105 protein-coding genes and 1 pseudogene (2 of these 106 only partly in view) are annotated in these 112,889 nt (G+C 72.8%); 60 read left to right on the forward strand and 46 right to left on the reverse strand.

From position 1 onward, the window contains the following. The 7 genes in view from ACGF0J_RS15610 to ACGF0J_RS15640 are tightly spaced (at most 42 nt apart) and all read right to left on the reverse strand, a layout consistent with a single transcriptional unit that may run on beyond the window. A protein-coding gene (locus ACGF0J_RS15610) for an SDR family oxidoreductase (protein ID WP_393146126.1) crosses the window boundary here: on the reverse strand, positions 1 to 51 show its beginning. 624 nt of this gene lie to the left of the window's left edge; the window shows 51 of its 675 coding nt (coding positions 1-51); the start codon lies at positions 49 to 51; its stop codon lies beyond the left edge, outside the window. Between the two features lie 42 nt (positions 52 to 93). After that, complete coding sequence (locus ACGF0J_RS15615) at positions 94 to 1,428, reverse strand: PfkB family carbohydrate kinase (protein WP_393146128.1); 1,335 nt, start codon at positions 1,426 to 1,428, stop codon at positions 94 to 96. Beyond that, positions 1,425 to 1,973 (reverse strand): SIS domain-containing protein, encoded by a 549-nt coding sequence (locus ACGF0J_RS15620; protein ID WP_393146130.1) that lies wholly within the window; start codon positions 1,971 to 1,973, stop codon positions 1,425 to 1,427. The genes ACGF0J_RS15615 and ACGF0J_RS15620 overlap by 4 nt, the downstream gene beginning before the upstream one ends. Before the next feature lie 2 nt (positions 1,974 to 1,975). Next, positions 1,976 to 3,235 carry a glycosyltransferase gene (locus ACGF0J_RS15625; RefSeq protein ID WP_393146132.1) on the reverse strand — a complete coding sequence of 420 codons (1,260 nt, stop codon included), beginning with the start codon at positions 3,233 to 3,235 and terminating at the stop codon, positions 1,976 to 1,978. Continuing rightward, a complete protein-coding gene (locus ACGF0J_RS15630) occupies positions 3,232 to 4,242 on the reverse strand; it encodes a glycosyltransferase family 9 protein (RefSeq protein WP_393146134.1) in 1,011 nt (336 codons plus the stop codon). The genes ACGF0J_RS15625 and ACGF0J_RS15630 overlap by 4 nt, the downstream gene beginning before the upstream one ends. After that, the gene (locus ACGF0J_RS15635) at positions 4,239 to 5,354 is read right to left on the reverse strand and encodes a glycosyltransferase (RefSeq protein WP_393146135.1); all 1,116 of its coding nucleotides are present in this window, start codon (positions 5,352 to 5,354) and stop codon (positions 4,239 to 4,241) included. Before ACGF0J_RS15635 ends, ACGF0J_RS15630 begins: the two co-directional genes overlap by 4 nt. Then, the gene (locus tag ACGF0J_RS15640; RefSeq protein ID WP_393146137.1) at positions 5,339 to 6,982 is read right to left on the reverse strand and encodes a carbamoyltransferase; all 1,644 of its coding nucleotides are present in this window, start codon (positions 6,980 to 6,982) and stop codon (positions 5,339 to 5,341) included. Before ACGF0J_RS15640 ends, ACGF0J_RS15635 begins: the two co-directional genes overlap by 16 nt. A gap of 195 nt (positions 6,983 to 7,177) precedes the next feature. Between ACGF0J_RS15640 and ACGF0J_RS15645 the strand changes: the two genes are divergently transcribed. From ACGF0J_RS15645 to ACGF0J_RS15655, 3 genes are read left to right on the forward strand one after another with little or no spacing between them, the layout of a single operon-like run. After that, the gene (locus ACGF0J_RS15645; RefSeq protein WP_393146139.1) at positions 7,178 to 7,771 is read left to right on the forward strand and encodes a D-glycero-alpha-D-manno-heptose-1,7-bisphosphate 7-phosphatase; all 594 of its coding nucleotides are present in this window, start codon (positions 7,178 to 7,180) and stop codon (positions 7,769 to 7,771) included. Continuing rightward, a complete protein-coding gene (locus ACGF0J_RS15650; protein WP_393146141.1) occupies positions 7,768 to 8,700 on the forward strand; it encodes a glycosyltransferase in 933 nt (310 codons plus the stop codon). The genes ACGF0J_RS15645 and ACGF0J_RS15650 overlap by 4 nt, the downstream gene beginning before the upstream one ends. Before the next feature lie 54 nt (positions 8,701 to 8,754). Continuing rightward, positions 8,755 to 9,039, forward strand: a complete 285-nt coding sequence (locus ACGF0J_RS15655; RefSeq protein WP_393146143.1) for a WhiB family transcriptional regulator — start codon at positions 8,755 to 8,757, stop codon at positions 9,037 to 9,039. On the opposite strand, the gene ACGF0J_RS15660 is transcribed toward ACGF0J_RS15655, so the two are convergent. Continuing rightward, positions 8,975 to 9,490 carry a peptide deformylase gene (locus tag ACGF0J_RS15660; RefSeq protein WP_393146145.1) on the reverse strand — a complete coding sequence of 172 codons (516 nt, stop codon included), beginning with the start codon at positions 9,488 to 9,490 and terminating at the stop codon, positions 8,975 to 8,977. The genes ACGF0J_RS15655 and ACGF0J_RS15660 overlap by 65 nt on opposite strands. Before the next feature lie 229 nt (positions 9,491 to 9,719). On the opposite strand from ACGF0J_RS15660, the gene ACGF0J_RS15665 reads away from it, so the two are divergent. Then, positions 9,720 to 10,889, forward strand: a complete 1,170-nt coding sequence (locus tag ACGF0J_RS15665; protein WP_393146147.1) for a uroporphyrinogen-III synthase — start codon at positions 9,720 to 9,722, stop codon at positions 10,887 to 10,889. After that, the gene (locus tag ACGF0J_RS15670) at positions 10,886 to 11,581 is read left to right on the forward strand and encodes a sirohydrochlorin chelatase (RefSeq protein ID WP_393146149.1); all 696 of its coding nucleotides are present in this window, start codon (positions 10,886 to 10,888) and stop codon (positions 11,579 to 11,581) included. Before ACGF0J_RS15665 ends, ACGF0J_RS15670 begins: the two co-directional genes overlap by 4 nt. Before the next feature lie 72 nt (positions 11,582 to 11,653). Here ACGF0J_RS15670 and ACGF0J_RS15675 read toward each other — a convergent pair whose 3' ends face one another. Together ACGF0J_RS15675 and ACGF0J_RS15680 are read right to left on the reverse strand one after the other, a co-directional pair. Next, positions 11,654 to 12,163, reverse strand: a complete 510-nt coding sequence (locus ACGF0J_RS15675) for a hypothetical protein (protein WP_393146151.1) — start codon at positions 12,161 to 12,163, stop codon at positions 11,654 to 11,656. Positions 12,164 to 12,373: 210 nt separating this feature from the next. Further along, entirely contained in the window at positions 12,374 to 13,228 is an 855-nt protein-coding gene (locus tag ACGF0J_RS15680; protein WP_393146153.1) for a PAC2 family protein, read from the reverse strand. A gap of 311 nt (positions 13,229 to 13,539) precedes the next feature. Here ACGF0J_RS15680 and metH point away from each other — a divergent pair, with 311 nt between their 5' ends. From metH to ACGF0J_RS15720, 8 genes are all read left to right on the forward strand, one after another. Next, on the forward strand, positions 13,540 to 17,004 hold the full coding sequence (gene metH, locus ACGF0J_RS15685; protein ID WP_393146155.1) for a methionine synthase: 3,465 nt from the start codon (positions 13,540 to 13,542) through the stop codon (positions 17,002 to 17,004). Positions 17,005 to 17,045: 41 nt separating this feature from the next. Beyond that, the gene (locus ACGF0J_RS15690; RefSeq protein WP_393146157.1) at positions 17,046 to 17,690 is read left to right on the forward strand and encodes an HAD family hydrolase; all 645 of its coding nucleotides are present in this window, start codon (positions 17,046 to 17,048) and stop codon (positions 17,688 to 17,690) included. A 143-nt stretch (positions 17,691 to 17,833) separates the two neighbouring features. After that, the gene (locus tag ACGF0J_RS15695) at positions 17,834 to 18,340 is read left to right on the forward strand and encodes a cellulose synthase (protein ID WP_393146159.1); all 507 of its coding nucleotides are present in this window, start codon (positions 17,834 to 17,836) and stop codon (positions 18,338 to 18,340) included. Between the two features lie 312 nt (positions 18,341 to 18,652). Continuing rightward, positions 18,653 to 19,651: an ABC transporter permease gene (locus ACGF0J_RS15700; RefSeq protein ID WP_393146160.1), complete on the forward strand. Its 999-nt coding sequence runs from the start codon at positions 18,653 to 18,655 to the stop codon at positions 19,649 to 19,651. A 52-nt stretch (positions 19,652 to 19,703) separates the two neighbouring features. After that, entirely contained in the window at positions 19,704 to 21,467 is a 1,764-nt protein-coding gene (locus ACGF0J_RS15705; protein ID WP_393146162.1) for an ABC transporter substrate-binding protein, read from the forward strand. Positions 21,468 to 21,581: 114 nt separating this feature from the next. After that, positions 21,582 to 22,601, forward strand: a complete 1,020-nt coding sequence (locus tag ACGF0J_RS15710; protein WP_393146164.1) for an ABC transporter permease — start codon at positions 21,582 to 21,584, stop codon at positions 22,599 to 22,601. Next, positions 22,598 to 23,632: an ABC transporter ATP-binding protein gene (locus ACGF0J_RS15715; protein WP_393146166.1), complete on the forward strand. Its 1,035-nt coding sequence runs from the start codon at positions 22,598 to 22,600 to the stop codon at positions 23,630 to 23,632. Before ACGF0J_RS15710 ends, ACGF0J_RS15715 begins: the two co-directional genes overlap by 4 nt. Further along, a complete protein-coding gene (locus ACGF0J_RS15720; protein ID WP_393146168.1) occupies positions 23,593 to 24,657 on the forward strand; it encodes an ABC transporter ATP-binding protein in 1,065 nt (354 codons plus the stop codon). The genes ACGF0J_RS15715 and ACGF0J_RS15720 overlap by 40 nt, the downstream gene beginning before the upstream one ends. Before the next feature lie 63 nt (positions 24,658 to 24,720). Here the strand turns inward: ACGF0J_RS15720 and ACGF0J_RS15725 are convergent, their stop codons facing one another. The 3 genes from ACGF0J_RS15725 to ACGF0J_RS15735 all read right to left on the reverse strand — a co-directional run bounded on the left by ACGF0J_RS15725 (position 24,721) and on the right by ACGF0J_RS15735 (position 27,545). Beyond that, positions 24,721 to 25,404, reverse strand: coding sequence for a response regulator (locus ACGF0J_RS15725; protein ID WP_393146170.1), 684 nt, complete (start codon positions 25,402 to 25,404; stop codon positions 24,721 to 24,723). After that, entirely contained in the window at positions 25,401 to 26,558 is a 1,158-nt protein-coding gene (locus ACGF0J_RS15730) for a sensor histidine kinase (RefSeq protein ID WP_393146172.1), read from the reverse strand. Before ACGF0J_RS15730 ends, ACGF0J_RS15725 begins: the two co-directional genes overlap by 4 nt. Before the next feature lie 126 nt (positions 26,559 to 26,684). Further along, positions 26,685 to 27,545, reverse strand: a complete 861-nt coding sequence (locus ACGF0J_RS15735) for a RecB family exonuclease (RefSeq protein WP_393146174.1) — start codon at positions 27,543 to 27,545, stop codon at positions 26,685 to 26,687. A gap of 157 nt (positions 27,546 to 27,702) precedes the next feature. Between ACGF0J_RS15735 and ACGF0J_RS15740 the strand changes: the two genes are divergently transcribed. Next, the gene (locus ACGF0J_RS15740) at positions 27,703 to 28,797 is read left to right on the forward strand and encodes a site-2 protease family protein (protein ID WP_393146176.1); all 1,095 of its coding nucleotides are present in this window, start codon (positions 27,703 to 27,705) and stop codon (positions 28,795 to 28,797) included. 331 nt (positions 28,798 to 29,128) lie between these two features. Continuing rightward, positions 29,129 to 30,730, forward strand: coding sequence for an FHA domain-containing protein (locus tag ACGF0J_RS15745; RefSeq protein ID WP_393146178.1), 1,602 nt, complete (start codon positions 29,129 to 29,131; stop codon positions 30,728 to 30,730). 58 nt (positions 30,731 to 30,788) lie between these two features. Here ACGF0J_RS15745 and ACGF0J_RS15750 read toward each other — a convergent pair whose 3' ends face one another. Further along, on the reverse strand, positions 30,789 to 31,331 hold the full coding sequence (locus ACGF0J_RS15750; protein WP_393146180.1) for a hypothetical protein: 543 nt from the start codon (positions 31,329 to 31,331) through the stop codon (positions 30,789 to 30,791). A 185-nt stretch (positions 31,332 to 31,516) separates the two neighbouring features. Continuing rightward, entirely contained in the window at positions 31,517 to 32,605 is a 1,089-nt protein-coding gene (locus ACGF0J_RS15755) for a GNAT family N-acetyltransferase (RefSeq protein WP_393146182.1), read from the reverse strand. Between the two features lie 55 nt (positions 32,606 to 32,660). On the opposite strand from ACGF0J_RS15755, the gene ACGF0J_RS15760 reads away from it, so the two are divergent. From ACGF0J_RS15760 to dop, 4 genes are all read left to right on the forward strand, one after another. After that, positions 32,661 to 33,521 (forward strand): tRNA (adenine-N1)-methyltransferase, encoded by an 861-nt coding sequence (locus ACGF0J_RS15760; protein ID WP_101786804.1) that lies wholly within the window; start codon positions 32,661 to 32,663, stop codon positions 33,519 to 33,521. Between the two features lie 204 nt (positions 33,522 to 33,725). Continuing rightward, positions 33,726 to 35,489: a proteasome ATPase gene (arc, locus tag ACGF0J_RS15765; protein WP_393146184.1), complete on the forward strand. Its 1,764-nt coding sequence runs from the start codon at positions 33,726 to 33,728 to the stop codon at positions 35,487 to 35,489. Positions 35,490 to 35,676: 187 nt separating this feature from the next. Beyond that, entirely contained in the window at positions 35,677 to 36,807 is a 1,131-nt protein-coding gene (locus tag ACGF0J_RS15770; protein WP_393146186.1) for an acyltransferase family protein, read from the forward strand. An 86-nt stretch (positions 36,808 to 36,893) separates the two neighbouring features. Then, positions 36,894 to 38,408: a depupylase/deamidase Dop gene (gene dop / locus ACGF0J_RS15775; RefSeq protein WP_393146188.1), complete on the forward strand. Its 1,515-nt coding sequence runs from the start codon at positions 36,894 to 36,896 to the stop codon at positions 38,406 to 38,408. 14 nt (positions 38,409 to 38,422) lie between these two features. Here the strand turns inward: dop and ACGF0J_RS15780 are convergent, their stop codons facing one another. Continuing rightward, positions 38,423 to 38,845, reverse strand: a complete 423-nt coding sequence (locus ACGF0J_RS15780; protein WP_393146190.1) for a hypothetical protein — start codon at positions 38,843 to 38,845, stop codon at positions 38,423 to 38,425. Between the two features lie 148 nt (positions 38,846 to 38,993). Here ACGF0J_RS15780 and ACGF0J_RS15785 point away from each other — a divergent pair, with 148 nt between their 5' ends. Next, positions 38,994 to 39,203 carry a ubiquitin-like protein Pup gene (locus ACGF0J_RS15785; RefSeq protein ID WP_101786800.1) on the forward strand — a complete coding sequence of 70 codons (210 nt, stop codon included), beginning with the start codon at positions 38,994 to 38,996 and terminating at the stop codon, positions 39,201 to 39,203. A 115-nt stretch (positions 39,204 to 39,318) separates the two neighbouring features. Continuing rightward, on the forward strand, positions 39,319 to 40,245 hold the full coding sequence (locus tag ACGF0J_RS15790) for an endonuclease VII domain-containing protein (RefSeq protein ID WP_393146192.1): 927 nt from the start codon (positions 39,319 to 39,321) through the stop codon (positions 40,243 to 40,245). Here the strand turns inward: ACGF0J_RS15790 and ACGF0J_RS15795 are convergent. Continuing rightward, positions 40,221 to 41,306: a DNA polymerase IV gene (locus tag ACGF0J_RS15795; protein ID WP_393146194.1), complete on the reverse strand. Its 1,086-nt coding sequence runs from the start codon at positions 41,304 to 41,306 to the stop codon at positions 40,221 to 40,223. The two genes, ACGF0J_RS15790 and ACGF0J_RS15795, sit on opposite strands and share 25 nt — an antisense overlap. Before the next feature lie 454 nt (positions 41,307 to 41,760). Here ACGF0J_RS15795 and prcB point away from each other — a divergent pair, with 454 nt between their 5' ends. The 8 genes from prcB to ACGF0J_RS15835 all read left to right on the forward strand — a co-directional run bounded on the left by prcB (position 41,761) and on the right by ACGF0J_RS15835 (position 48,916). Then, positions 41,761 to 42,609, forward strand: coding sequence for a proteasome subunit beta (prcB, locus tag ACGF0J_RS15800; protein WP_393146196.1), 849 nt, complete (start codon positions 41,761 to 41,763; stop codon positions 42,607 to 42,609). A gap of 20 nt (positions 42,610 to 42,629) precedes the next feature. Then, the gene (prcA, locus tag ACGF0J_RS15805; protein WP_393146198.1) at positions 42,630 to 43,451 is read left to right on the forward strand and encodes a proteasome subunit alpha; all 822 of its coding nucleotides are present in this window, start codon (positions 42,630 to 42,632) and stop codon (positions 43,449 to 43,451) included. Between the two features lie 301 nt (positions 43,452 to 43,752). Beyond that, positions 43,753 to 44,466, forward strand: coding sequence for an SIMPL domain-containing protein (locus tag ACGF0J_RS15810; protein WP_393146200.1), 714 nt, complete (start codon positions 43,753 to 43,755; stop codon positions 44,464 to 44,466). A 100-nt stretch (positions 44,467 to 44,566) separates the two neighbouring features. Continuing rightward, positions 44,567 to 45,115, forward strand: a complete 549-nt coding sequence (locus ACGF0J_RS15815; RefSeq protein ID WP_393146202.1) for a hypothetical protein — start codon at positions 44,567 to 44,569, stop codon at positions 45,113 to 45,115. Between the two features lie 165 nt (positions 45,116 to 45,280). After that, entirely contained in the window at positions 45,281 to 46,639 is a 1,359-nt protein-coding gene (gene pafA, locus ACGF0J_RS15820; protein WP_393146204.1) for a Pup--protein ligase, read from the forward strand. A gap of 76 nt (positions 46,640 to 46,715) precedes the next feature. Then, the gene (locus tag ACGF0J_RS15825) at positions 46,716 to 47,651 is read left to right on the forward strand and encodes an FKBP-type peptidyl-prolyl cis-trans isomerase (RefSeq protein WP_393146206.1); all 936 of its coding nucleotides are present in this window, start codon (positions 46,716 to 46,718) and stop codon (positions 47,649 to 47,651) included. A gap of 104 nt (positions 47,652 to 47,755) precedes the next feature. After that, positions 47,756 to 48,403, forward strand: a complete 648-nt coding sequence (locus ACGF0J_RS15830; RefSeq protein WP_393146208.1) for a helix-turn-helix transcriptional regulator — start codon at positions 47,756 to 47,758, stop codon at positions 48,401 to 48,403. A gap of 27 nt (positions 48,404 to 48,430) precedes the next feature. After that, entirely contained in the window at positions 48,431 to 48,916 is a 486-nt protein-coding gene (locus ACGF0J_RS15835) for a DUF3291 domain-containing protein (RefSeq protein WP_393146210.1), read from the forward strand. Here the strand turns inward: ACGF0J_RS15835 and ACGF0J_RS15840 are convergent. Further along, positions 48,862 to 49,938, reverse strand: a complete 1,077-nt coding sequence (locus ACGF0J_RS15840) for a DUF3866 family protein (RefSeq protein WP_393146211.1) — start codon at positions 49,936 to 49,938, stop codon at positions 48,862 to 48,864. The genes ACGF0J_RS15835 and ACGF0J_RS15840 overlap by 55 nt on opposite strands. Positions 49,939 to 49,976: 38 nt before the next feature. Between ACGF0J_RS15840 and ACGF0J_RS15845 the strand changes: the two genes are divergently transcribed. The 7 genes from ACGF0J_RS15845 (at position 49,977) to ACGF0J_RS15875 (ending at position 57,043) form a co-directional block, all read left to right on the forward strand. Beyond that, the gene (locus tag ACGF0J_RS15845; protein ID WP_393146213.1) at positions 49,977 to 50,939 is read left to right on the forward strand and encodes a helix-turn-helix transcriptional regulator; all 963 of its coding nucleotides are present in this window, start codon (positions 49,977 to 49,979) and stop codon (positions 50,937 to 50,939) included. After that, positions 50,936 to 51,901, forward strand: coding sequence for a helix-turn-helix transcriptional regulator (locus ACGF0J_RS15850; RefSeq protein ID WP_393146215.1), 966 nt, complete (start codon positions 50,936 to 50,938; stop codon positions 51,899 to 51,901). Before ACGF0J_RS15845 ends, ACGF0J_RS15850 begins: the two co-directional genes overlap by 4 nt. Beyond that, complete coding sequence (locus ACGF0J_RS15855; protein ID WP_393146217.1) at positions 51,898 to 52,065, forward strand: hypothetical protein; 168 nt, start codon at positions 51,898 to 51,900, stop codon at positions 52,063 to 52,065. Before ACGF0J_RS15850 ends, ACGF0J_RS15855 begins: the two co-directional genes overlap by 4 nt. Positions 52,066 to 52,127: 62 nt before the next feature. Further along, on the forward strand, positions 52,128 to 52,460 hold the full coding sequence (tatA, locus tag ACGF0J_RS15860) for a Sec-independent protein translocase subunit TatA (RefSeq protein ID WP_393146219.1): 333 nt from the start codon (positions 52,128 to 52,130) through the stop codon (positions 52,458 to 52,460). 30 nt (positions 52,461 to 52,490) lie between these two features. Beyond that, the gene (tatC, locus tag ACGF0J_RS15865; RefSeq protein ID WP_393146221.1) at positions 52,491 to 53,345 is read left to right on the forward strand and encodes a twin-arginine translocase subunit TatC; all 855 of its coding nucleotides are present in this window, start codon (positions 52,491 to 52,493) and stop codon (positions 53,343 to 53,345) included. A 16-nt stretch (positions 53,346 to 53,361) separates the two neighbouring features. Continuing rightward, positions 53,362 to 54,246: a diacylglycerol/lipid kinase family protein gene (locus ACGF0J_RS15870; protein ID WP_393146223.1), complete on the forward strand. Its 885-nt coding sequence runs from the start codon at positions 53,362 to 53,364 to the stop codon at positions 54,244 to 54,246. A 73-nt stretch (positions 54,247 to 54,319) separates the two neighbouring features. Continuing rightward, complete coding sequence (locus tag ACGF0J_RS15875; RefSeq protein WP_393146225.1) at positions 54,320 to 57,043, forward strand: DEAD/DEAH box helicase; 2,724 nt, start codon at positions 54,320 to 54,322, stop codon at positions 57,041 to 57,043. A 44-nt stretch (positions 57,044 to 57,087) separates the two neighbouring features. Here ACGF0J_RS15875 and ACGF0J_RS15880 read toward each other — a convergent pair whose 3' ends face one another. Together ACGF0J_RS15880 and ACGF0J_RS15885 are read right to left on the reverse strand one after the other, a co-directional pair. Further along, positions 57,088 to 57,657 carry a nuclear transport factor 2 family protein gene (locus ACGF0J_RS15880; protein ID WP_393146227.1) on the reverse strand — a complete coding sequence of 190 codons (570 nt, stop codon included), beginning with the start codon at positions 57,655 to 57,657 and terminating at the stop codon, positions 57,088 to 57,090. A gap of 47 nt (positions 57,658 to 57,704) precedes the next feature. Next, positions 57,705 to 59,012, reverse strand: a complete 1,308-nt coding sequence (locus ACGF0J_RS15885) for an FAD-binding oxidoreductase (protein WP_393146229.1) — start codon at positions 59,010 to 59,012, stop codon at positions 57,705 to 57,707. A gap of 145 nt (positions 59,013 to 59,157) precedes the next feature. On the opposite strand from ACGF0J_RS15885, the gene ACGF0J_RS15890 reads away from it, so the two are divergent. Both ACGF0J_RS15890 and ACGF0J_RS15895 read left to right on the forward strand, forming a co-directional pair. After that, a complete protein-coding gene (locus ACGF0J_RS15890; protein ID WP_393146231.1) occupies positions 59,158 to 62,421 on the forward strand; it encodes a BTAD domain-containing putative transcriptional regulator in 3,264 nt (1,087 codons plus the stop codon). A gap of 110 nt (positions 62,422 to 62,531) precedes the next feature. Further along, the gene (locus ACGF0J_RS15895) at positions 62,532 to 63,737 is read left to right on the forward strand and encodes an amidohydrolase family protein (protein WP_393146233.1); all 1,206 of its coding nucleotides are present in this window, start codon (positions 62,532 to 62,534) and stop codon (positions 63,735 to 63,737) included. A 78-nt stretch (positions 63,738 to 63,815) separates the two neighbouring features. Here the strand turns inward: ACGF0J_RS15895 and ACGF0J_RS15900 are convergent, their stop codons facing one another. The 3 genes from ACGF0J_RS15900 to ACGF0J_RS15910 are packed head-to-tail and all read right to left on the reverse strand — an operon-like array spanning position 63,816 to position 66,737. Continuing rightward, positions 63,816 to 64,793 carry an amidohydrolase family protein gene (locus ACGF0J_RS15900; protein ID WP_393146235.1) on the reverse strand — a complete coding sequence of 326 codons (978 nt, stop codon included), beginning with the start codon at positions 64,791 to 64,793 and terminating at the stop codon, positions 63,816 to 63,818. 41 nt (positions 64,794 to 64,834) lie between these two features. Then, a complete protein-coding gene (locus ACGF0J_RS15905; RefSeq protein WP_393146236.1) occupies positions 64,835 to 65,875 on the reverse strand; it encodes a leucyl aminopeptidase in 1,041 nt (346 codons plus the stop codon). Next, positions 65,868 to 66,737, reverse strand: a complete 870-nt coding sequence (locus tag ACGF0J_RS15910; protein ID WP_393146238.1) for an alpha/beta fold hydrolase — start codon at positions 66,735 to 66,737, stop codon at positions 65,868 to 65,870. Before ACGF0J_RS15910 ends, ACGF0J_RS15905 begins: the two co-directional genes overlap by 8 nt. Before the next feature lie 232 nt (positions 66,738 to 66,969). Between ACGF0J_RS15910 and ACGF0J_RS15915 the strand changes: the two genes are divergently transcribed. From ACGF0J_RS15915 to ACGF0J_RS15970, 12 genes are all read left to right on the forward strand, one after another. Beyond that, positions 66,970 to 67,701: a GntR family transcriptional regulator gene (locus ACGF0J_RS15915; protein WP_393146240.1), complete on the forward strand. Its 732-nt coding sequence runs from the start codon at positions 66,970 to 66,972 to the stop codon at positions 67,699 to 67,701. A gap of 148 nt (positions 67,702 to 67,849) precedes the next feature. After that, entirely contained in the window at positions 67,850 to 68,479 is a 630-nt protein-coding gene (locus ACGF0J_RS15920) for an isochorismatase family protein (RefSeq protein ID WP_393146242.1), read from the forward strand. A gap of 10 nt (positions 68,480 to 68,489) precedes the next feature. Further along, positions 68,490 to 69,500: an ABC transporter substrate-binding protein gene (locus tag ACGF0J_RS15925; RefSeq protein ID WP_393146244.1), complete on the forward strand. Its 1,011-nt coding sequence runs from the start codon at positions 68,490 to 68,492 to the stop codon at positions 69,498 to 69,500. Next, the gene (locus ACGF0J_RS15930) at positions 69,497 to 70,369 is read left to right on the forward strand and encodes an ABC transporter permease (RefSeq protein WP_393146246.1); all 873 of its coding nucleotides are present in this window, start codon (positions 69,497 to 69,499) and stop codon (positions 70,367 to 70,369) included. The genes ACGF0J_RS15925 and ACGF0J_RS15930 overlap by 4 nt, the downstream gene beginning before the upstream one ends. After that, positions 70,366 to 71,115 carry an ABC transporter ATP-binding protein gene (locus ACGF0J_RS15935; protein WP_393146248.1) on the forward strand — a complete coding sequence of 250 codons (750 nt, stop codon included), beginning with the start codon at positions 70,366 to 70,368 and terminating at the stop codon, positions 71,113 to 71,115. Before ACGF0J_RS15930 ends, ACGF0J_RS15935 begins: the two co-directional genes overlap by 4 nt. 61 nt (positions 71,116 to 71,176) lie before the next feature. After that, complete coding sequence (locus tag ACGF0J_RS15940; RefSeq protein ID WP_393146250.1) at positions 71,177 to 72,160, forward strand: fumarylacetoacetate hydrolase family protein; 984 nt, start codon at positions 71,177 to 71,179, stop codon at positions 72,158 to 72,160. Beyond that, positions 72,157 to 73,215, forward strand: a complete 1,059-nt coding sequence (locus ACGF0J_RS15945) for a zinc-binding dehydrogenase (protein WP_393146252.1) — start codon at positions 72,157 to 72,159, stop codon at positions 73,213 to 73,215. The genes ACGF0J_RS15940 and ACGF0J_RS15945 overlap by 4 nt, the downstream gene beginning before the upstream one ends. Before the next feature lie 57 nt (positions 73,216 to 73,272). Beyond that, complete coding sequence (locus tag ACGF0J_RS15950) at positions 73,273 to 74,226, forward strand: VOC family protein (protein WP_393146254.1); 954 nt, start codon at positions 73,273 to 73,275, stop codon at positions 74,224 to 74,226. A 34-nt stretch (positions 74,227 to 74,260) separates the two neighbouring features. After that, positions 74,261 to 75,511 (forward strand): CaiB/BaiF CoA transferase family protein, encoded by a 1,251-nt coding sequence (locus ACGF0J_RS15955; protein ID WP_393146256.1) that lies wholly within the window; start codon positions 74,261 to 74,263, stop codon positions 75,509 to 75,511. After that, positions 75,495 to 76,526 carry a hydroxymethylglutaryl-CoA lyase gene (locus ACGF0J_RS15960; protein WP_393146258.1) on the forward strand — a complete coding sequence of 344 codons (1,032 nt, stop codon included), beginning with the start codon at positions 75,495 to 75,497 and terminating at the stop codon, positions 76,524 to 76,526. Before ACGF0J_RS15955 ends, ACGF0J_RS15960 begins: the two co-directional genes overlap by 17 nt. Then, positions 76,508 to 78,847: a pyruvate dehydrogenase gene (locus ACGF0J_RS15965; RefSeq protein WP_393146260.1), complete on the forward strand. Its 2,340-nt coding sequence runs from the start codon at positions 76,508 to 76,510 to the stop codon at positions 78,845 to 78,847. The genes ACGF0J_RS15960 and ACGF0J_RS15965 overlap by 19 nt, the downstream gene beginning before the upstream one ends. Positions 78,848 to 79,161: 314 nt before the next feature. Beyond that, on the forward strand, positions 79,162 to 79,332 hold the full coding sequence (locus ACGF0J_RS15970; protein ID WP_393146262.1) for a hypothetical protein: 171 nt from the start codon (positions 79,162 to 79,164) through the stop codon (positions 79,330 to 79,332). A gap of 126 nt (positions 79,333 to 79,458) precedes the next feature. On the opposite strand, the gene ACGF0J_RS15975 is transcribed toward ACGF0J_RS15970, so the two are convergent. From ACGF0J_RS15975 to ACGF0J_RS15985, 3 genes are read right to left on the reverse strand one after another with little or no spacing between them, the layout of a single operon-like run. Beyond that, the gene (locus tag ACGF0J_RS15975; RefSeq protein ID WP_393146264.1) at positions 79,459 to 80,880 is read right to left on the reverse strand and encodes an RNB domain-containing ribonuclease; all 1,422 of its coding nucleotides are present in this window, start codon (positions 80,878 to 80,880) and stop codon (positions 79,459 to 79,461) included. Positions 80,881 to 80,911: 31 nt separating this feature from the next. Beyond that, on the reverse strand, positions 80,912 to 81,805 hold the full coding sequence (locus ACGF0J_RS15980; RefSeq protein WP_393146607.1) for a 5'-3' exonuclease H3TH domain-containing protein: 894 nt from the start codon (positions 81,803 to 81,805) through the stop codon (positions 80,912 to 80,914). Positions 81,806 to 81,845: 40 nt separating this feature from the next. Next, positions 81,846 to 83,138, reverse strand: coding sequence for a PP2C family protein-serine/threonine phosphatase (locus ACGF0J_RS15985; RefSeq protein ID WP_393146266.1), 1,293 nt, complete (start codon positions 83,136 to 83,138; stop codon positions 81,846 to 81,848). Positions 83,139 to 83,245: 107 nt separating this feature from the next. Here ACGF0J_RS15985 and ACGF0J_RS15990 point away from each other — a divergent pair, with 107 nt between their 5' ends. The 3 genes from ACGF0J_RS15990 to ACGF0J_RS16000 are packed head-to-tail and all read left to right on the forward strand — an operon-like array spanning position 83,246 to position 86,099. Next, positions 83,246 to 84,358 (forward strand): M24 family metallopeptidase, encoded by a 1,113-nt coding sequence (locus ACGF0J_RS15990; RefSeq protein ID WP_393146268.1) that lies wholly within the window; start codon positions 83,246 to 83,248, stop codon positions 84,356 to 84,358. Between the two features lie 41 nt (positions 84,359 to 84,399). Next, positions 84,400 to 85,545: an acyl-CoA dehydrogenase family protein gene (locus ACGF0J_RS15995; RefSeq protein ID WP_393146270.1), complete on the forward strand. Its 1,146-nt coding sequence runs from the start codon at positions 84,400 to 84,402 to the stop codon at positions 85,543 to 85,545. After that, on the forward strand, positions 85,542 to 86,099 hold the full coding sequence (locus ACGF0J_RS16000) for a hypothetical protein (RefSeq protein WP_393146271.1): 558 nt from the start codon (positions 85,542 to 85,544) through the stop codon (positions 86,097 to 86,099). The genes ACGF0J_RS15995 and ACGF0J_RS16000 overlap by 4 nt, the downstream gene beginning before the upstream one ends. A 33-nt stretch (positions 86,100 to 86,132) precedes the next feature. On the opposite strand, the gene ACGF0J_RS16005 is transcribed toward ACGF0J_RS16000, so the two are convergent. After that, positions 86,133 to 86,600, reverse strand: a complete 468-nt coding sequence (locus ACGF0J_RS16005; RefSeq protein ID WP_393146609.1) for a DUF6508 domain-containing protein — start codon at positions 86,598 to 86,600, stop codon at positions 86,133 to 86,135. Continuing rightward, positions 86,595 to 87,098, reverse strand: a pseudogene (locus ACGF0J_RS16010) (O-acetyl-ADP-ribose deacetylase); the annotation flags it as partial. The gene ACGF0J_RS16005 and the pseudogene ACGF0J_RS16010, both read right to left, overlap by 6 nt. 280 nt (positions 87,099 to 87,378) lie before the next feature. Here ACGF0J_RS16010 and ACGF0J_RS16015 point away from each other — a divergent pair. Beyond that, positions 87,379 to 87,972 (forward strand): ATP/GTP-binding protein, encoded by a 594-nt coding sequence (locus tag ACGF0J_RS16015; protein WP_393146273.1) that lies wholly within the window; start codon positions 87,379 to 87,381, stop codon positions 87,970 to 87,972. Between the two features lie 23 nt (positions 87,973 to 87,995). Beyond that, positions 87,996 to 88,484 (forward strand): Lrp/AsnC family transcriptional regulator, encoded by a 489-nt coding sequence (locus ACGF0J_RS16020; protein WP_393146275.1) that lies wholly within the window; start codon positions 87,996 to 87,998, stop codon positions 88,482 to 88,484. A gap of 107 nt (positions 88,485 to 88,591) precedes the next feature. Here the strand turns inward: ACGF0J_RS16020 and ACGF0J_RS16025 are convergent, their stop codons facing one another. From ACGF0J_RS16025 to ACGF0J_RS16060, 8 genes are all read right to left on the reverse strand, one after another. Continuing rightward, positions 88,592 to 89,413 carry a hypothetical protein gene (locus tag ACGF0J_RS16025; RefSeq protein ID WP_393146277.1) on the reverse strand — a complete coding sequence of 274 codons (822 nt, stop codon included), beginning with the start codon at positions 89,411 to 89,413 and terminating at the stop codon, positions 88,592 to 88,594. Between the two features lie 101 nt (positions 89,414 to 89,514). Further along, a complete protein-coding gene (locus ACGF0J_RS16030; RefSeq protein WP_393146279.1) occupies positions 89,515 to 90,918 on the reverse strand; it encodes a serine hydrolase domain-containing protein in 1,404 nt (467 codons plus the stop codon). Between the two features lie 100 nt (positions 90,919 to 91,018). Then, positions 91,019 to 92,029 (reverse strand): N-acetylglucosamine kinase, encoded by a 1,011-nt coding sequence (locus ACGF0J_RS16035; RefSeq protein ID WP_393146280.1) that lies wholly within the window; start codon positions 92,027 to 92,029, stop codon positions 91,019 to 91,021. Next, complete coding sequence (locus ACGF0J_RS16040; RefSeq protein WP_393146282.1) at positions 92,026 to 93,288, reverse strand: 6-phospho-beta-glucosidase; 1,263 nt, start codon at positions 93,286 to 93,288, stop codon at positions 92,026 to 92,028. Before ACGF0J_RS16040 ends, ACGF0J_RS16035 begins: the two co-directional genes overlap by 4 nt. Then, positions 93,285 to 94,178 carry a carbohydrate ABC transporter permease gene (locus ACGF0J_RS16045; RefSeq protein WP_393146284.1) on the reverse strand — a complete coding sequence of 298 codons (894 nt, stop codon included), beginning with the start codon at positions 94,176 to 94,178 and terminating at the stop codon, positions 93,285 to 93,287. The genes ACGF0J_RS16040 and ACGF0J_RS16045 overlap by 4 nt, the downstream gene beginning before the upstream one ends. Further along, complete coding sequence (locus tag ACGF0J_RS16050; RefSeq protein ID WP_393146286.1) at positions 94,175 to 95,131, reverse strand: carbohydrate ABC transporter permease; 957 nt, start codon at positions 95,129 to 95,131, stop codon at positions 94,175 to 94,177. The genes ACGF0J_RS16045 and ACGF0J_RS16050 overlap by 4 nt, the downstream gene beginning before the upstream one ends. A gap of 6 nt (positions 95,132 to 95,137) precedes the next feature. Then, positions 95,138 to 96,481, reverse strand: a complete 1,344-nt coding sequence (locus ACGF0J_RS16055; protein WP_393146288.1) for an extracellular solute-binding protein — start codon at positions 96,479 to 96,481, stop codon at positions 95,138 to 95,140. A gap of 27 nt (positions 96,482 to 96,508) precedes the next feature. Continuing rightward, positions 96,509 to 97,696, reverse strand: coding sequence for an ROK family protein (locus ACGF0J_RS16060; protein WP_393146290.1), 1,188 nt, complete (start codon positions 97,694 to 97,696; stop codon positions 96,509 to 96,511). 363 nt (positions 97,697 to 98,059) lie between these two features. On the opposite strand from ACGF0J_RS16060, the gene ACGF0J_RS16065 reads away from it, so the two are divergent. The 4 genes from ACGF0J_RS16065 to ACGF0J_RS16080 all read left to right on the forward strand — a co-directional run bounded on the left by ACGF0J_RS16065 (position 98,060) and on the right by ACGF0J_RS16080 (position 104,049). Continuing rightward, positions 98,060 to 100,246, forward strand: a complete 2,187-nt coding sequence (locus ACGF0J_RS16065; RefSeq protein WP_393146292.1) for a HelD family protein — start codon at positions 98,060 to 98,062, stop codon at positions 100,244 to 100,246. A gap of 944 nt (positions 100,247 to 101,190) precedes the next feature. Then, entirely contained in the window at positions 101,191 to 102,729 is a 1,539-nt protein-coding gene (gene lnt, locus ACGF0J_RS16070; RefSeq protein ID WP_393146294.1) for an apolipoprotein N-acyltransferase, read from the forward strand. 2 nt (positions 102,730 to 102,731) lie between these two features. Then, positions 102,732 to 103,475: a polyprenol monophosphomannose synthase gene (locus tag ACGF0J_RS16075; protein ID WP_393146296.1), complete on the forward strand. Its 744-nt coding sequence runs from the start codon at positions 102,732 to 102,734 to the stop codon at positions 103,473 to 103,475. Positions 103,476 to 103,542: 67 nt separating this feature from the next. Beyond that, positions 103,543 to 104,049, forward strand: coding sequence for an FxsA family protein (locus ACGF0J_RS16080; RefSeq protein WP_393146298.1), 507 nt, complete (start codon positions 103,543 to 103,545; stop codon positions 104,047 to 104,049). Between the two features lie 105 nt (positions 104,050 to 104,154). Here the strand turns inward: ACGF0J_RS16080 and ACGF0J_RS16085 are convergent, their stop codons facing one another. The 8 genes from ACGF0J_RS16085 to ACGF0J_RS16120 form a co-directional block, all read right to left on the reverse strand. After that, the gene (locus ACGF0J_RS16085; RefSeq protein ID WP_101786769.1) at positions 104,155 to 104,499 is read right to left on the reverse strand and encodes an RNA polymerase-binding protein RbpA; all 345 of its coding nucleotides are present in this window, start codon (positions 104,497 to 104,499) and stop codon (positions 104,155 to 104,157) included. A 212-nt stretch (positions 104,500 to 104,711) separates the two neighbouring features. After that, positions 104,712 to 106,154, reverse strand: coding sequence for an MFS transporter (locus ACGF0J_RS16090; RefSeq protein ID WP_393146300.1), 1,443 nt, complete (start codon positions 106,152 to 106,154; stop codon positions 104,712 to 104,714). A gap of 56 nt (positions 106,155 to 106,210) precedes the next feature. Next, positions 106,211 to 107,011 (reverse strand): glycerophosphodiester phosphodiesterase family protein, encoded by an 801-nt coding sequence (locus ACGF0J_RS16095; RefSeq protein WP_393146302.1) that lies wholly within the window; start codon positions 107,009 to 107,011, stop codon positions 106,211 to 106,213. 58 nt (positions 107,012 to 107,069) lie between these two features. Then, positions 107,070 to 107,609 carry a TrmH family RNA methyltransferase gene (locus tag ACGF0J_RS16100; protein ID WP_393146304.1) on the reverse strand — a complete coding sequence of 180 codons (540 nt, stop codon included), beginning with the start codon at positions 107,607 to 107,609 and terminating at the stop codon, positions 107,070 to 107,072. Then, the gene (locus ACGF0J_RS16105) at positions 107,606 to 108,196 is read right to left on the reverse strand and encodes a class I SAM-dependent methyltransferase (RefSeq protein WP_393146306.1); all 591 of its coding nucleotides are present in this window, start codon (positions 108,194 to 108,196) and stop codon (positions 107,606 to 107,608) included. Before ACGF0J_RS16105 ends, ACGF0J_RS16100 begins: the two co-directional genes overlap by 4 nt. An 11-nt stretch (positions 108,197 to 108,207) precedes the next feature. Next, positions 108,208 to 109,155 carry a VWA domain-containing protein gene (locus ACGF0J_RS16110; RefSeq protein WP_393146308.1) on the reverse strand — a complete coding sequence of 316 codons (948 nt, stop codon included), beginning with the start codon at positions 109,153 to 109,155 and terminating at the stop codon, positions 108,208 to 108,210. Next, positions 109,152 to 110,138, reverse strand: a complete 987-nt coding sequence (locus tag ACGF0J_RS16115) for a DUF58 domain-containing protein (protein WP_393146310.1) — start codon at positions 110,136 to 110,138, stop codon at positions 109,152 to 109,154. Before ACGF0J_RS16115 ends, ACGF0J_RS16110 begins: the two co-directional genes overlap by 4 nt. Beyond that, positions 110,135 to 111,136: an AAA family ATPase gene (locus tag ACGF0J_RS16120; protein WP_393146312.1), complete on the reverse strand. Its 1,002-nt coding sequence runs from the start codon at positions 111,134 to 111,136 to the stop codon at positions 110,135 to 110,137. The genes ACGF0J_RS16115 and ACGF0J_RS16120 overlap by 4 nt, the downstream gene beginning before the upstream one ends. Positions 111,137 to 111,192: 56 nt before the next feature. Here ACGF0J_RS16120 and ACGF0J_RS16125 point away from each other — a divergent pair, with 56 nt between their 5' ends. Then, on the forward strand, positions 111,193 to 111,957 hold the full coding sequence (locus ACGF0J_RS16125) for a hypothetical protein (protein ID WP_393146314.1): 765 nt from the start codon (positions 111,193 to 111,195) through the stop codon (positions 111,955 to 111,957). A gap of 16 nt (positions 111,958 to 111,973) precedes the next feature. On the opposite strand, the gene ACGF0J_RS16130 is transcribed toward ACGF0J_RS16125, so the two are convergent. Further along, complete coding sequence (locus ACGF0J_RS16130; RefSeq protein ID WP_393146316.1) at positions 111,974 to 112,612, reverse strand: response regulator; 639 nt, start codon at positions 112,610 to 112,612, stop codon at positions 111,974 to 111,976. After that, positions 112,609 to 112,889: the end of a sensor histidine kinase gene (locus ACGF0J_RS16135; RefSeq protein WP_393146318.1), read on the reverse strand. It continues 1,000 nt past the right edge of the window; the window shows 281 of its 1,281 coding nt (coding positions 1,001-1,281); its start codon lies off the right edge, out of view — the gene reads right to left on this strand; its stop codon occupies positions 112,609 to 112,611. The genes ACGF0J_RS16130 and ACGF0J_RS16135 overlap by 4 nt, the downstream gene beginning before the upstream one ends.

Below are 112,889 nucleotides of genomic sequence, written 5' to 3' on the forward strand. Positions count from 1 at the left end.
GACCGTGGCCAGGCCGAGCCCGGACGCGCCGCCGGTGATCAACACGTTCATTGGATACCTCCGAGGAAACCCCCTCTTACGAGGGGGAGGACGTCAACGGATCTCCCTGATGAGATTGGTCGTCGATCGGCCCGGCAGGCTGCTCAGCACCACGGTCTCGGCGCCGAGCCTGTCGAGCACCTCCGATTCGGGCAGCAGGCCGCCCTCGTAGTCGCCGCCCTTCACCCACACGTCGGGCCGCAGCAGCTCGATCGCCGCGGCCGGGGTGTCCTCGTCGAACACGAGCACGGCGTCCACGCAGAACAGCGCCCTGAGCACCTCGACCCGGTCGCGGACGTCCACGATCGGCCGGGTGGGCCCCTTGAGGCGGCGTACGGAGTCGTCGGAGTTGACGCACACCACGAGCGCGTCGCCGAGGGCTCGCGCCCGGCGCAGGAGACTCACGTGCCCGGCGTGCAGCAGGTCGAAACAGCCGCCGGTGGCGATGAGCCGCCCGCCCCGCGCGCGGGTCAGCTCGGCCACCTCCAGCGCGGTGCGCGGCCGGTCGCCCAGCTTCTGCTCCGCGATCCGGACGGCGGCGGCCCCGCCGCGCTCCACGAACCGCGACGCCTCGCCCACGCCGACCGTGACCGCCTCCTCCACGTCCGCGCCGTCGCGCAGGGCGAGCGCCGCCGCGCCGGCGAAGCGGTCCCCGGCGCCGCACACGTCATGCCCGGACGCCGACACCGGCGCCGGCACGTGCGTCAGCGCCCCGCCCTCGCGGGCCAGGGTCGCGCCGCGCCCGCCGAGCGTGACGGCCACCGCGCGGGCGCGCAGCGACCGCAGCAGCCGGCGGGCCGCCTGGTCGGCGCTCTCGTACGGGCCGTCGCACAGCCGCCGCGCCTCGGCCTCGCTCGGCGTCAGCAGCGCGCAGCCGGGCAGCGGCTCCGCGCCCCGCGGGTGCGGGTCCCACACGACGGGCACCGTCACGCCGCGCAGCAGCTCGCGCGCCACCCGCGCCACGCCCCGGCCGTAGTCCGACACCAGCACCGCGCCGGCCCGCCGGATCGCGTCGGCCGCCGCCGCGCCGGCGGCGTAGCCGGCCCGGCCGTCCCCGGCGTCGATCCTGACCAGCGTCTGCCCCCTGGCGCGGACCCGCGTCTTGCGCACGGTCCCGCCGCGCAGCGGCAGCCGCGCAAGGTCCACCTCGCCGGCCAGCAGCCCGCACAGCCGGTGGCCCGCCGGGTCGTCGCCGAGGGCGGTCACCAGCACCACCTCGGCACCGTCGCGGGCGGCCAGCAGCGCCGCCAGCCCCGCCCCGCCGGGGCGGGCATGCTCCGCCTCGACGTCCACCACCGGGACGGGGGCGTCCGGGCACAGCCGTTCGCTGCCGCCCTCGATGTCCACGTCCAGCAGCGTGTCGCCGACCACCACCAAGGGCCCCGTCACAGCGCCTCCTCGACCGCGTCGCACAGCAGGTGGACCAGCGCCAGGTGCACCTCCTGCACCGTGGCGGCCTCCCCGGCCGGGACGGCGACCACCTCGTCGCACAGGCCGGCCAGCGGGTTCGGCGCCGGGCCGGTCAACGCCCAGGCCAGCAGCCCGCACGCGCGGGCGGCCCGCGCCGCGGCGAGCACGTTGCCGCTGCGGCCGCTGGTCGACAGGCACATCAGCACGTCGCCCTCCCTGCCGTGCGCGCGCACCTGCCGGGCGTACACCTCCTCGGCGCCGTAGTCGTTGCAGATCGCCGTCAGCGAGGAGGTGTCGGCGTGCAGCGCGATCGCCGCGTACGGCCGGCGGTCGGCCCGGAACCTGCCGACCAGCTCGGCCGTCAGATGCTGCGCCTCCGCGGCCGAACCCCCGTTGCCGCAGGCCAGCAGCCGGCCGCCGGCGCCCAGGATGCCGGCCAGTTTGCCGCCCCAGGCGCGCACCACGGCCGCGTGGTCGTCGACCCTGGTCAGGGCCGTGCGCAGCTTGTCCAGATGAGCGTCCATGGCTACCCTCCCAGCGCGGCGAGGCGGCACAGCTTGCCGTCGATCACCTGCGTGTACACGGCCTCGGTCTGCTCGGCCACGCGCGGCCAGCCGTACCTCTCGCGGGCCCGGCGCGCCCCCGCGGCGCCCAGTTCCCGGCGCCTGGCCGGGTCGTCCAGCAGCTCGCGCAACGCCCGCGCCAGCGCGCGGGGCCTGCGCGGCGGCACCAGCACGCCGCAGCCGGCCACCGTGTCCAGGTGCCCGCCGACGGCGGAGGCGACGACCGGCACGCCGCAGGCCATCGCCTCGACCGGCACCATGCCGAACGGCTCGTACCAGGGCACGGTCACCACCACGTCGGCGGCCCGCATGAGCGCCGGCACCCGCTCGCGCGGCACGCTGCCCACGACGCGGACCCGGCCGGCCACGCCGCACCGGGCGGCCAGCTCGCGCAGCCGGACCGCCTCGTCGTCGTCCGGGCTGCCGCCGGCGATCACCAGCTCGACGCCGGGCAGCGCCCGCAGCGCCTGGACGACCGTGTCCACGCCCTTGCGCGGCACCAGCCGGCCGATGCTCAGCACCAGCGGCGACCGCGTGCCCGCCGGGCGCGGCGCACCCGGCCCGTACGCCCCGTCCGGCGCGTCTGGCCCGTCCGGTGCGTCTGGGCCGTCCGGCGCGTCTGGGCCGTCCGGCCGGAACAGCTCCAGATCCACCCCGCACGGCACGACCGCGATGCGCTCCTCGGGCACGCCCATCGCGCGCAGCTCGCCGACCTCGTCGCCGCAGGTCGCCAGCACCGCGTCGGCGCGCCGGCCGATCCGCCGCTCGGTCTCGACGCGGTGCGGCGGGCTGGTGTCGGCACGCCCCTGCCAGCGCCGCTTGACGGTGCCCAGCGCGTGAAACGTCTGCACCATGGGCACGCCGCCGCGGGCCAGCAGGGCCGCCTGCCCGCTCATCCAGAAGTGCGCGTGCACGACGTCGGGCCGGTCCGCCGCCCACCGCGCGGCCAGCCGCTCGGTGAACTCCGGCATGTACGGCGGCAGCTCGTCCTTCGGCACCGGCGCGGCCGGCCCGGCCGGCACGTACTCGACGGTCACGCCGGGAGCCAGGACGGCCGTGCGGGGCCGGCCCGGATCCCAGCGCCGGGTGTGCACCACGACGGTGTGCCCGCGGGCCCCGAGCCAGGTGGCCAGCGCCGCGACGTGGACGTTCTGCCCGCCCGCGTCGACGCCGCCGATCGCGGCCAGCGGATCGGCGTGTTCGGAGATCAGCGCGATCTTCACTGCATCAGCTCCCTCACTGCCTTGACCACCTGCTCGCTGGTCACCTGCGCCAGGCACGGGTGGCCCGGCACCGGGCACAGGCGGGCCCGCGACCCGCGGCACGGCGCGTCCTGATCGCCGAGCAGCACGGCCGGCACCCGGTACGGGGCCCATCGCGCGGCCGGCACGACCGGGGCGAACAGGCTCACCACCGGCGTGCCGACCGCGGCGGCGAGGTGCGCCGGGCCGGTGTTGCCGGACACGAGCACCCCGGCGCCCGCCACGACCGCCGCCAGCTCGCCGAGCGTGGTCCGCCCGCCGAGGTCCAGGCCCGCCTCGCCGGCGACGAACGCGGTCAGCTCCCGCTCGGTGCCGGTCACGACCACCCGGTGCCCGTCCTCGGCCAGCTCGCGGACGGCCTGCCGGTGGCGCTCGGCCGGCCACGTCCGCGCCGGCGCCGACGCCCCCGGGTGGACGACCACGTACGGGCGGCCCGCCAGGCCGAACCGGGCGACGTCCGGCAGCGGCCGGCGTACGGCCAGCGCGCCGTCGTCGCCCGGCGGCGGCTCGAATCCGGCGGCCACGGCCAGGGCCAGCATCCGCTCGGGCTCCGGCACGTCCACGTCCTCGTCCACGACGTGCCGCACGTCCAGCAGCGAGCCGGGGTAGTCGTTGCTGATCGCGGCGATCCGGCCCACCCCGGCCAGCCGCAGCAGCAGCGCCAGCGGCAGCGCCGACTGGTGGAACGAGGTGAGGATCACCGCCTCGTCGATCCCGGCCAGCTCGGCGACCAGGTCGGCGACGGCGGCGGCGGACACGGGCGGCGCCGGGTGGGCGATCCACGGGGCCCGCCACACGACCACCCGGTCCACGCCGGGCAGCAGCTCCGCCGCGGCCCTGCCGTTGGGGCCGGCCAGCATCGTCACCTCCCGCGCGTGGGCGGCGACGGCCCGCACGGCCGGTCCGGCCAGCAGCACGTCCCCGGCGTCGTCCAGCCGCGCGACCAGCACCCGCCCCCGCACGCTCATCGCCGTACCTCCCATTCGCCGCGCAGCCGGTGCGCGCAGGCGACCGGCGGGATCAGCACGCTGGTGACGACCATCCGCAGCACCTCGCGCGGCGTGCGCGGGCCGGGCGCGATGCGCGCCCAGGCGAACTCGGCGGCCATCGCCGCCCACCCGGCGCCGGCGAGCGCCACCGCCCACCGCAGGGCCGCCCCCGGCGCCCCCCGCACGTCCCGCACTCCGGGCACCCCGCGCTCTCCGGGCACCCCGCGCTCTCCGGGCACCCCGCGCTCTCCGGGCACCCCGCGCTCTCCGGGCACCCCGCGTACTCCGGGCGCCCCCCGCACCTCCGGCGTCCGGCGCGAGCCGAGCAGGGACGCCAGGCCGAGGGCCGTGGCGGCCAGCGCGAGGCCCGTCGTGACGGTGTGCCGCCGCAGCCGGCCCCGGCCGCCGCCGATCGCCTCCCGCCACGCCGCCCCGTGCAGCCGCCGCATCAGCGCGTCGTCGGCGTTGCCCCGCTGGAAGCGCACGCTCGCCCAGAACCCGTCGTCGCGCACCGGGTGCACGCTCACCCGTTCCCCCCGCACCAGCCGGTGCCCCGCCGCCCTGACCCGCAGCGCCAGGTCGGCGTCCTCCCGGTAGGCGCGGGGGAACCGCTCGTCGAACCCGCCCGCCTCCTCCAGCGCGGCCCGCCGGTAGGCGATGTCCGCGGTGATCCACTCCGCCTGCGCCAGGCCCGCCGTGTTCCGCTCGGCGTCGGTCGGCCTGCGTCCGGCCGGCAGCGGCACCTCGATCCGGCCCTGACTGCCCGCCACCTCCTCCGGCAGCCCAGCGAGGTCCGTCAGCAGCGCCGCGTACCAGCCGGGCGCGGGCACCACGTCGTCGTCGAGGAACGCCACCCAGGGGGTGCCGGCCGCCCGCCAGCCCGCGTTGCGCGCGGCCGCAGGCCCCCGGCCGCCCGACCGGACCACGCGTACGTGCCCCGGCACCCGCAGGCCGGGCCGCCCGGGCGGCCGGTCGTCGGCGACGACGACCGGCACGTCGCCGCCCAGCGCCGCGAGCGTCGCCCGCAGCGACGGCCGGCCGACCGTGGGGATCACCACGGTGACCGGCCCGCCCGTCAGCCCGCCGGACACGAGCCGAACACCTCCCCCCGCCGCACCAGGTACGGCCCGAGGGCCAGCACGTCCACCGGCGAGGAGCCGAAGCACTCCAGGGCGTCGCGCGGGTCGTCCACCATGGGCCGCCCCGCCGTGTTGAGGCTCGTGTTGACCAGCACCGGCAGTCCCGTCCGCGCCTCGAACGCGGTCAGCACGCGGGCCAGCAGCGGCTCCGACTCCGGCGTCACCGTCTGCACGCGCGCGGTGCCGTCCACGTGCACCACCGCCGGGATGCGCGCCCGCCAGTCCGGGCGCACGTCGTGCACGAACAGCATGTACGGCGACGGCAGCGGCCCCCGGCCGAAGATCTCCGCGGCCCGGTTGGCGAGCACCATCGGCGCGATCGGCCGGAACTGCTCCCGCCCCTTGACGTCGTTGAGTCGCTCGGTGTTGCGGGCGTGCCCCGGATGGGCGAGCAGCGACCGGCGGCCGAGCGCCCGCGGCCCGTACTCCGACCGGCCCTGGAACCAGGCCACGATCCGGTCGGCGGCCAGTTCCGCGGCGACCGCGCCGGCCAGGTCGGCCGGCCGGGTGTGCGGCACCCGCGCCACGTCCAGCCAGACGCCCAGCTCCTCATCGGTGAAGCCGCGCCCCAGATCGGCGCCCGGCATCGGCGCGGGCCGGTCGCCGCAGGCCTGCGCCAGGTGCAGCGCGCCGCCCAGCGCGGTGCCCGAGTCGCCCGCCGCGGGCTGCACCCAGATCTCGTCGAACGGCCCCTCGGCCAGCAGGCGCGTGTTGGCGACGCAGTTGAGCGCCACCCCGCCCGCCAGCGCCAGCCGCCGCTCGCCGGTCCGCTCGTGCAGCCACCGGACCAGCTCCAGCAGCACCTCCTCCAGCCGCGCCTGCACGCTGGCCGCCAGGTCGGCGTGGTCGTCCGTCCACGGCCGGCCCCTGTCCAGGGCCTTGGCGTAGGAGTTCCAGTCGATCGGCTCGACGCGGAACCCGCCGTCCGGCGTGGTGCGGATCAGTTCCCGCAGCGCCTCCAGGTGCCGGGGCCGGCCGTAGGAGGCCAGCGCCATCACCTTGTACTCGTCGCTGGAGCGCAGGAACCCCAGGTGCTCGGTCACGTCCTCGTACATCAGGCCGAGCGAGTGAGGCAGCTCCTGCGCGGCCAGCACCTCCAGCTCGCCGTCACGGTAGCGCCCCGCCAGGTGGGAGACGTTCTCGCCGCGCCCGTCGCACACCAGCACCGCGCAGTCCCGGTACGGCGAGGCCAGCCCGGCCGAGGCGGCGTGCGCCACGTGGTGCGGCACGAACCGCACCCGGGCCGGGTCGAGCCCGGGCAGCGCCGTGGCCAGGAACAGGGGAGCGCGCTCGGCGTACGTCGTGCGCAGATCCTCCCAGTCGCCGTCGGGCCGCCGCCGCACCAGCGACGGGTCGTAGGAGTAGGCGACCGCGTCGATGTCCTCCGGGTCGAGGCCCGCCTCGCGCAGGCACCAGGCCGCCGCCTGCTCGGGCAGCTCCCAGGCGGAGAAGGCCAGCGGCCGCTTGCCGTGCTTGCGGCGGCTGAACCGTTCCTCCTCCGCCGCGGCGACGACGTGCCCGTCGGCCACCAGAGCGGCGGCGGGGTCGTGGAAGATCGCGTTGATGCCGAGAAATCTCATCCGGTCCCTCCCCCTGCGGGTAGGAGAAGCGCTACCGAGAGAAGCGGCTCTCAAACCTGCCCCATGCCGCCCACATGCGGAAACGCGTTGCCGGCTCGGCACTTGCTCACGTTGAGTAGTTGTTTGCAGGGGGGTCGGACGGGTAGCTGGCGGACGGCTCGACGGAGCCGCGCAAGGCGCTCGCGGAGGTGGAAGGTGTACGAACGACGACGTCCCGGTGCCGTGCTGTTCGACCGTGACGGGACCCTCATCAGGGACGTCCCGTACAACGGTGACCCGGACCGGGTGGAGCTCATGCCCGGAGCCGCCGAGGCGCTGGCGCGGCTACGCCGGGCCGACGTGCCGGTGGCCGTCGTCACCAACCAGTCGGGCGTGGCCAAGGGCCTCATCTCGCCCGACGACATGGACCAGGTCAACGCCCGCGTGGAGGAGCTGCTCGGCCCGTTCGACGCGTGGGCGATCTGCGTCCACGACGACGTCGACGGCTGCACCTGCCGCAAGCCGGCGCCCGGCCTGGTGATCAGGGCGGCGGCGGTGCTGGACGTCAGCCCGCGCGACTGTGTCGTGGTGGGCGACATCGGCCGCGACATGGAGGCCGCCCGGGCGGCCGGCGCGCGCGGCATCCTGGTGCCCACCGAGGTGACCCGCCCGGAGGAGGTCGAGCAGGCGCCCGAGGTGGCGGCCGACCTGACCGACGTGGCCGACCGCGTGCTGAACGACCTGGAGGCCGCCACCCCGGTCGGCGCGGGCGCCCGCTGGTCGCGGGCGATGGGCTGGAGTCGCTGGTGAGGGTCCTGCTGTGGCACGTGCACGGCTCGTACACCGGCGCCTTCGTGCGCGGCGCCCACGACTACGTGCTGCCGCTCGTCCCCGGCCGGGGCCCGGACGGGCGGGGCAGGGCGCGGACGTTCGACTGGCCCGCGGCCGCCCGCGAGGTGCCGTTCGACCGGCTGCGCGGCGAGCCGGTCGACGTGGTCGTCTACCAGCGCCCGCACGAGATCGAGCTGGCGCGTGAGTGGCTCGGCCGCGACGTGCCCGGCGTCTACGTCGAGCACAACACCCCGGCCGGCGACGTGCCGCGCACCCGTCACCCGCTGGCCGGCCGCGACGACGTCACGCTCGTGCACGTCACCCACTTCAACGAGCTGTTCTGGGACAACGGCCGGGCGCCCACCCGGGTGATCGAGCACGGCGTCCCCGACCCCGGCCACCTCTACACCGGTGAGCTGCCCCGGGCCGGCGTGGTGGTCAACGAGCCGGTGCGGCGCACCCGGGTGGCCGGCACCGACCTGCTGCCGCGCTTCGCCGCGCGGGTGCCGCTCGACGTGTTCGGGATGCGGGTGACCGGCCTGCCGTACGGCACGCACGAGGACCTGCCGCAGCACGTCATGCACGCCGAGCTGGCGCGCAGGCGCGTCTACCTGCACCCCTACCGGTGGACGTCGCTCGGGCTCGCGCTCGTCGAGGCCATGACGCTCGGCATGCCGGTCGTCGCCCTGGCCACCACGGAGGCGGTCGAGGCGGTGCCGCCGGAGGCCGGGGTCATCTCGACCGACGTGGACAGGCTCGTGCGGGCGCTGGCGGACTTCGCCGCCGACCCCGAGCGCGCCGCGCAGGCCGGGAAGGCGGCGCGGGCGGCGGCGCTGGCCCGCTACGGGCTGGACCGCTTCCTCACCGATTGGGATCGGCTACTTTCGGATGTATCCGCAGGTAGCTAGGGTATGTCCGTAATGGCGGTATGACTCGCGGAGACGCGGGTAGGGCAGGTGGCCATGATGATGCTCGACTGGTCGCGCAGGGCGGCCTGCCAGACCATGGACCCGGAGCTGTTCTTCCCGATCACCCTCGAAGGACCGGGGCGTGACCAGGTCGAACGCGCCAAGGCGGTCTGCCGGGGATGCCCCGTGCGGCAGCCCTGCCTCGACTACGCCATCGACACCCGGCAGATGAACGGCGTCTGGGGCGGCACCGACCCCGCACAACGCCGATCCCTCACCCCGATGGTGCGGCAGCGGCCAGAAACCGTGCCCGCTCCTCCTCGTCCAGGTGGTCGCTGAACAGCACGCCGTCCAGATGGTCGCACTCGTGCTGCAGCACCCTCGCCAGCACGCCCAGCCCCCGCACCACGACGGGCTTGCCGAACATGTCCCGGCCGCGCGCCGTCACCATGTAGGCCCGCTCCAGCGGCCACCACACGCCCGGCGCCGACAGGCACGCCTCGTCGGCCGTCACCCGCCGCTCCGACAGCTCCAGCCGCGGGTTGACCAGATGCCCCGCCCTGCCCTCGTAGGCGTAGACGACCACGCGCAGCGGCACCCCGAGCTGCGGCGCCGCCAGGCCCGCGCGTCCCGCGCCCGCCCGCAACGTCGCCGTCAATGACTTGACCAGGCCGCGCAGCTCGCGGTCGAAGTCCCGCACGGGCTCCGCCACGGCACGCAGCGCCGGATCGCCGAACATCCGAATCGGCCGGACCGTCACCGCACCTCCCCGATAGGCCGTCTCGATCATCCCGCACCTTCCCGCGCCTCCGGCCGGCCAACCGCGGGGACCGACGGTTGTAGCACAGCGGTAACAGCAGGGACCCAGCGGCGAAACGGCCCGAAAGCAGGATCGATCCCGTGATCTCACTTCCGGTTCCCGTGCCTGTGATGCCCGGCCTGGCGCTCGGGGCCAGCCCGGGCCACGCACGCCAGTCAGGTCAGCCGGGTGGCGGCCCGACCCGTCAGGAGGTGTCCGCGTGAGCGCGATCCCCGCCGAAGGGCCGCCCCGGCCGCCCGAGACGGCGCCCAACGCCCTGTCCGGCTTCACCGTCGGCGTCACCGCGACCCGCCGCCGCGAGGAGTTCGGCGCGCTGCTCGAACGGCGCGGCGCCCGCGTCGTCAGCGCCCCGGCGATCCGGCTCGTGCCGCTCGCCGAGGACAGCGACCTGCTGGCCGCCACCCGGCGCAGCCTCGCCGCGCCCCTGGACGACGTGGTCGTCACCACAGGCGTCGGCTTCCGCGGCTGGATGGCGGCAGCCGAGGGCTGGGGCCTGTCCGCCGACCTGGTCGCCCGCCTGTCCACCGCCCGGCTGCTCACCCGCGGCCCCAAGGCCAGGGGAGCGGTGCGCGCCGCCGGCCTCGACGACCACTGGACACCCGACGGCGACTCCTGCCGCGAGGTCAAGGAGCACCTGCTCCGCCAGGACCTGCGCGGCCGCCGCATCGCCGTGCAGCTGCACGGCGAGCCGCTGGCCGACTTCGTCGACGCCCTGCGCGGCGCGGGCGCCGAGGTCATCGAGATCCCCGTCTACCGGTGGCTGCCCTACCGCGACCCCTCGCCGCTGCGCCGCCTGATCAGCCAGACCGTCTCCGGCGCCGTCGACGCCGTCGCCTTCACCAGCGCGCCCGCCGTGCACGCCATGGTCGCCGCCGCCCGCGCCGAGGGGCTGGAGGAGCCGCTGCTGACCGCGTTCGGCAGCCGCGTCGTGGCCGCCTGCGTCGGCCCCGTCACCGCCGAGCCGCTCGTCTCCCGCGGCATCCCGACGCTGCAACCCGACCGCGCCCGGCTCGGCTCCCTCGCCCGCGCCCTGGCCAGGCACCTGCCCGAGCACGGCGTCACCCGGCTCGTCGCCGGCGGCCACCCGCTGGAGATCCGCGGCCACGCCGTCGTGGTCGGCGGTGAGCTGCGCCCGCTGCCGCCCGCCCCGATGGCGGTGCTCAAACGGCTCGCCGACAAGCCCGGCCACGTCGTCTCCCGCACCGAGCTGCGCACCGTCCTGCCCGGCAGCGTCGCCAGGGAGTCCGCCGAGCACGCCGTCGAGATGGCCATCACCCGCCTGCGCCGCGCCCTCGGCCCGGCCGGCATCGTGGAGACCGTCGTCAAGCGCGGCTACCGGCTCGCCTGCGCCCACGAGGCCGACCGGTGAGGCCCACCCTCGTCCTCGCCGCGCACGGCACCCGCAGCGCCGCGGGGGAGCGCGCCCTCGACGGCCTGGCCGCCGCCGTCCGCCGGCAGCGCCCCGGCCACCGCGTCGAACTGGCCTACCTGGAGATCAGCCGCCCCCTGCTCGCCGACGCGCTGCGCGCCGTCGACGGCCCCGTCGTCGTGGCCCCGCTGCTGCTGGCCGGCGGCTACCACGTGCGCGTCGACCTGCCCGCCGTCCTCGCCGAGCACCGGCCCGACGCGCTCGTCACCCCGCCGCTCGGGCCGCACGGGCTGCTCACCTCCGCGCTCGCCCGCAAGCTCGCCCGCGCGGGGCTGCGCCCCGGCGACGCCGTCATCCTCGGCGCCGCCGGCTCCTCCGACCCCGCCGCGCTCGCCGACGTCCGCGCCCAGGCGCACCGGCTCGCGCTGCGGCTCGCCCGGCCGGTCACCGCCGCCTTCGCCTCCGCCGGCACCCCCACCCTGGGCGAGGCGCTGGACCGGCTCCGCACCGGCCCGGCCGCACGGCTGGCCATCGCCTCGTACGTGCTCGCACCCGGCTTCTTCCACGGCCGTCTCGCCGCCGCGGGCGCCGACCTGGTCAGTGAGCCGCTCGGCGCGGACCCGGACGTGGCGGCCCTGGTGTGGAGCCGCTTCGACCAGGCGGCCCTGCCCGCCCAGGCCGCCACCGCCTGAGGCGCGTGTGGCCCGCCACGCCCGCCCTCGCCTGAGGCCCGCGTGGCCGGCCGCGCCCGCCCTCGCTCCGGGTCAGCCGGGTGGCGGCCCGGCGGGCTCCAGGCGCAGCTCGCGGACGATCTCCTCGGCGCTGGCCTCCAGCGACGGCGCGGCGTCGGCGCCCACGAACATCTCCAGGCAGGCCCGGTGGAAGCAGCCCGCGAGCAACAGCCGCGCGCTCGCCTCCGGGTCCACGCCCGCGGCCACCCGGCCGAGCCGCCGCTCGCCCTCCAGGTAGGCCGCCAGCGGCACCACCTCGGCCGCCGGCCCGAGCCCCGCCTCACGCAACGCCTCACGGAACCGCACGGTCTCGTTCGGCGAGGTGAACGCGGGCAGCGCCGCCGACTGCACCTCCAGGTTGTAGGCGATGCCCGCCCGGGCGATCGGCACGAGGTTGTCGGCCACCCGCCCGAGCCCCACCCGCTCGGACAGGCCGTGCAGGACGCTGAGCCAGAAGGGCAGCCGGTACTGCAGCAGCGCCAGGAAGTGGTCGACCGAGCCGCCGGGACGCCCGTCCCTGAGCGCGAGGGCCATCTCCAGCACGCGTCGTCTCGTGTCCTGACTTCGCTGGTGCGGGTCTACGGGGGAAGTCACCATGAGCGGCCTAACGTGCGCGGTCACGTGGGGGTCGGTGCGGCGTCGCGGCGTGACGGGGATGTCTCTCCCCTTGAATCGGACCGTGTCCTAACAGCGTTTCACGGCCCCGATTATGACCCGGAACAGCCGAAAAGGCAGGCGCAGCGTCCCTGAGAGTTAGCTGTCAGTGTCGGTGTCGCGATGCCGCAGGTAGCGCTCGAACTCCGCCGCGATCGCGTCGCCGCTCGCCTCCGGCAGCTCGGCCGCGTCCTTGCGGTCCTCCAGCTCCTTGACGTACTCGGCCACCTCGCTGTCCTGCGAGGCCAGCTCGTCCACCCCCCGCTCCCACGCCCGGGCCTCCTCGTCCAGGTCGCCCAGCGGCATCGGGATCTCCAGCAGGTCCTCCAGGCGGCGCAGCAGCGCCAGCGTCGCCTTCGGGTTGGGCGGCTGCGCCACGTAGTGCGGCACCGACGCCCACAGCGACACGGCGTCCAGGCCCGCCTCGCCGAAGGCGTGCTGCAGCACCCCGACGATGCCGGTCGGCCCCTCGTAGCGGCTGAGCTCCAGGTTGGTCGAGCGGGCCAGCGCCTCGTCGGTGGCGCCGCCCAGGATCGGCACCGGCCGGGTGTGCGGCGAGTCGTTGAGCAGCGCGCCCAGCATCACGGCCAGCTCCACGCCCAGCTCGCGGCAGGCCTCGACGATGTCGGCGCAGAACGAACGCCAGCGCATGTTGGGCTCGATGCCGCGCAGCAGCACCACGTCGCGCTCGACGCCCGGCGGGCGGGCGCGCAGCAGCCGCGTGGTCGGCCACACGATCGACCGGGTCAGCCCGTCGCCCATCTGCACGACCGGGCGGGTCACCTGGAAGTCGTAGTAGTCGTCGGGGTCGAGCGCCACCAGCGGCTCGGCCTTCCAGGCGGTCTCGAGGTGGGCGATCACGCCGCTGGAAGCCTCGCCCGCGTCGTTCCACCCCTCGAACGCGGCAATGAGCACCGGGTCGACGAGCTCGGGGAGCCCTTCGAGCTCGATCACGTGGCGCCTCCTCTTTCCTCCATCGGGCCTAGCCTATGCGGTGAGGTGGTGCTCATGTCACCGTGTGCGGCGATCTAGCTCGCCACCCCCCGCGCGCCCGGGGCGCAGGAGCGCGGCAGGCCCGCGACAGCGTCCCGACAGGCGCGCGTGACCAGCCAGGACACCCGAAGGCGCCCCGGCGCGGGCGCGCCCCGGCGCCGGCCGGGGGAGCAGCCGCCCAGGTGGGGCGGTCGCCGCCGGCCGAGGGCGGCCTGTCCAAGGGGCGGAACACCCAAGCCTGCGCCCCTGGCGCAGCCGATAAGCTGCTCCCCATGAGCAGCTCTCCGTCCTTCCGCGAGGTGTTGTCCCAGCGAGTCGTCGTCGCCGACGGGGCCATGGGGACGATGTTGCAGGCTCAGGACCCCACCCTCGACGACTTCGAGGGCCACGAGGGCTGCAACGAGGTGCTCAACGTCACCAGGCCCGACATCGTGCAGGGCGTCCACGACGCCTACTTCGCCGTCGGCGTCGACTGCGTCGAGACCAACACCTTCGGCGCCAACCTCGCCGCCCTCGCCGAGTACGACATCTCCGAGCGCGTCCACGAATACTCCGAGGCCGGCGCCCGCATCGCCAGGGAGCGGGCCGACCACTGGTCCACCCCCGACCACCCGCGGTTCGTCCTCGGCTCGATGGGCCCCGGCACCAAGCTGCCCACCCTCGGCCACCTGCCGTACGCGAGCCTGCGCGACGCCTACCGCGACAACGCCGCCGGCCTCATCGCGGGCGGCGCCGACGCCCTCATCATCGAGACCTGCCAGGACCTGCTCCAGGTCAAGGCCGCCGTCATCGGAGCCAGGAACGCCGTCGAGGCGGCCGGCCGCGACGTGCCGATCATCGCCCAGGTGACGATCGAGACCAACGGCGCGATGCTGCTCGGCTCCGAGATCGGCGCCGCGCTGACGGCCATCGAGCCGCTCGGCGTCGACGTGATCGGCCTCAACTGCGCCACCGGCCCCGCCGAGATGAGCGAGCACCTGCGCTACCTCGCCCGCCACTCGCGGGCCCGCCTGTCGTGCATGCCCAACGCGGGCCTGCCGGTGCTCACCTCCGACGGCGCCTACTACCCGCTGAGCGCGCAGGAGCTGGCCGACGCCCACGACGCCTTCACCCGCGACTACGGCCTGTCCCTGGTCGGCGGCTGCTGCGGCACCACCCCCGAGCACCTGCGCCAGGTCGTCGAGCGGGTCCGCGGCAAGCAGCCCGCCGCCCGCCGGCCGCACCCCGAGCCGGGCGCCTCCTCCCTCTACCAGAGCGTGCCGTTCCGGCAGGACACCTCCTACCTCGCCATCGGCGAGCGTTGCAACACCAACGGCTCCAAGGTCTTCCGCGAGGCCATGCTGGCGGGCCGCTGGGACGACTGCGTGGAGATGGCCCGCGACCAGGCCCGCGGCGGCGCCCACATGCTCGACCTGTGCGTCGACTACGTCGGCCGCGACGGCGTGGCCGACATGAAAGAGCTGGCGTTCCGCTTCGCCACCGCCTCGACGCTGCCCATCATGCTCGACTCCACCGAGCCGGCCGTCCTGCAGGCCGGCCTGGAGATGCTCGGCGGGCGCGCCGCCGTCAACTCCGTCAACTACGAGGACGGCGCCGGCCCCGACTCCCGCTTCCAGAAGATCATGCGGCTGGTCAAGGAGCACGGGGCGGCCGTGGTGGCGCTCACCATCGACGAGGAGGGCCAGGCGCGCACCGCCGAGTGGAAGGTCCGCGTCGCCGTACGCCTCATCGAGGACCTGATCGGCAACTGGGGGATGCGGGTCGAGGACATCATCGTCGACTGCCTCACCTTCCCCATCGCGACCGGCCAGGAGGAGACCAGGCGCGACGGCCTGGAGACCATCGAGGCCATCCGCGAGCTCAAGCGCCGCTACCCCGGCGTGCAGACCACGCTGGGCCTGTCCAACATCTCCTTCGGCCTCAACCCGGCCGCCCGGATGGTGCTCAACTCCGTCTTCCTCAACGAGTGCGTCAACGCCGGCCTCGACTCCGCGATCGTGCACGCCTCCAAGATCCTGCCGATGGCGCGCATCCCCGACGAGCAGCGCCAGGTCGCCCTCGACATGGTCTACGACCGCCGCCGCGAGGGCTACGACCCGCTGCAGCGGTTCATGGACCTGTTCGAGGGCGTCGACGCCGCCGCCATGCGCGCGGGCAAGGCAGAGGAGCTGGCCGCGCTGCCGCTGTGGGAGCGGCTCAAGCGGCGCATCATCGACGGCGAGCGCAAGGGGCTGGAGGCCGACCTCGAGGCCGGGCTGGCGCAGCGACCCGCCCTGGAGATCATCAACGAGGTGCTGCTCGACGGCATGAAGACGGTCGGCGAGCTGTTCGGCTCCGGCCAGATGCAGTTGCCGTTCGTGCTGCAGTCGGCCGAGGTGATGAAGGCGGCCGTCGCCTACCTCGAACCCCACATGGACCGCGTCGAGGGCGAGACCAAGGGCCGCATCGTGCTGGCCACGGTCAAGGGCGACGTGCACGACATCGGCAAGAACCTCGTCGACATCATCCTGTCCAACAACGGCTACGAGGTCGTCAACCTCGGCATCAAGCAGCCCGTCTCGGCCATCCTGGAGGCGGCCGACGACCAGCGCGCCGACGTCATCGGCATGTCCGGCCTGCTGGTCAAGTCGACGGTCGTGATGAAGGAGAACCTGGAGGAGATGAACTCCAGGGGCCTGTCCGAGCGCTATCCGGTGCTGCTCGGCGGGGCCGCGCTCACCCGCGCCTACGTGGAGCAGGACCTCGCCGGGCTGTTCGAGGGCGAGGTCCGCTACGCCCGTGACGCCTTCGAGGGGCTGCGGCTGATGGACGCGTTCATGGCCGTCAAGCGCGGCGTCGCGGGCGCCACGCTGCCGCCGCTGCGCGAGCGCCGGGTCAAGACCGGCGCCGTGCTGGAGCGCACCCCCGTCGAGGAACTGCCGGCCCGCTCCGACGTCGCCCTCGACAACCCGGTGCCCAAGGCGCCGTTCGTCGGCGACCGCATCGTCAAGGGCATCTCGCTGGCCGACTACGCGGCCTTCCTCGACGAGCGGGCCCTGTTCCTCGGCCAGTGGGGGCTCAAGCCCACCCGCGGCGGCGACGGGCCCGGCTACGAGGAGCTGGTCGAGACCGAGGGCCGGCCGCGGCTGCGCATGTGGCTGGAGCGCATCCAGACCGAGGGGCTGCTGGAGGCCGCCGTCGTCTACGGCTACTTCCCGTGCGTCAGCGACGGCGACTCGCTGATCATCCTCGACGAGGCGGGCGGCGAGCGCACCCGCTTCACCTTCCCGCGCCAGCGCCGCGACCGGCACCTGTGCCTGTCCGACTTCTTCCGGCCGCGCGAGTCGGGCGAGACGGACGTGGTCGCCTTCCAGGTGGCCACCATGGGCGGCAAGATCTCCGAGGCGACGGCCGAGCTGTTCGCCAAGGACGCCTACCGCGACTACCTCGAACTGCACGGCCTGTCCGTGCAGCTCACCGAGGCCCTCGCCGAATACTGGCACGCCCGGGTCCGCGCGGAGTGGGGCATCGGCGGGGACGAGTCGCTCGACGACATGCTCAAGGTCAACATCCAGGGCTGCCGCTACTCCTTCGGCTACCCGGCCTGCCCCAACCTGGAGGACCAGGTGCAGCTGTTCGAGCTGCTCGACCCGGAGCGGATCGGGGTCACGCTGTCGGAGGAGTTCCAGCTCCACCCCGAGCAGGCCACCTCGGCCCTCGTCGCCCACCACCCCGAGGCCAAATACTTCAACGTCTGACCCGGCCCCGCCGGCAGCGCACGAGAACGATCGGGGAGTGCATGGAAGCCGTCTTCTTCGACATGGACGGGTTGCTGGTCGACACCGAAAGAGTGTGGCTGGAGATCGAGACCGAGGTGATGGCCCGGCTCGGCGCCGAGTGGGCGCCCGAGCACCAGGCCCACCTCCTGGGCGGCTCCATGGAGCGCACGGTCGACTACATGCTCGCCGTCTCCGGCTCGTCCACCGCCCCGGAGACGGTGTGGGAGTGGATGGCGGGCGGCATGGTCGCCCGGCTGGCCGGCGGCGTGCGCGTCATGCCCGGCGCCGCCGAGCTGCTCGACGCCCTGCGCGCCGAGGGCGTCCCGGTCGCCCTCGTCACCTCGTCCCTGAAGGAGATCGCCGACGCCGTCCTCGCGCACGTCGGCCACCACCGCTTCGACACCGTCGTCACGGCCGACGACGTGGAGCGGACCAAGCCCGACCCCGAGCCGTACCTGACCGCCGCCGACCTGCTGGGCGTCCAGCCGGTCCGGTGCGTGGTGCTGGAGGACTCGCCCAACGGCGTCGCCGCGGCCGCGGCCGCCGGCTGCGCGGTGGTGGCCGTTCCCGGGGTGCTGCCCGTGGAGCCCGCGCCCGGCCGCCTCGTCGTCCCGTCGCTCGCCACCGTCACCGTGGGGCACCTGCGCGACCTCGTCCGCGCCTGACCGCCTCCCGTCGAGATCCCGGCCGCACCACCACCCTCGTCGTGACGGGAACCACCCCTAGGGGTCCAGTCGTTCTCGGGGAGGAGGGCCGGAGCGGCACGCGTGCCAGGATGGAAGGCACAGTCGACAAGAGGGGCGACCGGATGACTTTCACTCAGATCGCGTGGTTGCCGCTGTGCGCCGGTGTCACCATCGCGGGGTTGGTGCTCAGCTTCCTGGCGTTCCGCCGGCGCGGGGCCGCCGCGGGCACGCGGGTGGCGGCGTGGGCGCTGCTGCCCCTGGCCGCCTATCTCACCGGCGCGCTGCAGGCGCTGTGGACCATCGGCACGACCGTCGTCGGGTTCTTCACGAGCCTGGTGTTCAACCCCGTCGTCTGGGCGGGCGTGGCGGTGGCCGGGCTGTCGGTGGTGCTGTTCGTGGTGTCGGGCGTGCTGCGCGGGCGCAAGCTCGCGAAGGCGTCCAAGACGTCCAAGGCGTCCACCGCCGGCCCGGCTCAGCCGAAGGCCCAGGGCGAGACCCGGGGCGGGGAGAAGCCGCGGGAGGTGCCCGCCCAGGCGGGCAAGCCTGCGGTGGCGGCCCCCGCGGAGCGCAAGAGCGACGACGACTTCTCCGACATCGAGGACATTCTTCGGCGCCGCGGCATCGGCTGACCGGTCACTGTCACAGATCCGCGACACAACCAGGATGCGCCGTGGACAATCAGGTCAAGATCGATACGAATGAGTTTCGCATGAATCACAGTTGAGCCACATAGCAGCGCTGAGGGCTGGTCAGCGCAGCTCAAGGCATAGATTCTGCACCCTGGGGCCGTGACGTGCGGTTCCGAGACGACACGGTTGTCACCCTGACCGGATGGCGGCCGTCGTGGACGTGGTCTGACACCCAGGGGGCCTGAAGCGCATGCGCAGTACCTTGGTCACGCGACCCTCGAAGCGCCGCGCGGCGCGAGGGGAGGGCGGCGCGTGACGGCACCACTCGACGTCCCCGAGTCCGCCTCCCACGCGGCACCCGAAGCGGTCGCGGCCGGCGCGGGCCGCGCGGCGATCCAGGGACGCTCACTCGGCCAGATCGCCTGGATGCGCCTCAAGCGCGACAAGATCGCCATGACCGGCGCGGGCGTCATCATCTTCCTCATCCTGGTGGCGATCTGCGCGCCGATCATCGTCAAGCTGTTCGGCCATCCGCCGCTGGAGTTCCACCGCGAGATGATCGACCAGGAGACGCAGATCCCCAAGGACAGGTTCGGCGGGATCGGCTGGGACTTCCTGTTCGGCGTCGAGCCGGTCTGGGGCCGCGACATCTTCAGCCGCATCGTCTACGGCGCGCGCATCTCCCTGGTCATCGCCTTCCTCGCCACCCTGCTGTCGGTCGGCATCGGCACCATCCTCGGCGTCACGGCCGGCTACTTCGGCGGCTGGGTCGACACCCTCATCAGCCGCGCCATGGACGTCTTCCTGGCCTTCCCGCTGCTGGTGTTCGCCATCGCGCTCGCCGGCGTGGTGCCCGACCAGGCGTTCGGGCTGTCCGGCGACACCCTGCGCGTCTCCCTGCTGATCTTCATCATCGGGTTCTTCAACTGGCCGTACATCGGGCGCATCATCCGCGGCCAGACCCTGTCGCTGCGCGAACGCGAGTTCGTCGACGCGGCCAGGAGCCTCGGCGCCCGCGGGCCGTACATCATCGTCCGCGAGCTGCTGCCCAACCTCATGGCGCCCGTCCTCATCTACGCGACGCTGCTGATCCCGACGAACATCCTGTTCGAGGCCGCGCTGTCGTTCCTCGGGGTCGGCGTCCGCCCGCCCACCCCCACCTGGGGCGGGATGCTGGCCGACGCGGCCCGCATCTACACCGTTCCGCACTTCGCCATCTTCCCCGGACTGGCGATCTTCATCACCGTGCTGGCCTTCAACCTCTTCGGTGACGGCCTGCGCGACGCCCTCGACCCACGAGGCAACCGATGATCTTCGATCTCCCCGATTCCCTGCCTCCCAACAACAAGGGGTGTAGCAACAGATGAGAAGAAAGCCCGCGCTGGCGGTGTCCGCGGTCACCGTGGCACTCGCCCTGGGCCTGTCGGCCTGCGGAGGCACCAGCACCACGCCTCAGTCGTCCGGCGAGCCCGGTCAGCCTGCCGCCCAGGACAAGGCCGACGCCGCGCTCACGGGGGTGTTCAACCCTTCCACCAAGAAGGGCGGCACCATCAAGCTGGCCAACTCCGGCGACTGGGACTCGCTGGACCCCGCCGACACCTACTACGGCTACTCGTGGAACTTCATCCGCCTGTACGGCCGCGCCCTGACGATGTTCCCCGGCAAGCCGGGCGCCGAGGGCGCCAAGCCGGTGCCCGACCTGGCCACGGACCTGGGCAAGCCGAGCGAGGACTTCAAGACCTGGACCTACACCCTGCGTGACGGTCTGAAGTACGAGGACGGCACCCCGATCACCGCCAAGGACGTGGCCTACGGCGTGGCCCGCTCCTTCGACCGGGAGACCTTCCCCAACGGCCCGACGTACCTCAACGAGCTGCTCAACTGGCCGAAGGACTACAAGGGCCCGTACAAGTCGAAGGGCGCCGACTTCAGCTCGGCCATCGAGACGCCCGACGACAAGACGGTGATCTTCCACCTGAAGCAGCCCTTCAGCGGCTTCGACTACCTGACCCAGATGTCGGTCACCATGCCGGTGCCCGAGGCCAAGGACACGGGCACCAAGTACCAGGAGCACGTGATCTCCTCGGGCCCGTACAAGTTCGAGAAGAACGAGATCGGCAAGGGCTTCACCCTGGTCCGCAACGACCAGTGGGACCCGGCGACCGACCCCAACCGGCCGGCGCTGCCCGACCGCTACGAGGTGTCGACCAACGTCAACGCCGACGACATCGACAACCGCCTCATCTCCGGCGACCTGCACGTCGCCATCGAGGGCACCGGTGTCCAGCCCGCCGCGCTCAGCAAGGTCCTGCCGGACCCGGCGCTGAAGGCCCGCACCGACAACCCCACGCTGCAGCGGCTCTGGTACACCTCGATCAGCCCGACGGTGAAGCCGCTGGACAACAAGGACTGCCGGATCGCGATCCAGTACGCCGCCGACAAGACCGGCTACGTCGCGGCCTACGGCGGCACCACCGGCGGCGAGATCGCGACCAGCCTGCTGCCCCCGGGCATCCCCGGCTACCAGAAGATCGACCTCTACCCGAGCCCCGAGGGCAAGGGCGACCTCGCCAAGGCCAAGGAGCACCTGGCCAAGTGCGGCCAGCCCAACGGCTTCGAGACGAACATCTCCTACCGCGCCGAGCGCGACAAGGAGAAGAAGACGGCCGAGGCGCTCAAGGAGTCGCTGGCCCGCGTCGGCATCAACGTGACGCTCAAGCCGTACCCGCTGAAGGACTACTTCTCCCTCTACGCCGGCAAGCCGTCGTTCGTGGTGAAGGAGAAGCTGGGCCTGGCCATCAACGGCTGGGGCTCCGACTGGCCTGACGGCTACGGCTTCCTGCAGCAGATGACCGACAGCCGCGTCATCCGCGAGAGCGGCGGCTCGTCCAACATCTCCGTCCGGATCCCCGAGGTCGACAAGATGTTCGACCAGGCGCTCCAGGAGGCCGACACGGCCAAGCGCGAGCAGATCTACGCCGCCATCGACAAGCGCGTCATGGAGGAGTCGGTCATCCTGCCGGGCATCGTGGCCAAGTCGCTGCTCATCCGCGGCAAGGGCCTGACCAACGTCATGGTCAACGACGGCCAGCAGATGTACGACTACGTGGCGATGGGCGTTCAGTAGCCCTCTCCGCAGTCGCAGGTGCAGCTGTAGGCCAACCGACCGAGCAGTAAGGCAGGTGAAGGCCGCAGGCGGCCGTCCCGGGCGAACCCCGGGGCGGCCGCCGGGCCGGGCACTGTGTTCACATACATCATCAGACGCCTGATCAGCGCAGTGATCATGCTCGCCATTGTGAGCATGGCCACCTTCGCGATCTTCTTCCTCGTGCCGCGGCTCGCGGGAGCCACCGCCGAGGGCATGGCCAGCCGCTACGTCGGCCGGACGGCCACGGAGGAGACGGCCAAGCTGGCCGCCGAACGCCTCGGGTTCAACGACCCCCTGATCGTGCAGTACGGCAGGTACGTCAAGGGCATCGTCGCCGGAGCCGAGTACGACTACGGAGCGGGCGTCGAGCAGTGCCCGGCCCCGTGCCTCGGCTACTCCTTCATCACCCGCCAGCCCGTCTTCCCCGACCTGATGAACCGGCTGCCCGTCACCCTGTCGCTGGCCATCGGCGCCGCGCTCATCTGGGTGCTGCTCGGCGTCGGCATCGGCGTGCTGTCGGCCCTGCGAAGAGGCACCGTCTTCGACCGGTTCGCGATGATCGTCGCGCTCGCCGGCGTCTCGCTGCCCATCTTCTTCACCGGCCTCATCTCGCTGCAGATCTTCGCCTACGGCAACCCGTTCAACTGGGCCGCCCAGGGCGGCTACTACGTCACCATCGAGGAATCGCCGGCCCGCTGGGCCTACGGCCTGCTGCTGCCGTGGATCACGCTGGCCTTCCTGTTCGCCGCCACCTACGCGCGCCTGACCCGGGCGGGCATGCTGGAGACGATGAACGAGGACTACATCCGCACGGCCAGGGCCAAGGGCCTCGTCGAACGCAAGGTGATCGTCAAGCACGGCCTGCGCGGCGCCCTGACGCCCATCATCACGATCTTCGGCCTCGACTTCGGCCTGCTCATCGGCGGTGCGGTGCTCACCGAGACCGCCTACTCGCTCAACGGCCTCGGCAAGTACGCCATCGACGCCATCACCAACCAGGACCTGCCCAAGGTCATGGGGGTCACCCTCCTGGCCGCCCTGTTCGTCATCCTGGCCAACCTGATCGTCGACCTGCTCTACGCCGTCGTCGACCCGAGAGTGAGGCTGACGTGAGCCAGCAGAGCTTCCTCGACGTCAAGGACCTGCGCATCCACTTCCCGACCGACGACGGCCTGGTCAAGTCCGTCGACGGCCTCACCTTCGGGCTGGAGCGGGGCAAGACCCTCGGCATCGTCGGCGAGTCCGGCTCCGGCAAGAGCGTCACCAGCCTCGGCATCCTCGGCCTGCACAAGGGCGGCCGGGCGAAGATCTCCGGTGAGATCTGGCTCGACGGCGAGGAGCTCGTCTCCGCCTCCCAGGAGCACGTGCGCGGGCTGCGCGGCAAGAAGATGGCGATGATCTTCCAGGATCCGCTGTCGGCCATGCACCCCTACTACACCGTCGGCGACCAGATCATCGAGGCGTACCGGATCCACCACGACGTCTCCAAGTCCGTCGCCAAGAAGCACGCCGTCGACATGCTCGGCCGCGTCGGCATCCCCGAGCCGGGCCGCCGCGTCGACTCCTACCCGCACGAGTTCTCCGGCGGCATGCGCCAGCGCGCCATGATCGCGATGGCGCTGTCGTGCGACCCCGAGCTGCTCATCGCCGACGAGCCGACCACCGCGCTCGACGTGACCGTGCAGGCCCAGATCCTCGACCTCATGCGCGACCTGCAACGCGAGTTCAACTCCGCGCTCATCATCATCACCCACGACCTGGGCGTGGTCGCCGAGCTGTCCGACGACATCCTCGTCATGTACGCGGGCAGGTGCATCGAGTACGGCGCCACCGAGGACATCTTCTACCGGCCCGAACACCCCTACACCTGGGGGCTGCTGGGCTCCATGCCCAGACTCGACCGGGAGCGGACCGAACGGCTGCTGCCGATCAAGGGCAGCCCGCCGTCCCTCATCAACGTCCCGCCGGGCTGCGCCTTCCACCCCCGATGCCCGTACGCCGAGCTGACCGGCGGCAAGGCCGACACCGAGGTGCCGCCGCTCGCCGAGACCGAGGGCGGCCACCTCGTGCGCTGCCACCTCGGCAAGGCCGAGCGGCGCAGGCTGTGGGAGAACGAGATCAAGCCAGTGCTGGAGACCCAGTGAGCCAGAACGAGCCGCTTCTGTCCGTGCAGAACCTGCAGAAGCACTTCCCCGTCCACAAGGGCCTGCTCAAGCGGCAGGTCGGCGCCGTCAAGGCGGTGGACGACATCAGCTTCGAGGTGTTCAAGGGCGAGACGCTCGGCCTGGTGGGCGAGTCCGGCTGCGGCAAGTCCACCACCGGCCGGCTGGTCACCAGGCTCCTCGAACCCACCGGCGGGAAGATCGTCTTCGAGGGCCGGGACATCACCCACGCGAGCCAGGGCAGCCTGCGCCCCCTCCGCCGCGACATGCAGATGATCTTCCAGGACCCCTACTCGTCGCTCAACCCGCGGCACACGGTCGGCGCCATCGTCGGCGCCCCGTTCCGCATCCAGGGCGTCCGGCCCGAGCAGGGCGTCAAGCGGGCCGTCCAGGAGATCCTCGAACTCGTCGGCCTCAACCCCGAGCACTACAACCGCTACCCGCACGAGTTCTCCGGCGGCCAGCGCCAGCGCATCGGCATCGCCCGCACGCTCGCGCTCAAACCCAAGCTGATCATCGCGGACGAGCCGGTGTCGGCGCTCGACGTGTCCATCCAGGCCCAGGTCGTCAACCTCCTGGAGGACCTCCAGGGCGAGCTGGACCTCACCTACGTGGTCATCGCGCACGACCTGTCGGTGGTCCGCCACATCAGCGACCGGGTCGCCGTCATGTACCTCGGCAAGATCGTCGAGATCGCCGACCGCAAGCGCCTCTACAGCGCGCCCATGCATCCCTACACCAACGCGCTGCTGTCGGCGGTGCCGGTGCCCGACCCGAGGGCGCGCGCCGGCCGCGAGCGGATCCGCCTCACCGGCGACGTCCCCAGCCCGCTCAACCCGCCGCCCGCGTGCCGCTTCCACACGCGGTGCTGGAAGGCCCAGGAGATCTGCAAGACGGTCGAGCCGCCGCTGGAGGAGTTGGCGGGCGGTCACCGGGTGGCCTGCCACTTCCCGGAGAACGCCCCGGACGTGCCGGCGGACCCCGCCGGCACCCCGGCCACCGCCTGACCCGCCGGCTCGACACCCCCCGCCCCGGCCCCTCCACCGCCGGGGCGGGGCCCCTCCCGCCCGTCAGGACAGGGCGCCCGGAGTGATCAGCCCGGTCTCGTACGCCAGCACCACGGCCTGCACCCGGTCACGCAGCCCCAGCTTCGTCAGCACGTTGCCGACGTGCGTCTTCACCGTCGTCTCGCTGACCACCAGCTTCGCGGCGATCTCCGCGTTGGACATGCCCTTGGCGATCAGCCGCAGCACCTCCAGCTCCCGCTCCGTCAGCCGGTCCAGCCGCGCCGGCGTCGTCTGCTCGTACGCCGACGGCAACCGCGCCGCGAACCGGTCGAGCAGCCGCCGCGTCACACTCGGCGCCACGATCGCGTCGCCCGCCGCCACCACCCGGATCGCCTGCACCAGGTCGTCCGGCGGGACGTCCTTCAGCAGGAACCCCGACGCGCCCGACCGCAACGCCTCCACGATGTACTCGTCCAGGTCGAACGTCGTCAGCACCAGCACCTTCGGCACGTGCGCCGCGGGCGCCGCCTCCCGCACGATCCGGCGGGTCGCCTCGATCCCGTCGACGCCCGGCATCCGGATGTCCATGAGCACCACGTCGGGCAGCAACGCCCTGGTCTGCTCCTGGGCGTCCTTGCCGTCGCCCGCCTGCCCCACCACGGTGATGTCCGGCTCGGCCTCGAGGATCAGGCGGAACCCCGTGCGCAGCAGCGGCTGGTCGTCCACCAGCAGCACTCTGATCGTCATCGTCCGTCCTTCAGCGGGAACCTCGCCCGCACCTCGAAACCGCCCCCCGGCCTCGGGCCGACGCTGAGGATTCCACCATAAAGGGCCACGCGCTCGCGAATGCCCACCAAGCCGTGACCCGGCTGACCGGCGGGCCGCGCCTCGCCGCCGCCGTCGTCCGCCACGCTGACGTCCAGCTCGCCCGGCAGGTGCCGCACGGTCACCAGGGCCCGCGCGCCCGCCCCGGCGTGCCGCAGCGTGTTGGTGAGCCCCTCCTGGACCAGCCGGTAGGCGGCCAGGTCCACCCCGGCCGGGACCGCCCCCGCGCTGCCCTCCACCGTCAGCCGCGTGACCAGCCCCGCCTCCCGCATCTGCGCCACCAGCGCCGGCAGGTCGCCCGTTCCCGGCTGCGGCCCCAGCTCGGCCCGCGCGTCCGCGCGCAACACCCCGACGATGTTGCGCATCTCCGCCATCGCCATCCGGCCCGTGTGCTCGATCGCCGCCAGCGCCTCGCGCGCCAGCTCCGGATCGGACGCCAGCACCTTGCCCGCCGCCGACGCCTGCACGGTCATCACGCTGACATGGTGCGCCACCACGTCGTGCAGCTCGCGGGCGATCCGCGACCGCTCCTCCGCCCGCGCCGCGCGCGTGTCGGCCGCGTGCGCCCGCTCCAGCCGGGCCGCGCGGTCCTTCAGCTCCTCCAGGTACGCCCGGCGCAGCCGCAGACTCCTGCCCGCCCCCCACACCGCGACCAGCACCACCACGACCATGAGGTGGTCGCTCACGCCCAGCCCCGCCGTGGACCCGGCCAGCGCGCCCGCCAGGTACAGCGTGCCGGCCAGCAGCAGCGCCCCCAGCGCCACCGCCAGCCCCCGGTAGGACGCCACCGAGTAGAGCATCACCAGCCCCGCCAGCCCGGCCACACCGGTGCCGTAGCCGAGCGCGGACAGCACGGTCTCGGGCGCCAGAGCCGCCCACAGCCCCGCCACCGGGCATCGCCTGCGCACCGCCACCGGGACGCAGGCGAGCAGCACCAGCGTCACCCCGGACGCGTCGGGCGGCCGCAGCCCCGGGGCGGGCGGCTCGGGCCCGTACAGGACGAACAGCGCCACCGAGGCCGCCGCCACCGCCACAGCCAGCACCGTGTCGGGAAGCAGAGTCCGGTCGATGCGCACCGCTTCAATGTAGGGCCGGGCGAAAGCCGCCAACCTCCTCCCAGGGGAGGAGACGACCTCCTGCGAAAGAGCCGGACCCGGCCCGGCACCGGGCGCGTCCCGCAGGGCGCCCGCGCGAACGGACCCCTACAACTCGTCGGTGGCGGCGCGGCGGCTGCTGCGGACGGTGTCGCCCGGCTGCCGGTCGGGGACCGGCGGCGGGGTGCCGCCGAACTCCGGGCACAGCGCCTGGTGGTCGCACCAGTCGCACAGCCGGCTGCGCCGCGCCCGCCACTCGCCCGACCGCAGCGACCGCTCGATCGCCTCCCACAACGCCCGCACCTTGCGCTCGGTCGCCAGCAGGTCGGCCTCGTCGGGCGCGTACCGCAGCACCTCGCCCGACCCGCCCAGGTAAACGAGCTGAAGTAACCGCGGCACCTCACCGCGCAGCCGCCACAGCACCAGCGCGTAGAACTTCATCTGGAACAGCGCCTTGGCCTCGAAGTCACGCGTCGGCGCGCTGCCGGTCTTGTAGTCGACGACGCGCACCTCGCCGGTCGGCGCCACGTCGAGCCGGTCGACGTAGCCCCGCAGCATCAGCCCCCCGTCGAGCACCGCCTCCACGTAGAGCTCCCGCTCGGCGGGCTCCAGCCGCGTCGGGTCCTCCAGCGTGAAGTAGCGCTCCAGCATGCCGCGCGCCTGGGCCAGCCACTCGGCCTGCTCCGCCTCGTCGGCGAACATCTGCGCGTAGGCCGGCTCGTCGGCCAGCAGCCGCTGCCACTGCGGCTCCAGCAGCTCCAGCGCCGCCCGCACCGAACGCCTCGGCGCCGGCAGGTCGTAGAGCCGCTCCAGCACCGCGTGCACCACCGTGCCGCGGACCGCCGCCTGGGACGGCCGCTCCGGCAACTGGTCGATCACGCGGAACCGGTAGAGCAGCGGACACGTCATGTAGTCGCCCGCCCGGGACGGGGAGAGAGCTCCGATGATCACCGGCTCGGTCGACGTCATGCACCGCACTCTAGGTCAAGAAGCCGACAGAATAGACCTCGCCGGGATCGGGATCACGTGACCGGGCGCGTAGCATCGAGGCAGCGCCGGCATGGGACACACGACGAGGAGTGCGGTGAGCGAGCAGAGCCCGCGACAGGAGTTCTCCGGTCTTCGGATGGGGAGACCGTTCGGCATTCCGGTCTACGTCTCGTGGACCTGGTTCATCGTGGCCGCGCTCATCACCTGGGTCATCGGCGGCCGCGTCCAGGACATGCTGCCCCACCTCGACCAGGCGGTCGCCTACGCGGTGGCGTTCGTGTTCGCCGTGCTGCTCTACGTCTCCGTGCTGCTGCACGAGCTGGCCCACAGCGTGCTCGCCAAGGCCTACGGCCTGCCGGTCCGCCGGATCACCCTCTACCTGCTCGGCGGCGTGTCGGAGATCGAGAAGGAGCCGCCCACGCCGGGCAAGGAGTTCATGGTCGCCGCCGCCGGGCCGGCGCTGTCCCTGGGGCTCGCCGGGATCGGGCTGGCCGCCGACGTCTACCTCTTCAACGGCGGCGGCATCCCCGAGGTGCTCGTCTGGCAGCTGTGGGTGGCCAACCTGATCGTCGGCGTGTTCAACCTGCTGCCCGGGCTGCCGCTCGACGGCGGCCGGATGCTGCGCGCCGGCGTGTGGAAGCTCACCCGCCGGCCCGTCACCGGCACCGTCGCGGCCGCCTGGGGCGGCCGGGTCCTCGCCGTGCTGCTGATCGTCTCGCCGTTCGCCATGGCCATGATGAGCGGCCAGGAGGTCGACTACGCCAGCCTGCTGTGGCCCCTCGTGCTCGCCTCGTTCATCTGGATGGGGGCCAGCCAGTCGCTCAGCGTGGCCCGCATCCGCGCCCGCATCCCGCAGGTCAACGCCCGCGGGCTGGCCCGCAGGGCCATCCCCGTCACCGCCGAGACGCCGCTGTCGGAGGCGCTGCGGCAGGCGGCGGAGCAGCGGGCCGGCGCCCTCGTCGTCGTCGACCACGAAGGCCGCCCGGTCGCCATCGTCAACGAGACGGCCGTGCAGGCCACCCCGGAGCACCGCCGCCCCTGGGTGAACGTCGGCTCCATGGCCAAGTCGCTGGAGCCGTCGCTGGTGCTCGCCGCCGATCTGGAGGGCGAGCCGCTCATCGACGCCATGCGCGAGACCCCGGCCGGCGAGTACCTCCTCGTCGAGCGGGGCGGCGAGATCTACGGCGTGCTGGCCACGGTGGACGTCAACCGCGTCTTCACCGGCGTCTGACCTGTCCCGCTCGAAGAGCCGGCACGAGCGGCTAGGGTCGTAGCCGGCTGATCGGCCCGGAGCGCGCCCCCGGAGGTTCGAGGAAGCGACGGCTGGCCGATAGGGTTCCGTTCGACCAGACTTACAGGGTCAAGGGTTCTGCCGCGGCCGCGTCCGTCCCGGTCCCGAGACGGGACGGCCGCCGCGGCGTCCCGTCGTCCGGGTACGCGTTGGGCCGGCCGGCACGGCAGTGCGGTTCCGTGCCACCGCCGGCTTCCGGGGAGGAGAGTTGAGTGACCGAGCGCAGCGAGGCCACCGATGACCGCGGCACCGTCGGCATGAAGGAGGACTCATGACCGGCCAGGGCTTCGGGCTGGTGCGCCCGCTTCCCGGCGACGGGCTGGTCGCCTACCTGGGCGGGCTGCTGCTGGCCTGCGACGCGGGCGAGGCCGCCGCCGATGACCTGATCGAGGCGCTGCGCTCCACGGCCGCCGCGGGCGGCGACGGCAGGGCGCTCGCCCGCCGCGCCGCGCAGGTGCTCGCCGCCAACATGACCGGCGACCCCGCCACCTGCGCCGTGGCCGGCCCCGTCGGCGACGGCGGTGTCGCGGTCCTCGTCAGCGGCGCGGCCGCCGCCACGATCAGCACCGCCGACGGCGAGACGCGCCTGTCCGGCAGCGACTCCCTCACCTGGGCCGACCGGCTCATCGGCGGGCCCGTCACCCGGGTCGAGCTCACCCTGCCCGGCGCCGGGCGGGCCCACCCCGCCGTCCGGTTCGACGGCGGCGTCGTCCACGGCGCCGGCCTCGCGGGCGAGTTCGGCGAGCAGACCGCCGCGCCGGCCCGCCAGCTCACCAGCGAGCTGCCCAACACGGCCCTGCACTTCGAGCCCGACCTGGCCCAGGCGGCACCCGCGCCCGTCCAGCCCGCCTCCGCCCAGCTTGCGCCGGAGCCCGTCCAGCACGAGCCCATCCAGCACGAGCCCATCCAGCACGAGCCCGTCCAGCACGAGCCCGTCCAGGCCGCCCCGGACCCCGTCCATGCCGTGCCCGCCCCCGAGCGGCCCGTGGTCAACAACCCGCCCTACCCGATGTCCGGCGACCACCCGCCCGCGGCCCCGAGCCTCCCCCCGGCGCAGCACTCAGCGCCCCAGCACGGCTTCCAGCCCGGCCCGCCGTCGGGCCCCCAGGCCGCCGAGCCGTCCCCCTACCGCCCGGAGCACTACGACTCCTTCTCCAGCCTCGACGAGCCCGCCCCCGCAGGGAACGGTCCCGCCTCCGGCGACTACGACCAGCCGGGCCGGGCCGGCCCCTTCGGCCAGCCCGGCCAGCACCTGTCCGCCGTGCCCGACTACTTCGACGCGGGCCCCCAGCAGGCGCCCGAGCACGCCGACCAGCCCGGGCCCCAGCCGGTGGGCGCCCCGGAGCCCTACGAGCAGCCGGCGCAGCAGGACCAGCCCGACCGGCCCGACCACGGCGACCGGCCGCTCGTCTACGGGGTCGACTGCAAGAACGACCACTTCAACGACCCGCGCGCCTCCTACTGCGCGGTCTGCGGCATCGCCCTGGTGCAGCGCACCCTCGTCCCGTACAAGGGGCCGCGCCCGTCGCTCGGCGTCCTCGTCCTCGACGACGGCACCGCGCTGCCGCTGGAGTCCGACTACCTTCTCGGCCGTGACCCCGAACGCGCCCCCGAGGTGGCGGGCGGCTCCGCCAGGCCGGCCAAGGTCACCAGCCCCGACGGCTCCGTCTCGCGCCGCCACCTGCGCGTCGCGCTCGACGGCTGGGACGTCAACCTGGTGGACCTCGGCTCGGTCAACGGCACCCAGATCCAGCCGCCGGGCGATCCCAACTTCTACGACATCCCGCCCAACGAGCCCGTCACCATCGCCCCCGGCACCACCGTCCGCGTCGGCGTGTCCCGCACGCTGCGCTTCGAGCCCCACCGCGGCTGACCTCCCTGCCCGCCGCCTCCCTGCCCGGGGCGTCAGGCGGCCGGGGCCCGACCCCGCCTCACCTGGGGGCGGGCCAGGAGACCGGCACGGGGGCCGCCGGCAGGCGACGCGCGCGGGGCACGGCGGCGCCGGTGAAGGCCTGCACGCCGCGCAGGATCCGGACGGCCGCCTCCAGCCCGTTGGCCGCCTCCAGGGCGCGTCCGGCGGCCGTCGCGAAGCGGCCGAGCAGGTGCTCGTCGCACTCGCCGAAGTCGCGGCCGGCCACCCAGACGAGCACCTCCTCGCACCGGACCGGCGGCACCGGCGGCACCGGCACGGCCAGGAACCCGGGCTCGCCCACGGAGGCGTCGCGGGGGAGCAGGGCCCGGCCTGGCGACACGGCGAGGGCCTTGAGCACCCCCGACCCGGCCAGCCATTCCCGCACCCCCAGCGGATCGCCCGGTGGCGCGTGGACGTGGACGACGGTGGCCCGCTCGCCGAGCGGGTCCACCCGCGCGAACCCGGCGCAGGGGGCGCCGGTGACCGCGGCCGCGGTCCGGGCGAGCCGGTCGTGGAGCTCAGCGGGGTCGAGTCCGGACAGCGAGGTCATCAGCTGGCGCATGGCGGCATCGACACGGTTGCAAGGCATCCTGGTGTCCCTCGGCAGGAGGGGGCGAGGTGGCGCGGCCCCGGTCACGGAAGTATCAGTGGCGGTGACCCGGAGTATCACCCTCCGCGCGGCACTTGACCAGACCCCAACGGGAAAGGGAAATTTCTGCCGTTTCCGGGCGCGAAGCGGAAGAAGACCTACCGCGGCCGCAACCGTACCCACTGCACGTCGTCCGACCGCGTGCCGTCCGCGCCGGGGAACAGCTCCCGGTGCACGCACTCCCGCTCGAACCCGGCCCGCGTCAGCACCGCGTGCGACGCGGTGTTGCGCGCGTTCGTGCCCGCCACGATCCGGTGCAGCGGCGTGTGACCGAACGCCCAGTCCACCAGCAGCCGCACGGCCCGCGTCATGAACCCCCTGCCCCGGAACTCCGATCGCAGGCAGTAGCCCACCGCGGCCTGACCCAGCGTCGGCGCCACCTGCACCAGCTGCAACTGCCCGGCGAAGCCGCCGGACGCCGCGTCGCGGACCGCGAGCTCCACCCGCTGGCCCGAGACCCACCAGTAGCCCGTGTTGCGGCAGCGCCGCTCGTCGTCCTCCGGCGTCGTCGCCGGCCCGAAGCGGTAGGCGGCCACGCTCGGCTCGGCCATCATCGCGTGGAAGTCGGCGGCGTCCGCCACGTCGAGCGGGGTCAGCCGCACCACGCCGTCGGTCAGCTCACCGCCCTTGAACGGCGGCAGGTAGGGCGGCTCACCCTCGCCCGGATCGCCGGCCAGCCTGGACAGCTCGATGACGTCGACGCGGCGCCCGTCACGCGCCACCCTGACCTCGCGCCGCCGCCCCTCCTCGCGGAACCCCGCCCGGTAGGCCACCCCGAGGCCGGCGACGTTCTCCACCGCCACCTGGAGCTCCACCCGGTGCACGCCCTGGTCGAACAGCCACCGCGTCACCGCCCGGACCGCCCCGGTCGCCACCCCCCGGCCACGCGCCGCCGGCGCCACCAGGTAGCCCATCTCCACCGCGCCCCACCGGTCGGGCGGCCGGACGCCGACGGACCCCACCCGCGCGCCGCCCTCCGTGATCGCGAACTCCGCGCCGCCGTCACGCCACCGGTCCGCGGCCGAGGCGAGGTAGGCGCGGGCGTCGTCCGGCGTGTACGGCGAGGGCAGCGACAGCCAGCCGGCCGCCTCCGGGTCGTCGCATGCGGCCACGATCGCCTCGGCGTCCGCCTCGACCGGTGGGCGCAGCACCAGCGGGCCTGCGGAGATCACGTCACGGGGGAGCATCCCCCATAGATACCGCACGTCAGAGACCCCTCGAAAGCCCGATAACCTTGCCGCCATGGGTTTCCGCAGGCATGGGCCGTTCCAGGTGGGGGACCAGGTGCAACTCACCGACCCCAAGAACAAGCGCCACACGATCACGCTCAAGCAGGACGGCGTCTTCCACACGCACAAGGGCGCCATCCCGCACAGCGACCTGATCGGGCAGCCGGAGGGCTCCGTGGTGCGCTCCTCCGGCGGCACCCAGTACCTCGCCTTCCGCCACCTGCTCCAGGACTACGTGCTGGCCATGCCGCGCGGCGCGGCCGTCATCTACCCCAAGGACGCCTCGCAGATCGTCGGCATGGCCGACGTCTTCCCCGGCGCCCGCGTCATCGAGGCCGGCGTCGGCTCCGGCGCGCTGACCTGCTTCCTGCTGCGTGCCGTCGGCCCCGAGGGGCACGTCACCTCCTACGAACGGCGCCAGGACTTCGCCGACATCGCGCGGGGCAACGTGGAGAAGTTCTTCGGCGCCGAGGAGGACGGCCCGGCGGGCAACTGGCGGCTGGTCGTCGGCGATCTGGTGTCCGCCATCGACGAGATCGACGTCGACCGGGTGATCCTCGACATGCTGGCCCCCTGGGAGTGCGTCGACGCCGCCGCCAAGGCCCTCACGCCGGGCGGCGTGATCTGCTGCTACGTGGCCACCACGACCCAAATGTCGAAAACGGTCGAGGCGATTCGCGATCACGGGAGTTTCACCGAGCCCCACGCGTGGGAGACCCTGGTTCGCGACTGGCATGTCGAAGGGCTCGCCGTACGTCCCGACCATCGGATGATCGGGCACACGGGTTTCCTCGTCACGGCCCGTCGCATGGCGGACGGCGTCACACCCCCGCCGCGCCGCAGACGACCGAAGGGAACCACCGAGGAACTATGACGATTTGGCCACGAGGGTGCGTTGTCGCCTGACACGGGAACATGCGCCCGTGTTCAGATGCTGGCAGTATCAAACGCACCATTAGGGATAATTCACCGAACACTGTATGTCACTCTACGAACACTGCCCGGCCAGGTTACGGAGGGGCCCGAGATAGGTAAGGTCCTAAGTAGTCGCCCTCGACTGGGAAGGAGGTGACGGGGCGTGGCAGCTCGCGATGATGCTGAGGCTCGAGCCGCGCAGCGCGAACGGGAGGTCGCTGATCTTTCAACACAGGTCTCCTTCCTGCAGGAGGAGATCACCGCGCTGAGGCGGAAGCTGGCCGAGTCACCCCGTCAGGCCAGGGTCCTCGAAGAGCGCCTTCACGAGGCACAGGCGAATCTCGCGGCCGTCACCGGCCAGAACGAGCGCCTGGTCGCCACACTGAAGGAGGCCCGGGACCAGATCGTCGCCCTCAAGGAGGAGGTCGACCGGCTGGCGCAGCCGCCATCCGGTTTCGGCACCTTCCTAGAGGCCCGAGAAGACGGCACGATCGAGGTGTTCACCGGCGGCCGCAAACTGCGGGTGAACGTCAGCCCGGCCGTCGACGTCGACTCGCTCAGGCGCGGCCAGGAGGTCATGCTCAACGAGGCGCTCAACGTGGTCGAGGCACTCGGCTACGAAGAGGTCGGCGAGATCGTGATGCTCAAGGAGATCCTCGACGGGGGATCGCGCGCCCTGGTCATCTCACACGCCGACGAGGAGCGCGTCGTCCGGCTCGCGGAGTCGCTGGTCGGCCAGCCCATCAGGGCCGGCGACTCGCTGCTGCTCGAGCCCCGCTCGGGCTACGTCTACGAGCGCATCCCCAAGTCCGAGGTCGAGGAGCTCGTGCTCGAAGAGGTCCCCGACATCTCCTACGAGGAGATCGGCGGACTCTCACGCCAGATCGAGCAGATCAGGGACGCCGTCGAGCTGCCCTACCTGCACGCCGACCTGTTCCGCGAGCACAAGCTGCGCCCTCCCAAGGGAGTGCTGCTCTACGGCCCGCCCGGCTGCGGCAAGACGCTCATCGCCAAGGCCGTCGCCAACTCCCTGGCCAAGCAGGTCGCGGAGAAGACCGGCCAGTCCGGCAAGAGCTTCTTCCTCAACATCAAGGGCCCCGAACTGCTCAACAAGTACGTCGGCGAGACCGAGCGGCACATCCGCCTGGTCTTCCAGCGCGCACGGGAGAAGGCCTCCGAGGGCACCCCGGTGATCGTGTTCTTCGACGAGATGGACTCGATCTTCCGCACCCGAGGCTCCGGCGTGTCGTCCGACGTCGAGAACACCATCGTCCCGCAGCTCCTGTCGGAGATCGACGGTGTCGAAGGCCTGGAGAACGTCATCGTCATCGGCGCCTCCAACCGCGAGGACATGATCGACCCGGCGATCCTGCGGCCCGGCCGCCTGGACGTCAAGATCAAGATCGAGCGGCCGGACGCCGAGGCGGCCAAGGACATCTTCTCCAAGTACCTCGTCGAGGACCTCCCGCTCCACCCGGACGACCTGTCCGAGCACAGCGGATCCCGCGAGGCCACCATCCACGGCATGATCCAGAGCGTCGTCGAGCGGATGTACACCGAGAGCGAGGACAACCGCTTCCTCGAGGTGACCTACGCCAACGGCGACAAGGAAGTCCTCTACTTCAAGGACTTCAACTCCGGCGCGATGATCCAGAACATCGTCGACCGGGGCAAGAAGATGGCCATCAAGCAGTTCCTCGAAACCGGCCAGAAGGGCCTGCGGGTGCAGCACCTGCTCACGGCCTGCGTGGACGAGTTCTCCGAGAACGAGGACCTGCCCAACACCACCAACCCCGACGACTGGGCCCGCATCTCCGGCAAGAAGGGCGAGCGGATCGTCTACATCCGCACCCTCGTCTCCGGCAAGCAGGGCGCCGAGGCCGGCCGCTCCATCGACACCGTCGCCAACACCGGCCAGTACCTGTAACACCACGATCACCGACCGAAAGGGCCGCGCGGGAAACTCCCGCGCGGCCCTTTCCGTTCGGCCCCCGCCCGGCGGCCACCTCTGCCACCCTGGAGACGCCCCCGCGCGGCCGGCGCGAGGGCGCCCATCGGGGGGAAGCAGTGCCGGATGTGACTCCTGGAACCGATGTGACGGATGTGACGTCCAAGTGATCGTGCACACCCGCAACCGGCCGCGGCGCGCCCAGGGAGACGGCAGGCTCGCCGAACTCGACCTGCTGCGGTTCGTCGCCGCACTCGCCGTGCTCGCCTTCCACTACCTCGTCGCCTACGCCTCCGTATGGGGCGACAGGCCCGCCGAGCTCTTCCCCGCCGTGGCACCCCTGGCCGGCCTCGGCATCCTCGGTGTCGAGCTGTTCTTCGTGATCAGCGGATTCGTCATCCTCATGAGCGCCTGGGGGCGCGGCCTCGGCGCCTTCGCCTGGTCCCGGCTCGTCCGCTTATACCCCGCCTACTGGCTGAGCCTGGCCGCCGTCGCCGCCCTGTACGGGCTCACCGCCGCCAAGGCCCTCGACCCCAAACTCTCCACCGGCGACTACCTGCTCAACGCCACCATGTTCCAGCGGCTGTTCGGCAGGACCGACGCCACCGGCGTCTACTGGTCGCTCTGGGCCGAACTGCGCTTCTACTTCCTCATCGCCATCCTCGTGATCATCGGCATCACGTACGCCCGCGTACTGATCTTCTGCGGCCTGTGGCTCGCCGCCGCCCTCGCCGCCGAACTCCTCGGCCACGAACTCCTGACCGAGATCTTCATGCCCCGCTACGCCCCCTACTTCGTCGCCGGCATGGCGCTCTACCTCATCCACAGACACGGCAACGCCTGGCTGCCCTGGCTCTACGTCATCGCCGCCTGGGCCATGTCCATCCCCTCGGCCCTCGGCCGCGTCCACAGCCGCATCGACGCCGCCGGCTTCGCGAACATGCCCGTCACCGACGCCGGCGTCATCCTCACCGTCACCGCCATCTTCACCGTCGTGGCCGTCGTCGCGCTCGGCATCGTCCGGCTCCGGCCGTCCAGAACCCTCACCGCCCTCGGCGGCACCACCTACCCGCTCTACCTGTTCCACTCCGTGCTCGCCGTCGCGCTCGTCCCGCTCCTGCACGACCGGATGCCGCCCTGGCTCACCGCCACGCTCACCACGCTGGCTGCCGTGCTCCTGTCCTATCTCGTCTACTCCTTTGCCGAACGGCCCATCCAGCGCCTTCTCCGGCCACGCCGACGACCCCCGGCCCACCCGGCTCCCGCCGTACAGGTCGAAAAGGCGTCGGTGCCATAACTCTGTGACCCTGGGGCACTGTGAAGGGCATAGGCTCGGGCATATAAACGGCGGATAGGCAGATCCGGACGAACAGAGGGTGTTGCATGACGGTGCGTCGGGTGATGGGCATCGAGACCGAGTACGGCATCTCCGTACCAGGTCAGCCGGGCGCCAACGCCATGGTGACCTCCTCCCAGGTGGTGAACGCCTATCTGGCCGCCTCGGCGGCCCGCGCCCGCCGGGCGCGATGGGACTTCGAGGAGGAGAACCCCCTGCGCGACGCGCGCGGCTTCGACCTGGCCCGGGAGGTCGCCGACCCGAGCCAGCTCACCGACGAGGACCTCGGCCTCGCCAACGTCATCCTCACCAACGGGGCGCGCCTCTACGTCGACCACGCTCACCCCGAATACTCCACGCCCGAGTGCACCAACCCGCGCGCCGCCGTCATCTGGGACAAGGCCGGCGAGCGGGTCATGTACGACGCGGCGCAGCGCGCCTCGGCCATCCCGACCAACGCGCCCATCCAGCTCTACAAGAACAACACCGACGCCAAGGGCGCCTCCTACGGCTGCCACGAGAACTACCTCATGCGGCGCGCCACCCCGTTCGCCGACATCGTCCGCCACCTGACGCCGTTCTTCGTCTCCCGGCAGGTCGTCGTCGGCGCCGGCAAGGTCGGCATCGGGCAGGACTCGCGCGGCGAGGGCTTCCAGATCAGCCAGCGGGCCGACTTCTTCGAGGTCGAGGTAGGGCTGGAAACCACCCTCAAGCGGCCGATCATCAACACGCGCGACGAGCCGCACGCCGACCCGGAGAAGTACCGGCGGCTGCACGTGATCATCGGCGACGCCAACATGTCGGAAATCTCCACATATCTGAAGCTGGGGACGACCGCACTCGTCCTCGCGATGATCGAGGACGGCTTCCTCAGCCGCGACCTCACGGTCGACAACCCGGTCCAGGCCCTGCGCGCCGTCTCCCACGACCCCACCTGCCGCTACGAGATCCCCATGCGCGACGGCCGCAGGCTCACCGCCGTCCAGCTGCAGATGGAATACCTCGAACAGGCGCGCAAGTACGTCGAGGAGCGCGGCACCGCCCAGGAGGAGATGAACAAGGACGTCCTCGACCGCTGGGAGTCCGTCCTCACCCGCCTGGCCGAGGACCCCATGCAGCTCGCCCGCGAACTCGACTGGGTCGCCAAGCTGGAGCTCCTGGAGGGCTACCGCACCCGCGACAAGCTGCCCTGGTCCCACTCCAGACTGCAGCTCGTCGACCTCCAGTACTCCGACATCCGGCCCGACCGCGGCCTGTACAACCGCCTGGTGGCCCGCGGCCGCATCCAGCGGCTCGTCACCGAGGACGAGGTCCAGCGGGCCGTCGAGCACCCGCCCACCGACACCCGGGCCTACTTCCGCGGCCGCTGCCTGAGCCAGTACAGCGAGTCGGTCGCCGCCGCCTCTTGGGACTCGGTGATCTTCGACATCCCCGGGCGGGAATCCCTGCAGCGCGTCCCCACCCTCGAACCGCTCCGCGGCACCAAGGCCCATGTCGGCGAGCTGTTCGACCGCTGCCGCACCGCCGCCGACCTCGTCGCCGCCCTCACCGGCGGCGACTGACCCCCGCGCGGCGCCTACGCCAGGAGTCCGGCCCGGAGCAGCCCGACACCCAGCAGCAGCGTGCCCGCCGCCAGGCAGCCGCCGCCGAGCAGGGTCAACCTGATCAGCCCGTTCGGTTTGGTGTCGCCCGGCCGGATCACCGACAGGAAGAAGCCGAGCGGCATCAGCACGGGCGCCGCCACGATGAGCACGCGCGTCAGCGCCTGCAGCACTCCCGGCAGGTCGGTCTGGTCGACGTACGGCATCGCCACCAGGCCGAACAGGACGAGCACGCCGGCGTGGGCGTGCCCGGCCCGCCAGAGCCCCCGCCGGACGGGGTTGTCCAGGTAGCCGGGGACGTCGCGCATGAGGAACCTCAGCAGCGTCGCGCCGCCGAAGGCCACTCCGGGCACGGTGACGAGCATGACGCCGGCCAGGGTCAGGGAGACGGGGGACATCGGACACCTCCTGTGTGAACGTCGGCCCAGTATTGGATAGGACTGCTATCTAGTCAAGTCGGCAAGATCGCGAGGCGATCCGCGCGCATTGTCGGTCCGTTCGGGGAAGATATGCCGTAGAGGCAGTCCCCCCGAGTGGAGGTAGAGCATGGCAACCAAGGACACCGGCGGCCAGAAGCAGGCCGGTCGGCGCGAGGCCGAGGTCGAGGAGACCGAGGCGTCGGCCGCGTCCGACGTTCAGGAGCGCCAGGAGAAGCTCACGGACGACGTCGACGCCATCCTGGACGAAATCGACGAAGTTCTCGAAGAGAACGCAGAGGAGTTTGTGCGGTCATACGTGCAAAAGGGCGGCGAATAGGGGAAAACGGACAGGGTGAAGCGAGTCGAATCGGGTGGAAGCGCCTGAGGGGGTTAAGCGGTGCCCGGACTGTGGGGAGGAGAAGCCACTCTCCGCGTTCGGGCTCAACAAGCGCATGGCCGACGGGCGTGCGCGCTACTGCAAGATCTGCTTCGGGGCGCGCTCCAAGCAGAGCTACCGCAAGCGCAGGGCCGAACAGGGCAAGGCCGTACGGGAGCGGATCGATGTGCCGCCGGCGCACAAGTACTGCCCGCGCTGCGCCCGGGTGCTCCCGGAGACGGACTTCGGGCGCAATCGATCGACCAAGGACGGCCTGACAAGTTACTGCAAGCCATGTCATGCCCGAACGACGTTGGACAATCGGATCAAGAATCATGGAAGTGACCGGAACTACAAGCTGAAGCTTCGCTACGGAATCACCGAGAACGACTTCGAGCGCATGCTCGCCCGGCAGGGCGGGTTGTGCGCCGTCTGCCGGGCCGTGCCCGGTGCCTTCGTCGACCACTGCCACCGGACCGGCCGGGTGCGCGGCGTGCTCTGCTTCAACTGCAACAACGGGCTCGGACATTTCGGCGACAACACGGTGCTGCTGGAGCTGGCCGCCCTCTACCTGGAGGGGGAGGTGTTCCGGCCGGAGTTCGTGGTGCCGCCCCCGCCCCGGCGCGCCGGTGACGCGGCTCCGGGCCGGAGCCACCACCTGGCGCGGCGCTACGCCGTCCGGCACGAGGACGTCGAGCGCATGATCGCCGACCAGCACGGGCTGTGCACGGTGTGCTGGGACCGGCCGCCCGAGCATGTCGACCACTGCCATCGCACGGGGCGCGTGCGCTTCGTGCTGTGCCTGCCGTGCAACACCGGCCTCGGGCAGTTCCGCGACGACCCCGCCGTGGTGCGGCGGGCGCTGACGTACGTGGAGGCGGCCCTGCCGGTGCAGGCGGACGAGTACGCGGACCGCGTGCTCGCGCCGGAGGAGGTGACGCGGCTGGACCGGGCCGACGAGGAGGCGCGGTCGGAGTTCTACTCCAAGGTGGTCAGGGTGTAGGGCTCGTCGGCGGGTGGCGCGTACTCGACGGAGACCCCGAGCAGCCGCACCGGGCGGGTGAGGTCGAAGCGGTCCAGCGCGGCGAGGGCGGCGCGCGTCAGCATGGCGGGGTCGGCGGTGGGGCCGGGCAGCTTGGACTGGCGGGTGCGGGTGAGGAAGGGCGCGAACCGTACCTTGACCGTGACGCGGACGGCGGCGCGCCCCTCGGCGGCGGCGTCGTGGGCGACCTGCTCGGCGAGTGCGGCCACCCGGGCGGAGATGTCGCGGGGGTCGGTGAGGTCCTCGGGAAAGGTGGTCTCGCGGCCGTGGCCGCGCGGCACCCACGGGGTGGTGGTGACCTGTGTCTCGCCTCTGCCCTGGGCGAGGTAGCGCAGCCAGGGGCCGTTGGTGGGGCCGAAGCGGCGGGCCAGCTCGGCGGGGTCGGCGGCGGCGAGCCGGCCGACGGTGTCCAGGCCGAGGGCGGCGAGTTTGCGTGCGGTCCTGGCGCCGATGCCCCACAGGGCGTCGGTGGGCCGGTGGTGCATGACCTCGGCCCATTCGGCGCCGGTGAGCCGGTGGACTCCGGCGGGTTTGGCGAGGGCGGAGGCGAGCTTGGCCTGGTGCTTGTTGTCGCCGATGCCGACGGAGCACGACAGGCGGGTGGCGTCGAGCACGGCCTGTCGCAGGTCGTGGGCGAGGGCTTCGGGGTCGTCGGTGGTGGCGCCGACGAACGCCTCGTCCCAGCCCCACACCTCGACCTTCACCGGGAAGCTCCGCAGGACGGCCATGACGCGCTCGGAGGCGGCCTCGTAGGCGGGCGGGTCGCTGGGCAGGAAGACGGCGTCCGGGCAGCGTCTGAGCGCGGTGCGCAGCGGCATGCCGGAGTGGACGCCGTACGCGCGTGCCTCGTAGGTGGCGGTGGCGGCGACGGTGCGCGGCCTGGTGGGGTCGCCGGAGCCGCCGACGACGACGGGGCGGCCGCGCAGCTCGGGGTGGCGCAGCAGCTCGACGGCGGCGATGAACTGGTCGAGGTCGACGTGCAGCACCCAGTCGCGCGCGGCCGGGCCGGACCGGGTGGTCATGCTGCCAGTATCACCCGGCCCCGGCCCCCCGGGGGGGGGGGGGGGCGCCCCCCGGGGGGGGGGGGGCCCGCCGCGGGGGGGGGGGGGGGGGGGGGTTGGGGGGGGGGGGCGGGGGGGGGGGGCGGCCGCGCGGGGGGGGGGGGGGGGGGGGGGGGTCGCCCCCGCGCCCCCCCCCCCCCCCCCCCGCCGCGGGGGGGGGGGGCGCCCCCCCCCGGGGGGGGGGGGCCCCCCGCCGCCTGGCGGGCGGCGCGGTGACGGTGAGCGCCTGTTCGCGCGGGGTGGGAGGCACTCGTGCGCGGGGGTGGGAGACGCTCGTGCGGTGGCGCGGTGTTCACGGCGCGTAAAGAAACGATCTGGTGACCCGGTTCGCCGTGAGCTGATCGTGGGAAGTGCAGACAGCAACCCAACATGAGTAGGGTCGCCCTAGGAACACTGACCTTTGGGAGGGAGTCGCGTGGCATCGCACAGGGATCTGCCCGCCAGCTTGGTGAACCATCTTTTCAGCAACACGGGGAGTTCGTCGTTCACGGAGTTCGTGGGTTCGTACGCGCCCGAGTTGCTGCCGCAGCGGGACAGCGTCCTGGCCACTCCGATCGGTGACCAGGTGCCGCACGCGACCACGATCGTGGCCGCCACCTTCGCCGGTGGCGTGGCGGTGGCGGGTGACCGGCGGGCCACCTCGGGCAACATCATCTCCCAGCGTGACATCGAGAAGGTGTTCCGCACCGACGACTACTCCTGCATGGGCATCGCGGGCACGGCCAGCACCGGCATCGAGATGGCCCGCCTCTACCGGGTGGAGCTGGAGCACTACGAGAAGATGGAGGGCCGCACGCTGTCGGTGGCGGGCAAGGCCAACCGGCTGGCCACGATGATCCGCGGCAATCTCGGCATGGCGATGCAGGGGCTGGTGGTGGTGCCGCTGTTCGCGGCCTACGACGCCGACCGTGACGCGGGGCGGATCTTCAGCTACGACGTGGCGGGCGGGCCGTACGAGCGGGAGCGGTTCGACGCGATCGGCTCCGGTTCGATCTTCGCGCGGGGTTCGCTGAAGAAGCTCTACCGTGAGGGCGCCTCGGCCGACGACATGGTGATGACGCTGATCCAGGCGCTGTACGACGCGGCCGACGACGATTCGGCGACCGGCGGGCCCGACGTGACGCGCAAGATCTGGCCGATCGTGTCGGTGATCGACGCCGACGGTTACCGCCGGCTGGCGGAGGAGGAGGTCACGGGCTACGTCGAGCAGATGCTCGAGGCGCGCCTGATCTCTCCCGACGGCCCCATCGCCCCGCTGCGCTAGAGAGGATCATCACGGTGTCCATGCCTTTCGGATATGCGTCCCCTGAGCAGATCATGCGGGACAAGGCGGACTACGCGCGTAAGGGCATCGCGCGGGGCCGCAGCGTCGTCGTGCTGCAGTACGAGCACGGCATCCTGTTCGTGGCGCCCAACCCGTCGCGGGCGCTGCACAAGATCAGCGAGATCTACGACCGCATCGGGTTCGCGGCGGTCGGCCGCTACAACGAGTTCGAGGAGCTGCGGCTCGGCGGCATCCGCTACGCCGACATCAACGGCTACACCTATGACCGCTCCGATGTGACGGGCCGTGGCCTGGCCAACCTCTATGCCTCCAACCTGGGCCGCATCTTCACCGAGTCGATCAAGTCGCTGGAGGTGGAGGTCGTGGTCGCCGAGGTGGGTGACACGCCCGACGGTGACGCGATCTACCGGCTGACGTTCGACGGTTCGGTGTTCGACGAGCACGGCTTCGCGGCGATGGGGGGTCAGGCCGAGGCGGTGGCGACCCGGCTGAAGGAGCACTATCGGGAAGGTATGCCGCTCGGTGACGCGCTGGAGGTGGCGCTGACGGCGCTGACCGAGCCGGGGGGTGAGCGGCCGCCGGTGGGGCAGCTGGAGGTGGCGGTTCTGGACCGCACGCGGGAGCACCGCAAGTTCCTGCGGCTGGTGGGGCCGCGCCTGGAGCGGCTGCTGGCGCAGGGTGCCGGCGCGGCGTCGGCCACGGGCGCGGAGCCGGCGGAGCCGGCCGGGCAGTCGCAGCCGTCAGAGCCGTCCCAGCCGGGGGAGGCGCCTCCGCCCACCGCTCCCGACGGCGACGTGGACGACGGCTCCTCGCCGCTGTAGCGGCCCAGGCGCCCGTGCCCCGGGCGCTGGTCCAGGTGCCCGTGCCGTGGGCACTGGCTGCAGGCGCCCGTGCCTTGGGCACTGGTTCAGGTGCCTGTGCCCCCGGGCACTGGCTGCAGGCGCCCGTGCCGTGGGCGCTGGCTCGGGCGCTCGCGCCCGGCGGGTTGCGGGGTGGATGAGGGCGGGGGAGTGCAAAGGGAGGCGGGGCCGCTACCCCGCCTCTTCCCGTTCTCGGTCAAGTCTCGGCGTCGTGGGGTGTGGGTGGCGCGGCGTGCGGCCGGTCCGGTGGTGCCATGTGGTCATGACCAAGTTGAGTGTCGTCCTGGCCTGCACGGCCTTCACCCTCCTGGGGGCGCAGGCCGCTCCCGCGCTGGCCCTGTCCGGGTCCGCCTCCGCCCCGCCGGCCGTGGCGAGCGGGCGGGCCGAGATCACCGTCACCGGCCGGGGCAGCGTGTCGGCCACGCCGGACGCCATGCGCCTGTACGTGGGCGTCGAGGTGCACAAGGGCCGGGCCTCCGAGGCGTTCGCGGCCGTCAAGACCGCGCGGGCCAAGCTGACCCGGGCGCTGGCCTCGGTCGGCATCGCCTCGGCCGACATGCAGACGAGCGGCCTCGGGTTCGGGGCGGCCTACCAGCAGGACGGCGTCAAGGTGGCGGGCTACCAGGCGTCGCAGAGCGTCCAGGTGCTGCTGCGTGACCTGTCGAAGGCCGACGCGGTGGTCGACGCCGTCGCGGCGGTGGGCGAGGACGTCAGGATCAACGGCATCTCGTTCGAGGTCTCGAAGGTGGAGTCGCTCGTCGCCAAGGCGCGGGCGGCGGCCTACCGGGACGCGCTCGTCAGGGCTCAGGAGTACGCGTCGCTGAGCGGGCGCAGGCTGGGCCGCGTCGTCAAGCTGGAGGAGGAGAGCGACACGCCGACGTCCCGGTTCGCCGCGCTGGCGGCGGACCAGTCGTTCATCAGCCCCGGTGAGGGTGCGGTCCACGTGACGGTTCGGGCGGTGTACGAGCTGATCTGACGCGCAGGGCCTCTCCCGCCTGCCTCGGCCCCGTCCGGTGTGATCTGAATCACTGTCGTGGTGGCGAACCGGGCGGGACGGCCGGGGATCTGACCAGATCATGGAGACCTTCTCGCGTGTCCTGCTCGCGGGCGGCGCTGCCGCGGCCCTGGTTCTGACGTCCGGCGCGGTGGTGATGAGCGCCTCGGCCGCCGTGGGCGCCGCCGCCCCGATCGTGGTGCGGGCGGCCCCCGACGACCGGGCGCCGAAGATCTTCGGCACGACCTTCCAGGCGGACCCGGGGCATGACTTCACCCAGCGGATCCGGTCCCGCCGCGACGGCATCCTGCGCGGCCGGGTCACGCACGTGCGCGGCGGAGTGGCCGAGTACGAGCCGATCAGGTGGAAGCGGGGCACCCGCACCGAGGGGCGGTTCGTCGGCCCGCCGGAGGGGGACGTGATGGCCTACGCCTCCCGCCTGTCGCGTGGCCTGGTCTACCTGTCGGCCCTCGGCTGCGGGAAGGCCGGGACGGACCTGACGGTCGACCGCGCCGGTCTGGGGGTCAAGCGCTGCCCCCGTTCGATCGTGGCCGAGCGGCTGCGGCGTCCCGCGCTGATCACGGTGCGCGGGGGCGCCGTCGTGAAGATCCAGGAGATCTACACGCCGTAGCGGATCGCCGCCCGCCGGGCCCGCTGGAAGCCCGGCAGGGAGCCTGGCGGGGCGGCCGGTGGGAAGGCTGGCGGGGCGGCCGGTGGGAAGCCCGGTGGGGGCCCGGCGGCAAAACACGCCGCAAGATCTCTCCCGTTGGCCGATCCGTGGGCATAGTGTGAGGTGATGGATCGTCGCATCTTCGGGCTGGAGAACGAGTACGGCGTGACCTGCACGTTCCGGGGGCAGCGCAGGCTGTCGCCGGACGAGGTCGCGCGCTACCTGTTCCGGCGGGTCGTGTCCTGGGGCCGATCGAGCAACGTCTTCCTCCGCAACGGCGCACGCCTGTACCTCGACGTAGGCAGCCATCCCGAATACGCAACACCCGAGTGTGACAACGTCATCGAGCTCGTCACCCACGACAAGGCGGGCGAGCGCATCCTTGAGGGCCTTCTCGTCGACGCCGAGAAGCGCCTGCGCGAGGAGGGCATCGCCGGCGACATCTACCTGTTCAAGAACAACACCGACTCGGCGGGCAACTCCTACGGCTGTCACGAGAACTACCTCGTGGGCAGGCACGGCGAGTTCGGCCGGCTGGCCGACGTCCTGATCCCGTTCCTGGTGACGCGGCAGATCATCTGCGGTGCCGGCAAGGTGCTGCAGACGCCGCGCGGCGCCGTCTACTGCGTGTCGCAGCGGGCCGAGCACATCTGGGAGGGTGTCTCCAGCGCCACCACGCGCAGCAGGCCGATCATCAACACGCGTGACGAGCCGCACGCCGACGCGGAGCGGTTCCGTCGCCTGCACGTCATCGTGGGCGACTCCAACATGAGCGAGTCGACCATGCTGCTCAAGGTGGGGGCGACCGACCTGGTGCTGCGCATGATCGAGGCGGGCACGGTGATGCGTGACCTGTCGTTGGAGAACCCGATCCGGGCGATCCGCGAGGTGTCGCATGACATGACCGGCCGCAGGCGGGTGCGGCTGGCCAACGGCCGTGAGGCGTCGAGCCTGGAGATCCAGCAGGAGTACCTGTCGAAGGCGAAGGACTTCGTCGACCGGCGCGGCGGCGACCCGATCGCCAAGCGGGTGCTGGAGTTGTGGGAGCGCACGCTGACCGCGGTCGAGACGGGCAACCTCGATCTGGTGGCCCGGGAGATCGACTGGGTGACGAAATACCAGCTGATCGAGCGTTACCGGAAGAAGTACGACCTGCCGCTGTCGTCGCCGCGGGTGGCGCAGCTCGACCTGGCCTACCATGACGTGCACCGCAAGCGGGGCCTGTACTACCTGCTGCAGAAGCGGGGTTCGGTGGAGCGGGTGGCGTCCGATCTGAAGATCTTCGAGGCGAAGTCGGTGCCGCCGCAGACGACCCGGGCGCGGCTGCGGGGTGAGTTCATCCGCAAGGCGCAGGAGAAGCGGCGCGACTTCACGGTCGACTGGGTGCATCTGAAGCTGAACGACCAGGCGCAGCGCACGGTGTTGTGCAAGGACCCGTTCCGCAGCGTCGACGAGCGGGTGGACAAGTTGATCGCCGGAATGTAACCGCGTGGTTTACCTCGGCCCTACCTGGTTGTCGGATAGGGTGACGCGAATCTGACGTCTTTTCCGAGGGAAATCCATGCGCCGCGCAATGGCCGCGATGGCCGCCGTGCCTTTGATCTTTTTCGCCGCCGCCTGCGGCTCCGATTCGGGCGGCGGTGGCGCCGCTCAGAGTCAGCCGGCCGGGGTGAAGGTCACCGGCAACGTGGGCGCCAAGCCCACGGTGACCTTCCCCGCCGGCACGCCCGCCAGCAAGTCGTCGTACGAGGTGCTGAGTGCCGGCACCGGTCCGGCGATCAAGGCCGGCGACAAGCTGATCGTCAATCTGACGGTCTACGACTGGGACGGCAAGCAGAACCCGTTCCAGGGTTCGACGTACGACAACAAGCAGCCGGAGACCATTCCGGTGGACGAGCAGTTGCCGCCGGTGCTGCGCGACGGCTTCACCAAGGTCAAGCACGGCGGGCGGCTGCTGGCGGTGCTGGCGGCCGACGCGTCGCAGCAACAGCAGCAGCAGTCGCAGCAGCCGACGCCGCCGACCAAGGTGTTCGTGCTGGATGTCGTCGGCTCGCCGCCCACGCCGCTGAAGGCCGCCACGGGCAAGGACACCGGCGAGACGCTCAAGGGCGTCAAGGTGGACAGTCCGGGCGGTGACAAGGCGCCGGCGCTGACCACGAAGACGAAGGACAAGCCGGCCAAGGAGCTGGTGGTCAAGACGCTGATCGAGGGCACCGGCAAGAAGGTGGAGCCGGGCAACACGCTGACGGTGCACTACACGGGCAAGATCTGGGGCACGGACAAGGAGTTCGACTCGAGCTGGGGCAAGGGCGAGCCGGCGTCGTTCCCGCTGGGCAACGTCATCCAGGGCTGGCAGAAGGGTCTGGCCGGGGTGCCGGTCGGCAGCCGGGTCGTGATGAGCATCCCGCCGGATCTCGGGTACGGGGCGCAGGAGCAGCAGAACATCCCGGCCAACAGCACGCTGGTGTTCGTGGTGGACGTGCTGGCCGCGTACTGACGGTTTCGCGCTGACGGTTTCGCGGCGCACGGGCCCGGCGGCTGGGTGCCGCCGGGCCTTTCGGCGTCCCGGTGGGGGCGTTGGAGGGGCCTAGACTCCGGGTCGTGAGCGATGACGACCTGGACGCCCTGGCCCTGCTGCACGATCCGGTGCGGCGCAGCCTGTACGAGGCCGTGGCGGGCAGCGGCGGGGAGGTGGGCCGGGCGGAGGCGGCCGAGGCGGCGGGGGTGTCGAGGACGCTGGCCGGGCACCATCTCGACCGGCTGGTGGAGGCGGGGCTGCTGGAGAGCGGGTTCAGGCGGCCGGAGCGTGGTGGGCCGGGCAGTGGCCGGCCGGCCAAGGTGTACCGCAGGGCGGCGGGGGAGCGGTCGGTGAGCCTGCCGCCGCGCGAGTACGGGGTGCTGGCGTCGGTGCTGGCGTCGGTGGTGGACGGGCTGGGCGCCGAGGAGGAGGCCGAGCGGGCGGCCCGGGCGGCGGGTGAGCGGCTGGGCCGTGGGCGTCGGGGTGAGCCGGTCGAGGAGGTGCTGCGGGCGCGCGGCTACGAGCCGTACGCGCAGCGGGGGCGGCTGAGGTTGCGCAACTGCCCGTTCCATGCCCTGTCGAGGGAGCAGCCGCTGCTGGTGTGCTCGATGAACCTGGCGCTGTGCCGGGGTCTGCTGGAGGGGCTGGGGGAGGACCCGGGCCGGGCGGTGCTGGATCCGCTGCCGGGGGAGTGCTGTGTGTCACTCACTTCTAAAACAAATGAAGATTGACATAGAAGGGCGGGGGGTGGTCTGCTGATGTCCATGCATCTCGCCCAGCTCAACGTCGCGCACCTGCGCGCGCCCATCGACGCCCCCGAGCTCGCCACGTTCGTCGAGCTGCTGGAGCCGATCAACGACCTCGCCGACGCCGCCCCCGGCTTCGTCTGGCGGCTCAAGGAGAGCGAGGAGGACCCCACCGCTACCGTCGCGCACGAGTACGGCGACCACCTGCTGGTCAACTTCTCGGTGTGGGACTCGATCGAGAACCTGTGGAACTTCGTCTACCGCAGCACTCACCTGGGCGTGCTGCGCCGCCGCAGGGAGTGGTTCCTGCGCGTGGCGGAGCCGTACAGCGTGATGTGGTGGGTGCCGGAGGGCACCGTTCCCACCCTGGCCGAGGCCATGGCACGCCTCGGCCACCTCAAGGCCGAGGGTCCGAGCCCGGCGGCCTTCACCTTCCAGGAGCCCTACGACAGCAGCGAGGCGGCGAACCTGCCCGCCGCCGCCGAGGTCAGGAAGTAGGCCAGGTCCTCCTCCAGCCCCCGCCCCATCGTCGACAGCCGCACCGGCGACTCCCGCAGCGCCTCGTGCAGCCCGTCCACCGGCACGGGCACCAGCTCGTGCCGGACGGCCAGCAGCTCGGCCTGGTCGCGGACCCGCTCGCCGAACTCGCCCGGCAGCATCGGCACCGGCACGTGCGCGCGGGACAGCGCCACCCGCCCGTAGGCGGTCAGCGAGTGGTGCGACACGCCGAGGTGCCGCTCACGCAGGTCGCTCTCGCTGACCCGCAGCGCCGCCACCGGCCGCCCGAGCAGCACGGCCGCGGCGTTGACCGCCTCGCCCGCCGAGACGCCCGAGAACCCCCACCGGGTGCCCGTGCCGAGGTTGCCCGGCCCCTGCGCCACCACAGCCACGTCGGCCCGCAGCACGTGCCGGGCCGCCAGGAGGCCGGTGTGGGTGGTGACCGCCTCCACGTCGCCGCCGAAGGACTGGCCGACGGTCACCACCCCGGCCAGCCAGCCGATCTCCCGCAGCCGCGCGCACGCCATCGAGAACCACGCGGGCAGCGCCCCGCCGTCCTGCATCACGTACGCCACCCGCGGGCCGGGCGCGCCGCCGTGGCCGTCGTACAGGCCGCACAGGATCGGCGGCAGCGCCGAGTGCAGGTCGGCCACCACGACCGGCATCCCGTCCAGCGAGTCGGCCTCGCGCAGGATCTCGTGGTGGGGGGAGTCCTGCTCGTCCGCGCCGAGCACCGTGGCCTGCAGCGGCGTGTAGCGCGCCTTCACCAGGTGCCCCGGGCCCTCAGGATCTTGCGGCAAACGGTTCGGGACGGCCACCACCATGGCGTAACCTCCCGTACCGAGACCCATCGCGAGTGCCGTCGTGTTGAGCAGCACCTCGTCGCCGGGTTCCGGGCGGCCCACCAGGGCCGGATAGGCCAGCGCCCGGCACCGCCCCTCGGGCACGGCGACGTCCAGCTCCACCGCCCCCGGCCACTCGCGCCGGATCCGTACGACCTCGCCCTTGCGCCATCTGATCACGGGGGCAGGGTAGCGTCGATGAAGGAGGAGTGAGGCAGATGTCGCGCCGTAAGACCGAGCGGCTGCTCAATCTCGTGATCTGCCTGCTCGCCACCCGGCGGCCCTTGTCGGCCGAGCAGATCCGCCACGCGGTGCCCGGCTACGACCGCGACGGCGACGAGGCGTTCCAGCGGATGTTCGAGCGGGACAAGAACGAGCTGCGCGAGATCGGCATCCCCATCGACGTGGTCCGCGACCCGTGGGAGGAGGAGCCGGGCTACCGCATCCAGCGCCAGTCGTACGAGCTGCCCGAGATCACCCTGGAGCCCGACGAGGCGGCCGTGCTGGGCCTGGCCGCGCAGGTGTGGCAGCGCGCCAGCCTCGCCGAGGCCGCCTCGGGCGCGCTGCTGAAGCTGCGCGCCGGGGGCGTGGCCACCGACGAGAGCATCGGCGGCGGCGCCGGCACCGGCGCGCTGGAGTTGCGCGTCGACACCCGCGACCCGGCCTTCCCCGCCCTGTGGAACGCCGTGCGCGACCGGCGGGTGGTCCGCTTCGACTACCGCGGCGCCGGCAGCGAGAACGTCCGCGAGCGCACCGTGGAGCCGTGGGGCGTGGTCAGCCGGCGCGGCCGCTGGTACCTGGCCGGCTTCGACCGTGACCGCCGGGCGCCGCGCGCGTTCCGGCTGAGCCGCATCACCGGGCAGGTCGTCACCGTCGGCAGGCCGGGCGCCGTCGAAGTGCCCGAGGGGATCGACCTGCGGGCCATGGTCGGCTTCCCCGAGGAGCCGGCGCCGGAGCGCACCGCGCTCATCCGCGTCCGGCAGGGCGCCTGTGAGGGGCTGCGGCAGCTCGCCACGGCCGTCCACCCCGGCTGCGAGGGCTGGGACGAGGCGGAGCTGGTCTTCGCCGACACCGAGCGGCTGGCCGGCTGGATGGCCAGCCTCGGCGCCGACGTGGAGGTGGTCGAGCCGCCCGACGTCCGCGAGGCCGTCGTCCGCCGACTGAAGGGAGCGCTGGCATGAGCGGGTCCGCCGACCGGCTGCCGAGACTGCTGGCCCTCGTCCCGTACCTGATGTCCCACCCGGGCGCGCAGGTCGGCGAGGTGGCCGAGGTGTTCGGGCTGAGCGAGAAGCAGCTCATCGACGACCTGCAGCTCGTGTGGATGTGCGGGTTGCCCGGTCACACGCCGGGCGATCTCATCGACGTGTCCTGGGACGGCGGCGAGATCGTCATCGACAACGCCGACACCATCGCCAGGCCGCTGCGGCTCGGCATCGACGAGGCCAGCGCGTTGCTGGTGGCGCTGCGGATGCTGGCCGCCATGCCGGAGCTGGCCGAGGTGCCGGGCGACGCGCTGCCCCGGGTGACGGCCAAGCTGGAACGGGCGGCGGGCGAGGGCGCCGCCGAGGTGAGCAGCCAGGTCGCGGTGGACGTCGACGCGGCCCCCGACGCGCTGCCCCGCGTCCGCGACGGGCTGACCCGGCGGCGCAGGCTGTCGCTGCGCTACTACGTGCCCGGCCGCGACGAGGTGACGCCGCGCGAGGTGGACCCCATGCGGCTGGTGGTGGCCGACGGCCGCACCTACCTGGAGGGCTGGTGCTACCGGGCCGAGGCGATGCGGCTGTTCAGGCTCGACCGGGTGCTCGGCGTCGACGTGCTGGACGTGCCCGCCGACCCGCCCGCCGAGGCCGAGCCGATCGACGTCACGCGGGGGGTCTTCCGGCCCTCGCCGACCGACGAGCTGGTCGAGCTGGAGGTGAGCGCGGCCGGGCGGTGGGTGGCCGAGTACTACCCGTGCGAGCGGCTCACCGAGCTGGGCGAGGGGCGGCTGCGGATCGCGCTGCGCGCCCGCGACGAGGACTGGATCGTCAAGCTGGCGCTGCGGCTGGGCGACACCGGCCGGGTCGTCTCGCCGCCCGCGATGGCCGAGCGGGTCCGGGCGCAGGCCGAGCGGGCGCTGGCGCTGTACGCTCATCGGCCATGACGTGGATCATTCTCGCCGCCGGGCTGGGCGTGGCGGGCGTGCTCGTGCTGCTGGTCGCGGGCGCCCGCGTCATCGCGGCGGCACGTAGGCTGAACAGGGAGGTCGCCGGCGCGCGGGCGCGGCTCGGGGCGGATGACGGCCAGAATTCACTCTCCAGAGGATGAGACACATGCTCGGGGAGCGTACGATCGTGCCTGAAAAGGCACTAGCCCGGTAAGGACGTGACATGCCGAACCTCGGAGTCCCCGAACTTCTGATCATCGCCCTGGTGCTCATCCTGCTGTTCGGCGCCAAGAAGCTGCCCGAGATGGCGCGCGGAGTGGGCCGGTCCCTGCGCATCTTCAAGTCCGAGACGGCCAAGCTGCGCGACGACGACGACGACCCGGCGGGCAGCCAGGCCACGGCCCAGACCACGGCTCAGGCCACGGTGCAGCCGCAGCCGATCGCGCCCGCGCAGCCGGTGGCGCCCGCGCAGCCCTCCGCCGAGGAGCAGGCCCGCCAGCTCGAGGAGCAGGCCGCCCGGCTGCGCGCCGGCACCCAGGCCGACAAGCGCGCCTGACCCGTCCCTACTCCTCACCTGGACTGTCAGATGGCGCTGCTCAAACGGTCGAACGGTAGCGGGCCCACCCCGGATCCCGAGGGCCGGATGCCGCTCATGGACCACCTGCGGGAGCTGCGTAACCGGCTGCTCGTCGCGACGATCGCGCTGGTCGGCGGCCTCATCGTGGGCTGGATCTTCTTCGACCCGGTGTGGGAGTTCGTCAAGGCCCCCTACTGCGAGACCGAGCAGGCGAAGATGCTGCGCGACAACACCTGCACGCTCGTCTTCAGCGGCATCTTCCAGTCCTTCTTCCTCACCCTGAAGGTCTCCGCGCTGGTCGGCGTGGTGGCGTCGTCGCCCGTCTGGCTCTACCAGATCTGGGCGTTCGTCACCCCGGCCCTCTACCGCAACGAGAAGCGCTACTCGGTCACCTTCATGGCGCTGGCGATCCCGCTGTTCCTGCTCGGCGCGGCGCTCGCCTACATCGTCATGGACACCAGCCTCGCGATCCTGCTCGGCTTCGCGCCCAGCGACGCGGTGGCGGCCGTGCAGATCGACGAGTACGTCAGCTACGTGCTCATCATGCTGGTGATCTTCGGCATCTCCTTCGAGCTGCCGCTGCTGCTGGTGTTCCTCAACATCATCGGCGTGCTGCCCCGCTCCACGGTGAAGAAGCACCGCCGTACGGTGATCTTCGGGATGTTCGTGTTCGGCGCGATCATCACGCCGGGCGGCGACCCCATCACCATGATGGCGCTCGCCGCGCCGATGATCATCCTGTACTTCGTGGCGGAGGGGTTCATGTACCTGCGCGAGAAGCGGTCGCCGGACGCCGAGGACTACTCGCACCTGTCCGACGACGAGGCCTCGCCGCTGGAAGAGGATTCCGGTCCGGCGCGATAGGCGATACGTTCCGGGCGTGTCCCCTCAACTCGTCGTGCTCGTCAACCCCGCGGCCCGTGGCGGCCGTACCCTGCGACTGCTGGAGCCCGTGGTCCGCCGCCTGCGGGCGGGCGGCGCCGAGGTGGCGGTGATCACCGGCCGTGACGCCGCCGACGCCCTGGAGCGGGCCTGCGCCGCGGTGGCCGAACGTCCCGACGCGCTCGTCGCCTTCGGCGGCGACGGGCTGGTGCACCTGGCCGTGCAGGCCGTGGCCGGCACCGACGTGCCGCTCGGCATCATTCCCGCCGGCACCGGCAACGACATCGCCGCCGCGCTCGGCCTGCCGCGCAAGGACCCGATGGCGGCCGCCCGCACGGTGCTGCGGATGCGGTCGCGGCCGGTCGACGCCGCCGCCGTCAGCGCGGGCCGGGTCGAGGAGCTGTTCGCCGGGGTGGTGTGCTGCGGCTTCGACGCGCGGGTGAACGAGCGCGCCAACCGGCTCACCTGGCCGCCGGGGATGGCGCGCTACCTGGTGGCCGTGGCCGAGGAGCTGCGCGGCTTCCGGCCCATCCCGTTCCGGATCACGCTCGACGGCGTCACGTCCGAACGGGAGGCGATGCTGGTCGCGGTGGCCAACACCGGCTCCTACGGCGCGGGCATGCGGGTGTGCCCCGACGCCCGGCCCGACGACGGGCTGCTCGACGTGATGGTGCTGGGCGCCGTCGGCAAGGGGGAGTTCCTGCGCGTCTTCCCCAGCGTCTACCGGGGCACGCACGTGACCCATCCCGCGGTGTCGATCACCCGGGTGCGGAGCGTGCGGCTGGAGGCCCCGGACGTGGTGGCCTACGCCGACGGCGAACGGGTGGGGCCGGGGCCGGTGTCCTGCGAGGTGCGGCCGGGGGCGCTCCGGGTGCTCGTATGAAATCTACTTTGTAAAGGCAGTCGCGTGATCACCGGGACCGGACCGGAATGCTGGTTTCGGTAGGCTGGCCGTTATGACGACGCCAGCGGAACGCTACGCGGCCTTCCGCGAGAAGTTCGGGGACGACGGGGCCGCATTCAGATCGTTCCGAGGTCTGTACGACTTCCAGCTCGACGACTTCCAGGTGGACGCCTGCCGGGCACTGGAAGCCGGCGACGGGGTCCTGGTGGCCGCGCCCACCGGCTCGGGCAAGACGGTCGTCGGCGAGTTCGCCGTGCACCTCGCGCTGGAACAGGGCCGCAAGTGCTTCTACACCACTCCCATCAAGGCGCTGTCCAACCAGAAGTACAACGACCTGGTCAAGCGCTACGGCACCGGCAAGGTGGGCCTGCTGACCGGCGACAACAGCGTCAACGGCGACGCCCCGATCGTGGTCATGACCACCGAGGTGCTGCGCAACATGCTCTACGCCGGGTCGGCGACGCTGGCCGGGCTGGGCTTCGCCGTCATGGACGAGGTGCACTACCTCGCCGACCGGTTCCGCGGCGCGGTGTGGGAAGAGGTCATCATCCACCTGCCCGAATCGGTCCGGCTGGTGGCGTTGTCGGCCACCGTCAGCAACGCCGAGGAGTTCGGCGAGTGGCTGGGCGAGGTGCGCGGCGACACCACCGTCATCGTGGACGAGCACCGGCCGGTGCCGCTGTGGCAGCACATGATGGTCGGCAACCGCGTCTACGACATGTTCATGACCGACGACGACGTGCCACGTATCAACCCCACGCTGATGCGGGTCACCCGCGACGCCGAGCGGCTCACCGCCGGCCGGGGCCGGCGCGGCTACGGCCGTCCGCAGCGTTCCCGCCCGCCGGACCGCGCCCAGGTGATCGAGAAGCTCGACGCCGAGGGGCTGCTGCCGGCGATCACGTTCATCTTCTCCCGCGCCGGTTGCGACGCGGCCGTCATGCAGTGCCTGCACGCCGGCATCCGGCTCACCACCGAGCGGGAGCAGCACGAGATCAGGCAGCTCGTCGACGAGCGCACCGCGCACCTGCCCGACGAGGACCTGGCCGTCCTCGGGTACCTCGAGTGGCGCGACTGCCTGGAGCGCGGGCTGGCCGCCCACCACGCGGGCATGCTGCCCGCGTTCAAGGAGGTCGTCGAGGAGCTGTTCACCCGCGGCCTGGTCAAGGCGGTCTTCGCCACCGAGACGCTCGCGCTCGGCATCAACATGCCCGCCCGCAGCGTCGTCATCGAGAAGCTCGACAAGTGGAACGGCGAGAGCCACGCCGACCTCACGCCCGGCGAGTACACCCAGCTCACCGGCCGGGCCGGGCGGCGCGGCATCGACATCGAGGGCCACGCCGTGGTGCTGTGGCAGCCGGGCATGGACCCGCTGTCGGTCGCCGGGCTGGCCGGCACCCGCACCTACCCGCTGCGCTCCAGCTTCCAGCCGTCCTACAACATGGCCGTCAACCTGGTCGGCCAGTTCGGCCGCGAGCGGGCCCGCACCCTGCTGGAGGAGTCGTTCGCGCAGTTCCAGGCCGACCGGGCGGTCGTCGGGCTGGCCAAGCAGCTACGCAAGCACGAGGAGGCCCTGGCGGGCTACCAGCAGGCGATGACCTGCCACCTGGGCGACTTCACCGAGTACGCCGGGCTGCGGCGGCGACTGTCGGACCGCGAGGCCGAGCTGTCGCGCCAGCGCGGCGCCGCACGGCGGGCGGCGGCCGTCCGGTCGCTGGAGGCGCTGCAGCCGGGCGATGTCATCCGGGTGCCCGGGGGGCGCCGGGCGGGCCTGGCGATCGTGCTCGACCCGGGCCGCAACCCGCGCGGCCACGGCCCGAGCCCGCTGGTGCTGACGATCGGCAAGCAGGTCAAGAAGCTCGACCCGGCCGACTTCCCGGTGCCCGTCGAGCCGATCGAGAAGCTGCGCATCCCGAAGAACTTCAACGGCCGCTCCCCGAAGGAGCGGGCCAACCTCGTCTCCACGCTGCTCGCCAAGATCGGCGACCGCGACCTCGGCAAGCCGCCGCGGGCCCGCGACCACACCGTGGAGGACGAGGAGATCAACGAGCTTCGGCGGCGCATCCGGCAGCACCCGTGCCACGGCTGCGACGAGCGCGAGGAGCACGCCCGCTGGGCCGAGCGCTACCACAAGCTGCTGCGCGAGACCGAGGGGCTGCGGCGGCGCGTCGAGGGGCGCTCCCACGTCATCTCCCGCACCTTCGACCGCATCTGCTCGGTGCTCGAACAGCTCGGCTACCTGCACGACGAGACGGTCACCGACGAGGGCCGGCGCCTCGGCCGCCTCTACACCGAGCTCGACCTGCTGACCGCCGAGTGCCTGCGCAGCGGGCTGTGGGAGAAGCTGGAGCCGGCGGAGCTGGCCGCGTGCGTGTCGGCGCTGGTGTTCGAGTCGCGGCAGGCCGACGACGCCCGCCGCCCGCGCCTGCCGGCCGGGCGGGCGCAGGACGCGCTGACCGCGATGATCCGGCTGTGGGGCGAGCTGGAGGGCATCGAGTCCGACCACGGCCTCGACACCATCCGCGAGCCCGACCTGGGCTTCGCCTGGGCGGCGTTCCGGTGGACGAAGGGGCACAGCCTCGACGCGGTGCTCATGGACGGCGTCAACGGCAACGAGCTGGCGGCGGGCGACTTCGTCCGATGGATCAAGCAGCTGATGGACCTGCTCGGGCAGCTCGGCAACGCCGCCCCGCCGGACAGCAGGATCAAGCAGACGGCGTCCAAGGCGATCGACGCGATGCGCCGCGGCGTCGTCGCCTATTCCTCGCTGACCTAGAGGCGGCCTGCTCGATCTCCCCGTCCGGCGCTCCGGCGGCGCGGTCAGGAGCCGGAGCCCCAGCCGCGCGGCGGGGCGAACTTGCCCTGGCGCAGGGTCCAGTACTCGGCGTTGCGGCTGACCCGCGCGTGCCGGTCGAACGTCATGACGTTCGTCTCGATGATGGTCATCCACTTGCCGCCGCCCTTGAGGGTGATCCACAGCTCCACCGCGGCGCGGTCGCCCTGGATGACAGGCTCGCCGTAGCGGGTGGTGACGTCGGACTGCCCCTTGGTGATGCCACGCCAGTACTTCCTGATGGCCGCACGCCCCACGAACGTGCGGTCACGGTCGCCGGGCACCTCCTGGTAGACGGCGTCGCGGGTGAAGAGCTTGCCGACGGCCACGTCGTCCTTGTCCTTCCACGCCTGGAGATAGCGCTCCACCCAGCCGATGACGGTGGCGCGGTCCAGGCGGGGGGAGCGGGCGTCCGCCGCCGTCGAGTGGCCGGTCACGGACGCGGCGGGGGCCGCGGCGAGCGCCGCCGGTGCGCCGGTGACGGCACCCGGGAGGGTGATGGTCGCGGCCAGCGCGGCGGCGGTGGCCAGGGCGCGGGCGGTTCGCTTGGTGATCACAGGGTTCTCCTTCAGGATTCGTGACAAGGGATCGAAACGTCGGCTGGTCAGCCGAGGACGGGGAAGTTGCTGCGGAACGTCCCCCGGGGGTCGAGGGTCCGCTTGACAGAGCGGAGCTGGGCCAGGTTCTGCGCGGTGAAGGCGCTCGCGGCGCGCTCACCCGGCGCCAGGAAGGTGAACGGCTTGCGGCCGGTGGTGTGCGGGATGAGGGCGTCGGCCAGCTCGGTCTGACGGTCACCCACGGCGGCGCCGCCGTCCTGGCCCGGGATGCCGAACATGTAGAGGGCGAACGGCTCCTCCAGGTGGCCCGCGGCCGTGTCCGTCGGGCGGGCGAGGGCGCCGCCGAGGTGGCGGAGCTGGACGCTGAGCAGGGGGGCGATGGGGCGTTCGAGCACCGCGGCGGCGACCTCGTCGGTCAGGCCGGTCAGCAGCTCGGCGCGGGAACGGCCGGGGCCGGGGTCGGTGGGCTCCGCGGTGATCGAGCCCAGCTCCGCGACCGGCAGCAGGGCGCGGGAGTCGGAGATGACGCCGGGGATCTTCTCCAGGGGCCGCAGCAGGGTCTCGGCGCCGCCGCCGTCGCCGAGGAAGGTGGCGTCGATCGCGACCAGCGGGGCGGCGCCGGGGAACTGCAGCAGCTCGTACCAGACGGTCAGCTCGTCGGGGGCCTCGGCGGTGATCTCGCGGTAGGCGTCCAGCACGGCGGGGGCCAGCTCGGCCGGCCACATCATGCGCCCGCCGTACAGGACCGGCGCCGGGTGCAGGTCGAACTCGACCGCGGTGACGACGGCGAAGTCGCCGCCGCCGCCCCGCAGCGCCCAGAACAGCTCGGGGTCGGACTCGGCGGTCACCCGGGCGCGGGCTCCGACGGCGTCGACGACCTCGAAGGCGCGGACGCTGCTGGAGGCGAACCCGTGCTTGCGGCTGAACCAGCTCAGGCCGCCGCCGAGGGTGTAGCCGGTGACGGTGACCGCCGGGCTGCTGCCGGCCAGCCCGGTCAGGCCGTACGGGCTCGCGGCCTGAAGGACGCTGCCCCACGACACGCCGGCCCCCGCACGGGCGACCCGGGCGCCGGGGTCGATGTGCAGCTCGTCCAGGCGTCCGGTGCGCAGCAGGATCAGGTCGGCGGCGTCGCCTGAGGCGCCGTGCCCGCTGGGCTGGGTGGTCACGGTCAGGCCGGCCAGGCGGGCGTAGCGGATCAGCGCCGCCACGTCGTCGGCGTCGGCCGCCTCGACCACAGCCCGTACGGGCTGCTCGACCGCGCGGTTCCACGGGCGCCGCGCCTGCTCGAACCCCTCGTCCCCGGCGACCAGCACCTTGCCGCGGAGTACGGTGCGCAGCTCGTTGTGGAGGCTCATGACATCTTCCTTTCGTCGCCGGTCCGTCGGCGGTCCGTCGTCGCTTCGTTGTCGGTGGCTCCACTGTCGCGGTCGGCGGCTGGGGTCGGACTGGGGTCGAGCTGGGGTGCCGTATGGTGGGGTTTCGAATGTTTCGGGGGAGGTTATGGGGGCGGAACTGGAGTTCCGGCTGTTCGGTCCTCTGGAGGTGACCGCGGGCGGACGGGGTGTGCTGGATCTCGGCACGCGCAAGCAGCGGGCCCTGGTGGCGATGCTGGCGATGGAGCCCGGCCGGGTCGTCTCGCTGGATCGGCTGATCGGGCAGTTGTGGGCCGACGAGCCCCCCGCCGGAGCCACCCGGACCTTGCAGGCCTACATCGCGCCGCTGCGCCGGGCCCTGGAGCCGGAGCGCCTGCCGCGGACGCCGCCGAAGGTGCTCCTGACCCGCGAGCCGGGCTACCTGCTCGACGTCACGCCGGGCCAGGTGGACCTGTGGCGGTTCACCGCCTGGGCGGAGGAGGGCCGGGCGGCGCTGGCCCGCGGGGCGCACGACCGGGCCGTCGAGGTGCTCGAACAGGCCCTCGGCCTGTGGCGGGGGGAACCCCTGGGGGAGTTCGCCGACCACGAGTTCGCCCGACCCGTCATCGCCCGGCTGGCCGAGACCCGGGCCGCGTCCCTGGAGAACAGCTTCGACGCCCGGCTGGCACGGGGGGAGGCCGCCTCCCTGGTCGCGGGGCTGGAAGCGCTCGTGAAGGACGAGCCGTACCGGGAACGGGCCTGGTCCCTGCTGGTGCTCGCGCTCTACCGGGCCGGCCGCCAGGCCGACGCGCTGGCGGCGCTGCGCCGGGTGCGGACCAAGCTCGACGGGGACCTCGGCCTGACGCCGGGACCCGAGCTGCGGAAGCTGGAGAAGGCGGTGTTCGGCCAGTCGCCGGAGCTGCTCCCTGCGGCGCCCGAGCGGGCTCGCGTCGCCCGGCCCGAGCCGGCGCCCGCCGCCCGGCCCGAGCCGGAGCCGGACGAGGACCAGCTGATCGCGCGGTCGGCCCAGCTCGCGCTGGTGGAGCGGCGGCTGGCCGAGGCGCGGCGCGGGCAGGGCGGCGCCGTCCTCGTCACGGGCGAGGCGGGGATCGGCAAGACCCGGCTCGTCCAGGCCGCCGCCGACCTGGCCGTCGCGCGCGGCTTCCGCGTCGCCTGGGGGCGCTGCGCCGACGGCGTCGCGCCGGCCTTCTGGCCGTGGACACAGGTCCTGCGCGAAGCCGGTGACCGCTCCGGGCTGCTGTCGGAGCGGGCGCTCGACCCGCGGCAGGATCCCGACGTCGTGTTGTTCGGCCTGTACGAGAAGGTCGTGGACGTCCTGTCGGCGGGCGAGGCGCCGCTGGCCGTCGTCCTGGACGACCTGCACTGGGCGGACGTGTCCTCCTTGCGGCTGCTGGACTTCGTGGTCGGGGCGGCGGCCCGGCGTCGAATGCTCCTCCTCGTCACCAGCCGGCCCGAGCCCGGTGACCACGCCGACGCGCTGCGCGCCACGATGGCGGCGCTGACCAGGTCCGGCGACCGGCTCGCGCTGACGCCGTTCACGGTCGCGGAGGTGGCGTCCTACCTGCGTGCCAGGCGGGTGCCCGACGAGCCCGGCCGGGTCGCGTCCCTGCTGGACCGGACCGGCGGCAATCCCTTCTACCTGGGGGAGATCCTGCGCCTGCCCGGTGGCGAGGACGGGGTGCCGAGCGGCGTGCGCAGCGTGATCGAACACCGTGTGGCCCGGCTGCCCGAGGAGACGCGCACCCTGCTGCGGGCGGCGTCGGTAGCCGGGCGCGACGTCGGTGTCGACCTGCTGGAGTCCGTCACCGGAAGCACGGCCGAGCAGGTGATGGCCGCGCTGGACCCGGCGGTCGCGTCCGGGCTCCTGGTCGAACCGCCCGCCGGGCCCGACTACCGGTTCTCGCACGCTCTCGTCCAGGAGGCGCTCTACGCCGGACTCAGCCGGGTCGAACGTCTCCGCCTGCATCTGCGGACGGGCGAAGCGCTCGAAGCCGTCCTGCCCGAGACCGAGTCCGCCGTTCTGGCGCACCATTTCGCGAAGGCCGCGCGGCTGGGCGGCGCGGACAAGGCCGTGAGGCACGCCGCCCGCGCCGCCCGGCACGCGGCAGGTCAGCTCGCCCACGCGGAGGCCATCGGGTTCTGGGGGCTGGCCCTGTCCGCGCTGCCGCCCGGACGGGACGCCGAACGCGCCCGCTTCCTCACCGAGCGCGGCCATGCCGGCCGCGCCGTCGGCCGGCCGCAGGACGCCCGGCGGGACTGGGAGGAGGCGATCCGCCTCGCCCGGCAGATCGGTGACCGGGAGGTGCTGATCCCGGCGGTCACCGCCATCGGCGGGCCGTCGCTGTGGAACTGGCGCTCGTACGGCGTCGTGGACCACGACATGGTGGCCGTCATCGAGGACCTGCTGGACGGCCCGCTCGCCGACGCCGACCGCGCCGCCCTGCTGGGCGCGCTCGCCCTGGAGCTGCACTACGGCCCGCGCAGCGCCGAAGGTGAACGCCACGCCGTCGAGGCCGTCGCGCTGGCCCGCAAGGTCGGGGACGTCGCGCTGCTGGCCCGCACGATGAGCAACTACCTGCTCGCGGCGTTCCGGCCGGGCCGCAACGCCGAGCGGCGGGCGGTGGCGGAGGAACTGGCGGACCTGCCTGGTCTGCCGGTCAGCGGGGAGGTGACGGCGCGGGTCTTCCTGATGTCGTGTCTGCTGCGTGACGGCGACCTGGCCGGCTGGGACCGCGAGCTGGCCCGCTGCGAGGCGCTGCTGGCAGCGGTGCCCAGGCCGGAGCTGGAGTCCATGGTGCGCATCGCGCAGACCGCCCGCAGCACCCTCGAAGGCAGGTGGGACGAGGCCGAGGCCCTGCTCGACCGGTACGGCGACATGCGGTTCGGCTCGACCCTGTGGGGCGGCGCGTTCCGGCGCCTGGTGACCACGTTCACCTGCCGGCGGGGGCAGGGCCGGGTGGCCGAGATCGTCGACGATCTCGTCGCCGCCGCCTCCGGGCCGCACCTCACGCCGCTGCGGCCGGTCGCCGTGCTCGCGGCCGTCGAGGCCGGCCGGACCTCGCTGGCCCACGAGCTGATCGGCCGCTGGGGAACCGACACGCCCGACGACTGGGTGGCGGACTTCCTCCTGCCGGTCTGGGGCCTGGTCGCCGCCCGGCTGGGCACTCCCGACCCTCGGCAGCTCTACCAGCGGCTCGCCCCTTACGCGGAGCAGTTCGTCGTGGCCGGCATGGGCAGCGCCTGCTGGGGTTCCACCCATCTGGTGCTGGCCGAGCTGGCCGGCCGCATCGGCGCGGACGACGCGGCCGGCGAGCACGCCCGCGCGGCGCTGGAGGCGCACCGGCGGTACGGGCTGACCTACTGGGAGGAGCGGAGCCGCTCGCTGACGTGACGTGGGGCGGCTCCAGCCCGATCCCAGCTCGATCCCAGCCGCGGCGGGCCAGAGTCGAAGCCGTCGAGGACGCCGGCAGGGCGTCCGCAGATCGGATCGGAGATCGACAGATGAGCACGGTGATCAGCGACGTCCGCGTTTTCGACGGTGAGGAGGTGCTGCCCCGCGCCGACGTGCTGATCGAGGACGACCGCATCGCCCAGGTGGCCGCACCCGGCGCCCTGCCGCCCGCCGCGTCGGCGCGGGCCGCCCGGATCGACGGCACCGGGCGCACCCTGCTGCCGGGCCTGATCGACGCGCACACGCACGCCTTCGACGGCAGCCTCGCCCAGGCCCTGCGGTTCGGGGTCACCACCGAGCTCGACATGTTCGCCATGCCGGGCAACGTCGCCCGGCTGCGCCGCGCCGCCGCCGACGACACCGTCGCCGACGTGCGCACCGCCCAGGTCGGCGCCACCGCTCCCGAGGGTCACCCCATCCAGATCATGGGGGAGCTCTACGGGCCGTTCGACACGGTGGCCGACCCCGGTCAGGCCGAACCCTTCGTCCAGGCCCGGCTGGACGGCGGCGCCGACTACCTCAAGATCGTCATCGATGACGGCTCGTCGGGCGGGGACTCCCTGCCCTGCCTCACCCCGGCCGCCGTCACCGCCCTGGTCGAAGCGGGCCACGCGGCCGGGCTGACCACCATCGCGCACGTCGCCACCGCCCGCGACACCGCCGTCGCGCTGGACGCGGGCATCGACGGCCTGGCGCACATACCCACCGACGGGCACGGCGAGCGGATCGCCGCCCTCGCCGCCTCGTACGGCGTGTTCGTGATCGGCACCCTGTCGTTCACCGAGGCGATCACCGGTACCGAGGGGCGCGAGCTGTGGCGCGACGAGCGGGTCTGGGGACTGCTCGACGACCAGGCCCGCGCCGCCGCCACCGCGGACATCAGCGGTTTTCCCGTCGATCCCGACGGCATCGCCAACGCGCTGGAGACCGCCGCCGCGCTGCACCGCGCCGGCGTCCCCCTCCTGGCCGGCACCGACGCCAACGACGGCCCGCACGGCGGCTTCCTCGCCCTGCACGGCGCCAGCATCCACCGCGAACTCGTGCTGCTCACCAAGGCCGGTCTCAGCCCGGTGCAGGCGTTGGCCGCCGCGACCAGCGTGCCGGCCCGCCACTTCGGGCTGCGGGACCGCGGACGCGTCGCGCCCGGGCTGCGAGCCGACCTGGTCCTCGTCGACGGTGACCCGACCACGGACATCACCGCCACCCGGTCCGTCGTGGAGGTGTGGCGCCGCGGCACCCGCCACATCCGTCCCTGAGGCCGGTGCTCCCGCGAGGCTCGCGCGCCCCCCGGCGGCCCGCGGCGGCTCGCGGGGACGAAACGGCGCGCGAGGGCCTCAGTCCGGGCGCCGGCCGAGCAGCGCCAGGGCGTTGCCACCCAGAACCCCCGCGACGTCGCCGGGGGCGACGGCGGCCCGGACCAGGTCCAGGCCCCGGCGGGTGGACCAGTACGGGTAGTCGCTGGAGAACAGCAGCCGTTCGGGGCCGACCAGGCCGGCGAGGAGCCGCAGCGTCTCCGGCTGGTTGCACACCGTGTCGAACCACAGGCGACGCAGGTAGTCGGCGAACGGCCGGTCGAGCTTCGGCCACCACCCCTTGCCTCGGTACACCTCGATCCGGCCGCACAGGTACGGCAGGGTGCCGCCGGCGTGCGGATGGACCACCTTGAGGTCGGGGAAGCGGTCGAGCACGCCGCCCGTGATGAGCGCCATCGACGCGAAGCTGGTGTCGAACATGTAGCCGACGGCCACCTCCAGCCGGTGCTGGGCGACCCGCGGCTCACGGAAGGACCTCGTGGGATGCAGGAACACGGGCAGGCCGAGCTCCTCGGCCCGCGCGTAGACGGGCCACAGGGACTCGTCGGCCACCGACGCCCCGTTGACGTTGCCCGGCAGGTAGATGCCGGCCAGGCGCAACCGGTGAACCGCGTCGTCGAGCAGGTCGAGCGCCAGGTCCGGGAACTGCAACGGGAGGTGCATCAGGCCGGCGAAGCGCCCGGGGTGGGCCGTCTGGGCCCGGGACAGTTCCTCGTTGAGGAGCTGGCACAGGTCCCGGGCCTCGTCGCGGCCCCGTTCCGTGAGGTCTCCGGCCGCGGCGGTGCTGACGACGGCGGTGTCGATCCCGGCGTGGTCGAGCACCGCCACCTGGAAGTCCAGGTCGGTGAAGCGATGGTCGTACCGCCAGATCTCCTCGGGCGAGACCTCGTAGACGTAGCCCTCGGAGGTCTTCTCAGCTCTGGGACCCGTGCGGTTGTTCAACTGCGCGTCGAGGAACGCGGGCGGATACCAGTGCCACTGGCAGTCGATCACAGTCATGGACGCTCCATCGTGGGTGGTGGTCGGACGGGACCGCCGGCTCAGCGGCGGGAAGGGGCCTGGAGGTCACGCACCACGATGTCGCCGTCGATCACGACCGGCTCGTCGTCGAGGTACAGACTGCAGTCCCGCATCGGGATGTCGAGGTGGCAGGCGGTGTCGTTGGGCCCGCCCAGCTCGTTGTTCGGCCCGATCGAGAACATGACGTTGCCGTAGATGGACCGCAGCTCCATGCCCATGCCGCCGGGGAAGGACGGCTCGGCGAGCCCGTGCCAGTGGGCGCGCTCGTCGAGCCCCCAGCCGACGTGCGACATGCCGTAGCCGCGCGGGTCGTCGAACGACTTGATGTAGGAGCGGAGCAGATCCGCGTCGGAGCCGCCGCGGATGTCGGTGATGAACCCCTTCTCGATGGTGAACTCCACCGGGTTGGCCACGTAGCGGTTCTGCGGCAGCAGCACGTCGCCGGGGCCGAGCACGATCCGGCCGTCCACCCCGTCGTCGGCTCCGCCGGTGAACACGAAGCCCGCCGGCCAGTGGTCCCAGCGGCCGGGGGTGTCGGTGTAGCCGTACTCGGACATGGTCGGGTACGCGCCCAGCCGGTAGGTGACATCGGTGCCGTGCCGGTTGGTGAAGCGCAGGGTCGACGCCGAGCTCAGCAGTTCCGCGCCGGCCTCGACGCGTTCGCGGAGCTCGCGGCTGGGCGCCAGCCGCGCGAGCAGCTCGATCGGTTCGACGACCGTGAGGATCCGGGTGCCGGCGTTCTGGATGGCGAACTGCTCGGGGGAGAAGAGCAGGAAGGCGAGGTCGACGACCATGTCGGCGCGCTCCAGCGCGGCGACCGCCTCCGGGTTCGTGGCGAGTTCGGTGGCGCCCACCGACCAGTTGCCGTCCGTGGGGAGCAGGTGCGGCAGCCGCATGTGGTAGGCGTTCGCCCACAGGCTCTTCGCCGCGTACATGAACGCGTCGGCGTAGTCGAGGCGCAGCCTGCCCTGCGACAGGACCACGACCTGCTCGCCCTCGCGCACGCCGCACAGGGTCAGCTGTCGCTTGAACAGGTCGTGGACGAGGCTCTGGTCAAACATCTTCTCTCCTCCGGAGATAGGGACGGATCGCCGTCAAGAAGGCTCGCGGGTTGTCCCACGGCACCATGTGCCCGGCCCCGGGTACGGCGACGAGGGGCACCTCGGGGTTGAGCCGCCCGAGCTCCTGGACGTCCTGCGCGGTCACGACCGGACTCCGCTCGCCGTAGACCAGCACCGCCGGCCCGTCGAGCCGGCTCCACAGCTCGTGGAAGTCCTCGCTGTGGAAGCCCTGCAGCGTTTCGACCACCGCCTGGCGGTCGCAGGTCCGGAGCTCCTGGGCGCGGATCCGGAGCTCGCGGTCCGGCCACGCCGGATATCTGGATCGGATCTGCTCCGGCCCCGCCCCGCCCGCGACCTCGTCGAGCTGGTCGAGGAAGTCCTGGCGGGTGGTGGGGTACGGACGCCGGCCGGGCCCGCTGAGCGGCGGGTCGACCAGGACGAGTGCGGAGCGGCGCCCGGGGTGGGCCACGGCGTACCACGCGGCTATCCGGGCCCCCAGCGAGTGGCCCAGCAGGGCCGGGGCCGCCAGGTGGAAGGTCTCCACCAGCGCGGCCACGTCGCTCACGTAGTGCCGCAGGGTGTGCCGACCCGCCGCCGCCCGACCGGACCGGCCGCGACCGCGCAGGTCGGGGACGTACACGGTGTGGCTGCCGGTGAGCTCGGCGGCGATGAACTCGGCCGCGAAGGCCGTGGTGGTGATCCCGGGCAGCAGGATCAACGGCGGCGCGTCCTGGTCGGCACGGTAGCGGAGCACCCGCAGCCGCACGTCGCCGGCGTCGACGTCCAGGCTCTCTCCCGATGGCTGGAGATGCGTGCCGGAAGGCGTCGTGGGGTGGACCGCTTGTCGCTGTGGGTGTGTCACGTTACCGCCCGGGTTTCTGATGGCGACCGAGCTCGGTCGCGCATGCCCATAAGTGGACACACTTTGGCCGTCAGGTGTCAAGGGTTCGTTAGCATCTCGCCCTGAGGGTGGGTACAGTAAGGTCACGATCAGATGTCCGGGAAAGGGGGGCGGCCCCGGGCTTCCCGCATGTGATCCGGCGCGCCCCTTAAGATGATCTTCGCGCGCCGCCGACTGGATGGGGAGACACGTGATGACCGCTGGACCCGTTCCGGCCTCCAAGGCGCCCGGTCGCCGGCTGGTGATCGACATCCACACCCTGGTGCGCAACCTGATCCTGGACGGGGACCTGGCCCCGGGGACGACGGTCACCCAGGCCGAGCTGGCGCGCAGGCTCGGGGTGAGCCGCACCCCCCTGCGGGAGGCGTTCCGGATGCTCCAGGAGGAGGGCCTGATCGTGACGGCCCCCAACCAGCGGGCGCGCATCAGCGACATCGACGTCGCCCATGTCGACCAGGTCTACGCGGCCCGGATCCTGCTGGAGTCCCTGCAGGTCGCCCTCATGTTCTCCGAGCTGACCCCGGAGCGGCTGGAGGAGATGTCCGTCCTGCTCGACCAGATGGGCAAGTTCGCCGAAGCCGGCGAGTGGGACCGGTGGCAGGTCGCCCACCAGCGCTTCCACGCCGTGCACAGCGCGGCGGCCGTGGGCCAGGTCCAGCAGATGCTCGCCGGGCTCGCCGAGCACAGCCAGCGGTACGTGCGCAAGAACCAGGCGCGCAGGGCCGAGTCGCTGACGATGGCCAACCGCGAGCACGCCGCGCTGCTCGACGCGCTGCGGGGAGGTGACCAGGCGGTGGCCATCGACACCATCGTCCGCCACCTGGCGAGGACCGCCCTGACGGTCATGGCCGACAGCGCCCCCGAGTACGAGCCGGTCGCGGTGCGGACGGCGTTGCGGCTCGCCATGAGGTCCTCCGGCGGCTGAGTGCGCTTTCGTCGCGCCTTGGCGGGGGACCGGCATGCCTTATCAAGGTGTATCCAGTTTCTGAAAAAGTGGATACACCTGTTGACTCCTCTCGCGGCAGTGTGTGTACTTTGTCCCACGCGCACCATCCGCTGTCGAGGAGGCACAGATGCTGAAGACGCGTTATGCGGACGCAGGATTCGGGCGGCGGGTGCGCCGCGGGGAGCGTCCCGCCGTGGTCGTCGTCGACTTCAGTATCGGCTTCACCGATCCTGACCTGCCGACGGGGGCCGACATGTCCGCCGAGGTCGAGGCGTGCTCGACGCTGCTTCGGCTGGCACGGGAACGGGACATCCCCCGGATCTTCACCACGATCGCCTACGACGGACCCCAGGACGAGGTGGCCTGGTGGGACAAGGCGCCGGGACTGAGCGCCCTGGTCACGGGGTCACGGGCCGTCGAGATGGACCCGCGGCTCGGCGTACGGGCCGACGAGGCGTGCCTGGTGAAGAAGGGCCCGTCCGCGTTTCACGGAACCGACCTGGCAGGCTGGCTGACGGCGCGCCGCGTGGACACCTTGATCGTCTGTGGCGCCACCACCAGCGGATGCGTGCGCGCCACGGTCGTCGACGCCGTGCAGGCGGGATTTCGGACGCTCGTCCCGAGGGAGTGCGTGGCCGACCGGGCACGCCCGCCGCACGAAGCCAGCCTCTTCGACATGGATCAGAAGTACGCCGACGTGCTGAGCCTGGACGAGACTCTCGCCTATCTCGCCGGCGGCGCAGGAAAGACAGGGTAGGAGCACTGTGATGATCTACCGGAAGGGCGCCATCGGCGCCACCGCCGTCCTGCTCGCCATAGCGGCGTGCGGCACCGGCGGTCAGCAAGGATCCGGCAGCGGAGCGACGTGCGACAACTTCACGCTGGCCGCGCTCGACGACGACTCCCACCGCACGGCGTACTACGCGATCGATCGCGGTCACGTCACCTCTGACGTGATCGGGAAGCTGGACGTGGAGTACATGCAGATCCCCGCGCTGATCCAGGCGACCGGGTCAGGCCAGTACGACGTCGTGGCGACGTCCTTGCCCGGTCTGGTCCAGGCCCGCGAGAAGGGCAAGGTCGACCTGCGGATCGTCGGTCTCATCCAGGCACAGACGGGTGGCGGGACGAAGACCTACGTCCGCGCCGACTCTCCCATCAAGACCGGCAAGGACCTCAAGGGCAAGACGGTCGGCGTGACCGGATTCGGGTCCAGCGTCACGATGACCGCGCAACTGGTCTACACGGAGAAGTACGGCCTCAACAGCAAGCAGGAGGGCGGCGACGTCAACTACGTCGAACTCGATCCGCAGACGCTGCTCAACGCCCTGGAGAAGGGTGACGTGGACGCGGCCGTGCTCTTCCACCAGGCCGGGTGGCGCGCGTCCAAGGACGGCAAGTTCCGCGTCGCGGCCGCCGTCGACCAGGACTTCCGCGAGCTGGGCGACGCCTGGCTGGTCGGCGCCGCGCTGGTCACCGAGGCCGACGTGCTCGCCGAGAAGGCGGCCTGCGTCACCGAGTTCCAGCGGATGATCCGCGAGTCCGTCGCCTACGCCGAGGCGAACGTCGCCTCGTTCGCCGGTGACATCAGCAAGGAGACCGGCGTCGATCCGGAGTTCATCAAGTACTGGTGGAACGGCGAGTCCTACCGGTTCGGCGGAACCACCGACGCGGAGTGGGTCGGGTGGGCCAAGGCGTTCTACACGATCGCCCAGCGCAACGGGTACCTCCCCGTGAACCCGGACCTCAACGCGATCGTGGTCAAGGACCGCTCATGACCGACGACAGCCCGCGCGGAACGATCGCCGCGAACCCCGACGCCCGGAACGTTCCAGCCGAGCCGGCCCGTGTCCCGGCGGCCAGGCGCGGCCGGACCAGGACCGGCTCCCGGCTTCCCGCGCACCTGCTGGCCAACGGCGCGCTGGTGCTCGCCCTGGCCCTGTGGTGGTGGTTCTCCGAGCGGGCGTCGCCGATGGAACTGCCCGGCCCCCTCGTCGTCGCCGAGAAGACGATCGACCTGCTGGTCGGCCAGGACGCCGAGCACACCTGGACCTCGATGTTCAGGATCCTGCTGTCCGTGCTCCTCGCGATGGCCATCGGCGGCGCGCTGGTCTTCCTGAGCAGCACGGTGCCCGTCACCTCCCTGCTGGTCGGCAGTCGCCTGCTGCCCTTCTTCAACAGCGTCCCCGCGCTGGGCTGGGCGATCCTCGGCGTCATCTGGTTCGGGGTGGGGGACTTCGCGGCGGTGTTCGTGGTCACCGCGATCCTCATCCCGTTCTGCCTGGTGAACCTGTGGGAGGGGATGCGGGCGATCGACCCCGGCCTCAGGGAGATGGGGCGCAGCTTCACCAGGTCACGGGCGCGCGTGCTGATCTCCATCGAGCTTCCGCTGCTGATGCCGTACATCTTCGCCGCGGTGCGCCTGTCGTTCTCCGTGGGCTGGAAGGTCGCCATCATCGCGGAGTTCTTCGGCGCCCGGAGCGGCCTCGGCCTGGTGATGAACCGGGCGAGGCAGTCCTTCGACACGCCGACGGTCTTCGCCTCCATCGTCGTCGTACTGATCATCGTCGTGGTCACCGAACGGCTGATCTTCGATCCGGTGGCACGTTGGTTCGCCCGCCGAACCGGGACGGAAGTGGCAGGATGAACGCGATCGACACGCGCGGCCTGACGGTGGCCTTCGACGGCCAGACCATCATGAGCGGCATCGACCTCACCATCCGCGACGGGGAGCTGGCCTGCCTCCTCGGACCCAGCGGGTGCGGCAAGTCGACGATGCTGAGGATCTTCGGCGGGCTCGTCGACTTCCAGGGCGGCGAGGTGAGCGTCCACGGCGATCCCCCGGCCCGGAGCTGGCACCGGCTGGCCTACGTCTTCCAGGCCGCCCGGCTGGTGCCGTGGCGTTCCGCGCTGGACAACGTGGTGCTCGGCATGAAGCTGCGCGGCGTCACCGGCGACAGGCGTGAGCTGCGGGAACGAGCCCGCAACTACATGGACGTCGTCGGCATCGGCGCGCTGGCGGACCGGCCCGGGTACGCCCTGTCGGGCGGCGAGCAGCAGCGGGTCTCGATCGCCCGGGCCCTGGCCGTCGACCCCGACATCCTGCTGATGGACGAGCCCTTCAGCGCCCTGGACGTGCAGACGCGCAAACGCCTGCAGCAGGAGATCGTCGCGCTGTGGCAGCGCACCGGACTCACCATCGTCCTGGTCACCCACGACGTGAACGAGGCCCTCACCGTCGGCAACCGCGTCGTCGTGTGCTCCCCCAAACCCACCCAGATCCTCGCCGACCACGACGTGGACCTGCCGTACCCGCGCAATCCGGCGTCCCCGGCCTTCCGCGAGCGGCACGACCAGATCGTCCGCCACTTCGGAGCGGACGAGGCCGCGTGAGCACGGCACCGCAAGGCGCGATTGACGTGATCTTCTCTCCCGACCATGAAGGAGCTTGGCGATGACGCTGGAAGCACCCGTCCCGGGGGCCCTGTTCCGTCTGGGAACGGCTCTGGAGGGTGACCGGGACACGGTGGTGGTGGAGTCCGGCGGCGCGCTGCGCCGGCTGTCGGACCTCCTGCCGGACATCCCGGGGGACGCGACCCTGGTCGAGCTCATCGGGAGCGGGTGGGAGACGCTGCTGGACCGCATCGCCGAGGCCCTTGCCGGCGGCGCCGCCGCACCCCTGCCAGACGCGGCGGACGTGCGCTGGCGGGCTCCCGTCGTGCATCCGAACAAGCTCATCTGCATCGGGGCCAACTACAAGGACCACATACGCGAGATGGGCCTGAGCCTTTCCTCGCTCCCGGCCTACCCGTACAGCTTCATCGTCCCGCCCGCCACGACGCTGGTGGGCACCGGGGAGCAGGTCGCCGTACCGCGCATGGCCAAGCGGATCGACTGGGAGGCCGAGGTCGCCGTGATCATCGGGTGCCGGGCGCGGGACGTCGCACCCGACGAGGCGCACGGCTGCATCGCGGCGTTCGCCGTGCTCAACGATCTGTCGGCCCGCGACTGGAGCGGCCCGAACGCCCCCTCCGTGGGCATCGACTGGGTGATGACCAAGGCCTACGACGGGTTCAAACCCATGGCGCCGTTCCTCACCCCCGCGCGCTTCGTCGGCGCGCCGGACCGGCTGCGGGTGCGTTCCTGGGTGAACGGACAGCCGAAACAGGACGGCACCACCGCCGACATGGTGTTCGACTTCGCCTCGATCGTCGCGCACCTGTCCCGCATCATGACGCTGGAGCCCGGCGACGTGATCGCCACCGGCACGCCGGCCGGGGTCGGGCACGGCCGCAAGCCTCCGGAGTACCTCGTCGCCGGTGACCACGTCGCGGTCGAGGTCGAACTGCTCGGCAGGGTGGAGACGACCCTGGTCGAGGATCTCGCCGTGGTCGGCGCCGCCCAGGAGATCTCCGCCCCCGGAGGGGCACGCCGATGAGCGAGGCGGCGATGATGCGCGCGGTCGTGCTGACCAAGCACGCGACGCCGCCGGAGGAGATGACCGTCCGGCAGTGGCCGCGTCCGGTTGCCGGACCCGGCGAGGTGCTGATGCAGGTGCGCACCGTCACCGCCGCGTCGATCGACGCGCAGGTGCGCAGCCGCCCCCTCACCACGCTGCCCAGGATCCTCGGCCAGGACCCGGCCGGGGTCGTCGCGGAGGTCGGCGCGGGAGTGCGTCGTTTCCGGGCGGGGCAGCGCGTGACCGTCAGCGGCTTCCAGTCCTGCGGCTCCTGCGACTCCTGCCGGGAGGGCCGCCCCTTCTGCGAACGGCACGAGGTGGTCGGCATGCAGCGGGACGGAGGGCAGGCCGAGTACGTCGCCGTGCCCGAGGAGGTCGTCGTGGCCATCCCGGACGGCGTCGGCTTCGCCGAGGCGTCCGTCATGGCGATCACCTACCCGATCGCGTGGAACCTGGTCGCCGTCAACGGCCGGATCGGACCGGGTGAGCGGGTGCTGGTCATGGCGGCTGCGGGCGGTGTGGGCATGGCCTGCGTCCAGGTGGCCCGCGCGCTGGGCGCCGAGGTCGTCGCGGCAGTCGGCGCCCCGTGGAAGGCCGAACGGCTGCGGGAACTCCTCGGCATCGACACGGTGGTCGACTACTCGGAGCCGGACTGGCCGCAGCGCGTGCGCCGGATCGCCGGCTCGCGCGGAGTAGACCTCGTGGTGGAGAACGTCTCCGACCCGGTCCTGTTCGACGGCGCGATGGAAACCCTCGCGATGGGCGGCCGCCTGGTCACCTGCGGCGCGCACGGAGGCGGCTCCGTCACCGTCGACATCCGCAGCCTGTATCTCCGGCGGCAGTCGATCATCGGAGTGAACATGCCCGACCGCGACGTGGTCGCCGAGGTGTGGAAACTGATCGAGGGGCGGCAACTCCCGCTGCCGCCGCTGGACGGGGAGTACCCGCTGGAGGAGCTGCCCGCCGTGCACCGCCTGATCGCATCCCGCAGGTCGGTGGGGCGTACGGTCATCCGGGTCAGGGCGGACGAGTAGTGAACGCCCCCCGCCGGCCCACACACAGCATCGAACATCTCACAACCTGGAGTCCTGATGCCCACCCCACTTCCGCCTGAGGAGCGGTCCACCGTCCGGACCTCGCCGATCACGCACACCCGCTACCTGGCGATCGGCGCCCCCGACTACGGCAAGCTGGTGAACTTCTACGGCTCCACCTGGGGGCTGCGGCCGGTCGCCGACGACACCGGGGTGACGTTCTTCGCGGCCGAGGCGAGCACGGAACAGTTCGTGTTCCGCGTGCGGGAGGCCGACGAACGGCGCGTCGACCTGATCGCCTTCGCCGTGTCCACCCCGGCCGAGGTCGATCGGCTCTGCGAACGGCTGGGACGCGACGGCGTCCGCATCGACCGGACGCCGCAGCCGCTGATCACGCCCGGCGGCGGCTACGGGTTCCGGTTCTTCGACCCCGACGGCCGCCTGGTGGAGATCTCCTGCGAGGTCGGCACGCGCCAGGCGCGCGAGCTGGCCGAACGTGAGGACATCCCGAGCCGGCTCAGCCACGTCGTCTTCAACACCGCGAACCTCGCGGCGGTGATCGCCTTCTACGAGAGGTATCTCGGCTTCCGGGTCTCCGACTGGGTGGCGGACCGGATGGTGTTCATGCGCTGCCAGCGCGACCACCACACGCTGGGGTTCGCCGCCGCCGGGCACGCCTCGCTGAACCACGTCTCGTTCGAGATGCGGGGTATCGAGGAGTACATGCGCGGCACCGGACGCATGATGCGCTCGGGATTCCCGGTGCTGTGGGGCCCGGGCCGGCACGGCCCCGGCGACAACACCTTCTCGTACTTCCGCTCACCCGACGGCAACGTGGTCGAGTACACCACCGCGCTGACGCAGGTCGACGAGGACACCTGGGTCCCCTGCCGATGGGAGCCCGACGGCGAGGAAGCCGACCAGTGGGGCACCGCCAACCCCATCGACGAGTTCATCCCCGTGGCGATCGGGGAATCCGACCCCGGCCTGTGGACCGCGCCGCCGCTCTGACCGGCTCCCCGGACGACCTATGTACAGGAGAAGCATGACTACCGCCGACCGGCTGCCGGACGAACGACCGGCCGCCACCCGCGATGCCTCAGGCCCGTTGGCGGGCCTGCGCGTGATCGAACTGGGATCCGTGGTGGCCGGTCCCTTCGCCGGCCGCCTGCTGGGCGACCTCGGCGCTGATGTGATCAAGGTGGAGGCGCCCGGCCAGCCGGACCCATTGCGGGACTGGGGCCAGGAGAGCTACCGAGGCCACAAGCTGTGGTGGACCGTCCACGCCAGGAACAAGCGGTGCGTCACGCTGAACCTCCGCACCGCGCAGGGGCAGCGGCTGCTGCTGGACCTGATCTCCAACGCGGACGTCGTCGTGGAGAACTTTCGGCCCGGGACCCTGGAACGGTGGAATCTCGGATACGAGCAGATGCGCGCCGTCAACCCCGGCATCGTGCTGTGCCGGGTCTCCGGCTTCGGGCAGACGGGCCCCTACAGCCACCGCGCGGGCTACGCGTCGGTGGCGGAGGCCATGGGAGGGCTGCGGGCCATCAACGGCTTTCCCGACCAGCCGCCGCCACGGATGGGCATCTCCCTCGGTGACTCCCTGGGCGGCCTCTTCGCGGCGCAGGGCATCCTGGCCGCGCTCGTGCACCGCGACCGCACCGGCGAGGGCCAGGTCGTCGACGTCGCGCTGACCGAGTCGTGCCTGGCCATGCTGGAGTCCGTCATTCCGGAGTACGACCGGCTGGGCCGGATTCGGCGGCCCGGCGGGACGCGGCTGGAGGGGATCGCCCCGTCCAACCTGTTCCGCGCCAAGGACGGCACCTGGGTGATCATCGCGGCGAACCAGGACACGGTCTTCCGGCGGCTGTGCGAGGTGATGGGCATGCCGGAACTCGCCGCCGACCCCCGTTTCGCCAGCCATGAGGCCCGCGCCGCCCACCAGGACGAGATCGAGGGGATCGTCGCCGAGTGGGCCGGCCGGCACGACTCCGACCACCTCCTGGACCTGCTGGGCGACAGCGGCGTCGCCGCGGGCCCCGTCTACACCGTCGACCAGATCGTGCGCGACCCGCACTTCACCGCCAGGCAGATGCTCGTCCCGCACCATGACGAGAGGCTCGACGAGAAGGTGCTCGGCCCGGGAGTGGTTCCGAAGTTCTCCCGCACGCCGGGCTCCGTCCGGTGGGCGGGACCCGCCACACCGGGCGAGGACAACGAGGACGTGTACACGGCGATACTGGGCCTGTCCCCAGCCGACCTGAAGGAGCTGGCCGATGCGGGCGTCATCTGACACGGCATCCGAGACCGCATCCGAGACCGCATCCGACACCGCATCCGAGACCGCATCCGATGCGGCACCCGACACCGGCCTGCCCCGGCGGATCGACGTCCGCGAGGTCGGTCCCCGTGACGGGCTGCAGAACGAGCGGCCGATCCCGACCGAGGCGAAACTCGACATCGTCCGGCACCTCGTGGCAGCGGGCGCGCGGCGGATCGAGGCGACCTCGTTCGTCTCCCCGAGGGCGGTGCCGGCCCTCGCCGACGCGGCCGACGTCGCGGCGGCCCTGACGCAGTGGCCGCACGTCAGATGGTCCGCCCTGGTCGCCGGCGTGCGCGGCGCGGAGCGCGCCGTCGCGGCCGGCATCACCGACGTCGAGTACGTGGTCTCGGCCGCGGACGGGCACAGCCGGGCCAACGTCGGGCGGACGACCCGTGAGGCGCTCGACCTCGTGCCGCGCGTGGCCGACATCGTCCACGAGGCGGGCGGGAACCTCGAAGTGATCATCGCGACCGCCTGGGACTGCCCCTTCGACGGGGAGACACCCGCCGACCGGGTACGGGAGATCGTCGACAGCGCGCTGCGCGACGGCGCCGACGAGATCTGCCTGGCCGACACGATCGGCACCGTGACACCGGGGCGGCTCCTGTCGCTGCTCCATGAGACGCGTCGCGTCGCCCCGGGACTCGATGTCGCCGTTCACCTGCACAACACCCGGGGGACCGGCCTGGCCTCGGCGTACGCCGCGCTGCTGGCCGGCGTCACCCGGCTCGACGCGTCGATCGGCGGTCTCGGAGGCTGCCCCTTCGCGCCGGGTGCGAGCGGGAACATCGCCACCGAGGAGCTCGTCTACCTGGCGCACGATCTCGGCATCGAAACCGGTCTTGACCTGGAAGGACTGCTGGCGGCGGCCCGCCGCGCCGAGGAGTTGCTGGGCGCCGCCCTGCCCAGCGGGCTGCTGCGCGCCGGTGACCGCCTGCGGCCGCCGGCCGGCGGAGGTGAGCTCGCATGCGCGGCGCAGCGGTGACCCCCGTGCGGGAGAGCGCGGAGTACGACACGCTCGCGCGGATCGAGGAGCGGGTGCTGTGGCTGTCGACCGCGATGATCCATCACGCGAACCGGGTGCGGCCCAACCCCTCCGCGCTGAAGATCGGCGGGCACCAGGCGTCGTCCGCGTCGATGGTGTCGATCATGACGACCCTGTGGTTCAGGCACCTGCGGGCGCAGGACCGGGTGTCGGTGAAGCCGCACGCGTCTCCCGTGCTGCACGCGATCAATTACCTGCTGGGTGAGCTGGACGCGTCCTACCTGACCCGGCTGCGGGAGTTCGGCGGGCTGGAGAGCTATCCGAGCCGGACCAAGGACCCGGACCCGGTGGACTACTCGACCGGGTCGGTCGGCATCGGCGCCACCGCCCCGATCTGGGGAGCGATCGCCCGCCGCTACACCGAGCACGCGTTCGGAGGCGCGGGCACGGGGCGGCAGTACTCGTTGCTGGGCGACGCCGAGCTCGACGAGGGCGCGGTGTGGGAGGCGATCCTCGACCCGGTGGTGGCGGAACTGGGAGAGATCGTCTGGGTGGTCGACCTCAACCGGCAGTCGCTGGACCGGGTCGTGCCGCACCTCGCCGCGGACCGGCTGCGCGGCATGTTCGCCGCCGCCGGATGGCAGGTCCTGACGGTGAAGTACGGCAGCCGGCTGGAGGAGTTGTTCTCCCGGCCGGGCGGCGCGGCCCTGCGCGCCCGGATCGACGCGATGCCCAACCCGGAGTACCAGCGCGTCCTGCGTTGCGACGCGGCGGAGCTGCGCAGGCGGCTGCCCGGCGAAGGCCCCGACCGTGACGCGGTCGCCGAGCTGATCGCCGGGCTGGACGACGACGTCCTGTCGGCCGCGATCGCGAACCTCGGCGGGCACGACCTCGGCGCTCTTGACCGGGCCTTCGCCGCCATCGACGACAGCAGGCCCACGGTGATCTTCGCCTACACCGTCAAGGGCCACGGGCTGCCCACGCAGGGACACCCGCAGAACCACGCCTCCCTGCTGACCACCGAGCAGATGCGGGAGCTGGCGCGGAGGCTTGGCACCGACCTGGACCACCCGTGGCCGCGGTTCCCCGACGGCAGCGACGCGGCGACGCTCTGCAGCGCGGTGGCCGGGCGGCTGCGGCGGCGCAACCCGCCCACGCGGCGGCCTCCCGAGGTGCCGGCCGACTTCGGCCGCACCCCTTCCGGAACGGCGACCACCCAGGCCGCGCTGGGCAGGGCGCTGCTCGATCTGAACCGCGCGGCGCCCGAGGCGGCCAGGCGGGTCGTGACGGTCAGCCCGGACGTGAGCTCGTCGACCAATCTGGGCGGCTGGGTTAACAAGGTCGGTGTGTGGTCGGCGACCGAGCGCCGGGACTGGTTCGCCGACGACACGGAGACGATCCTGCACTGGCGGGAGAGCCCGGCCGGGCAGCACATCGAACTGGGCATCGCCGAGACCAACCTGGTGGGCCTGATCGGTGAACTGGGCGCCACCTGGAGCCGGTGGGGCGAGCCGCTGTTCCCCATCGGGGTGCTCTACGACCCGTTCGTGGGACGGGCCCTGGAACCGTGGTCGTACGGCATGTACGCCGGAGGCCGGTCGATTCTCGTCGGCACGCCCTCGGGTGTCACCCTCGCACCGGAGGGAGGCGCGCACCAGTCGGTCATCACGCCGTCCATCGGGATGGAGCAGCCGGGGTGTGTCACCTACGAGCCGGCGTTCGCGATCGACACGGAATGGGTGCTGCTGGCCGGCCTCGCCCGCCTGGGCGAGCCCGACGGCAGCTCCGCCTACCTGCGGCTGTCGACCAGGCCGGTCGACCAGGCGCTCGCCGCGGTGCCGGCGGATCCGGCCGCGCGCGAACGACGGCGCCGCCAGGCGGTGGCCGGCGCGTACGCGCTGCGGCGCGCGGACAGCCCGAGGGTCACCGTCGCCGCGATGGGCGCGGTGGTCACCGAGGCGCTGGCGGCCGCGGACCGGCTGGCGGGCATGGGCGTCGCCGCCGACGTCGTGTGCGTGACGAGTCCCGATCTGCTCTACCGCGCCGTGCGCGCCCGCCAGGGGCACGAGCGTGCCGAGGACTGGATCCTCGACCAGGCGTTCCCCGCCGAGCGGGCCACCCCGTTGGTCACTGTGCTCGACGGCCATCCCCACACTCTGGCGTTCCTTGGGACCATCCACCGCGTGCCGGTCACCTCGCTGGGGGTGACCTCCTTCGGCCGCTCGGGTTCGCTGGAGGCCGTCTACCGCCATCACGGCCTCGACACCGACAGCATCACCCGCGCCGCCCTCGACGTGGTGGGCGACGTGCCCGGCCGCTGACTCCTCCCTCGCCGGCCGGGTGGTCCGGCCTGACCCGGCCAGGCCCTGGCGTGACCCCTGTGACCGGCCACGCCGGGGTCGCGGGCGACGCCCACACCCGGATGGCGCGTCCGCGGCCCCTCGACCGGGCTGACCGCCCGGTCAAGGGGGCCGTCATCACCGGTATACGCAACGTCACCACCCGGCGAGTTTCCGGCCGCCGAGCTGCGGACATCCCCATGTCACCAGCCCAGTCAAGCCCTCGGACGCACCTCGCTGAGGCCCGGCCCCGGCGCGGTCCACCGGCGTCCGGCCACCCCCGTCTGGAGGCCGCCATGTTCGCCCTCGTCGCCGCCCTGCTGTTCGTGCTCGCCCTCGTCTTCGAGATCGCCGGCCTGGCCGTCGGCGACGTGCTCACCGTCACCACGCTCATGGTCGCCGGCCTCGTCTGCGTCGCCGTCCACCTCATGGGGGTGGGGGCCGGCTGGAGCGTGCTCAAGAAGTGACACCCCGCCTCCGTGGCCGCGACCCGCCGACGGCCGCGGCCACGCCTGCGTCTTCGGGGCTGTGCCTCAACCGCGCCCGCCGACGCCGGTCCTCCCGCGACGGGATGTTCCGGCGAACCGCCGCCCTCAGGCGAGGGTGAAGCGGACCTCGCGGGTGGCCGGGTCGGCGCGGGTGAGGCGCACGGTGACGCGCTCGCCCAGGGGGAGGAGGCCGTCGCAGCGGGCGATCACGGCCGGGTCGGCGAGCTGGACCTGACCGCCGTCGCCGCGGTCGGCCACGTCGATCACCACGGCGTCGAACGGCTCGCCCAGCCGGTCGCGCAGCACGAACGCCTCCACCAGGTCCGCGCAGGCGCGCTCCACCGTGCCGGAGCGGCGGCCGGCGGCGGTCATGAGGCCGGGCAGGTTCGCCAGCGCCTTGCGCACCTCGGCGGGCACCGGCTCGCCCGCCGCGACGGCCAGGCACACCTCGGTCGCGTACCTGTCGGCCAGGCGGCGCAGCGGGGCCGTCACGTGCGCGTACGGCGCGCCGACGGCGGCGTGGTCGGCCAGCGCGGGCGGGTCGCCGTCGAAGGCCACGTAGCCGGCGCCGCGCAGCAGCACCTTCGACTCCTGCAGGAAGGCGGCCTGCCGCGGGCTCTTCGGGTCGAGGCCGTGCACCACGTGGCCGTAGGAGGCGCCGTCGGGCCACGGCACGTCCAGGGCGGCCGCCACCCTGCGAACCTTGTCCAGGTCGGCCGGCTGCGGCGGTGGCAGCACGCGCAGCACGCCGATCTCCGCGTCGAGCATCATGGACGCCGCGGCCATGCCGGTGAGCAGGGAGATCTGCGCGTTCCACGCCTCGGCGGGCAGGGGCGGCCGGTAGGCCAGCCGGTAGCCGCCGCCGTCCGCCGGCACCACCTCCTGGTCGGGGGTGGGCAGCGTGACACCGCCGCGTTCCCGTTCGAGGTCCAGGCGGCGCGCGCCGATCTCGGCCAGCAGGCCGAGCACGCCGTCGGCGGTGCCGGTGTCGACGGCCGCCTGCACGTAGGCGTAGTCGAGCCGCTCGCGGCTGCGCACCAGCGCCCGCTGCACGTCGGCGCCCACGGCGCGGCCCTCGGCGTCGAGGTCGATCCGCCACACCGCGGCCGGGCGGGCCGCGCCGGGCAGCAGGCTGGCCGCGCCCTCCGACAGCACCCGGGGGTGCAGCGGCACCGAGCCGGTGGGCAGGTAGACGGTCTCGCCGCGGTCGCGTGCCTCCCGGTCGATCGGGCCGTCCGGCCGGACGAACGCGCCCACGTCGGCGACGGCGTACCAGACGCGGTAGCCGCCCCGCAGCCGTTCGAGGTGGAGGGCCTGGTCGAGGTCCATGGAGCCGGGCGGGTCGATGGTGACGAACGGCAGGCCGGTCAGGTCCTTGCCGGGCAGCCGGGGCACCTCCGCCACCCACTCGGCCTCGTCGAGCACCGGCCGGGGAAACGCGCCGGGGAGCCCGGCCTCCCGTGCGATGCGGGCGAAGCCGTCCACGAGGCGGGCCGGGGCGTCGCCGGCGACCTGGATGCTCGACACGGGCCACAACCTACCGAACCGGGGAGGCCGGTCAGCCGGTCAGGGCGTCGAGCAGCCGGTTGAGCGGGCTGTCCAGGCCGTGCTCGTCGGCCAGCCGCACCAGGGCCGCGGGGTCGCGGGGCTTGGCCGGCAGCGTCAGGTCGGCGGCGGGCAGCGGCGCGTCGGAGGCGACCTTGACCACGGCGGGGGCGACGGCGAGGTAGTCGCGGGCGGCCGCCAGCCGGGTGCGGCTGCCCGCCGGGAACCCGTCCACGACGCCCTCGTCCAGCGCCGCCAGCATCGCCTCCAGCGAGCCGAACCGGGTGACGAGGGCCGCGGCGGTCTTCTCGCCGACGCCGGCCACGCCCGGCAGGCCGTCGCTGGGGTCGCCGCGCAGGGTGGCGAAGTCGGCGTACGCCCGGCCGGGGATGCCGTACTTGGCCGTCACGAACGCCTCGTCCACCACCTGCAGGTTGCGGATGCCACGCGCGGTGTAGAGGACGCGGACCGGGCGGGCGTCGTCGACGAGCTGGAACAGGTCGCGGTCGCCGGTCACGATGCCGACCGGACCCGGCTCGCCGGCGGTCAGGGTGCCGATCACGTCGTCGGCCTCGTAGCCGGGCGCCTCCGGGCGGGCTATGCCGACGGCGTCGAGAACCTCCTCGATGATCGCGATCTGCGGCACCAGCGTGTCGGGCACCTCCTCGGCGTCGCCCCGGGCGACCCGGTGCGCCTTGTACGTCGGGATCGCCGCCACCCGGAAGGCCGGCCGCCAGTCGGCGTCCATGGTGGCGGCCAGCCGGTCGGGGGAGTGCTGCCGGACCAGGGTGGCGATCATGTCGATGAGGCCGCGGACGGCGTTGACCGGCCGGCCGTCGGGCGAGGTGATCGACTCGGGGACGCCGTAGAAGGCCCGGAAGTACAGCGACGGGGTGTCCAGAAGCATGAGCACACCCCCATCGTCGCACCCCCGGGCCGCCGGGTGGTCAGCGCGCGGGCACGTCGTCGCGGATGCCGACGGCCAGCAGGCAGGCGTCGTCCTCGGGGTTGGGGCCGCCGATGTCGGCCAGCAGCTTGTCCAGCCCCGCGTCGAGGTCGCCGTCCCACAGCCGGGCGGCCGCGGACAGCACCAGGGCCAGGCCCTCGTCGATGTCGCGGGTGCGCCGCTCCACCAGCCCGTCGGTGAACATCAGCAGCATGTCGCCCTCCCGCAGTTGCGTCCTGGCCAGCTCGTACGGCTGGTCGCAGGTGGCGCCCAGCAGCACGCCGCGCGGCTGGTCCAGGGGCCGGGCGGCGCCGTCGCGCACCAGGATGGGCGCCAGGTTGCCGGCCCTGGCCCAGGTGAACACCCGGGTGCGGGTGTCGAGGTGGCCGAGCACGGCGGTGGCGGTGGTGCCCTCCAGCCGGTGGATGGCCAGCTCGTTCAGCCAGGTGAGCAGCCCGTCGGCGGACTCGCCCGTCATGGTCAGGCCGACGAGGGCGTGGCGGAGCTGCGCCATGTGCGCGATGGCGGGCAGGCCGTGGCCGGACACGTCGCCGATGGCCAGCAGGACCCGCCCGTCGGGCAGCGGGGTCGCCTCGAACCAGTCGCCGCCCAGGCTCGCCGTCTTCTCGGCGGGCACGTACCGCACGGCGATCCGGGTGCGCGGCAGGTCGAGGCAGCCGGCGGGCTCGGGCAGGATCGCCTCGCGCAGCGCCAGCATCACGTGCCGTTCTTCGGCCGCCTTCTCGCGGGCTTCCAGGAGTTGGCGGCGCGACTCCGACATGATGCGTTCGGCGCGGCGGCGGCCGGTGATGTCCTGGACCACCCCGTGCAGGCTCCGGGCCGGGCCCGCGCGGTCCGCCGGTCCGGTGCGGGCGGGCGGGTCCAGCGGTTCGAGGACGACGCGCAGGTTGCGCAGCTCGTCGCCGCGCCGGATGCGGAACTCGGCCTGCGCCGGCCCGCCCCCCTGCACGGCGGCCACCAGGAGCTGGTCGAGCAGCCGCAGGTCGGCCGGCTCGACGTGGGCGGCCAGCTCGGCCAGCCCGACGGGGCCGTCGGCGGGGTCCCGGCCGAAGATCACGTACATCTGGTCGGACCAGGCGGCCGCGCCGGTGCGTAGGTCCCACTCGGCCCAGCCCATGTTGCCCAGCCGCTGGGCGTGCTCCAGCCGGGCGGCGAGCAGCTCGCCCGCCCGTCGGGTGGGGGCGGACGTGCCCGTCGGACGGCTGCGCTGCCCCGGCCCGCCGCTCATGACGTCGACCATCAGCTCACCCTCGGAACGCGTGGAACGGGACATTAGCCTCACAATATGCGACCGTACAGGTGCGGACAGTGGTCGTGACCAGCCGTGTGGCGAGACCTTTTCGCGGATTTTAGGCGGCGTCATCCGAGTAGATTTGGGCTGTGACGTCCTCAGAAGACCTGTACCCCGTCTCCCGCCTCGCCGCCGTGCAGGAGGCCACCGCCAAGGCCGGCATCGACGCGCTGCTGCTCACGCCCGGCCCCGACCTGCGCTACGTGAGCGGCTACGACGCCAAGCCGCTGGAGCGGCTGACCTGTCTCGTCGTGCCCGCCTCCGGCGAGCCGTACATGATGGTGCCGCGCCTGGAGCTGCCCGCCGCGCAGGCCTCGCCCGCCTCCCGCCTGGGCCTGGAGTTCGTGGCGTGGGACGAGACCGACGACCCCTACCGGATCGCCGCCGACCGGCTCGGCGGGGCCGCCACGGTCGGCCTGGCCGACCGGATGTGGGCGATGGCGTCGCTGCGCTTCCGCGAGGTGCTGCCGGACGCCGAGCAGGTGCTGGCCGGTCGCGTGCTGCGCGAGCTGCGGATGCGCAAGTCGCCCGCGGAGGTGGCGGCGCTGCGCCAGGCCGGCGAGGCGATCGACGCGGTGCACCGGCAGGTGCCCGGCTTCCTGCGGGCCGGCCGCACCGAGCGCGAGGTGGGCCGCGACATCGCCGAGGCCATCCTCGCCGCCGGCCACGCCACGGTCGACTTCGTCATCGTCGCCTCCGGCCCCAACGGCGCCAGCCCGCACCACGAGGTGTCCGACCGGGTCATCCAGGCGGGCGAGCCGGTCGTCGTCGACATCGGCGGCCAGCTGCACAACGGCTACTGCTCCGACTCCACCCGCACCTACTGCGTGGGCGAGCCGCCCGCCGACTTCACCGCCTACTACGAGGCGCTGCGCCGCGCGCAGGAGGCCGCCTGCGCCGCCGTGCGTCCGGGCGTGACCTGCGAGTCGATCGACGCGGCCGCCCGCGACGTCCTCACCGAGGCCGGCTACGGCGACTACTTCATCCACCGCACCGGCCACGGCATCGGCATCGAGACCCACGAGGAGCCCTACATCGTCGCCGGCAACGCCGAGCCGATGGAGCCGGGCTTCGCCTTCTCCGTCGAGCCCGGCGTCTACCTGCCCGGCCGGCACGGCGCCCGGATCGAGGACATCGTGGTGTGCGGGGACGACGGCCCCGTCCGGCTCAACGACACCCCTCGTGAACTGGTGATCGTTTAGGCAGAATCGGGACACCGTACACTCTCACAAGGAGTTTCTCGATGACCGTAGAGCGTGCCCTGCCCACCCCTGAGGCGCACGACCTGATCCAGCTGACCCGCGAGCTGGTGGCCAAGGAGGTCGCGCCACGGGCCGCGGCCGACGAGGCGGCCGGTCGGTTCCCGCGCGAGGTGTTCGCCACGCTGGGCGCCGCCGGCCTGCTGGGCCTGCCCTACCCGGAGGAGTACGGCGGCGCGGCCCAGCCGCAGGAGGTCTATCTGCAGGTCGTCGAGGAGCTTGCGGCCGGCTGGCTCGCCGTCGGCCTCGGCGTGTCGGTGCACACGCTGTCCTGCTTCCCGGTGGCGGCGTTCGGCGGCGCCGAGGAGAAGGAGGCGCTGCTGCCCGGCATGGTCGGCGGCGACCTGCTCGGCGCCTACTGCCTGTCGGAGGCGCAGTCCGGCTCCGACGCCGCCGCGCTGACCACCAAAGCCGTGCCCGGGGCCGACGGCTACACCGTCGACGGGGTCAAGGCGTGGACCACCCACGGCGGGGTGGCCGACTTCTACCTGCTCATGGCCCGCACCGGCGAGCCGGGCGCGCGCGGCGTGTCCTGCCTGCACGTTCCCGCCGGGGTGGACGGCCTGTCGTTCGCCGCGCCCGAACGGAAGATGGGCATGCGGTCCTCGCCGACCGCGCAGGTGCGCTTCGACGGGGTGCGCCTGCCGCGCGAGGCGCTCGTCGGCGCCGAGGGCGAGGGGTTCCGCATCGCCATGGCCGCGCTCGACGGCGGCCGGCTCGGCATCGCCGCGTGCGCGGTGGGCCTGGCCCAGGCCGCCTTCGACGCCGCCACGGCCTACGCGCGGGAGCGGCGGCAGTTCGGCAGCCGGATCGTCGACTTCCAGGGCGTGTCGTTCATGCTGGCCGACATGGCCACGCAGATCGCCGCCGCCCGCGCGCTCTACCTCGACGCGGCCCGGCTACGCGACGCCGGCCGCCCGTACGGCACCCGCGCGGCGATGGCCAAGCTGTTCGCCACCGACGTGTGCATGAGGGTCACCACCGACGCGGTGCAGGTGTTCGGCGGCTACGGCTACGTCGAGGACTTCCCCGTGGAGCGCTACATGCGGGAGGCGAAGGTGCTGCAGATCGTCGAGGGCACCAACCAGATCCAGCGGCTGGTCATCGGCCGGGCGGTGGCCAAGGGATGAGCCGGACGGCGCTCGCCGCGGGGCTGCTGCTCGCGCTGGCCACCGGTGGCTGTGGCCTCGTGCGCCCGGCGGCCGGGCCGTCAGAGGCGTCCGCCGGGCTGCCGGACGGCGTGACGGCGAGCGCCCCGGCGGGCAGGACGCCGTCGCCGGTGCCGTCCTGCCCGCCACCGGCCGGGCGGCAGCCCGCCGGCTGTGTGACCATGCCGTCCTGGGAGGAGCAGCATGCCGGCAACCGGGCCTACCGGCAGCGGGTGCCGATGTCCCCGGACGTGGCGGCGGCCGCCGACGCTGTCGCCGGCGCGCTGCGCGGCCGCCTCGCGGCGCTGCGGGAGCGGGCCCGCTACGGCGAACCCCATGTGGGCCGGGCCGTGCGGGCGGTGGCCCCGCAGGGGACGAACGTCGTGATCCGTCCGGTCGGGGCCCGCTCGGGCGTGGTGTTCGCGATCGAGCTGGCGGGTGGGTGCGTGACCGGGTTCCACGACGAGCGAGCGTCGGAGGTGGAGGTCGGCGGGTACGTCTCCGACGGCGGCTGCCTCACCGCCCCCGGCCACTGACCCGGCCCGCGGGCCCGGCCCACCCGGCCGGGCCTACGTCGATCGCCCGGCGAGGGGGCGCTCCTCGTCGAACCAGCGGCGCAGCCGGCGCAGCACGGCCTGGAAGGCGCCATGGTCGAGGGCCCGCCCGATCGTGCCGTCGCTGAACCGCTCGCCCCGGATGATCGCCGTGGCCAGCCGGGCCGCGTCGGCCACCGGGGCGTCGTCCAGGCCCTCGCCGTCGGGCCAGAGGGGGTTGCCGCGCACCCAGTCGGGCCAGCCGAACACCACCACCACGCCCAGCTCGCCCAGCAGGGCGCAGATCCGCATGACGGCGTCGCCGTAGACGGGGTAGGGCATCTGGATCACGCCGGGCTCGATCTCCTGGCCGCCGCCCCACGCGACCCGCAGGTCAGCCGGGGTGAGCGCGTCGGCGCGGGCGAACAGCTCCCGCCAGCGCTCCTCGGGCCGGGCGGCGAGCCGGGCGGCTATCTCCTCGTCCGACGGCCCCGCCGCCTCCAGGGCCCGCTGGAAGGCGGTGTGCACGTCGGCCGTGAACAGGACGAACCTGGCCTCCCTCACCCTGGTCCGGGTCGAGCGGACCGTGCCGACCGCGATGCGGGCGGCGTCCTCGATCGGCCAGCCGTAGACGCCGGCGGACACGGCGGGCAGGGCCACGGTGGCGGCGCCCAGCTCGTCGGCGACCCGCAACGCCTCGCGGTAGCAGGAGGCCAGCAGGGGCGAGCGGTCCTCGGCGGCGGAGTGGACGGGGCCGACGGTGTGGATCACCCACCGGGCCGGCAGCTCGCCGGCGGTGGTGGCCACCGCGTGGCCCGTCGGCAGGCCCCCGCCGTAGCGGGAAGCGCGCAGCATGCGGCATTCGGCCAGGATGGCGGGCCCGCCGCGCCGGTGGATGGCGCCGTCCACCCCGCTGCCGCCCATCAGGGAGGAGTTGGCGGCGTTGACGACGGCGTCGACGTGCTGCCGGGTGATGTCACCCTGGACGAGCGTGATCTGCATGACGGCTCCGGTTCGGTGGACGGATCGCCTCCATCCTCGCCGACGCCTCCGGCGTCCGGGCCCGCGCCTTGACGTATGGGCCCGGCCCCGAGGCGATATCGGCCCGGAGAAAAGTTGATGTTTGAACGGGTATGTGGCTTGAGGGGACTATGGGGCGTTGCTAGGGTGGCTCGGTATCGAGGTAACTGATCTTTCTGCGCCTTGACAGCTTCACCTGACAAGGCCCTCCTGGGCGGACTACGTGCGGCCCTGCCGCGCAGGGACATACGGGCGGTGCTCGATGGACTTCGGCCTCTCCGGTCGCCGGAGACTGCCCACCGCGATCAAGATCCTGATCGCGGGTGGCTTCGGCGCGGGCAAGACCACCATGGTCGGCGCCGTCTCCGAGACCCGCACGCTGCGCACCGAAGAGGCGCTGACGCACGTCGGGCAGCACGTCGACGACCTGTCGGGCGTCGAGTCGAAGCCCACGACGACCGTCGTCATGGACTTCGGCCGCATCACCATCCACAGCGACTACATGCTCTACCTGTTCGGCACGCCGGGACAGGAGAGGTTCTGGTTCGTCTGGGACGAGCTGACCATGGGCGCGCTCGGCGCCGTCGTGCTCGCCGACACCCGCCGGCTGGCCGACTGCTTCCCCTCGATCGACTACTTCGAACGACGCGAGACACCCTTCGTGGTGGCGCTCAACTGCTTCGACGGCGCCCGGCCCTTCACGGTCGGGGAGGTGCGTCAGGCGCTCAACCTGGAGCCCGAGATCCCCATCGTGTTGTGCGACGCCCGTCGCCGCGACTCCGGCCGCGACGTGCTGATCACGCTGGTCGAGCACGCCATGCGCCGAGGCGTCACCCCCGTCGGGACCATGTCGTGACCTCGACGGGCTATTTTTGACCGATGGAGGAGATCGACCGCCGGATCGTCACGCTGCTGGCCGGTGACGGCCGGATGAGCTTCACCGACCTGGCCAGGGAGACCGGGCTCTCGGTTTCCGCCGTGCACCAGCGGGTGCGGCGCCTGGAGAAGCGCGGAGTCGTCCGCGGCTACGCCGCCATCGTCGACTACGACGCGATCGGGCTGCCGCTCACCGCGTTCGTGTCGATCAAGCCCATCGACCCGGCCGCGCCCGACGACGCGCCCGACCGGCTGGCCCATCTGAGCGCCATCGAGGCGTGCCACAGCGTGGCGGGCGACGAGAGCTACATCCTCAAGGTCCGCGTCGCCTCCCCGGTGGCGCTGGAGGACCTGCTGCAGCAGATCCGCGCCTCGGCGAACGTCTCCACCCGCACCACGGTCGTGCTCAGCACCCCGTACGAGCACCGCGCCGCCGAACTGGCGGGCGACCCCGCCAAACCCGACCCCGCCAAACCCGCCACCGCCCCCTGACGGAGTTTCCTGACAGGGCCCCTCGACCGTGACTGTCGTAGGTACGAAGACTGGTGCCGGACGCGCACGGGTGCGCGCCCGGCGAGCGCCGCCGCAAGCCGTATCCGTCAGGTTGCCAGGTGTCTCAGGGCGGTGTTCGGATCTTCCGCGAAGAATCGGATCGCCGTGACCCGCGCGCGGCGGCCGAGCGGTCTCGTCACAGTGATCGGCCGCGTCAGTTCGACGACCAGGTTCGTCTGGGACGACACCGCCACGGTCAGGCGGTCGTCCGCCACCGTGACCACGCCGCTGGGGTAGTCGCGCCGCAGCCGCACCGAGGCGACGAGCTCGCGTGGAATGCGTACATCGAGGTAGGCGCCGTAGCGGATGCGGAGTTCCGAGGTGGTCACGACGTGCGGGCGCGTGACGCAGGCCGCGCCGAGCGACAGAGCGAACACGAGGCCGTAGAGGTCGGCCGCCAGGACGACGGCACGCAGCCCGGCCGGCGTCTGCGAGGCCGCCATCATCAGCTCCACGGCGACCATCTCGACGACCAGGACCAAGAACAGGACCCGCACCACAGACGCCTGCTCCTTCGCATAGGACAGGGCGACGCCACCCCTCGGCACACCGTCACGGCGGCGCCTGGCCCACAGCGCGAGACTGGACAGGCCCTTGGACTCGGCGCCCAGAATCATGCGCAGCTGTAACGGCAGCAGGTCGCCCGCGGCCGACCGCAGGGCCGCCCAGCGCCCCGCCCCGGCCGAGCGAGCCTGCGTGAACAGCTGACAGCCGATCAGCGATTCCCACACGGTGAACGGTGCGACGATCACGGCGGCCAGCATCTCGGCCTGTGCCGGCGTCGACGTCCCGGACAGTATCGAGACTGTGATCAGTAGTTCTGCCGGTACGACGGCGAAAAGGGCTGCGCGCGGAACACTCGACGCCACGATGGATCCCTTCGTTGATCATCGATCGCTGGGGATGGAAACACCGTCTGACAGCGGCACGGGCACGCCCGCGTGAGCGTGCCCGTGATCGCGTGCGGGGGTCAGCGCTTGATCGACAGCATCCGGTCCGCGGGCAGCGGCGTGACCGGGGCCTGCGCCGTCCTGGCGGCGCCCGGCCCGCACAGGCCCGCGAGCAGGTGGTTCCCCATGGCGGCGTCGGCCGGGTGGGGCTCGAGCCGGCCGTCCTCGTCGACCCGCTGATACTTCATCAGGTTGAACCCGAACGACAGCTGCCGGCCGCCGTCTGCGCTGGCCAGCGACTGGGTGCCCATGCCCCACACCCCGCCGTCGTGCCCCCAGAACCGGCCGCACGGCAGGTCGAGCGCGTACAGGCCGAGACCGTAGTCGATGGCGAACCCGCCCACCCCGACCGGAACGGTCTGCTGCATCTCGGCGAGCTGCGCCGGACCGAGGAGCCGGCCCCGCAGCAGCGCCCGGTAGAACCGGTTGAGGTCGTCCATGGTCGACACCAGCGCGCCGGCCGTGCCGCCCCACGACATGTCGTAGACGCTGTAGTCGCGCGGCGGGTCGATCAGCCCGTACATCGACTCGTACGCCTTGGAGTGCGGCCCGCTGATGCGCGGGGTGCGCGGGAACGACGTGTGGCGCAGCCCGGCCCGGTCGATCACGTGGCGGGTGATGTGGCGCTCGGCCGGGGTGCCGGTGACCTTCTCCAGCAGCATGCCGGCGATGATGTAGTTGGTGTTCGAGTACGAGCCCGGAGTGGCGCCGGGCTCGCCGGTGGGCGGGGCGGCCAGCCCGAGCTCCGCGAGTTCTCGCGGCCGCAGCGTGCGGAAGCGGTGCTCGTCGAGGCTGGCGGCCGACCCCTGCACCAGCGACGGGAACGCCCCCGCGATGTAGTCGGCGATGTGGCTGGTGTGGTTGAGCAGCATCCGCACCGTCACCTTGTCGCCGCGCGCACCCGGCAGCAACCCGGGCAGGTAGCGGTTGACCGGCGCGTCCAGTTCGACGGCGCCCCGCTCCACCTGCTGCAGCACGGCCACGGCGGTGAACGTCTTGGTGATGCTGCCCACCCGGTGCCGCATGTCCGGCCGCACCGGCCGGCGGGTCCGCACGTCGGCCACGCCCGAGGCGCCCTTCCAGCCGTGGACACCGTCGCGCACGGCCGAGTAGATCCCGTACATGCCGGCCTCGTGCACGGCGTCGAGCGACTGCCGCAGCGCCCCGTGGTCGAGCGGCGAGCCGGACGCCGCCGACGTGGTGGCCGACGGGGTGGCCGACGGGGTGGCCGGGGCGGTGGCCGGGGCGGCGGACGGGGCGGTCACCGGAGTGGCTGCGGCCGGAGCGGTCATCGCCGCGGCGAGCAGCGCACCGGCGGCGGCCACGGCCGACATCCGGCGGGCGCGCCGCGGCACCGTGGTCCTGTCGTCGGTCGTGTCGGCGGTCGTGTCGTCCTTCAGGACGGTCGATCGGCTGGGAATCATGACACCAGCATGATCGCTCCGGCGGCGCCGGGTCAGTCCGCTGTGTCACCAGCCTGTCATGACACGAGTCATGCCGGGCCGGTGACACCTGTCCGCTCCGTCAGGCCGGCACGCCCTCCGCGTAGCGGGCCCGCAGGCGGGACCTGGCCGCGTCGGTCGCGCCGAGACGGTCGAGCCCGTTGAGCGCGGCGCCGACGATCGGCGGCACGTCGGCCACCACGATCCCGGCGCGCGGCGCCCCCGCGGTCAGACCGCGCTCCAGCAGCGACGTCAGCAGCGGGTCGCGGGCCCGCAGCACGCCCCCGCCGAGCACCACCTCGGCCCGCGTCTCCAGCAGGCCGAGGCGGCGCAGGCACACCAGCGCCATGGTCGTCACCTCCCCGGCCAGCCGCTCCACCAGGCCGAGCGCGACCGCGTCGGCTCCGGCCGCCGCCGCGAGGACGCCGGGGGCCAGCTCGTGCAGCCGGCCGTACGGCACCCGGCCGAAGTGCAGGTCCAGCACCAGCTCCTCGACCGTGCCGACGCCGAAGTGGGCGCGCAGCACGTCGACCAGGGCCGTGGCGGGACCGCGGCCGTCCTCGGCGCGTGCCGCGTGCCACAGCGCGTCCTCGCCGATCACCTGGCCGCCGCCCCAGTCGCCGCTGATCCGGCCGAGCGCCGGGAAGCGGGCCACCTCGCCCGTGGGGGAGACGCCGACGGCGTTGATGCCGGCGCCGCACACCACCGCGACGCCCCAGGGAGCCGAGGCGCCCGCCCGCAGCAGCGCGAAGGTGTCGTTGCGCACCACCACGTCCGGGGCGAGGCCGCGGGCCGCGAACTCCCGGGCCAGCGCCTCCTCCTCGACCGGCAGGTCGGCCCCGGCCAGGTAGGCGGCCACGTGGTCGAACGGCGGGCGCCCCCGGGGCGGCGGGACGTGCCGGACCGCCTCGGCCACGGCCCGCTCCACCACGTCCACGGCCGCCGCGACGCCCGCGCTCTGCGGCAGGAACGGGCCCGAGCGGGCCGTGGCCACCACCTCGCCGTCGTCGGCCACCACGGCCACGTCGGTCTTGCTGTTGCCGCCGTCGACCGCCAGGACGAGCCTGCGGGACCGGGCCGGCGCACCGTTCACGGGCGCACCGCCCACGGCAGGAAGGCGCGGTTGGCCTCCAGCAGCAGCCCGGTCAGCTCCTCGGCGACGGCGTCCTGGCCGACCAGCGGGTGGGCGAGCAGGGCGTCGCGCACCCGCTCGGCGCCGCCGTGCAGGGCCGCACGCAGGGCGAGCGTCTCGTACGCCGACACGTGGCCGATCAGCCCCGCGTACAGCGGCTCGACCGGCTCCACCGGCAGCGGAGCGGCGCCCGCGGCAGAGACGGTCGCGGGCACCTCGATCACGGCGTCCGGGTCCAGGAAGGGCAGCGTGCCGTCGTTGCGCACGTTCACGACCTGGACGTCGCCCCGGTCGCCGAGCAGCGACGCGATGAGCGCGACCGCCGCCTCGGAGTAGTAGGCGCCGCCCCGGCCGGCCAGCAGCTCGGGCTTGGTGACCACCGACGGGTCCGCGTACAGCTCCAGCAGCTCCGTCTCCATGGCCGCCACCTCGGCGGCGCGGGGCGGCTTCGAGCGCTGCTCCTCGACGACGGCGTCGTGCGCGTAGAAGTAACGCAGGTAGTACGACGGCACCGCGCCCAGCCGGCGGACCAGCTCGGGGCGCAGGCCGACCGCGTCGGCGATCTCCCCGCCGTGCGCGGCCAGCAGCGACGGCAGCACGTCCGCGCCGTCCAGGTGGACGGACCGTTCCCACGTCAGGTGGTTCAGCCCGACGTGGCCGAGTGACACGCGCGACGGCGGCACGCCCAGCAGCTCGGCGAAGCGCCGCTGGAACCCGATGGCCACGTTGCACAGCCCGATCGCCCGATGCCCGGCGTCCAGCAGCGCCCGGGTGACGATGCCGACCGGGTTGGTGAAGTCCACGATCCACGCGTCCGGCGCGGCGCGCCGCACCACGTCGGCGATCTCCAGCACGACCGGCACGGTCCGCAGCGCCTTGGCCAGCCCGCCCGCGCCCGTCGTCTCCTGGCCGACGCAGCCGCAGCGCGGCGGCAGGGTCTCGTCCACCTCGCGGGCCGCCTGCCCGCCGATCCTCAGCTGGACCAGTACGGCCCGCGCGCCGGCGACGCCCTCCTCGACCGAGGAGGTGGCCGTCACCCGGGCCGGATGCCCGGCGTGCGCGAGCATCCGCCGGGCCATCCCCGAGATCGGCTCCAGCCGCCGCCCGTCCGGATCGATCAGCGCGATCTCGGTCACCGGCAGGTCGTCGCGCAACCGCGCGAACCCGTCGATCAGCTCCGGCGTGTACGTCGAGCCACCCCCGACCACGGCGAGTTTCAACCCTTCACTCCTGTCAGCGTGACGCCCTCGATGAAAACCCGTTGGGCGAAGAAGAACAACACGATCACCGGGGCCGTCACCAGCAGCGTGGCGGCCATGGTGAGGTTCCACTGGACACTGTGGAACGCCTTGAACGTGGCCAGCCCCACCGACAGGGTCCAGCCGTCCTGGGCCACCCCGCCGTACAGCAGCGGCCCGTAGTAGTCGTTCCAGCAGTAGAAGAACTGGAACAGCGCGACGGCGGCGATGGCCGGCCGGGCCATCGGCAACACCACCGTGAACAGCGTCCGCAGGTCGGAGCAGCCGTCCACCCGGGCGGCGTCGGTGTAGTCGCGCGGGATCGAGATGAGGAACTGGCGCAGCAGGAAGATGGAGTAGGCGTCGCCGAGCAGCATCGGCAGGATCAGCGGCCACAGACTGTCGGTCAGCCCGGCCCGCGCCCAGACGAGGTAGACGGGCACCGCCACGACCTGCGGCGGCAGCATCATCGTGGTGATCACCAGCAGGAAGGCGAGCCGCCGGCCGCGGAAGCGGAACCTCGCCAGCGCGTACGCCACCGGCACCGACGACACCAGCATGAACAGGGTGCCGAGCCCGGCGTACAGCAGCGTGTTGGCCGTCCAGCGCAGCAGCTTGGACTCGGTGAAGACGGTGGCGAAGTTCACCCAGTTCCACGTGCGCGGCCACAGCTCGCTGGTCAGTGCCTGCTCGTCGGTCATCAGCGCGGTCAGCGCGAGGAAGACGGCCGGGGCCAGGAACATCAGCGCCAGCGCGATGGCCAGCGCGTGCGTGGCGACCCACAGGAGCATCCGCCGCCTGCGCGCGCCGGCGCCGGCCCGGCCCGATCCCCGGACGGCGGCGGGGGAGGGCGCGGTGACGGTGACGCTCATGAGCCCTCCTCCGCGCGGCGGAACTGGCGCAGCAGGACCGTCGTGAAGATCATCGAGGTGCCGAACAGCAGCAGCGCCAGCACGCAGGCGTAGCCCATGCCGAAGTCGCGGAACCCGACGTGGAACAGCCACTGCGGCAGGGTGAGCAGCGACTCGTCCGGATAGCCGGGGACGAACGACGAGCCGGCCGAGTCGGTCGCGCCCGACGCCACCCGGGAGGCGATCATCGCCTGCGTGAAGTACTGCAGCGCGTAGATCACCCCGGTGATCGCGGAGAACATGAGCACCGGCGAGATCGTCGGCAGCGTGACGCTGCGGAAGCGCCGCCAGGCGCCGGCCCCGTCGATGGCGGCGGCCTCGTACAGGTGCCTGGGCACGTCCAGGAGGGCCGCCAGGAAGATCACCATGGTGTTGCCGCAGCCCCACAGCGCCAGCAGGGTCAGGCTCGGCTTGGACCAGGCGGGGTCGCCGAACCAGTCGGGCCCGGTGATGCCGAACAGGGCGAGGAACTGGTTCCACGGGCCGGTCGCCGGGTTCATGAGGAACACGAACGTCACCGTCCCGGCCACCGCCGGCACCAGCGTCGGCAGGTAGAAGATCGTCCGGAACAGCCCCACCCCGGCCTTCAGCATCGTCACGAGCTGCGCCAGCGCCAGCGAGAACAGCACCTGCGCCGGCACCATGAACGCCACCAGCCACAGCGTGTTCTGCGCCGACTTCACCACCCTGGGGTCCTGGAGCAGGTAGCGGTAGTTGTCCAGCCCGACGAACTCCAGCGTGAACAGGTCGTAGCGGTGGAAGGAGAAGTAGACCGTGGCCAGCAGCGGGTAACCGAAGAAGATCGACACCCCGGCCAGCCACGGCGACAGCCACAGCAGGGCCCGCAGGCCCTCGCCGCGCCGCCACCGGGGCGGGCCCGGGCGGGCGGGCGCGGCGTGGGAGAGGGAGGCCATCGCGGATCAGCCTCCGGACAGCTTGAGCTTGTCGTCGATCTGCTTGTCCACGGCGCGCAGGCCGGCGTCGAGGTCGGGGACCGCGCCCCGCTCCCACCGGGTCAGGAAGGTGGACAGCGCTTCCTGGTTGAAGACGCTGTTGACGTTGGCCGGCAGCGTGGAGGTCTTCGGGTGCGCGAAGATGTCGAGGAACGTCTTGAAGTTCGCGTCCTCGGCCAGGTCGGGCGACTCCATGGCGGCCTTGGTCGTCGGCACGTTGCGCAGCGCGTTCGACAGGGTCACCAGTGAGCCGGTGTCGGTGGTCAGGTGCTTGACCAGCTCCCAGGCGTGCTGCGGGTGCTTGGCGCCCTTCGGCACGCCGATCACGGTGCCTGCGGTGAAGCCGCTGCCGTACAGGTCGGGCTTGTCGTCGGCGACAGGCAGCGGGGCCGTGCCGTAGTCCATGTCCTTCGCCCGGGGATCATTCGCGATCATGGCGTTGCGCCACTCGCCGTCGAGGATCATGGCGATCTTGCCCTTGAAGAAGGGGTGCTCGGCGCTCCACTCGTCGCCGAGGCTCTTGCGGAACTTCTCCAGCTTGTCGTAGCCGTACCAGTCGACGAGCTCCTTCTGCCAGGTCAGCAGCTGCTTCCAGGCCGGATCTGAGCCGATCGCCGAGGTGCCGTCGGCGTTGTACCACTTCGCGCCGACCATCGGGCCCATGTGGCTGGGGGAGTTCTCGTAGTACTGGAAGCTGGGGACGAAGCCGGCCACTTCGATGTCGCCGTCGGCGTCGCGGACCGTGAGCTTCTTGGTCAGCGCGGTCAGCTCCGACAGGGTTCTGGGCGGCTGCTCGCCCTTCATCAGGGCCTTGTTGTAGTAGAGGCCGTACGCGTCGGCGAGCAGCGGCATCGTGCACCGCCTGCCCTCGAACTCGGTGTAGGCGCGCGACACCCCCGGCAGCACCGTCAGGTCGATGCCGTCCTGCCTGATGACCGGGGTCAGATCCTGGAACGATCCCGACCTGCACCAGTGGGCGACGTTGTCGGTGGTGAAGGAGGCGGCCACGTCGGGCGCCTTGCCGCCGCGGATCGCCTGGGTGATCTGGTCGTCCTGGACCCCCTTGGTGGCGTTCACCGTGATCTGGGGGAACTTCTTGTTGAAGCCGGCGATGGCGTCCTCGAAGGCCTTGACCTCGGCGTCGGTGGAGAAGCCGTGCCACAGTTCGAGGGTCGCGGCCGGCAGGGCCTGCGAGGCCGCGCCGGAGGGCCCGGGCTGCGCGCCGAGCGACGGCGCCGCCTCCTTGCCCGCTGTGCAGGCGGTCAGCGCCAGGGCCGTGAGGCCGGCGACCGCGAGAGGGACGAAACGCACGGGGGGTGCCTCCTGATCATGTGGGGACTACCGTGGAGGGAAGACCTCGTCACGGGCCGTGGCGAGGGCCAGGTCGAGCGCCCCGGCCAGCACGGGGTTGCCGTCGACGCTCGACAGCCGCACCTGGGGGCGGGGGATGGTCAGCGCGTGCAGCTCGTGCTCGATCAGCTCGCGCAGGGTCTCGCCGCCGGACAGCACGACGCCGCCGGTCAGCACGATGAGGCCGGGATCGACGACGGAGGTGATGGCGGCCAGGCCCACGGCCAGCCGGGCGGCGACGTCGCGCAGCCCGGCCCGCGCGTCGTCGGCGCGCTGCCCGGTGCCCTGCGCCGCGCGCACCGCGTTGGCGACGGCCTGGCGGAAGTCCGTGCCGCGCACGCCGTACGAGCGCAGCAGCTTCAGCACGGCCTGGCCGCCGGTGAGCGCCTGGTAGCCGTGGTTGGCGAGCCGGCCGGCCTCGCGGGCCGTCGGCGCGCCGGGCGTGGGCATGTAGCCGACCTCGCCGGCGCCGCCCGTGGCGCCGCGGTGCATCCGGCCGCCGAGCACGATGGCCGAGCCGATGCCCTCGTCGGCCCACAGCAGCACGAAGTCGGGGTGGTCGTGCGCGGCGCCGTGGGCCTGCTCGGCGAGCGCGACGAGGTTGACGTTGTTCTCGACCGCGACGGGCACGCCGAGCCCCCGTGACAGGGCGGGCACCAGGTCCGGGATGTGCCAGCCAGGCATGTCCTTGGCGGTGGCGTAGCCGAGCCGGCCGGTGGACGGGTCGATCGCCGCCTGCACGCCGATGACCACCCGCCGCAGCGGTCCGGGCGGGCCGGCGCCCTCTAGGGCGGCGCGCAGCCGGTCGACCAGCTCGCCGGGCGGCCTGCGCGGTGTGGGAAGGGTGTGCTCGCCGACGATCGTGCCGGTGATGTCCGCGACGCGCGCCTCGATCCGGCCGGGGGTGACGTCGAGCGCGCCCGCGTACGCCGCCGCGGGGTTGATCCGGTAGAGCTCCGCCGTTCGGCCCGGCAGGCCCTCCCTGATGCCGTCCAGCACCACCAGTCCCGCTTCCTGCAGGCGGGCCAGGAGCTGGGAGGCGGTCGGCTTGGACAGGCCCGTCAGGGCGCCGATCTCCGGGCGGGTCAGCGGCCCCCGTTCCAGGAGCGCCTGCAGCGCCGCGCGGTCGTTGATCGCGCGGAGCAGGCTCGGGGTCCCCGGCACAGGACTGCTCACACGTTCTCCTTCGCTGGCAGTTAGGAAACTTTCCTAACTCGAAGTGAACGTAAGGAACCCGGGGTCCTGAGGTCAAGAGGTGAAACCAAGCCGTGACAGCGTGCGGGACGCGACGCGGAGCGCTGAGGGGCGAGAGAATGGGCGTGCCTCGACGGGCATGCTAATGTCGTCGTTTGTCGCAACAACAAGCAGAATGGCCCGGAGTGTCCCATTAACAACAATAATGGTCTGGCGGGAACTCGTCAAACAGAGCTCGCCAGGGAGCAGGACTACGTCACCCGCCTCTACGAGCGCCTCGACACGCTGCGCGAGCGCACCCAGCGGCAGCTCAAGGAGGTGCTGGCCGCCGGAGCGGTGGGAACGATGCAGAACCGCTCCGAACGTGACACCTTCGCCGAGATGTACGCCTCCCGGCTGGCCCGCCTGTGGGCGGTGGAGCGCGGCCTGGCGTTCGGCCGCCTCGACCACGTCGAGGAGGGACGGCTCTACATCGGCAAGCTCGGCCTCACCGACGACGAGCAGGAGCGCCTGCTCATCGACTGGCGGGCCCCCGTGGCGCAGCCGTTCTACCGCGCCACCCCCGCCGTGCCCATGGGCGTCACCCGCCGCCGCCACCTGCAGACCAAGGGCCGCACGGTCGTCGGCGTGGACGACGACCTGCTCGACCTCGACGCGCTGAGCGACGACGACCGCGCCACGCTCAACGGCGAGGCGGCCCTGCTGGCGGCGCTGGACGAGCGGCGCACCGGCCGCATGCGCGACATCGTCGCCACCATCCAGGCCGAGCAGGACCGGGTGATCCGCGCCGACCTCAACGGCGTCCTCGTCGTCCAGGGCGGCCCCGGCACCGGCAAGACCGTCGTCGCCCTGCACCGGGCCGCCTACCTCCTCTACACCCACCGGGAGCGGCTCGAGCGCCGCGGTGTGCTCATCCTCGGCCCCAACCCCACGTTCCTGCGCTACATCGAGCAGGTGCTGCCCTCGCTCGGCGAGACCGACGTGCTGCTGTCCACGGTCGGCGAGCTCTATCCCGGCCTGACCGCCACCGCCCGCGAACGGCCCGAGGCGGCCGCGCTCAAGGGCGACGCGCGCATGGCCGAGGTGATCGCGCGGGCCGTCCGCGACCGCCAGCGCATGCCCCGCAAGCCCGTCGAGCTCGCGCTCGGCCGCTACACCCTCACCCTCGACCGCCCCATGCTGGACGCCGCCCGGCACAAGGCGAGCCGGTCGCGCCGCCCGCACAACCAGGCCCGCGCCGTGTTCGTCAGGTCCGTGCTCAACGCGCTGGCCCGCCAGGCCGCCAAGAAGCTCGGCAAGGGCCTCATCGACGACGAGGAGCTGGCCGACCTGCGCGAGGAGCTGCGCACCGAACCCGTGGTCAAGACCGCGCTCAACCGGCTCTGGCCGTATCTCACCCCGCAGCGGCTGCTGCTCGGCCTGTACGGCTCGCCCGAGCGGCTCGGCCACGCGGCCGCCGCGCTGACCCGCGAGGAACGCGCGCTGCTCCAGCGCGACCCCGGCCGCTCCGCGGAGTGGACCGAGTCCGACGTGCCGCTCCTCGACGAGGCCGCCGAACTGCTCGGCGAGATCGACGAGCAGGTTCTGCGCGCCACCGCCCTGCAGGCCGAGGAGGAGCTCGCGGCCGCCCGGCAGGCCGAGGAGAGCGAGCGGGAGGCCGAGCTGGCCTACGCCCGCGAGGTGCTGGAGCTGACGGGCCTGTCCGACGTCATGGAGGCCGAACGGCTCGCCGAACGCCAGCGCGGCCAGGGCCCCTACCTCACCACCGCCGAGCGCGCCGCCGCCGACCGCACCTGGGCCTACGGCCACGTCATCGTGGACGAGGCACAGGAACTGTCGCCCATGGCCTGGCGGGCCGTCATGCGGCGGGTGCCCAACCGGTCGATGACGATCGTCGGCGACATCGCGCAGACCGGCTCGACGGCGGGCGCCCGCTCCTGGGCCGAGGCGCTCGACCCGTACGTGGCGGGGCGCTGGCGGCAGGAGCGGCTCACGGTCAACTACCGCACCCCGGTCGAGCTCATGGAGGTGGCCGCCCGGGTGCTCGCCGCCATCGACCCGGCCCTGCGGGCCCCGGCCTCGGTCCGCGAGGGTGGCGTACGCCCCTGGACGGCTCCGCTCGCCGCGCTTCCCGAGCTGGTCAAGGCCGAGGTCGGCGAGGGCGGCAAGGTCGCGGTCGTGGTGCCCGACGCGCTGCTCGGCCCGCTCGGGCGGCAGGTGGCCGCCGCCGTGGACGGCGCCGTGGTCGTCGCCCCCGGCACCGGCCGGGGCGGGGGAGCGGCGGCACTCGACGCGCCCGTCACGGTGATGGGCGTCACCGACGCCAAGGGGCTGGAGTTCGACTCGGTGCTCGTGGCCGAGCCGGGCGGCATCGCCACCCAGTCGCCACGCGGGCCGAACGACCTCTACGTGGCGCTGACCAGGGCGACCCGGCGGCTCGGCATCCTGTACGACGAGCCGCCGGCCGGGCCGCTGGGGGAGGCGTTCGCCGATCTGCCACGGCAGGGACATATGTCGACAAATGGGCGTTGACGCCCTTTGGTGTGGCTGGCCAAACATGTCCTACCTGCGAAAACTTGATGTTTCTGCTGATCGGGACACGGTTGACATCTGAGGTGGAGTCGGTAGTTTGCTGCGCAGTCCAGCACGGGACTTGGCCGGTTGGCCGTCTCTGACATCGTCGGATCCTGCGTCCGTGACGGAGCGTGACTCCGTCCACACAGCCAGGTGCAGGGCCGTCGGTCCGTCGAGTCGGGGCACCCCAGCCGGGCGGGGGGTTGGACCCGGGACGGGCCCGGTAGCCCAGTAGACAACGGAATTCCGCGCTCGCCGCCGACGAGACGGGTCCGGTCCGAAGGGTTTCCGGGCCCTCTTCCCGCTCTCGTGCGCAGGATCGCCATCAGCGCGGGTGATCCCACGGCCTCGTCGTCCGCGGGATCACCCAGCCGCTCCACCTCCGGCTCCACCAGCGATCCCCGCCCTCCGCCCGGCCCGCGCCCTCCGCCCGGCCCGCCGCTCTCCGGCGCGGCGGCCCCCTTCCCGATCCGCCGCCCTCTCTCGTGGCGGTCTCCTTCCCGGCCTTCGCCGCACCTGGAGCTCCCGTACCGCGCCCGGACGCTCCGCGCGACCTGACGGCCGCCCCGGAGCGGTACCGTTTCGACTAGCAGGTTCGCCGCCACGGGCGCGGCCTGCTGATCCGACATGCAGGTTCACCGAGGCAGGCAGGCGCGTGCCAGGGGCAGGCGCGGCGAGGAGCGGGCGCAGTGGTGCGAGACAGCACGGGTCTACGGCCGACGACGGGTGAGACACCGTCCGGCGAGCCGCCGTCACGTCCCGGCCCGTCCGGCGACGTCCCCCACGCTGACGCTCCCGATGCGGGCGGTGAGGAGGCCGTGGAGGGCGTCGGCGGCCCTTCGGGCGGTTTCGGGACGGACCCTCCCGCAACGGGGCGCAAGGGGCGATCTGAGTCCCGCAAGGTGGCGCTGGCGAGGGTGGCGGCGGCCATGGCGGGCGGGGTGCTGCTGTATCTGGCGTTCCCGCCGATCGACTGGTGGGCCGGCGCCCCGCTCGGCATCGGCCTGGTCGTCGCCGCGCTCCACGGCACCCGCCCCCGCCGGGCCGCCTGGCTGGGCTACCTGGCCGGTGTCGTGTTCCTGCTGCCGACCCTCTCCTGGGTGCGCCCCATCGGCGACGACGTCTGGGTGATGCTGGTCGGCGTCTCCAGCGCCTTCTACGCCGTGATGGCCGCGCTGGCCGCGCCGGTGTTCCGGCTGAGGTGGTGGCCGTTGTGGTTCGCCGGGCTGTGGGTGGCCATGGAGTGGGCACGCGGGCTCGTCCCCGTCGGCGGGTTCCCGTGGGCGCGGCTCGCGTTCAGCCAGGGCGAGTCGCTGTTCACGCGCTACGCCGCGCTGGGCGGCGCGCCGCTGGTGTCGTTCGCCGTCGCCCTGTCCGGGGGGTTGCTGGCCCACGCGGCCCTGACCCGGCGCGGCTCGCCGTCCCTGAGGGGCGCGCGGGCGGGCGGGGCGCGGCGGTGGGCGCCGGCCGGCGCGGTGGGGCTGGCGCTGGCCGTGCCGCTGGTCACCCTGGCCGTGCCGCGGCCCGGCGACGAGGGCCGCACCGTCAACGTCGGCATCGTCCAGGGCAACGTCCCCGGCCGGGGCATGTACGCGCTCGGCGACGAGCCGGCCGTGGTGCTGCGGAACCACGCCGACGAGACCAAGCGGCTCGCCCGGGCCGTCCGCGAGGGCCTGCTCCCCAGGCCCGACATCGTCGTGCTGCCGGAGAACTCCACCGACATCGACCCCTACCGCAACGCGTACGCCCGCCAGATCATCGACGACTCCGTCCGGGATGTCGGCGTGCCCACCCTGGTCGGCGCGGTCGTGGCCGTCGGCGACGAGCATCGCGCCACCCGCAGCCTCGTGTGGGACCCGGCCACCGGGCCCGGCGCCTACTACGACAAGCAGCATCTGGTGCCGTTCGGCGAGTACACCCCGTTCAAGGAGATCGTGCTCGCGCTGTGGGAGCGGGCCAACCTGGTCGGCAGGCAGTCGGTGGCCGGCACCCGGCCGGGCGACCTGCGGCTGGGCCCCGTGACGATCGGCGCGGTCAACTGCTACGAGGTCGCCTACGACGGCACGGTCCGCGGCACCGTCCGCACCGGGGCCACCCCGATCGTGGTGCAGACCAACAACGCCAGCTACGCCGAGACCAACCTGCCGCCGCAGCAGCTCGCCATGTCCAAGCTGCGGGCCGTCGAGCACAACAGGGCGGTCGTCACGGCCGCCACCACGGGGATCTCCGCCTATGTCACGCCGGACGGTAAGGTCTCCTGGCGGACCCGCGAGCTCGTCGCGGACATGACCGTGGTGAAGGTGCCCGTGCGCACCCAGGCGACGATCGCGACCCGGGTGGGCGCGCTGCCTGAGTGGGCGCTGGCGCTGATGGGGGTGGCGGCGGCCGGCGTCGCCACGTGGGGTGCCGGAAGGCGAGGAGACCGGATGGGGAGTGACTGATCATGGAGACTCTCGGCCGTGTGCTCGTCATCGTCCCGACCTACAACGAGCGTGACAACCTGCCGCTGATCGCCGAGCGGCTGCGCGCCGCCGTGCCCGACGCGCACCTGCTGGTGGCCGACGACGCCAGTCCGGACGGCACGGGCGAGGTCGCCGACGGGCTCGCCGCCGCCGACGACCACATCCACGTGCTGCACCGGCCCGGCAAGCAGGGGCTGGGCGCCGCCTACCTCGCCGGTTTCCGCTGGGGCCTGGACGAGGGCTACAACGTGCTGGTGGAGATGGACGCCGACGGCTCGCACCAGCCCGAGGAGCTGCCCGAGCTGCTGCGGGCGGTGGCCGGCGGCGCCGACCTGGCGATCGGGTCGCGCTACGTGCCCGGCGGCAAGGTGGTCAACTGGCCGGCCTCGCGCGAGCTGCTGTCCCGGGGGGCCAACGTCTACACGCGCATCCTGCTCGGCCTCGGGGTCCGCGACGCCACCGCGGGTTTCCGCGCCTACCGTGCCGCCACGCTGGACAAGCTCGACCTGTCCGACGTCGAGTCGGAAGGCTACTGCTTCCAGGTCGACCTCACCCTCCGCACGGCCCGGCAGGGGCTGCGCGTGGTGGAGGTGCCGATCACGTTCGTCGAGCGGGCGGTGGGCACCAGCAAGATGAGCCGCCGGATCATGGTGGAGGCGTTCTGGCGGATCGCGGTGTGGGGCTTGGCCGGGCTGCCCGCCCGGTTGCGCGGCAGACGCCGCTGACCCGGAACGCTCCGGCCCCGCCGGACGTTGTTCGAGACGTAAGTGTGCGCTGCGCGGAGACGAGGACATGATGCGGCTGCTGCTCTTCCTGGCCTTCCTGGTCGTCCCGGTCCTGGAGATCTGGCTGCTCATCCAGGTGGGCCAGGTCATCGGGGGCTGGACGACCGTGGCCGTGCTGATCGCCGTCAGCATGCTCGGCGCCTGGCTGGTGCGCCGCGAGGGGCGCCGGGCCTGGCGGGCGTTGCAGGAGTCGCTGCAGACGGGCCGGATGCCCGACCGCGAGCTGGCCGACGCAGGGATCATCCTGGTGGGCGGCACGCTGCTGCTGACGCCGGGCTTCCTGAGCGACGTCGTCGGCATGGCGTGCCTGCTGCCGGTCACCCGGCCGGCGATGCGCCGGCTGGGCTCCTGGTTCTTCGAGCGCCGGATCAAGCGGATGGCGGCCGCGTCGCCGTACGCGCACCTGTTCCCGACGCAGCCGGGCGGGGCCGAGCCCGGCGGGCCGGTGTCCGGCCGGGTCGTCCACGGCAAGGTCGTGCACGGCGAGGTCCTCCGCGAGGACCGCGAGCCGTAGACCCGGCTTCCCCGCCCTCCGCCCGGCCCAGCCGGGGGACGGCGGACGCAAAGACACAAAGACGCCCCCGGGCAGATGCCCGGGGGCTCACACCGTGGAATCAGATCAGGCGCTCTTGCGACGCTGGGCACGCAGCACGGCCAGCCTCTCGTTGAGCACCTCCTCCAGGTCCTCGATGGAACGCCGCTCCAGCAGCATGTCCCAGTGCGTCCGCGGCGGCTTGGTCTTCTTGGACTCCGGCTGCTCGCCATCGACCCGTACGGCGGTCGCGCCGCACATGCGGCACTCCCACGTCGCGGGAATCTCGGCCTCGGCGGCGAGCGGAACCTCGAAGTTATGGCCCTTCGGACAGGTGTAGGGCACCTCCTGGCGCGGGGCCAGATCCGTGTTACGGTCGTTCTCGTAGCTGGTTGCCCCGAGCCGGGTGCCACGAAGTGCGCGCTCGCCCATGTCTAAATGCCTCCTACAGGGCCCCCATGCGTGGGGGGTCTGTCTCCCACGGTGTCTAACGCTTGGTACCGTGATGGGATTCCCACCTGCGGGGTGATCCAATCTCCTCCGCCCCCAGGAGTTGCCCCGGCGGGCGCGACAGCCCCACGGGAGACGGCCCTTCCCACGCGTCAGAGATGTCAGGAAATGTCCGTGCCGGCGGGCCCAGGGCGTCAGATGCGCTCGGGCACCTCGTTGCCCGCCGCGCGGATGGCCTTCGGCAGGTTGACCAGAGCCAGCAGCACGAAGCCCAGCACGAAGAAAACGATCATCGAGACGATGGCGATCCGGTAGCTGTTGGTGAGCTGCAGCGCGATGGTCACCGTCAGCGAGCCGATGAACGCCGAGCCCTTGTCGCTGATCTGCAGCAGGCTGAAGTACTCGGCCTCCCGCCCCTTCGGGATCACCTGTGAGAACAGCGACCGCGACAGAGCCTGGGTGCCGCCCAGCACGATCGCGATGGCCAGCGCCATGAGGTAGAACTGCAGCGCCTGCCCCTCCTGGACGTACATCGCGACGATCACGATGGCCGTCCACACCACCAGGCTGCCGAGCACCGTGCGCTTGGTGCCGAGCCGGCGGGCCAGCGACCCCAGCAGCAGCGCCCCGAAGAACGCCACGAACTGCACCATGAGGATCGCGCTGATCTGCACCGTCTTGTCGAGCTTGAGCGCCTCGGCCGCGAACGCCGCGCTGTTGCCGATGACCGTCTGGATGCCGTCGTTGTAGACCAGGTAGGCCACCAGGAACAGCAGCGTCAGCGGGTAGCGGCGCAGTTCCTTGAGCGTACGGCCGAGCTGGCGGAAGCTGCCGCCCACCGAGCGCAGCGCGGTCGTCTCGTGCGCCGGGACCGGCCGGTTGCGCAGCCGCAGCAGCGGCACCAGCGTGAAGATCGCCCACCACAGGCCGGCCGACATCAGGCTGATGCGCACCGCCATGCCCTCGCCCACCCCGAGACTCTCGTGCTGAAGGTAGAGCACCAGGTTGAGCGCCAGCAGCAGCCCGCCGCCCAGGTAGCCGATCGCCCAGCCGCGCGAGGAGACGGCGTCGCGCTCGTCGGGCGTGGAGATCTGCGGCAGGAACGAGTCGTAGACCACGACGGACGAGCCGTAGGCCACGTTGGCGACGACGAACAGCACCCCGCCCAGCAGGTAGCGGTCGCCCTCGACGAAGTACAGGCCCATGGTGGCGAGCGCGCCGACGTAGGCGAACCCGCCGAGCAGCTCCCGCTTGCGGCCGGTGTGGTCGGCCAGCGCGCCCACGATCGGCAGGAACACGATCTGCAGCAACACCGAGACCGTCATGACCAGCCCGAAGAACGCCGCCGGCCGCACGTCGAGGCCCAGCACGTCCACGTACCCCAGACCGGGGGAGGCGGCGGCCAGCCGGTCGAAGTCGCTCGCGCACGTCGCGGCCGGCACGTCGGGGAAGTCCTCGGCGCAGGCGGCGGTGCGGGCCACCGGGATCAGGTACGGGCCGAGGAAGACCGAGATGACCGTGGTGTTGAAGGCGGAGTTGGCCCAGTCGTAGACGTACCAGCCGCGCTGTTCGCGCCGGCGGGCGGCCGGCGACTCGGCTGCGGGGTCGGAGGCCGCGGGGGGTGCGGATGCGGACATGGTGTCGGGTCGCTCCTCAGGCGTGGCCCGGCGGCGCCGGGCCCTGGATCGGACGGTCAGGCGGCCAGGCGGCCGGGATGCCACTGGCCGCGCCGGTCGAGCACGTCGCGCAGGCCGGTGATGTCGTCGGTCATGATGCCGTCGACGCCGAGGTCGAGCAACTGCTCCATGCGGTCGCGATCGTTGATCGTCCACACGTGCACCTGCATGCCGATGGCGTGTGCCGTGCGGACCAGGCGGCGGGTGGTGACCCGCAGCCCGCGGAAGCCCACCGGCACCTGCGCGCACGGCACGCCCGCCCGGGACAGGCGGCTCAGCAGGCGGCCGTAGCCGGACGTGGTCGCGGCGGCGCGCAGCGCCGCGACGCCGCGCGGGCCGAGCGCCGAGCAGACCTCCTTGCCGATGGCGGCCCGCGCCAGCACCAGCCGCTCGTCGGAGAAGGACGTCAGGCAGATGCGGTCGTGGGCGCCGGTCCGCCGGACGGCCTCGGCGAGCGGGGCGATGGCGGCGGCCTCCTTGACGTCGATGTTGAACCGGATCTCCGGCCACGAGCCGAGCAGGTCCTCCAGCAGCGGGATCTCGTGGACGCCGCCGATGCGGGCCTGCCGGACCGCCCGGTAGGGCAGCTCGGAGATGCGCCCGCGCCGGTCGGTCACCCGGTCCAGCGTGTGGTCGTGGAAGGCCAGCAGGACGCCGTCGGCGGTGGCGTGGGCGTCGGTCTCCAGGTAGGTGTAGCCGAGCCGCACGGCCCGCTCGAAGGCCTCCGCGGAGTTCTCGGCGCCTTCGGCGGCCCCGCCGCGGTGGGCGAAGGCCAGCGGGCCGGGATGGTCGAGAAAGGCGAAGCGGCGGGCGTACACGTCCTGAAGTATGCCTTCCGAGCGAACCGTGGATGAAGAACGTGAGTGAAGAAGAAGGTTACGAATCAGGCAGGCTCTGCCATTCCTGGCGGCGCGCCTCGGCCAGCGCGATGGCGGCGGCCACGGCCACGTTGACCGAGCCGACCCGCCCGACCTGCGGGATGTAGCAGGCCCCGTCGACGGCGTCGAGCAGCGCCGGTGAGCAGCCGTGGTCCTCGCTGCCGACCACCAGGCAGACGTCGCGGGCCAGGTCGGCGCGGTGCAGCGGCACCGCCTCGGCGGTCAGCTCGATCGCCAGCACGGTGTAGCCGTCGTCGCGGGCGGCCTTGACCGCCTCGGTGACCGGCGTCGGCTCGTGCCAGGAGACCAGCCGTTCGGTGCCGAGCGCGGTCTTGCCCGCTTTGGGGTTGGTCGGCGGGGTGGCGTTGCCGGCGAGCCAGATCTGGTCCACGCCGAACGCCGCGGCGGTGCGGAAGATCGAGCCCACGTTGAACGGTCCGGTCACCGACTCCAGGATCAGGGAGAGCCTGTTGCCGGTCTGCCGCCGCCAGGTGCGGTTGAGCCGCTTGACGTCGGTGGGTCGCAGTTGCCTTCTCAACGTTCCACTTTCAGGATGCGGTAGGCGGCCCGGGAGGCCTCGCGGGAGGCCTGCCAGCCCTGCTCGCCGAGCCAGCGTTGCAGGGAGTCGGAGCCGAGGTGTTTCTGGACGACCAGGTAGGCGACGCCGCCGGGCGCCAGCCGCGACAACCACCTGGTGAGCATGTCATGCAGGGCCGGCTTGCCGATCCGGATGGCCGGGTTGGACCAGATGGCCCGGAAGGTCACCCCGTCCGGCAGCTCGTCGGCGTGCACGGCCCTGACGCGGCCGAGGCCCGCGGCACGCGCGTTGCGCTCCGTCAGCTCGACGGCGCGCCGGTTGACGTCCACCGCCCACACGGTCGCCCCGGGCGCGCGTGCCGCCATGGTCAGCGCGATCGGGCCGTATCCGCAGCCGAGGTCGAGCAGGTCGCCCTCGCGCGGCGGCGGCGGGACCGTCTCCAGCAGGATCCGGGTGCCGAGGTCCACCCGCTCGGGCGAGAAGACGCCGCTGTCGGTCTCCAGCCGCAGGTGCAGGTCCGGCAGCACCAGGTCGACGCTGCCGGGCCTGCTCGCCGTGCCCGGCCGTTCGGAGAAGTAGTGGGCCACGGGCGTAGACGTTACGGGATGCGGATGCCCAGCAGCACGGCGGCGCCCGCCATCAGCGTCCCCACCACCAGCGCGGCCACCAGGAACCACTGCGTGACCTCCTGGTCGACCAGCTTGTAGCCGAGCGAGGTGCCGATCTGCTCGTAGACGTCGCGCAGCTCGCTGCCCGACTCCGCCGAGTAGGCCCGGCCGCTGGTGCCCTCGGACAGCGTCTTCAGGGTCTGCTTGTTGACGGGCACGTTCACCGGCCGGCCGTCGATGTTGACGGTGCCCTCCTGCGTGCCGTACGCGATCGTGGACACCGGCACCCGCGCCCGCTTGGCGAACTCGATGGCCTCGGCGACCGAACGGCCGGAGGTGTTGTCGCCGTCGGACAGCAGGACGATCGCGGCGGGCGGCGGGTCGGTGGCGGCGTCCTGGTCGAACGAGCGCACCGAGTCGAGCGCGTTGAACACCGCCTCGCCGATCGCCGTGCCGGGCCGGGTCGTGAGGTTGCCGATCGAGGTGACCACGGCCTGGTGGTCGGTGGTGGGGGAGATGACGACGTTCGCCGAGCGGGCGAAGGACACCACGCCCACGTTGAACCGGTCGGGCAGCTCCTTGACGAACGCCTGCGCGGCGGCCTTGGCGGCGGTGATCCGGTCGGGCTGCACGTCGTCGGCGTCCATCGACAGCGACACGTCCAGCGCGATCATGATGGTGGCCCGGTCGCGCGGCACCCGCACCTGGTCGGCGGGCTTGGCCGCGCCGATCACCAGCAGCGCCATCATCACCAGGAACAGCAGCGGCGCCACGTGCCGCCGCCAGCCCGGCGCGGCCGGCGCCACCAGGTTCAGCAGCGCCAGGTTGGTGAAGCGCACCGTGTAGCGGCGCCGGGCGAGCTGCGCCGCGACGTACCCGGCGACCAGCAGCGCGGGCAGCACGAACAGCCACAGCCAGCCGGGGGACAGGAAGGTCATGGCGCGGCCCTCCGCCGGACGAGGTGGCCTGTGCGGCGCTGACGGAGCACGAACTGCGCGATGTCGAACACCCAGTCGCGGTCGGTGCGCAGGACCAGGTGCGCGACGCCCGCGCGGCGCAGCGCCGCGCGGGTGCCGTCACGCTGGAGCGCGGCTGCCTCGGCGTAGGCGCGGCGAACTTTGGGCGAAAGGTGCACTTCGCGTACTTTCCCGGTCTCGGGGTCGGCGAACGCGACCCGGCCCACGTCCGGCAGCTCCAGCTCGCGCGGGTCGATCACCTCGACCGCGAGCACCTGGTGGCGGGCCGCCAGGCGGCGGATCGGGCGCTCCCACGGCCGCTCGGCGTCGGGGTCGAGCACCGGCCGGGCGTCGAGGAAGTCGGACACCACCACCCGCATGCCGCGCCGCCTGCGCGCCGCCGCCAGCACGTCGATCCCCTCCGCCAGGTCGGGCGGGTCGGCCACGACCCGGCCACGCGGGGCGTCCATCAGCGAGTGGAGCAGCCCGTACAGGGCGGGACGGCCGGACCGCGCCGGCATGCGGTGCACGTGCTCGTCGTGGATCACCAGCGCGCCGAACCGGTCGCCCAGCCGGCTCGACAGGAACCCGATGGCGCCGATCGCGGACACGACCAGGTCGCGCTTGTCGGTGTCGGCGGTGCCGAAGTCCATGCTGGGCGACAGGTCGGCCAGCGCCCAGGTCTCCAGCTCGCGGTCGGCGATCAGGTCGCGCACGTGCGGAACCGTGGTGCGCGCGGTGACCGCCCAGTCCATCCGGCGCACGTCGTCCTCACCCGGGACGTAGACGCGGCTGTCGCCCGCCTCGCTGCCGGGGCCGGGCAGCAACCCCTGATGGGCGCCGTGCAGCAGACCGTCGAGCTTGCGCAGCACCTTCAGCTCCAGGCGGCGCAGCGCCTGCTCCGCCGTCGTCGCCCGCCCGGGCGACGGTGGTGGGGTCGGTGGGGGAGTCGGCGGCGTCGTCACCGCTGCTGGTTCCACACGACGAGAGGCGGAGGCACGGCGTGCAGGATCTGCCGGACGACCTGCTCGGGATCGACCCCGTCGGCCAGGGCGTCGAAGGTGAGCATCAGCCGGTGCGCCATCACGTCCACCGCCACGTCGCGGACGTCGTCGGGCAGCAGGTAGTCGCGGCCGCGCAGCAGCGCGAGGGCGCGCCCCGCGGACACCAGGCCCAGGGTGGCGCGCGGGCTGACGCCGATCTCGATCGTCTCACCCAGCTCGCCCAGGCCGTACTCGGCGGGCGCGCGGGTGGACATGACGAGCCGCACGACGTAGTCGGCGACCAACTGGTGCACCGAGACCTGCTCGGCGGCGTCCTGCAGCGCCTGCAGCCGCTCGGGGTCGAGCACCCGCTCCGGCACCGGCGGCTTGACGCTCATCCGGTGCAGGATCTCCAGCTCCTCGTGAGCGGTGGGATGCGGCACCCGCACCCGGAACAGGAACCGGTCGCGCTGCACCTCCGGCAGCGGGTAGACGCCCTCGGACTCGATCGGGTTCTGGGTGGCCAGCACGACGAACGGCCTGGGCAGCGGGTGCGTGACGCCGGCCAGCGTCACCTGGCGTTCGGCCATGACCTCCAGCAGGGCCGACTGCACCTTCGCCGGGGCGCGGTTGATCTCGTCGGCGAGCAGGAAGTTGACGAACACCGGGCCCAGCTCGACATCGAACTTCTCGTTGGACGGGTGGAACACCCGGGTGCCGACGATGTCGCTCGGCACCAGGTCGGGGGTGAACTGGATCCGGGCGAACGAGCCGCCCACGACGGTGGCCAAGGTGGAGGCGGCGAGGGTCTTGGCGACGCCCGGAACCCCTTCGAGCAGGCAGTGCCCGCGTGCCAGCAAGGCGACGATCAGCCTCTCGACCATGTGTTCCTGCCCGACGATGACCCTGCGGACCTCGTCCAGGGCCTGACGCAGCACGGCCGCGTCGGTCCCTCCCGGCAACTCTTCGGCGACGCTCATGCAGCCCATTCCACCAAACGTGCCGCGAACGTGCACCACGCCACGTCTGTGCTTTCATGGCAGACGTGGCAAGTCCGCTGCAGTACGGCGACCCTCCCCGGCTGGGGCCGTTCGTGGTCCAGGCGCGCCTGCACGTGGCGCCGGCCGGGTTCGTCTACCTGGGTCAGGCGGCCGACGGGCGCGCGGTGTCCCTGGCCGTGCTGACGCGCGGCGCGGCGCTCGACGCGGCGGCGCGCGAGCGGTTCGTCACCGCGATCAGGGAGACCGAGACGCGCGGCGGCGTGCGCGGCTGGCTCGGCCGGGCCGTGCGGGCGCGGGCCGCCGTGCTGGAGGACGCGCCCGCGGTGCTCGCGATGGACACGGGCCGGGCGCCGTGGGTGGCCGTGCCGTACGCGCCGGGCCGGCCGGGGGCCGAACGGTTCCTGGAGCCGGTCATGGTCGGCGGCACGTTCATCGGCCCGGCGCACGGGCCCGACTTCGTCCCCTACTGGCTGACCGACCGGGCTCCCGCGCTGCCCGGCCCGCCGCCGGGCCGCAGGCCGCTGACCGAGACGCGCAAGCGGGTGCTGATCGCCCTGCTCGTGCTGGTCGGGCTGGTGCTGCTGCTCACCGTGATGGCGTTGCTGATGCTGCTCGGCCGGGCCGACACCGAGCAGGTGCCCCGGCCGCTGCCACCCACCAGCTTCGAGCCGAGCCCGCCGCCGACGCCCGCCTCGCCGGAGCCGCGCCAGCCCTCACCGAGCCCGTCGCCCTCGCCGTCGGGCCCGGGCACGCCCGGCCCGTCGCAGGGGGAGGACCCGCTGGAGGAGGACCCGCTCTGACGCCATGTGGGCCGCCTCAGCGCGGCGACACGAATCCCGACTCGTAGGCGGCGATGACGGCCTGGGTGCGGTCGCGCACGCCCAGCTTGGCCAGCACGTTGCCGACATGGGTCTTGACCGTCTCCTGGCCGAGCGTCAGCTCCGCCGCGATCTCGCCGTTGTTCAGGCCCCTGGCCATCAGGCGCAGCACGTCGCCCTCACGGTCGGTCAGCCGGTCGATCCCCGGCACCGGCGCCGTGGGGCGGCGCCCCGCCAGCGTCCGGATCGCCGCCGGGAACAGCAGCGTCTCACCGGCGGCCACCAGCTTGACCGCGCGGACGAGCTCGTCGGGACGGGTGCGCTTGAGCAGGAAGCCGTCGGCGCCCGCGCGCAGCGCGTCGTAGACGTGGTCGTCGTTCTCGAACGTCGTCACCACCAGCACCTTCGGCGGCTCGGTCATCGCCACCAGCCGACGGGTGGCCTGGATGCCGTCGAGCGCGGGCATGCGCACGTCCATCAGCACGATGTCGGGCCGTTCGCGGCGCACCACGGGCACCACCTCCGCCCCGTCGGCCGCCTCGCCGACGACGGTCAGGCCGGGCTCGGTGTCGAGGATGACGCGCAACCCGGCGCGTACGAGGTCCTCGTCGTCGGCGATCACGATGCGCACGGTCATGCGCCCGACCGTAGCGGCAGCCGCGCCGCGACGCGCCACCACCCCTCCCCGGCCGTGCCGACAGGAGAGGCGTCCGGGGTGGCGTCCGGGGTGGCGTCGGCGGGAGCCGGCGCCGGGCCGGCCTCCAGCTCGCCCCGCAGGAGGCGGACCCGCTCGCGCATGCCGGTCAGGCCCCTGCCTCCCGGCCCGGCGGTGCGGGTGCCGATCGGGTTGCGCACCTCCAGCCGCAGCTCGCCGTCGTGGACGCCGACGGACAGCCGGACCTGTCCCCGCCCGT

Source organism: Nonomuraea sp. NPDC047897 (assembly GCF_043204415.1).
GTDB lineage: Bacteria > Actinomycetota > Actinomycetes > Streptosporangiales > Streptosporangiaceae > Nonomuraea.

Coding starts and splice junctions, on each gene's coding strand:
- ACGF0J_RS15815 (WP_393146202.1), top strand. CDS start 44,567: ATGGAGACCTTCTCGCGTGTCCTGCTCGCGGGCGGCGCTGCCGCGGCC.
- ACGF0J_RS15945 (WP_393146252.1), top strand. CDS start 72,157: ATGAGCGAGGCGGCGATGATGCGCGCGGTCGTGCTGACCAAGCACGCG.
- ACGF0J_RS15760 (WP_101786804.1), top strand. CDS start 32,661: ATGGGTTTCCGCAGGCATGGGCCGTTCCAGGTGGGGGACCAGGTGCAA.
- metH (WP_393146155.1), top strand. CDS start 13,540: ATGAGCAGCTCTCCGTCCTTCCGCGAGGTGTTGTCCCAGCGAGTCGTC.
- ACGF0J_RS16065 (WP_393146292.1), top strand. CDS start 98,060: ATGCAGAACCGCTCCGAACGTGACACCTTCGCCGAGATGTACGCCTCC.
- ACGF0J_RS15885 (WP_393146229.1), bottom strand. CDS start 59,012: ATGAGCCTCCACAACGAGCTGCGCACCGTACTCCGCGGCAAGGTGCTG.
- ACGF0J_RS15960 (WP_393146258.1), top strand. CDS start 75,495: ATGCGGGCGTCATCTGACACGGCATCCGAGACCGCATCCGAGACCGCA.
- ACGF0J_RS16085 (WP_101786769.1), bottom strand. CDS start 104,499: ATGGGCGAGCGCGCACTTCGTGGCACCCGGCTCGGGGCAACCAGCTAC.
- ACGF0J_RS15640 (WP_393146137.1), bottom strand. CDS start 6,982: ATGAGATTTCTCGGCATCAACGCGATCTTCCACGACCCCGCCGCCGCT.
- ACGF0J_RS15970 (WP_393146262.1), top strand. CDS start 79,162: ATGTTCGCCCTCGTCGCCGCCCTGCTGTTCGTGCTCGCCCTCGTCTTC.
- ACGF0J_RS15795 (WP_393146194.1), bottom strand. CDS start 41,306: ATGACCACCCGGTCCGGCCCGGCCGCGCGCGACTGGGTGCTGCACGTC.
- ACGF0J_RS15850 (WP_393146215.1), top strand. CDS start 50,936: ATGAGCGGGTCCGCCGACCGGCTGCCGAGACTGCTGGCCCTCGTCCCG.
- dop (WP_393146188.1), top strand. CDS start 36,894: ATGACGGTGCGTCGGGTGATGGGCATCGAGACCGAGTACGGCATCTCC.
- ACGF0J_RS16120 (WP_393146312.1), bottom strand. CDS start 111,136: ATGAGCGTCGCCGAAGAGTTGCCGGGAGGGACCGACGCGGCCGTGCTG.
- ACGF0J_RS16130 (WP_393146316.1), bottom strand. CDS start 112,612: ATGACCGTGCGCATCGTGATCGCCGACGACGAGGACCTCGTACGCGCC.
- ACGF0J_RS15895 (WP_393146233.1), top strand. CDS start 62,532: ATGAGCACGGTGATCAGCGACGTCCGCGTTTTCGACGGTGAGGAGGTG.
- ACGF0J_RS15995 (WP_393146270.1), top strand. CDS start 84,400: ATGACCGTAGAGCGTGCCCTGCCCACCCCTGAGGCGCACGACCTGATC.
- ACGF0J_RS16015 (WP_393146273.1), top strand. CDS start 87,379: ATGGACTTCGGCCTCTCCGGTCGCCGGAGACTGCCCACCGCGATCAAG.
- ACGF0J_RS15875 (WP_393146225.1), top strand. CDS start 54,320: ATGACGACGCCAGCGGAACGCTACGCGGCCTTCCGCGAGAAGTTCGGG.
- ACGF0J_RS16125 (WP_393146314.1), top strand. CDS start 111,193: ATGGCAGACGTGGCAAGTCCGCTGCAGTACGGCGACCCTCCCCGGCTG.
- ACGF0J_RS15955 (WP_393146256.1), top strand. CDS start 74,261: ATGACTACCGCCGACCGGCTGCCGGACGAACGACCGGCCGCCACCCGC.
- ACGF0J_RS15740 (WP_393146176.1), top strand. CDS start 27,703: ATGGGGAGACCGTTCGGCATTCCGGTCTACGTCTCGTGGACCTGGTTC.
- ACGF0J_RS15695 (WP_393146159.1), top strand. CDS start 17,834: ATGACTTTCACTCAGATCGCGTGGTTGCCGCTGTGCGCCGGTGTCACC.
- ACGF0J_RS15900 (WP_393146235.1), bottom strand. CDS start 64,793: ATGACTGTGATCGACTGCCAGTGGCACTGGTATCCGCCCGCGTTCCTC.
- ACGF0J_RS15835 (WP_393146210.1), top strand. CDS start 48,431: ATGTCCATGCATCTCGCCCAGCTCAACGTCGCGCACCTGCGCGCGCCC.
- ACGF0J_RS15690 (WP_393146157.1), top strand. CDS start 17,046: ATGGAAGCCGTCTTCTTCGACATGGACGGGTTGCTGGTCGACACCGAA.
- ACGF0J_RS15935 (WP_393146248.1), top strand. CDS start 70,366: ATGAACGCGATCGACACGCGCGGCCTGACGGTGGCCTTCGACGGCCAG.
- ACGF0J_RS15790 (WP_393146192.1), top strand. CDS start 39,319: ATGGCCGACGGGCGTGCGCGCTACTGCAAGATCTGCTTCGGGGCGCGC.
- ACGF0J_RS16050 (WP_393146286.1), bottom strand. CDS start 95,131: ATGGCCTCCCTCTCCCACGCCGCGCCCGCCCGCCCGGGCCCGCCCCGG.
- ACGF0J_RS15890 (WP_393146231.1), top strand. CDS start 59,158: ATGGGGGCGGAACTGGAGTTCCGGCTGTTCGGTCCTCTGGAGGTGACC.
- ACGF0J_RS15705 (WP_393146162.1), top strand. CDS start 19,704: ATGAGAAGAAAGCCCGCGCTGGCGGTGTCCGCGGTCACCGTGGCACTC.
- ACGF0J_RS15950 (WP_393146254.1), top strand. CDS start 73,273: ATGCCCACCCCACTTCCGCCTGAGGAGCGGTCCACCGTCCGGACCTCG.
- ACGF0J_RS16020 (WP_393146275.1), top strand. CDS start 87,996: ATGGAGGAGATCGACCGCCGGATCGTCACGCTGCTGGCCGGTGACGGC.
- ACGF0J_RS16080 (WP_393146298.1), top strand. CDS start 103,543: ATGATGCGGCTGCTGCTCTTCCTGGCCTTCCTGGTCGTCCCGGTCCTG.
- pafA (WP_393146204.1), top strand. CDS start 45,281: ATGGATCGTCGCATCTTCGGGCTGGAGAACGAGTACGGCGTGACCTGC.
- tatA (WP_393146219.1), top strand. CDS start 52,128: ATGCCGAACCTCGGAGTCCCCGAACTTCTGATCATCGCCCTGGTGCTC.
- ACGF0J_RS15660 (WP_393146145.1), bottom strand. CDS start 9,490: ATGATCGAGACGGCCTATCGGGGAGGTGCGGTGACGGTCCGGCCGATT.
- ACGF0J_RS15985 (WP_393146266.1), bottom strand. CDS start 83,138: ATGTCCCGTTCCACGCGTTCCGAGGGTGAGCTGATGGTCGACGTCATG.
- ACGF0J_RS15735 (WP_393146174.1), bottom strand. CDS start 27,545: ATGACGTCGACCGAGCCGGTGATCATCGGAGCTCTCTCCCCGTCCCGG.
- ACGF0J_RS15915 (WP_393146240.1), top strand. CDS start 66,970: ATGACCGCTGGACCCGTTCCGGCCTCCAAGGCGCCCGGTCGCCGGCTG.
- tatC (WP_393146221.1), top strand. CDS start 52,491: ATGGCGCTGCTCAAACGGTCGAACGGTAGCGGGCCCACCCCGGATCCC.
- ACGF0J_RS15980 (WP_393146607.1), bottom strand. CDS start 81,805: ATGCTTCTGGACACCCCGTCGCTGTACTTCCGGGCCTTCTACGGCGTC.
- ACGF0J_RS15940 (WP_393146250.1), top strand. CDS start 71,177: ATGACGCTGGAAGCACCCGTCCCGGGGGCCCTGTTCCGTCTGGGAACG.
- ACGF0J_RS15825 (WP_393146206.1), top strand. CDS start 46,716: ATGCGCCGCGCAATGGCCGCGATGGCCGCCGTGCCTTTGATCTTTTTC.
- ACGF0J_RS15780 (WP_393146190.1), bottom strand. CDS start 38,845: ATGTCCCCCGTCTCCCTGACCCTGGCCGGCGTCATGCTCGTCACCGTG.
- ACGF0J_RS15855 (WP_393146217.1), top strand. CDS start 51,898: ATGACGTGGATCATTCTCGCCGCCGGGCTGGGCGTGGCGGGCGTGCTC.
- ACGF0J_RS15785 (WP_101786800.1), top strand. CDS start 38,994: ATGGCAACCAAGGACACCGGCGGCCAGAAGCAGGCCGGTCGGCGCGAG.
- ACGF0J_RS16045 (WP_393146284.1), bottom strand. CDS start 94,178: ATGAGCGTCACCGTCACCGCGCCCTCCCCCGCCGCCGTCCGGGGATCG.
- ACGF0J_RS15930 (WP_393146246.1), top strand. CDS start 69,497: ATGACCGACGACAGCCCGCGCGGAACGATCGCCGCGAACCCCGACGCC.
- ACGF0J_RS16075 (WP_393146296.1), top strand. CDS start 102,732: ATGGAGACTCTCGGCCGTGTGCTCGTCATCGTCCCGACCTACAACGAG.
- ACGF0J_RS15920 (WP_393146242.1), top strand. CDS start 67,850: ATGCTGAAGACGCGTTATGCGGACGCAGGATTCGGGCGGCGGGTGCGC.
- ACGF0J_RS15655 (WP_393146143.1), top strand. CDS start 8,755: ATGATGATGCTCGACTGGTCGCGCAGGGCGGCCTGCCAGACCATGGAC.
- ACGF0J_RS15750 (WP_393146180.1), bottom strand. CDS start 31,331: ATGCGCCAGCTGATGACCTCGCTGTCCGGACTCGACCCCGCTGAGCTC.
- ACGF0J_RS16090 (WP_393146300.1), bottom strand. CDS start 106,154: ATGTCCGCATCCGCACCCCCCGCGGCCTCCGACCCCGCAGCCGAGTCG.
- ACGF0J_RS15745 (WP_393146178.1), top strand. CDS start 29,129: ATGACCGGCCAGGGCTTCGGGCTGGTGCGCCCGCTTCCCGGCGACGGG.
- ACGF0J_RS15630 (WP_393146134.1), bottom strand. CDS start 4,242: ATGAGCGTGCGGGGGCGGGTGCTGGTCGCGCGGCTGGACGACGCCGGG.
- ACGF0J_RS15810 (WP_393146200.1), top strand. CDS start 43,753: ATGACCAAGTTGAGTGTCGTCCTGGCCTGCACGGCCTTCACCCTCCTG.
- ACGF0J_RS15905 (WP_393146236.1), bottom strand. CDS start 65,875: ATGTTTGACCAGAGCCTCGTCCACGACCTGTTCAAGCGACAGCTGACC.
- prcA (WP_393146198.1), top strand. CDS start 42,630: ATGCCTTTCGGATATGCGTCCCCTGAGCAGATCATGCGGGACAAGGCG.
- ACGF0J_RS15725 (WP_393146170.1), bottom strand. CDS start 25,404: ATGACGATCAGAGTGCTGCTGGTGGACGACCAGCCGCTGCTGCGCACG.
- ACGF0J_RS16030 (WP_393146279.1), bottom strand. CDS start 90,918: ATGATTCCCAGCCGATCGACCGTCCTGAAGGACGACACGACCGCCGAC.
- ACGF0J_RS15925 (WP_393146244.1), top strand. CDS start 68,490: ATGATCTACCGGAAGGGCGCCATCGGCGCCACCGCCGTCCTGCTCGCC.
- ACGF0J_RS15620 (WP_393146130.1), bottom strand. CDS start 1,973: ATGGACGCTCATCTGGACAAGCTGCGCACGGCCCTGACCAGGGTCGAC.
- ACGF0J_RS15755 (WP_393146182.1), bottom strand. CDS start 32,605: ATGCTCCCCCGTGACGTGATCTCCGCAGGCCCGCTGGTGCTGCGCCCA.
- ACGF0J_RS15845 (WP_393146213.1), top strand. CDS start 49,977: ATGTCGCGCCGTAAGACCGAGCGGCTGCTCAATCTCGTGATCTGCCTG.
- ACGF0J_RS16110 (WP_393146308.1), bottom strand. CDS start 109,155: ATGACCTTCCTGTCCCCCGGCTGGCTGTGGCTGTTCGTGCTGCCCGCG.
- ACGF0J_RS16000 (WP_393146271.1), top strand. CDS start 85,542: ATGAGCCGGACGGCGCTCGCCGCGGGGCTGCTGCTCGCGCTGGCCACC.
- ACGF0J_RS15965 (WP_393146260.1), top strand. CDS start 76,508: ATGCGCGGCGCAGCGGTGACCCCCGTGCGGGAGAGCGCGGAGTACGAC.